Source organism: Salmonella sp. A7, from assembly GCF_020181675.1.
Lineage (GTDB): Bacteria > Pseudomonadota > Gammaproteobacteria > Enterobacterales > Enterobacteriaceae > Salmonella > Salmonella enterica.
Genome location: NZ_CP084001.1, coordinates 2,406,727 through 2,520,107, shown reverse-complemented (window position 1 = coordinate 2,520,107; position 113,381 = coordinate 2,406,727). Strand labels below are relative to the sequence as shown.

At 51.0% G+C, this 113,381-nt stretch carries 118 protein-coding genes and 2 tRNA genes (2 of these 120 only partly in view); 59 read left to right on the top strand and 61 right to left on the bottom strand.

Annotated elements, in window-relative coordinates:
- The 4 genes from LCS67_RS12380 to ttrB form a co-directional block, all read right to left on the bottom strand.
- A protein-coding gene (locus LCS67_RS12380; RefSeq protein ID WP_000471822.1) for a PfkB family carbohydrate kinase crosses the window boundary here: on the bottom strand, positions 1–654 show its 5' portion. Its footprint begins 573 nt before the window's first position; 654 of the gene's 1,227 nt are visible here — the first part of the coding sequence; it begins with the start codon at positions 652–654; the stop codon falls past the left edge of the window.
- A 322-nt stretch (positions 655–976) separates the two neighbouring features.
- Positions 977–4,039, bottom strand: coding sequence for a tetrathionate reductase subunit TtrA (ttrA, locus tag LCS67_RS12375; protein WP_031565954.1), 3,063 nt, complete (start codon positions 4,037–4,039; stop codon positions 977–979).
- Complete coding sequence (gene ttrC / locus LCS67_RS12370; RefSeq protein ID WP_000149764.1) at positions 4,032–5,054, bottom strand: tetrathionate reductase subunit TtrC; 1,023 nt, start codon at positions 5,052–5,054, stop codon at positions 4,032–4,034. Before ttrC ends, ttrA begins: the two co-directional genes overlap by 8 nt.
- Entirely contained in the window at positions 5,055–5,789 is a 735-nt protein-coding gene (gene ttrB, locus LCS67_RS12365) for a tetrathionate reductase subunit TtrB (RefSeq protein ID WP_023216615.1), read from the bottom strand. It abuts the gene before it with no gap.
- Positions 5,790–5,970: 181 nt separating this feature from the next.
- Between ttrB and ttrS the strand changes: the two genes are divergently transcribed.
- From ttrS to fumD, 3 genes are all read left to right on the top strand, one after another.
- Positions 5,971–7,749 (top strand): tetrathionate respiration histidine kinase TtrS, encoded by a 1,779-nt coding sequence (ttrS, locus tag LCS67_RS12360; RefSeq protein ID WP_001214416.1) that lies wholly within the window; start codon positions 5,971–5,973, stop codon positions 7,747–7,749.
- Entirely contained in the window at positions 7,724–8,344 is a 621-nt protein-coding gene (ttrR, locus tag LCS67_RS12355; protein ID WP_000190926.1) for a tetrathionate respiration response regulator TtrR, read from the top strand. The genes ttrS and ttrR overlap by 26 nt, the downstream gene beginning before the upstream one ends.
- Before the next feature lie 97 nt (positions 8,345–8,441).
- Positions 8,442–8,654 carry a fumarate hydratase FumD gene (gene fumD, locus LCS67_RS12350; protein ID WP_000165779.1) on the top strand — a complete coding sequence of 71 codons (213 nt, stop codon included), beginning with the start codon at positions 8,442–8,444 and terminating at the stop codon, positions 8,652–8,654.
- 95 nt (positions 8,655–8,749) lie between these two features.
- Here fumD and mlrB read toward each other — a convergent pair whose 3' ends face one another.
- The 4 genes from mlrB to LCS67_RS12330 form a co-directional block, all read right to left on the bottom strand.
- Complete coding sequence (gene mlrB, locus LCS67_RS12345) at positions 8,750–9,709, bottom strand: transcriptional regulator MlrB (protein ID WP_001060725.1); 960 nt, start codon at positions 9,707–9,709, stop codon at positions 8,750–8,752.
- 171 nt (positions 9,710–9,880) lie between these two features.
- Positions 9,881–10,609: a MerR family transcriptional regulator gene (locus tag LCS67_RS12340; protein WP_000122319.1), complete on the bottom strand. Its 729-nt coding sequence runs from the start codon at positions 10,607–10,609 to the stop codon at positions 9,881–9,883.
- Between the two features lie 178 nt (positions 10,610–10,787).
- Entirely contained in the window at positions 10,788–11,426 is a 639-nt protein-coding gene (locus LCS67_RS12335) for a two component system response regulator (RefSeq protein WP_000666335.1), read from the bottom strand.
- Between the two features lie 30 nt (positions 11,427–11,456).
- Positions 11,457–14,219 carry a two component system sensor kinase gene (locus LCS67_RS12330; protein WP_001050757.1) on the bottom strand — a complete coding sequence of 921 codons (2,763 nt, stop codon included), beginning with the start codon at positions 14,217–14,219 and terminating at the stop codon, positions 11,457–11,459.
- Positions 14,220–14,619: 400 nt separating this feature from the next.
- Between LCS67_RS12330 and spiC the strand changes: the two genes are divergently transcribed.
- The 30 genes from spiC to ssaU all read left to right on the top strand — a co-directional run bounded on the left by spiC (position 14,620) and on the right by ssaU (position 36,049).
- Entirely contained in the window at positions 14,620–15,021 is a 402-nt protein-coding gene (gene spiC / locus LCS67_RS12325; RefSeq protein ID WP_001562740.1) for an SPI-2 type III secretion system protein SpiC, read from the top strand.
- 1 nt (position 15,022) lies between these two features.
- A complete protein-coding gene (spiA, locus tag LCS67_RS12320; protein ID WP_000261289.1) occupies positions 15,023–16,516 on the top strand; it encodes an SPI-2 type III secretion system protein SpiA in 1,494 nt (497 codons plus the stop codon).
- A complete protein-coding gene (gene ssaD, locus LCS67_RS12315) occupies positions 16,497–17,708 on the top strand; it encodes a SctD family type III secretion system inner membrane ring subunit SsaD (RefSeq protein ID WP_000323782.1) in 1,212 nt (403 codons plus the stop codon). Before spiA ends, ssaD begins: the two co-directional genes overlap by 20 nt.
- Positions 17,709–17,715: 7 nt before the next feature.
- Complete coding sequence (ssaE, locus tag LCS67_RS12310; protein ID WP_000210202.1) at positions 17,716–17,958, top strand: YscE family type III secretion system co-chaperone SsaE; 243 nt, start codon at positions 17,716–17,718, stop codon at positions 17,956–17,958.
- Positions 17,959–18,160: 202 nt separating this feature from the next.
- Entirely contained in the window at positions 18,161–18,487 is a 327-nt protein-coding gene (sseA, locus tag LCS67_RS12305; protein WP_000972856.1) for an SPI-2 type III secretion system chaperone SseA, read from the top strand.
- A 6-nt stretch (positions 18,488–18,493) separates the two neighbouring features.
- Positions 18,494–19,084: an SPI-2 type III secretion system translocon protein SseB gene (gene sseB / locus LCS67_RS12300; RefSeq protein WP_000094428.1), complete on the top strand. Its 591-nt coding sequence runs from the start codon at positions 18,494–18,496 to the stop codon at positions 19,082–19,084.
- Entirely contained in the window at positions 19,081–19,554 is a 474-nt protein-coding gene (sscA, locus tag LCS67_RS12295) for a SycD/LcrH family type III secretion system chaperone SscA (RefSeq protein WP_000711021.1), read from the top strand. The genes sseB and sscA overlap by 4 nt, the downstream gene beginning before the upstream one ends.
- Before the next feature lie 2 nt (positions 19,555–19,556).
- Positions 19,557–21,011, top strand: coding sequence for an SPI-2 type III secretion system translocon protein SseC (sseC, locus tag LCS67_RS12290; RefSeq protein ID WP_001079766.1), 1,455 nt, complete (start codon positions 19,557–19,559; stop codon positions 21,009–21,011).
- Positions 21,012–21,026: 15 nt separating this feature from the next.
- Positions 21,027–21,614 carry an SPI-2 type III secretion system translocon protein SseD gene (sseD, locus tag LCS67_RS12285; protein WP_000388323.1) on the top strand — a complete coding sequence of 196 codons (588 nt, stop codon included), beginning with the start codon at positions 21,027–21,029 and terminating at the stop codon, positions 21,612–21,614.
- A 2-nt stretch (positions 21,615–21,616) separates the two neighbouring features.
- The gene (gene sseE, locus LCS67_RS12280; protein ID WP_000249602.1) at positions 21,617–22,033 is read left to right on the top strand and encodes an LcrR family type III secretion system chaperone SseE; all 417 of its coding nucleotides are present in this window, start codon (positions 21,617–21,619) and stop codon (positions 22,031–22,033) included.
- Between the two features lie 51 nt (positions 22,034–22,084).
- Complete coding sequence (gene sscB, locus LCS67_RS12275; RefSeq protein WP_000979963.1) at positions 22,085–22,519, top strand: SycD/LcrH family type III secretion system chaperone SscB; 435 nt, start codon at positions 22,085–22,087, stop codon at positions 22,517–22,519.
- A gap of 15 nt (positions 22,520–22,534) precedes the next feature.
- On the top strand, positions 22,535–23,317 hold the full coding sequence (sseF, locus tag LCS67_RS12270) for a type III secretion systems effector SseF (RefSeq protein WP_000690713.1): 783 nt from the start codon (positions 22,535–22,537) through the stop codon (positions 23,315–23,317).
- Complete coding sequence (gene sseG, locus LCS67_RS12265) at positions 23,314–24,003, top strand: pathogenicity island 2 effector protein SseG (protein WP_000805849.1); 690 nt, start codon at positions 23,314–23,316, stop codon at positions 24,001–24,003. The genes sseF and sseG overlap by 4 nt, the downstream gene beginning before the upstream one ends.
- Before the next feature lie 93 nt (positions 24,004–24,096).
- Positions 24,097–24,312 (top strand): type III secretion system needle filament protein SsaG, encoded by a 216-nt coding sequence (gene ssaG / locus LCS67_RS12260; RefSeq protein ID WP_000350226.1) that lies wholly within the window; start codon positions 24,097–24,099, stop codon positions 24,310–24,312.
- Positions 24,290–24,580 carry an EscG/YscG/SsaH family type III secretion system needle protein co-chaperone gene (locus tag LCS67_RS12255; protein ID WP_000444713.1) on the top strand — a complete coding sequence of 97 codons (291 nt, stop codon included), beginning with the start codon at positions 24,290–24,292 and terminating at the stop codon, positions 24,578–24,580. Before ssaG ends, LCS67_RS12255 begins: the two co-directional genes overlap by 23 nt.
- Before the next feature lie 11 nt (positions 24,581–24,591).
- Positions 24,592–24,840, top strand: a complete 249-nt coding sequence (ssaI, locus tag LCS67_RS12250) for a SctI family type III secretion system inner rod subunit SsaI (protein ID WP_001562742.1) — start codon at positions 24,592–24,594, stop codon at positions 24,838–24,840.
- Positions 24,837–25,586, top strand: a complete 750-nt coding sequence (gene ssaJ / locus LCS67_RS12245; protein ID WP_000862881.1) for an SPI-2 type III secretion system apparatus lipoprotein SsaJ — start codon at positions 24,837–24,839, stop codon at positions 25,584–25,586. The genes ssaI and ssaJ overlap by 4 nt, the downstream gene beginning before the upstream one ends.
- Before the next feature lie 17 nt (positions 25,587–25,603).
- On the top strand, positions 25,604–26,152 hold the full coding sequence (locus LCS67_RS12240; RefSeq protein WP_001531605.1) for a type III secretion system domain-containing protein: 549 nt from the start codon (positions 25,604–25,606) through the stop codon (positions 26,150–26,152).
- Positions 26,149–26,823: an SPI-2 type III secretion system apparatus protein SsaK gene (ssaK, locus tag LCS67_RS12235; RefSeq protein WP_000011206.1), complete on the top strand. Its 675-nt coding sequence runs from the start codon at positions 26,149–26,151 to the stop codon at positions 26,821–26,823. The genes LCS67_RS12240 and ssaK overlap by 4 nt, the downstream gene beginning before the upstream one ends.
- Complete coding sequence (gene ssaL / locus LCS67_RS12230; RefSeq protein WP_000238882.1) at positions 26,789–27,805, top strand: SPI-2 type III secretion system apparatus protein SsaL; 1,017 nt, start codon at positions 26,789–26,791, stop codon at positions 27,803–27,805. Before ssaK ends, ssaL begins: the two co-directional genes overlap by 35 nt.
- A 57-nt stretch (positions 27,806–27,862) precedes the next feature.
- Positions 27,863–28,231, top strand: coding sequence for an SPI-2 type III secretion system apparatus protein SsaM (gene ssaM, locus LCS67_RS12225; RefSeq protein ID WP_000383700.1), 369 nt, complete (start codon positions 27,863–27,865; stop codon positions 28,229–28,231).
- Positions 28,216–30,261 carry an SPI-2 type III secretion system apparatus protein SsaV gene (gene ssaV, locus LCS67_RS12220; protein ID WP_001258222.1) on the top strand — a complete coding sequence of 682 codons (2,046 nt, stop codon included), beginning with the start codon at positions 28,216–28,218 and terminating at the stop codon, positions 30,259–30,261. The genes ssaM and ssaV overlap by 16 nt, the downstream gene beginning before the upstream one ends.
- On the top strand, positions 30,251–31,552 hold the full coding sequence (gene ssaN, locus LCS67_RS12215; protein WP_031565999.1) for a SctN family type III secretion system ATPase SsaN: 1,302 nt from the start codon (positions 30,251–30,253) through the stop codon (positions 31,550–31,552). Before ssaV ends, ssaN begins: the two co-directional genes overlap by 11 nt.
- Positions 31,553–31,554: 2 nt before the next feature.
- Positions 31,555–31,932, top strand: coding sequence for an SPI-2 type III secretion system apparatus protein SsaO (ssaO, locus tag LCS67_RS12210; protein WP_000449093.1), 378 nt, complete (start codon positions 31,555–31,557; stop codon positions 31,930–31,932).
- On the top strand, positions 31,913–32,287 hold the full coding sequence (gene ssaP, locus LCS67_RS12205; RefSeq protein ID WP_001223304.1) for an SPI-2 type III secretion system apparatus protein SsaP: 375 nt from the start codon (positions 31,913–31,915) through the stop codon (positions 32,285–32,287). Before ssaO ends, ssaP begins: the two co-directional genes overlap by 20 nt.
- Positions 32,268–33,236, top strand: a complete 969-nt coding sequence (ssaQ, locus tag LCS67_RS12200) for an SPI-2 type III secretion system cytoplasmic ring protein SsaQ (RefSeq protein ID WP_000944198.1) — start codon at positions 32,268–32,270, stop codon at positions 33,234–33,236. Before ssaP ends, ssaQ begins: the two co-directional genes overlap by 20 nt.
- Before the next feature lie 67 nt (positions 33,237–33,303).
- Complete coding sequence (gene ssaR / locus LCS67_RS12195; protein ID WP_000056367.1) at positions 33,304–33,951, top strand: SPI-2 type III secretion system export apparatus protein SsaR; 648 nt, start codon at positions 33,304–33,306, stop codon at positions 33,949–33,951.
- The gene (gene ssas, locus LCS67_RS12190) at positions 33,948–34,214 is read left to right on the top strand and encodes an SPI-2 type III secretion system apparatus protein SsaS (RefSeq protein ID WP_000999982.1); all 267 of its coding nucleotides are present in this window, start codon (positions 33,948–33,950) and stop codon (positions 34,212–34,214) included. The genes ssaR and ssas overlap by 4 nt, the downstream gene beginning before the upstream one ends.
- A complete protein-coding gene (gene ssaT, locus LCS67_RS12185; protein WP_000068771.1) occupies positions 34,215–34,994 on the top strand; it encodes an SPI-2 type III secretion system apparatus protein SsaT in 780 nt (259 codons plus the stop codon).
- Positions 34,991–36,049 (top strand): SPI-2 type III secretion system apparatus protein SsaU, encoded by a 1,059-nt coding sequence (gene ssaU, locus LCS67_RS12180; protein ID WP_001291707.1) that lies wholly within the window; start codon positions 34,991–34,993, stop codon positions 36,047–36,049. The genes ssaT and ssaU overlap by 4 nt, the downstream gene beginning before the upstream one ends.
- 169 nt (positions 36,050–36,218) lie before the next feature.
- Here ssaU and LCS67_RS12175 read toward each other — a convergent pair.
- From LCS67_RS12175 to mdtK, 3 genes are all read right to left on the bottom strand, one after another.
- A tRNA-Val gene (locus LCS67_RS12175) sits at positions 36,219–36,295 on the bottom strand.
- 10 nt (positions 36,296–36,305) lie between these two features.
- Positions 36,306–36,382, bottom strand: a tRNA-Val gene (locus tag LCS67_RS12170).
- A 151-nt stretch (positions 36,383–36,533) separates the two neighbouring features.
- The gene (mdtK, locus tag LCS67_RS12165; RefSeq protein WP_010835190.1) at positions 36,534–37,907 is read right to left on the bottom strand and encodes a multidrug efflux MATE transporter MdtK; all 1,374 of its coding nucleotides are present in this window, start codon (positions 37,905–37,907) and stop codon (positions 36,534–36,536) included.
- Between the two features lie 216 nt (positions 37,908–38,123).
- On the opposite strand from mdtK, the gene LCS67_RS12160 reads away from it, so the two are divergent.
- Positions 38,124–38,765 carry a riboflavin synthase gene (locus tag LCS67_RS12160; protein ID WP_000493971.1) on the top strand — a complete coding sequence of 214 codons (642 nt, stop codon included), beginning with the start codon at positions 38,124–38,126 and terminating at the stop codon, positions 38,763–38,765.
- Positions 38,766–38,806: 41 nt separating this feature from the next.
- Here LCS67_RS12160 and cfa read toward each other — a convergent pair whose 3' ends face one another.
- Both cfa and punC read right to left on the bottom strand, forming a co-directional pair.
- Positions 38,807–39,955 carry a cyclopropane fatty acyl phospholipid synthase gene (gene cfa, locus LCS67_RS12155; RefSeq protein ID WP_000098879.1) on the bottom strand — a complete coding sequence of 383 codons (1,149 nt, stop codon included), beginning with the start codon at positions 39,953–39,955 and terminating at the stop codon, positions 38,807–38,809.
- A 289-nt stretch (positions 39,956–40,244) separates the two neighbouring features.
- On the bottom strand, positions 40,245–41,450 hold the full coding sequence (gene punC / locus LCS67_RS12150; protein ID WP_023213418.1) for a purine nucleoside transporter PunC: 1,206 nt from the start codon (positions 41,448–41,450) through the stop codon (positions 40,245–40,247).
- A 112-nt stretch (positions 41,451–41,562) separates the two neighbouring features.
- Here punC and punR point away from each other — a divergent pair, with 112 nt between their 5' ends.
- Complete coding sequence (gene punR / locus LCS67_RS12145) at positions 41,563–42,495, top strand: DNA-binding transcriptional activator PunR (protein WP_000269512.1); 933 nt, start codon at positions 41,563–41,565, stop codon at positions 42,493–42,495.
- On the opposite strand, the gene purR is transcribed toward punR, so the two are convergent.
- Positions 42,492–43,517, bottom strand: coding sequence for an HTH-type transcriptional repressor PurR (gene purR, locus LCS67_RS12140; RefSeq protein WP_000190993.1), 1,026 nt, complete (start codon positions 43,515–43,517; stop codon positions 42,492–42,494). The two genes, punR and purR, sit on opposite strands and share 4 nt — an antisense overlap.
- A 295-nt stretch (positions 43,518–43,812) precedes the next feature.
- On the opposite strand from purR, the gene LCS67_RS12135 reads away from it, so the two are divergent.
- Positions 43,813–43,902 (top strand): YnhF family membrane protein, encoded by a 90-nt coding sequence (locus tag LCS67_RS12135; protein ID WP_000102277.1) that lies wholly within the window; start codon positions 43,813–43,815, stop codon positions 43,900–43,902.
- Between the two features lie 82 nt (positions 43,903–43,984).
- On the opposite strand, the gene sodB is transcribed toward LCS67_RS12135, so the two are convergent.
- Together sodB and LCS67_RS12125 are read right to left on the bottom strand one after the other, a co-directional pair.
- The gene (gene sodB, locus LCS67_RS12130) at positions 43,985–44,566 is read right to left on the bottom strand and encodes a superoxide dismutase [Fe] (RefSeq protein WP_000007294.1); all 582 of its coding nucleotides are present in this window, start codon (positions 44,564–44,566) and stop codon (positions 43,985–43,987) included.
- Positions 44,567–44,692: 126 nt separating this feature from the next.
- A complete protein-coding gene (locus LCS67_RS12125; protein WP_023223549.1) occupies positions 44,693–45,514 on the bottom strand; it encodes a C40 family peptidase in 822 nt (273 codons plus the stop codon).
- A 335-nt stretch (positions 45,515–45,849) separates the two neighbouring features.
- Here LCS67_RS12125 and grxD point away from each other — a divergent pair, with 335 nt between their 5' ends.
- Positions 45,850–46,197: a monothiol glutaredoxin 4 gene (gene grxD / locus LCS67_RS12120; RefSeq protein WP_000108176.1), complete on the top strand. Its 348-nt coding sequence runs from the start codon at positions 45,850–45,852 to the stop codon at positions 46,195–46,197.
- 77 nt (positions 46,198–46,274) lie between these two features.
- Here grxD and rnt read toward each other — a convergent pair whose 3' ends face one another.
- From rnt to LCS67_RS12100, 4 genes are all read right to left on the bottom strand, one after another.
- Entirely contained in the window at positions 46,275–46,922 is a 648-nt protein-coding gene (gene rnt, locus LCS67_RS12115; RefSeq protein WP_001282267.1) for a ribonuclease T, read from the bottom strand.
- A gap of 100 nt (positions 46,923–47,022) precedes the next feature.
- Positions 47,023–47,430 carry a lactoylglutathione lyase gene (gene gloA, locus LCS67_RS12110; RefSeq protein WP_001237789.1) on the bottom strand — a complete coding sequence of 136 codons (408 nt, stop codon included), beginning with the start codon at positions 47,428–47,430 and terminating at the stop codon, positions 47,023–47,025.
- A gap of 68 nt (positions 47,431–47,498) precedes the next feature.
- Positions 47,499–48,596 carry an alkene reductase gene (locus LCS67_RS12105; protein WP_100521871.1) on the bottom strand — a complete coding sequence of 366 codons (1,098 nt, stop codon included), beginning with the start codon at positions 48,594–48,596 and terminating at the stop codon, positions 47,499–47,501.
- Positions 48,597–48,654: 58 nt separating this feature from the next.
- The gene (locus tag LCS67_RS12100; RefSeq protein WP_001041828.1) at positions 48,655–49,254 is read right to left on the bottom strand and encodes a TetR/AcrR family transcriptional regulator; all 600 of its coding nucleotides are present in this window, start codon (positions 49,252–49,254) and stop codon (positions 48,655–48,657) included.
- A gap of 102 nt (positions 49,255–49,356) precedes the next feature.
- Between LCS67_RS12100 and LCS67_RS12095 the strand changes: the two genes are divergently transcribed.
- From LCS67_RS12095 to sodC2, 3 genes are all read left to right on the top strand, one after another.
- Positions 49,357–49,596, top strand: coding sequence for a DUF1289 domain-containing protein (locus LCS67_RS12095; RefSeq protein ID WP_001538148.1), 240 nt, complete (start codon positions 49,357–49,359; stop codon positions 49,594–49,596).
- A gap of 50 nt (positions 49,597–49,646) precedes the next feature.
- Positions 49,647–50,543: an aldo/keto reductase gene (locus LCS67_RS12090; protein ID WP_000250715.1), complete on the top strand. Its 897-nt coding sequence runs from the start codon at positions 49,647–49,649 to the stop codon at positions 50,541–50,543.
- A gap of 79 nt (positions 50,544–50,622) precedes the next feature.
- Positions 50,623–51,144: a superoxide dismutase [Cu-Zn] SodC2 gene (sodC2, locus tag LCS67_RS12085; RefSeq protein ID WP_000826820.1), complete on the top strand. Its 522-nt coding sequence runs from the start codon at positions 50,623–50,625 to the stop codon at positions 51,142–51,144.
- On the opposite strand, the gene LCS67_RS12080 is transcribed toward sodC2, so the two are convergent.
- From LCS67_RS12080 to LCS67_RS12070, 3 genes are read right to left on the bottom strand one after another with little or no spacing between them, the layout of a single operon-like run.
- Entirely contained in the window at positions 51,120–53,159 is a 2,040-nt protein-coding gene (locus LCS67_RS12080) for an FUSC family protein (protein WP_000777616.1), read from the bottom strand. The genes sodC2 and LCS67_RS12080 overlap by 25 nt on opposite strands.
- Complete coding sequence (locus LCS67_RS12075; RefSeq protein ID WP_001527784.1) at positions 53,159–54,019, bottom strand: HlyD family secretion protein; 861 nt, start codon at positions 54,017–54,019, stop codon at positions 53,159–53,161. The genes LCS67_RS12080 and LCS67_RS12075 overlap by 1 nt, the downstream gene beginning before the upstream one ends.
- 2 nt (positions 54,020–54,021) lie before the next feature.
- On the bottom strand, positions 54,022–54,258 hold the full coding sequence (locus tag LCS67_RS12070) for a DUF1656 domain-containing protein (RefSeq protein WP_000649755.1): 237 nt from the start codon (positions 54,256–54,258) through the stop codon (positions 54,022–54,024).
- Between the two features lie 194 nt (positions 54,259–54,452).
- Here LCS67_RS12070 and slyA point away from each other — a divergent pair, with 194 nt between their 5' ends.
- On the top strand, positions 54,453–54,893 hold the full coding sequence (gene slyA, locus LCS67_RS12065; RefSeq protein ID WP_000764550.1) for a transcriptional regulator SlyA: 441 nt from the start codon (positions 54,453–54,455) through the stop codon (positions 54,891–54,893).
- A 47-nt stretch (positions 54,894–54,940) separates the two neighbouring features.
- On the opposite strand, the gene slyB is transcribed toward slyA, so the two are convergent.
- Positions 54,941–55,408 (bottom strand): outer membrane lipoprotein SlyB, encoded by a 468-nt coding sequence (slyB, locus tag LCS67_RS12060; RefSeq protein ID WP_000597179.1) that lies wholly within the window; start codon positions 55,406–55,408, stop codon positions 54,941–54,943.
- A gap of 272 nt (positions 55,409–55,680) precedes the next feature.
- Between slyB and anmK the strand changes: the two genes are divergently transcribed.
- The 5 genes from anmK (at position 55,681) to pdxY (ending at position 60,255) form a co-directional block, all read left to right on the top strand.
- Positions 55,681–56,802: an anhydro-N-acetylmuramic acid kinase gene (anmK, locus tag LCS67_RS12055; protein WP_000835019.1), complete on the top strand. Its 1,122-nt coding sequence runs from the start codon at positions 55,681–55,683 to the stop codon at positions 56,800–56,802.
- Positions 56,803–56,889: 87 nt separating this feature from the next.
- Entirely contained in the window at positions 56,890–57,219 is a 330-nt protein-coding gene (mliC, locus tag LCS67_RS12050) for a C-type lysozyme inhibitor (protein WP_001132086.1), read from the top strand.
- A gap of 58 nt (positions 57,220–57,277) precedes the next feature.
- Entirely contained in the window at positions 57,278–57,934 is a 657-nt protein-coding gene (pdxH, locus tag LCS67_RS12045; RefSeq protein ID WP_001282334.1) for a pyridoxamine 5'-phosphate oxidase, read from the top strand.
- Between the two features lie 126 nt (positions 57,935–58,060).
- A complete protein-coding gene (gene tyrS / locus LCS67_RS12040) occupies positions 58,061–59,335 on the top strand; it encodes a tyrosine--tRNA ligase (RefSeq protein ID WP_000168626.1) in 1,275 nt (424 codons plus the stop codon).
- 59 nt (positions 59,336–59,394) lie between these two features.
- Positions 59,395–60,255, top strand: coding sequence for a pyridoxal kinase PdxY (gene pdxY, locus LCS67_RS12035; protein WP_000789740.1), 861 nt, complete (start codon positions 59,395–59,397; stop codon positions 60,253–60,255).
- Positions 60,256–60,313: 58 nt separating this feature from the next.
- Here the strand turns inward: pdxY and gstA are convergent, their stop codons facing one another.
- The 12 genes from gstA to blr all read right to left on the bottom strand — a co-directional run bounded on the left by gstA (position 60,314) and on the right by blr (position 70,746).
- Positions 60,314–60,919 carry a glutathione transferase GstA gene (gstA, locus tag LCS67_RS12030; RefSeq protein ID WP_000765770.1) on the bottom strand — a complete coding sequence of 202 codons (606 nt, stop codon included), beginning with the start codon at positions 60,917–60,919 and terminating at the stop codon, positions 60,314–60,316.
- A 104-nt stretch (positions 60,920–61,023) separates the two neighbouring features.
- Entirely contained in the window at positions 61,024–62,529 is a 1,506-nt protein-coding gene (dtpA, locus tag LCS67_RS12025) for a dipeptide/tripeptide permease DtpA (protein ID WP_000100909.1), read from the bottom strand.
- A gap of 601 nt (positions 62,530–63,130) precedes the next feature.
- Positions 63,131–63,766 (bottom strand): endonuclease III, encoded by a 636-nt coding sequence (gene nth / locus LCS67_RS12020; RefSeq protein WP_031566092.1) that lies wholly within the window; start codon positions 63,764–63,766, stop codon positions 63,131–63,133.
- On the bottom strand, positions 63,766–64,458 hold the full coding sequence (locus LCS67_RS12015; protein WP_001289628.1) for an electron transport complex subunit E: 693 nt from the start codon (positions 64,456–64,458) through the stop codon (positions 63,766–63,768). The genes nth and LCS67_RS12015 overlap by 1 nt, the downstream gene beginning before the upstream one ends.
- Before the next feature lie 2 nt (positions 64,459–64,460).
- Positions 64,461–65,081, bottom strand: coding sequence for an electron transport complex subunit RsxG (gene rsxG, locus LCS67_RS12010; protein ID WP_000920822.1), 621 nt, complete (start codon positions 65,079–65,081; stop codon positions 64,461–64,463).
- Between the two features lie 3 nt (positions 65,082–65,084).
- Positions 65,085–66,143 carry an electron transport complex subunit RsxD gene (gene rsxD / locus LCS67_RS12005; protein ID WP_000231889.1) on the bottom strand — a complete coding sequence of 353 codons (1,059 nt, stop codon included), beginning with the start codon at positions 66,141–66,143 and terminating at the stop codon, positions 65,085–65,087.
- Positions 66,144–68,351 (bottom strand): electron transport complex subunit RsxC, encoded by a 2,208-nt coding sequence (rsxC, locus tag LCS67_RS12000; RefSeq protein ID WP_031566108.1) that lies wholly within the window; start codon positions 68,349–68,351, stop codon positions 66,144–66,146.
- Complete coding sequence (gene rsxB / locus LCS67_RS11995) at positions 68,344–68,922, bottom strand: electron transport complex subunit RsxB (RefSeq protein ID WP_001092600.1); 579 nt, start codon at positions 68,920–68,922, stop codon at positions 68,344–68,346. The genes rsxC and rsxB overlap by 8 nt, the downstream gene beginning before the upstream one ends.
- Complete coding sequence (gene rsxA / locus LCS67_RS11990; RefSeq protein ID WP_000133179.1) at positions 68,922–69,503, bottom strand: electron transport complex subunit RsxA; 582 nt, start codon at positions 69,501–69,503, stop codon at positions 68,922–68,924. The genes rsxB and rsxA overlap by 1 nt, the downstream gene beginning before the upstream one ends.
- Before the next feature lie 76 nt (positions 69,504–69,579).
- Positions 69,580–70,020, bottom strand: coding sequence for a DUF2569 domain-containing protein (locus LCS67_RS11985; RefSeq protein ID WP_000214061.1), 441 nt, complete (start codon positions 70,018–70,020; stop codon positions 69,580–69,582).
- Between the two features lie 88 nt (positions 70,021–70,108).
- The gene (gene ydgT, locus LCS67_RS11980; RefSeq protein WP_000217946.1) at positions 70,109–70,324 is read right to left on the bottom strand and encodes a transcription modulator YdgT; all 216 of its coding nucleotides are present in this window, start codon (positions 70,322–70,324) and stop codon (positions 70,109–70,111) included.
- Between the two features lie 296 nt (positions 70,325–70,620).
- Complete coding sequence (gene blr, locus LCS67_RS11975) at positions 70,621–70,746, bottom strand: division septum protein Blr (protein WP_001708800.1); 126 nt, start codon at positions 70,744–70,746, stop codon at positions 70,621–70,623.
- A 207-nt stretch (positions 70,747–70,953) separates the two neighbouring features.
- On the opposite strand from blr, the gene LCS67_RS11970 reads away from it, so the two are divergent.
- A complete protein-coding gene (locus LCS67_RS11970) occupies positions 70,954–71,994 on the top strand; it encodes an oxidoreductase (RefSeq protein ID WP_164972844.1) in 1,041 nt (346 codons plus the stop codon).
- Between the two features lie 74 nt (positions 71,995–72,068).
- Here the strand turns inward: LCS67_RS11970 and add are convergent, their stop codons facing one another.
- The 3 genes from add to malX all read right to left on the bottom strand — a co-directional run bounded on the left by add (position 72,069) and on the right by malX (position 76,058).
- A complete protein-coding gene (gene add / locus LCS67_RS11965; protein WP_000565556.1) occupies positions 72,069–73,070 on the bottom strand; it encodes an adenosine deaminase in 1,002 nt (333 codons plus the stop codon).
- 213 nt (positions 73,071–73,283) lie between these two features.
- Positions 73,284–74,456, bottom strand: coding sequence for a MalY/PatB family protein (locus tag LCS67_RS11960; RefSeq protein WP_023220686.1), 1,173 nt, complete (start codon positions 74,454–74,456; stop codon positions 73,284–73,286).
- A 9-nt stretch (positions 74,457–74,465) separates the two neighbouring features.
- Positions 74,466–76,058, bottom strand: coding sequence for a maltose/glucose-specific PTS transporter subunit IIBC (gene malX, locus LCS67_RS11955; RefSeq protein WP_000208903.1), 1,593 nt, complete (start codon positions 76,056–76,058; stop codon positions 74,466–74,468).
- A gap of 172 nt (positions 76,059–76,230) precedes the next feature.
- On the opposite strand from malX, the gene LCS67_RS11950 reads away from it, so the two are divergent.
- Entirely contained in the window at positions 76,231–77,259 is a 1,029-nt protein-coding gene (locus LCS67_RS11950) for a Mal regulon transcriptional regulator MalI (RefSeq protein WP_000951919.1), read from the top strand.
- A gap of 57 nt (positions 77,260–77,316) precedes the next feature.
- Here the strand turns inward: LCS67_RS11950 and LCS67_RS11945 are convergent, their stop codons facing one another.
- Both LCS67_RS11945 and manA read right to left on the bottom strand, forming a co-directional pair.
- On the bottom strand, positions 77,317–78,825 hold the full coding sequence (locus LCS67_RS11945) for a YdgA family protein (protein WP_000753334.1): 1,509 nt from the start codon (positions 78,823–78,825) through the stop codon (positions 77,317–77,319).
- A 102-nt stretch (positions 78,826–78,927) separates the two neighbouring features.
- On the bottom strand, positions 78,928–80,103 hold the full coding sequence (manA, locus tag LCS67_RS11940; protein WP_001170625.1) for a mannose-6-phosphate isomerase: 1,176 nt from the start codon (positions 80,101–80,103) through the stop codon (positions 78,928–78,930).
- 199 nt (positions 80,104–80,302) lie between these two features.
- Here manA and fumB point away from each other — a divergent pair, with 199 nt between their 5' ends.
- Both fumB and fumC read left to right on the top strand, forming a co-directional pair.
- Positions 80,303–81,949 (top strand): class I fumarate hydratase, encoded by a 1,647-nt coding sequence (gene fumB / locus LCS67_RS11935; RefSeq protein WP_000066609.1) that lies wholly within the window; start codon positions 80,303–80,305, stop codon positions 81,947–81,949.
- Between the two features lie 167 nt (positions 81,950–82,116).
- The gene (gene fumC / locus LCS67_RS11930) at positions 82,117–83,520 is read left to right on the top strand and encodes a class II fumarate hydratase (RefSeq protein WP_000259117.1); all 1,404 of its coding nucleotides are present in this window, start codon (positions 82,117–82,119) and stop codon (positions 83,518–83,520) included.
- Here fumC and tus read toward each other — a convergent pair.
- The 5 genes from tus to rstA form a co-directional block, all read right to left on the bottom strand.
- Complete coding sequence (gene tus / locus LCS67_RS11925) at positions 83,517–84,446, bottom strand: DNA replication terminus site-binding protein (RefSeq protein ID WP_001611779.1); 930 nt, start codon at positions 84,444–84,446, stop codon at positions 83,517–83,519. The genes fumC and tus overlap by 4 nt on opposite strands.
- Positions 84,447–84,521: 75 nt before the next feature.
- Positions 84,522–85,823: a two-component system sensor histidine kinase RstB gene (gene rstB / locus LCS67_RS11920; protein ID WP_000732940.1), complete on the bottom strand. Its 1,302-nt coding sequence runs from the start codon at positions 85,821–85,823 to the stop codon at positions 84,522–84,524.
- Between the two features lie 110 nt (positions 85,824–85,933).
- On the bottom strand, positions 85,934–87,640 hold the full coding sequence (locus LCS67_RS11915; protein ID WP_077911099.1) for an amidohydrolase: 1,707 nt from the start codon (positions 87,638–87,640) through the stop codon (positions 85,934–85,936).
- Between the two features lie 152 nt (positions 87,641–87,792).
- Positions 87,793–88,935, bottom strand: coding sequence for a porin OmpC (gene ompC / locus LCS67_RS11910; RefSeq protein WP_000824337.1), 1,143 nt, complete (start codon positions 88,933–88,935; stop codon positions 87,793–87,795).
- 478 nt (positions 88,936–89,413) lie between these two features.
- Positions 89,414–90,145, bottom strand: coding sequence for a two-component system response regulator RstA (gene rstA / locus LCS67_RS11905; protein WP_001080048.1), 732 nt, complete (start codon positions 90,143–90,145; stop codon positions 89,414–89,416).
- A 126-nt stretch (positions 90,146–90,271) separates the two neighbouring features.
- On the opposite strand from rstA, the gene LCS67_RS11900 reads away from it, so the two are divergent.
- The gene (locus LCS67_RS11900; protein ID WP_000524877.1) at positions 90,272–90,607 is read left to right on the top strand and encodes a GlpM family protein; all 336 of its coding nucleotides are present in this window, start codon (positions 90,272–90,274) and stop codon (positions 90,605–90,607) included.
- 61 nt (positions 90,608–90,668) lie between these two features.
- On the opposite strand, the gene LCS67_RS11895 is transcribed toward LCS67_RS11900, so the two are convergent.
- Complete coding sequence (locus tag LCS67_RS11895; RefSeq protein ID WP_000412353.1) at positions 90,669–92,051, bottom strand: amino acid permease; 1,383 nt, start codon at positions 92,049–92,051, stop codon at positions 90,669–90,671.
- Between the two features lie 297 nt (positions 92,052–92,348).
- Positions 92,349–93,293: a DUF1471 family protein YdgH gene (gene ydgH / locus LCS67_RS11890; RefSeq protein ID WP_000769292.1), complete on the bottom strand. Its 945-nt coding sequence runs from the start codon at positions 93,291–93,293 to the stop codon at positions 92,349–92,351.
- Positions 93,294–93,819: 526 nt separating this feature from the next.
- Between ydgH and pntA the strand changes: the two genes are divergently transcribed.
- On the top strand, positions 93,820–95,349 hold the full coding sequence (gene pntA / locus LCS67_RS11880; protein WP_001219360.1) for a Re/Si-specific NAD(P)(+) transhydrogenase subunit alpha: 1,530 nt from the start codon (positions 93,820–93,822) through the stop codon (positions 95,347–95,349).
- Positions 95,350–95,359: 10 nt separating this feature from the next.
- Complete coding sequence (pntB, locus tag LCS67_RS11875) at positions 95,360–96,748, top strand: Re/Si-specific NAD(P)(+) transhydrogenase subunit beta (protein WP_000014056.1); 1,389 nt, start codon at positions 95,360–95,362, stop codon at positions 96,746–96,748.
- Positions 96,749–96,922: 174 nt separating this feature from the next.
- Here the strand turns inward: pntB and LCS67_RS11870 are convergent, their stop codons facing one another.
- Positions 96,923–97,957 carry an AI-2E family transporter gene (locus tag LCS67_RS11870; protein WP_001118268.1) on the bottom strand — a complete coding sequence of 345 codons (1,035 nt, stop codon included), beginning with the start codon at positions 97,955–97,957 and terminating at the stop codon, positions 96,923–96,925.
- A 417-nt stretch (positions 97,958–98,374) separates the two neighbouring features.
- Here LCS67_RS11870 and mdtJ point away from each other — a divergent pair, with 417 nt between their 5' ends.
- Together mdtJ and mdtI are read left to right on the top strand one after the other, a co-directional pair.
- Entirely contained in the window at positions 98,375–98,737 is a 363-nt protein-coding gene (gene mdtJ, locus LCS67_RS11865; RefSeq protein WP_000500278.1) for a multidrug/spermidine efflux SMR transporter subunit MdtJ, read from the top strand.
- A complete protein-coding gene (mdtI, locus tag LCS67_RS11860) occupies positions 98,724–99,053 on the top strand; it encodes a multidrug/spermidine efflux SMR transporter subunit MdtI (protein ID WP_001183821.1) in 330 nt (109 codons plus the stop codon). The genes mdtJ and mdtI overlap by 14 nt, the downstream gene beginning before the upstream one ends.
- A 39-nt stretch (positions 99,054–99,092) precedes the next feature.
- Here mdtI and LCS67_RS11855 read toward each other — a convergent pair whose 3' ends face one another.
- Positions 99,093–99,914 (bottom strand): trypsin-like serine peptidase, encoded by an 822-nt coding sequence (locus tag LCS67_RS11855; protein ID WP_000549654.1) that lies wholly within the window; start codon positions 99,912–99,914, stop codon positions 99,093–99,095.
- Between the two features lie 268 nt (positions 99,915–100,182).
- On the bottom strand, positions 100,183–100,431 hold the full coding sequence (gene asr, locus LCS67_RS11850) for an acid resistance repetitive basic protein Asr (protein ID WP_000756317.1): 249 nt from the start codon (positions 100,429–100,431) through the stop codon (positions 100,183–100,185).
- Between the two features lie 235 nt (positions 100,432–100,666).
- On the opposite strand from asr, the gene LCS67_RS11845 reads away from it, so the two are divergent.
- Complete coding sequence (locus LCS67_RS11845) at positions 100,667–100,759, top strand: KPN_01571 family protein (RefSeq protein WP_001068154.1); 93 nt, start codon at positions 100,667–100,669, stop codon at positions 100,757–100,759.
- A 66-nt stretch (positions 100,760–100,825) separates the two neighbouring features.
- On the opposite strand, the gene LCS67_RS11840 is transcribed toward LCS67_RS11845, so the two are convergent.
- The gene (locus LCS67_RS11840) at positions 100,826–102,079 is read right to left on the bottom strand and encodes an MFS transporter (RefSeq protein WP_000091792.1); all 1,254 of its coding nucleotides are present in this window, start codon (positions 102,077–102,079) and stop codon (positions 100,826–100,828) included.
- A gap of 119 nt (positions 102,080–102,198) precedes the next feature.
- On the opposite strand from LCS67_RS11840, the gene LCS67_RS11835 reads away from it, so the two are divergent.
- The 3 genes from LCS67_RS11835 to bioD all read left to right on the top strand — a co-directional run bounded on the left by LCS67_RS11835 (position 102,199) and on the right by bioD (position 105,267).
- Entirely contained in the window at positions 102,199–103,098 is a 900-nt protein-coding gene (locus tag LCS67_RS11835; RefSeq protein WP_001019577.1) for a LysR family transcriptional regulator, read from the top strand.
- A gap of 127 nt (positions 103,099–103,225) precedes the next feature.
- Entirely contained in the window at positions 103,226–104,446 is a 1,221-nt protein-coding gene (mlc, locus tag LCS67_RS11830; protein ID WP_000225087.1) for a sugar metabolism global transcriptional regulator Mlc, read from the top strand.
- 125 nt (positions 104,447–104,571) lie between these two features.
- The gene (gene bioD, locus LCS67_RS11825; protein WP_000919206.1) at positions 104,572–105,267 is read left to right on the top strand and encodes a dethiobiotin synthase; all 696 of its coding nucleotides are present in this window, start codon (positions 104,572–104,574) and stop codon (positions 105,265–105,267) included.
- On the opposite strand, the gene clcB is transcribed toward bioD, so the two are convergent.
- From clcB to ynfF, 9 genes are all read right to left on the bottom strand, one after another.
- Positions 105,223–106,512, bottom strand: coding sequence for a voltage-gated ClC-type chloride channel ClcB (clcB, locus tag LCS67_RS11820; RefSeq protein ID WP_000554920.1), 1,290 nt, complete (start codon positions 106,510–106,512; stop codon positions 105,223–105,225). The genes bioD and clcB overlap by 45 nt on opposite strands.
- 135 nt (positions 106,513–106,647) lie before the next feature.
- Entirely contained in the window at positions 106,648–107,796 is a 1,149-nt protein-coding gene (gene osmV, locus LCS67_RS11815) for an osmoprotectant ABC transporter ATP-binding protein OsmV (protein ID WP_000593078.1), read from the bottom strand.
- Positions 107,796–108,443: an osmoprotectant ABC transporter permease OsmW gene (gene osmW, locus LCS67_RS11810; protein ID WP_000379677.1), complete on the bottom strand. Its 648-nt coding sequence runs from the start codon at positions 108,441–108,443 to the stop codon at positions 107,796–107,798. The genes osmV and osmW overlap by 1 nt, the downstream gene beginning before the upstream one ends.
- Positions 108,444–108,452: 9 nt before the next feature.
- On the bottom strand, positions 108,453–109,355 hold the full coding sequence (gene osmX / locus LCS67_RS11805) for an osmoprotectant ABC transporter substrate-binding protein OsmX (protein ID WP_001211193.1): 903 nt from the start codon (positions 109,353–109,355) through the stop codon (positions 108,453–108,455).
- Positions 109,356–109,383: 28 nt separating this feature from the next.
- Positions 109,384–110,094 (bottom strand): osmoprotectant ABC transporter permease OsmY, encoded by a 711-nt coding sequence (gene osmY, locus LCS67_RS11800; RefSeq protein ID WP_000557304.1) that lies wholly within the window; start codon positions 110,092–110,094, stop codon positions 109,384–109,386.
- Between the two features lie 304 nt (positions 110,095–110,398).
- Positions 110,399–111,013 (bottom strand): Tat proofreading chaperone DmsD, encoded by a 615-nt coding sequence (dmsD, locus tag LCS67_RS11795; RefSeq protein WP_000206565.1) that lies wholly within the window; start codon positions 111,011–111,013, stop codon positions 110,399–110,401.
- 42 nt (positions 111,014–111,055) lie between these two features.
- Positions 111,056–111,913, bottom strand: a complete 858-nt coding sequence (locus tag LCS67_RS11790; protein WP_000534706.1) for a dimethyl sulfoxide reductase anchor subunit family protein — start codon at positions 111,911–111,913, stop codon at positions 111,056–111,058.
- A gap of 1 nt (position 111,914) precedes the next feature.
- Entirely contained in the window at positions 111,915–112,532 is a 618-nt protein-coding gene (gene dmsB / locus LCS67_RS11785; protein WP_000213064.1) for a dimethylsulfoxide reductase iron-sulfur subunit DmsB, read from the bottom strand.
- A 10-nt stretch (positions 112,533–112,542) separates the two neighbouring features.
- Positions 112,543–113,381 carry the final stretch of a selenate/tellurate reductase subunit YnfF gene (gene ynfF, locus LCS67_RS11780; RefSeq protein ID WP_086801282.1) on the bottom strand. It continues 1,597 nt past the right edge of the window, so only the last 839 of its 2,436 coding nucleotides appear in the window; its start codon lies off the right edge, out of view; its stop codon occupies positions 112,543–112,545.

The window sequence follows — 113,381 nt, the reverse complement described above, 5'->3', positions numbered from 1 at the left end:
AATCTCTTGCGTGGTGAGCATCATATTGGCGCCAGGGTAGATGGCGATAATATTATCGCCATCTACGGCGGAGACATAGATCAATGCGCTACCGGTGGGCGCTTTATCTGTTTGATACGCGCTGTATGAGGTGATGCCTGATTGAATAATATGATTCATAGCAAATGCGCTGAACTGATCTTTGCCCACTTTAAAAATAAAATGCGCCGCAGCGCCGGCATTGTTTGCCGCTAAAGCCTGGTTGGCTCCTTTACCGCCAGGATAGAATCCAAATTGACTGGCCAGAATGGATTCTCCGCTTTGTGGAAACCACGGCACGGTTGCTGAAACATCAATATTGAATGAGCCTAAAACACACACCTTGCCTGCTTTTTTTGTGTTTTCCCGGCGCAGTTTTGCATCCTGATGGATTGGCGTGGCGATAGTGCTGGAGATATCAATCTTATTTTCAGTGATAAGCTTACTCAGCGCGTCACGGTTTAAAATCCCTCCGCCATAGCAACGCTGAAGCATACCTGATTTCTGGAAATAGCGTAGATCGGAACGAATAGTCTCCTGGCTAACCTTATAAAGGTCTGAAAGTTTACTGACGCTAACACTATTATCCTTTATCAGTAAATTAATGATGGCATGACGTCTTTCTTCTTTAAACATATTGCCTCCGGGTAGTGAGTTGAATTGTATTTATGGCAATGTTGTCATGCGGTGAATTCAATCACAGATTATGCGGTCAACCGGAAGTAACCCCAAATGAATGTCAATAATCAGAAGCGCAGCCAATGTGTTAAATATTAATTGCTTACAGAAGGGGAAAATAGTTTTGTGAGTGTTGTCATATATTTTCTATGTAATATGACGGGGTGAACGTAAAATAGTTGGGCTTGCACGATTCAGTGAGTATATGCAGCCGGACAGCGTTCGCTTATCAGTCGCTACCCTCGACGAAATAAGACGATATCGCTCTCCGGCCCTGGGGTTATATACGCTCGATTTTTGCCGGCAGCCCCTGGCGTACTGCCGCGCCAGAAACCCAGTCGAGCCAGGTATTGGTAATGGTTCTTGTCGGATCGGCAAAGCCCAGATCGTTAAGATTTATGCCTGCCCTGATTTGTGGATCATACGGCATAGGCACGCCATCCAGAGAGTGCTGCGTTGCGCCCATCTCGCGGTGACCATATCCGTGTTCGATGGCGATGACGCCTGGCATCACGCCATTTAACAAACTGATTTGCGCCACGACCTGACCGCCCGGCGTAATGATCCGTACCCGATCGCCATGTTGCAGTCCATAACGCTCGCCGTCTTGCGGATTCAGCGCCACCAGGTTTGCTGGCTTCACATGGTGTAAGCGCGGGATGACGGCTGTTGAGCTGGACATGGTGTTTGATTTAAATGAAATCAGTTTCAGCGGCCACTGTCCAATGGGAAACTGGTCGTCAATCGCACGACCATCTGACAAACGCGCCGGATACCAGACCGGGCAACCGCTGAAACGCTCCCCGGTGATGGCGTGACGGTGGGCGGCGACATCTGCATTCCAGATCTGTAAGGGTTTTTTCCACGCGTTACCTAACCGTTGCTCCGTATAGCCGCTATCCTCGGGCGCAAACCGGCCGCCACGCGAGTAGATAAACGCCACGCGATCGACCTCATCAGCTTTAAGCGTGTGCTGAATTGCTGGCAGAATGCGGCTGACGCCGGTAAGCGAAATATCTTCCTGATTTGCCGGCGCGACCGGCGTCTTGCCCATAAAGGCGATATTAGCGGCTACGCGCAGATAGAAATCTTCCGCCCGGTTCAGTGGAAAAGTATTGCCCTGCGGATCGGTTATCGCCCGGTCGCCGAAGCCGGGCAGATGGAGCCGTTTTGCTACCGCAATACAAAATGCTTCCATTGAGACAGGTTGCCCGTCCGCCGTTCGGTGAGTGGCGGGGGCGACAACCGGCCAGCGGGCGGTAGTGGCTTTACTGGCTACGCCGCCCCAGGGTGCCGTAAAGCCCCAGCTCTCAAAATTGTGCGTATCCGGCACAATGTAATCCGCCAGCGCCGTCGTTTCATTCATAAAGGCGTCAATCGCGATAAAGAGCGGCAATCGGCGAGGGTCTTTTAGCTTTTCTTCCGCCACGGCGCGTAGACCGGGAACACCGTAAAACGGGTTGCTCATATTGGAAATCCAGGCTTTAAGCGGATAAGGATAGCCTTCGAGCGCGGAGGTCAACAGTTCGGTAAGCTGGCCTGCCACAAAGGGATACCACGGCGCTTTGGCTGGATAAGGGGATTGCCCGCCGGCAATTTTGTCGCGGTATTCTTCCGATGCTTCATAAGCGGTTTTGCTACGGGCAATACTCAACCCGGACGGTTTCACTTTTCCGGCAAAACTGTTCATGTTGTAGCGGGGGCCGTCGCTAACGCCGTTGAATTTGCCGCCGCCGACAAAGACGCCGCCGGACAAGCTGAGGTTGCCGATCAGCGCGTTAAGCATCATGACCGACCAGGCGTTATAAAACCCATTGCCGGCCATCATGCCGCCGTGACTGATGACCGCGGCTTTACGTCCGTGACCGGTAAAGGTTTCCGCCAGCGCGATAATTTGCGCTTCCGGCACGCCGCACTGTTCGCTGTATTGCGCCAACGAGAGCTTTTCTGCCGCCTCTTTCAGGCGTTGCAACCCGCTCTTCACCGTGACCCGTTGGCCGTCGGCGAGCGTAACGTACTGCGTCACGAAAAGCCGTGCCTGTCGGCAAGTGGACGCATCGACCAACTCGCCGTCGGTATTCAGCACGACGGGGGTCTCTTCGCCATCGGGCGTAAGATGGCGCAGCGTCAGGTGTTGTCCGGCAAGCGTCGGCAGTTCATCCGCAATGACCAGGTGCGTGGCGTTGGTCCAACTTTGCTCGCCGGCCTGCTGCATCGCTTGTACGCCGGGAATCGCCAGATAATCAGCATTATAACGTTGATTATCCATGATCCAGCGGATCATCCCCATTGCCAGCGCCGAATCGCTGCCGGGCATGACCGGTTGCCAGCGACCGCGAGGATCGGCGAGCACCGTTGATAAGGGCAGGGCAGGGGCGACCACGACGTATTGAAAATTCTCACGCAGCCGGGCGCTCGCCAACTGACGCGCCTGGCGTTTAAACGGATTGCCGGACTGTGCCGGGGAGGTGCCCATAAAGAGCGCAAACTCCACGTTTTCCCAGTCGGGTTTGACATGCGGGTTTTTATCCAGATCACCCATCAGCGCCCCGGAGCCGGCCCGGTAAGCCAGTCCACAGTAGGCGCCATGCGCGCCGAAATTTTTGCTGCCGAAGCTATTTAGCGCAAAACGACGCAGAAACGCATCGCGGCCTTCGTCGCTGGTATTCGTGACCAGTAACTGATTGGTTTTGGGCCCGAAACTGGGGTGCTTTGCGTCAATTGGCGTATCCGGCGCATGAATCGCGCGCAGTCCGTCCACATGACCCTCGCCAAACAGATCGCCGCCTTCCACGACTTCTTCAATAAGCTGCTCAAAGCTGATGCGCTGCCATTTCCCTTCGCCGCGTTTACCCACGCGTTTCATCGGTTCAAGCAGTCGCAGCGGACTGTACAGGCTTTCCAGCAGCGTGGCGCCGCGCGCGCAGGCGGTTGAGCGGGCGTCAAGACCGCTTTCTCCCGCCAGTTGCTCCATGGCTTCGCTAAAAGGGACGGACGAGTCAATCGGGTGTTCCTGCGACAAGGGGTGATAGGGATTGCCGGCGATGCGTATTACTTTGCCATCGGCATTTACCCGGGCGCGGATACCGCACTGTGTCCAACAGCCGAAGCATTGCGTCATGGCGATGGTTTGTTGTGGATTTTGCTGCCAGTGCGTTTGTGCCTGCGCCTCCGGAATTAACGCATTGCCAAAGATGCGGTCGCGCGTTACCTTGCCGGACGTCCCGTTTAACAGGCCATCAATTGCGCGTTTCGCCACATCACGGTAGCTCAGACCAAAAGTGACCATCCCACCGACGGCGAGACCGACTTTTAGCCACTGACGACGGGTTAAATTAGCCATGTTGTAATCTCCTGGTGAGTCCGTTCAGCGTTTCACGAATAATAATCAGTAGCGCTATCCACAGGCCGAAGGTGCCGAGAATAGCCAGCCAGCCATCCGTTCCGCCTGGTAACGAGTAAGGGTTAAATTGCGCGTTGAACTTGGGTACGGTTTGTACCTGAATCAACAATGTCCAGCGCATCAGCCAACATAGCGCCAGCGCGCTCAGAACCAGCAGGACGCGTCTTAGCTCCGATAACGGATGACGTAGCGCCAGGCTACAGAACAGCAGTGTGAATACCCACAGCGCTAGCCAGCCGACAGCGTAATATTTGGCTGACAGGGCGACGGTAATCCACTGACGGATTGCCGTGCCGGAAAGCGTATCGCCGCTGACCCACATGGCCACAACCAGCCCCAGCGCCGCCAGCGTCCAGAGTTGTCCCCACAGTATTTTTGGCAGCCTTACCGAGTCGCGTCGGGCGGCGACAATCATCAGCGCGAAGAACGCCTGTAAGGCGCTAAGAAACATCGCCACGGGGAAGGCGTAGCTAAACCAGATTGGGCGCGCCAGCACAACGGAGACTTCGCGGCCGGTATAAATCAACAGGCCCACCGCGCAAAGCGCGCTGGCTAACGCCAACCATTTAGTGACGTTGTAACTTTTATTGAATAATCGTTTTATCTGCTGCGCCAGGAACCACAGAGCGAGAAATCCGGTAAACAGCGGCAGGAACAACGCTCCCCAGGGCATCCACGACCAGGGCGTCGGCCAGGCATAGAAATGCCAGACGCGGGCGGTCTGGTGCAGATCCGCCGTCAACGCCAGCGGTGCAGTAATCGCACAGGTAATGGCAATCAGTAATGCCCGATTTTCTTCTGTTGCGGCGTCTTTTTTCCGCCAGTGAAGATAACAGGCAAACAGTGCGGCGCAGGCGGCAATGCCAATAAAAAAGAAATATTGTACCGCCCACGGCAGCCAGCTAATGTCCTGCGGGTGAGCCAGCACTTCTTCAATGATGAGTGAATGCGTCATTCAGACCTCCTGCCAAAGCGCGGGCTGCGCACGGCCCATTAATGGGGTGACAAAGGCGTCGTCCAGACCCAGGTAGAAAACATGGGGCGACGTGCCGTTTTCCGGCTTTAATACCTTGATAGCGTCGCGATGTTGATGAAGCATGGTGGCGATGCGGCTATGGGGATCTTTGATATCGCCAATAATACGCGCGCCGCCGACGCAGGACTCTACGCAAGCGGGTAACAGCCCGGCTTCCAGACGATGGACGCAAAACGTGCATTTATCGGCAGTTTGCGTTTCATGATTGATAAATCGAGCGTCGTAAGGACACGCCTGGACACAATAGGCGCAGCCGACGCAGCGTTTGTTATCCACCACCACAATGCCGTCTTCCCGCTGAAAGGTGGCTTGTACCGGGCAGACCGGCACACAGGGGGGGTTATCGCAATGGTTGCACAGACGCGGCAATAGCACATTCGTGACTTCCTGACTACCTTCACGCTGGACCTGGTATTGGTTCACCGTCGTACGAAATGCGCCCTGCGGCGTTTGGTTTTCAATAGTGCAACTTACGGTACAGGACTGACAGCCGATACAACGCCGCAGGTCGATAAGCATGGCGTAACGGTGTCGGGGAGAGCCTTCATGCCGCTCCGGCGAAAAAGGAAATTTCGCTTCAGCCAGCGGAACCAGCGAGGCGCCAGCGGTCAGGACGCCGAGTTGCTGGAGAAATAGCCGTTTACTGCTGTCCATATTGACTCCCGTCCACATTGCCAACAATGAAACATTTGTCACGATGTTGGTTCATGTGTAATGAATAAAAAATGTTGATGATTTACAGTGTAAAAATTGAGACGGGGTGCACTCTATTGTGGTTAACCACATACCCGGCTTGTTGTTGATCTAAAACAACATAATTGACAGGGATATTGGGGTGAGAGGTAAAACCGTAAGGCGCCTGGCGGTGTTGGCGGCAGTAGGGCTACTTTGTCATGGCGCGTGGGCAGGGACGTGGAATATCGGTATTTTGGCTATGCGCGGCGAGGCGTCTACGCGTAGCCACTGGCAACCGTTGGCAAAGACATTAAGCCAACAGCTTCCAGGCGAAACCTTTCACATCCAGCCGCTGGATCTGCATCAAATGCAGGAGGCCGTTAACCAGGGAACCGTGCAGTTTGTGATAACCAACCCGGCGCAATTTGTCCAACTGAACAGCCATGCGCCGCTGCGCTGGTTAGCTTCCCTGCGCTCCACGCGCGATGGGAAAGCGGTGAGTAATGTTATTGGCAGCGTGATTTTGACCCGGCGCGATAGCGGCATCACCACGGCGCATGATCTCATCGGTAAGACCGTCGGCGCGATTGATGCTCAGGCATTTGGCGGCTATTTATTAGGCTATAAAGCGCTCAGCGACGCGGGCTTACGCCCGGAGCGCGACTTTCATCTCCGTTTTACCGGATTCCCTGGCGATGCCTTAGTCTATATGCTGCGCGAAAAAGCGGTGCAGGCGGCAATTGTGCCAGTGTGCCTGTTAGAAAATATGGATCAGGAAGGCTTGATTAATAAAAAGGACTTTATCGCGCTGCTTTCCCGACCGACGCCCCTGCCTTGCTTAACCAGTACGCCGTTATATCCTGACTGGTCGTTCGCGGCGCTACCTGCGGTAAGCGATGCGTTGGCGGATCGCGTAACGCGAGCGCTATTCAACGCGCCCGCCGCCGCGTCATTTCACTGGGGCGCGCCAGCGTCGACCAGTCAGGTGGAAGCGTTGCTGCGTGATGTTCGTCAGCACCCTCAGCAGCGTCGACTGTGGCTGGATGTCAAAAGTTGGTTAATCCAGCACCAGCTAATGGTCGGCGGCGTGATTCTGGCGTTCCTGTTGCTCACGCTCAATTATATTTGGGTCATGCTGCTGGTGCGTCGACGTGGAAAGCAACTGGAACGTAATAGCGTAGTTCTTCATCAGCATGAGCGGGCGCTGGAAACCGCCCGGCAAATGAGCGTGTTGGGTGAAATGACCTCCGGGTTTGCCCATGAGCTTAATCAGCCGCTTTCCGCGATTCGACATTATGCCCAGGGGTGCCTGATTCGACTGCGCGCTGCAGATGAACAGCATCCCTTGCTGCCGGCGCTGGAGCAGATTGACCAGCAGGCGCAACGCGGTGCGGATACTCTGCGTAACCTGCGTCACTGGGTCAGCCAGGCGCAGGGCAACCCGGTGCTAACCGAAGCGTGGAAGGCCATAGCCATTCGGGAGGCGATTGATCATGTCTGGCAATTGTTGCGTATGGCGCAACAGTTTCCGACAGTGACTCTGCATACCGAGGTTAGCGCTGCGCTGCGCGTAACGCTGCCGTCAGTGCTGCTGGAACAGGTGCTGGCGAATATCATTCTTAATGCGGCTCAGGCGGGCGCCACCCATTTATGGGTCGTTGCTGAACGCACTGAAAACGGCATCAGTATTGTTTTACAGGATAACGCCGGGGGAATCGATGAGGCACTATTACGTCAGGCGTTTCAGCCGTTTATGACCACCCGTAAAGAGGGGATGGGCTTAGGGCTGGCGATTTGCCAGCGGCTGGTGCGGTATGGGCGGGGCGATATCAGCATCAGGAACCAGACCGCGCCGGATGGTCTGTCGGGAACGGTGGTCACGATACATTTCTTACATGAACATGGGGGCAGGGATGGCGACAATTCATCTACTGGATGATGATACGGCGGTCACTAACGCGTGCGCGTTTTTACTGGAAAGTCTGGGATATGACGTAAAATGCTGGACGCAGGGGGCGGATTTTTTGGCGCAGGCCAGTCTGTATCAGGCCGGGGTCGTATTACTGGATATGCGAATGCCGGTACTGGATGGGCAGGGCGTTCATGATGCGTTGCGCCAGTGCGGAAGTACCCTGGCGGTTGTTTTTCTTACCGGGCATGGCGATGTACCGATGGCCGTGGAGCAGATGAAACGCGGCGCCGTCGATTTTCTGCAAAAACCGGTATCGGTAAAACCGCTACAGGCGGCGCTGGAGCGTGCGCTGATGGTTTCATCGGCAGCGGTGGCGCGCCGTGAGATTATACTGTGTTACCAGCAGTTGACGCCGAAAGAGCGTGAGCTGGCCAGCCTGGTGGCAAAAGGATTTATGAACCGTGAAATTGCGGAAGCGATGAATATCGCGGTGCGTACCGTAGAGGTGCACCGCGCCAGAGTCATGGAAAAAATGCAGGCCGGTAGCCTGGCGGAACTGATTAGGCGTTTCGAAAAAATGGCCTCGCCAGAGACCAGAATACGAACAACGTATGAACCATGAATAATAAACTGCGTTATTTCTTTGATTTGCATCAAATTTTGTTTAATAGAGAAGACTGTTATATTCTGTTGGTTTGATCTGGCGACGAGTAAAACGTATGACAAAACCGACAAAAGATGACGAGCTGTACCGCGAGATGTGCCGGGTGGTGGGCAAGGTCGTGCTGGAAATGCGCGATTTGGGGCAGGAGCCTAAATATATTGTTATTGCGGGCGTGTTAAGAACCGCGCTGGCGAATCAACGCATCCAACGTAGCGCGTTAGAAAAACAGGCTATGGAAACCGTGATTAACGCTCTGGCGCGGTCATAGCCGCTATCAGGGTGGCAATAACGAAATCGCCTTTGAATTGTCGCGATTGTCACCATGGCGGGCGGGTTGCCCGCCATTAGCGATGCGCAGGGTTATCAGTTGATGGCTAAGCGCAGCCCTAATGTATCAGGGTACGGCTCAAAATAATTCTGGCTGCGTAGATAGTCATCCGGATGTTCCGCCAGATAGTGCTTCAGCAGCGTTAACGGTGCCAGGATAGGTAGTCGGCCCGCCCGGTAGCCGAGAATCACCTCGCGTAATTCCGCGCGTTGCCTGCTGTTCAACGCGCGGTGAAAATAGCCCTGGATATGCATCAGCACATTGGTGTGATTTTTACGTGAAGCGGGATGGCGCAGGATAGCCATCAGTTTTTCTCTGTATCGGACAAAGAAGGCATCCAGATCGTCCCACTCATGCAGACGCGCGACGAAAGGGCCAATTTCGCGGTAGCCGGCCTGGTGGTGGGCGAGAAGCTGAAGTTTGTATCGGCTATGAAACGCGAGCAAACTGTGACGACTCAAGCCCTGCGCGCGTAGCGCATTTAATTCATGTAGCGCGAAGATACGTGCGATGAAATTCTCGCGTAGTACCGGATCGTGCAGGCGACCATCTTCCTCTATCGGCAGCCAGGGATATTTGTCCATCATCGCGGCGGTAAACAGCCCCGTGCCAGCTTTGCGGCCCCTGTTACCCTTTTCATCATACAGGCGAACGCGCTCCATTCCGCAACTGGGCGATTTTGCACACACAATAAACCCCGCCAGTTCGCCTATTGTTGGCAGAAACCGATCGGTAAAGGCATTCATTCGCTCGGTAACGTCATCGTGCGGGGCATGGCTATAACGCATCCGAATGTCGCCACAGGTCGTCTGGATAAGACGCAGCGCAGGGCGAGGCACGGGCAGGCCGATCGCCACCTCCGGGCAGATCGGTTTGTAGTCCACCCACGGTGCCAGAGAGTTCATGACAAAATCCATACGCTTATGTCCGCCATCAAAGCGTACCGCGGCGCCAGTCAGACATCCGCTAATGCCGACTACGGGTTTGTTATTCATGATTGCCCCTTATTGAAAGTACGACGACTGACGCCAATGGCGCAAAATGTTATCTCACGCTGATTTAAAACTTACACAACTTTGTTTTTTTGTCTAAGTTTTCGCGGGAATTTTTTTGACGTAGTTAAATATCAATAAGATAGAATAAGGGGAAGAAATCTATTTCAGCGCTTATAGTGTGATAACCTCCAGCGAAGCGACCACGTTGCGCCACTGGGCAAGCTGTTTTTTCTGCCCGGTAGTGAGCTTTCCGGTGGTCACCAGGAACCATTTTCTCTGGGCGAACAGCTCGGGCGCCAGCATGGCTGGTGGAGAGGGAAGCACATTGAGCCGCAGCTCTTGTCCGGTACGAGTCAACGCTTCCAGCCAGATTTCACAGTGATCCGAGAGATGCCATCCGCTAATAAAGGCATTGTTGCCAGGCGCTTTTCTGTCGCCTTCAAGGCAAAAAGAGGTGTAGGCAATAATGATGCCATCCAGTATTTCGCGCAGCGTCATCACGGCGGGAAGATGCGCGGACACTTTGCTGCGCAACGGACGCAATAAATGGGTCACCAGTTCTGCGCGAGGATATTCCCGGCCACAGTCATAAATCAACTGCCGCAGCGCGTCAATTCGCCCTTCGTGGAGATGTTGAAGCATCGTCTCCTGAATCGTTATCCAGTTATCGCCCAGGCGAATGACCGGACGCGATAGTAAGGGTTTGACCTGGCTTATCGGTACGCCTTTTCTCACCCAGTCGAGGATGCTAAGCGCTTGTCGAATATCGTCATCGCTGTATAAGCGATGCCCGCCATCAGTACGCTGCGGTTTCAATAAACCATAGCGTCGCTGCCATGCCCTTAGCGTGGCGGCATTGATACCGCATAGTCTGGCAAATTCGCCGATAGAATACGACATGGTAAAGCCCGTTAAATAAGGGGATTCTACTATATCATGATTAAATGAAGACTAAGGTAGTGATAAATGGTGCGGCATACCAGGGCATCCGTATGGATTTTGTCGATGATGAGCAATACTGCGTGGCGTAAGGCTCATCAAAATATGACCAATGCTTAATACCATCGGATGCCCCTGGTTAATACTCTATTAACCTCATTCTTCGGGCGCAGTTAAGTAACTCTGTCACTTTATGAACCTGTAGCTTTCTCATCATATTCATCCGATGTGTTTCGACGGTTTTTATACTGATATGTAGCTTTTCGCTGATCCCATGATTGGTATACCCCTCGTCAATAAGTTTAAGAACCTGACGCTCGCGCAAAGTAAGCAGTTGATGATTGGTCGTGTCAGCGTTTAATTCAGCCAGGATAGCTTCCCGATTCAACGTCGGGTCAATGTAACGCTTGTTTACTGCTACTGTTTGCAATGCCGCTAACAGAACTTGCTGACTACTGCTTTTTAAAACATAGCCATTAGCACCTGCGGCTAAAGTTTTAATGGTCATATACTCTTGTTGGTATGCTGTGTAAACCAGAATATTCATTGCTGGCCAACGCTGATGTAATTGGGGAATGATATCCAGGCCATTGATGCCAGGTAAACTAAGATCAAGGATAAGTATGTCAGGCTCGTATGCGCAACAGGCATTATAAACCTCAAGACCATTTTTAACATGTTCTACAATTTTAAAATGAGGCCAGGGTAGTAAGGCATTCATAATGCCGTTAATGATGATTTCATGATCGTCTACTAATAAGATCTTATATTCTTTCATTTTGCTGCCCTCGCGAAAATTAAGATAATATTAAGTAATGGTGTAGTTTTTGAAGATTATACGTATTTTCTGGCGTAAGTCGGTTAGTTCCTCCAGCGCGATGATTTTCCCCATTTTTACGCGATTCTCAATGTCTATGACATAGCATACCAATTCAGTCTGCCCTATTTGACCTAAACAGCCTTTTAATGTGTGAATTAACTGATCGATTTTTTTTCCAGCCGATACGGCATTTTCAATATCAGCCAGCAAGAGGTCCAGTGATTGGAAAATCCTGCTATTAATGACCATATCATCTGTCGCCAGTAGCGCTGAGCAGCGACTCGGATCCTGCTCCTGTAGCTCTATATTTCGCAAAAGTTGATATTCTGCGGCAATACTGATATAGCGAGCTAAGGTAGCCAACGTCACTGGTTTGGTAATGTAATGATGAATCCCATTTTTTTTACAACGATGAATATCTTCTGTCGCTACGCTAGCGGATAGCGCCACAAACATGCAGTCAGGATCTAAATTATTCGGCTCATCGTGCCATAATTTTACACATTCAATACCATCTATTTCTGGCATTCTAATGTCAATCAGTACTAAATCGAATCGCTGCTGTTGTGATAAAGTCAGAGCCTCGTTACTACTGGCGGCAATAGTGACGTGTTGGCCCAGGCTGACAAGCATTTTGCCGATGATATCCCGATTAATATCGGCATCATCAACCAAAAGAATCTGCAACTGCCAGGGTGGTAACAAATTATTTATTACTGGTATATTTGGTGTACACAATATTAACTGTTGCGCCAGGTCGTAAAGTTTTCCGGGGAAATACAAAAGCTCTGCGTTGAGAAGCGCATTTTGCTGGTGGGGTGGCTCGCCGCGTATTCCCCAGCAAGCCAGTTGGCGATGCAGGCAGAACGGCGCTGACAGTGTCCCTTTAATTGGTTGAGGCGGCTGGTATTCTTGTAAGGGTAATACTAGCGAGACACAGGTTCCAACCCCGGGGACACTTTTTAGTGTCAGATTACCGCCCATCATTTTAGCCAGGCTTGACGCAATAGTCAGTCCAATTCCTGTACCTTGCGAATTTGTGTCTGCTTGATAAAAAGCAGTAAAGATTTGAGACTGCTGCTGTATTTCAATCCCTTTACCGCTATCGCTAACCAGAAATATTAATTGTTCCTCATGACGCTTGACCGTCAGACGTATCCCTCCGGTTTCGGTAAATTTTACCGCGTTCCCGAGTAAATTAACCAAAATTTGCCGTAAACGGATACTGTCGGTATGAAAATAGAGAGGGACATGTTGACCGACAAAAGTACGTAATGACAGTTTTTTGCTTTGCGCCGGCCCCTGGATGGTTTGCATTGCCTGGTCCAGTAACGGCAGTAACGCTGTTTCTTCCATATGTAATGTGAAATGACCAGACTCGATGCGTGAAAAATCCAGCAGATTATTAATAATAGCTAACAAAGACAGTGTACAATTCCTGGCGGTATCAGCTAATCCTTGCTGCTCTATGTTTAAAGGGGTGGTTTGTAATAATTCAATCGCACCGAGTACGCCATTCATCGGAGTACGTAACTCATGACTTATTACCGTAAGATGAATGCTTTTACGTTTGTTAGCTTGCTCAGCGCGTTTTTTTGCTTCATTTAGCGCCTGGGTGCGCTCTGCGACTTTGTTTTCCAGATTGTCGTATTGGACTTGTAGAGTATCAAGCAGTTGGTTAAAAGCACCGGCAATACTATCTAATTCATCCAGTCGTTGTGCTGGTAAACGTGTGCTCAGCGGTGCAGTTGCGGTTTTATTAATGACATCGACAAAACGCCATAACGGTTTGGCCAGTGAGCGATGTAGTAACCAACAAAAAGCCGACGTCATCAACACCAATGCTGTTAATGTAAAGGGGATTTGTTGAAGGATAATTTTTAAGATGCGATTATGTAGATTACCGTATGGGTACAGCGTAACCAGACTCCATCCGGGGCCATGCAAGGTTGTGCGTAATATCAGAAATCCGGGAATTTGCTGCCATCCATCATGCAGCGTTACATTTTCTAACTGTGTACGTATTTTTTGCGGGATGTATGAAAACGGCAATAAGTGGTTGTTTTGATCCAGCCATACTCGAATACTATCATCTAATGGCAGGTGGCTCTTAGTAATGAGATCAGGAAGTTTAACCGTCACCCCAAAAAATACGCCTTGCTGATCGGCAACCGCAACGGAAGCGTGCCATCCTTTGCCGTTTATGTATTCTGGTTCACTCCAGTAAAACCCGGCATGGGTTGGGTATAAAGGAAAGCTTTTTCGCGTTAAAGGCTGTAGAGTTGAATAATCTGAAGGGTTATCAGTAGATAATAACGAAATCTCATTTTTATGGTTAAGAATAAAACTATCGCGACGAAAGCTTTTTTCATCGATATCAGAGGACTGCAGAAAGATACGGTGCTTCTCTCCGTTTAGCGTCGGCGTGCAATTTGAAGGACCGACAGAAAGATGCCGGCTCACCTCAGGGAAAATATCGTTATGATGAATCTCAGTCGCTAATGAGCATTGATACATTAAGTTTTTAGCGTCACGCTCAGCCTCTTCAAATCGTTGATTGCTTAGTACAATATTCATCTCGGATAGAACAGATAAGTCCTCTATTATATGCTGCCGTTTCTGAACCATTGATATATAAGCTGCAATAAGCACAGATAGCAGCCAAATAATTATTGTTGTTAATAAAAATAAAAAAGTTAGCCTGATTACTAAAGATGTTTGCAGCGTATTCTTGAGATTGAGCAAATTCATAATGCTTTCCTTCAGTTGCCTGTTGCAAAATCTTTGGCACTTGATCACTATCGCAGTACATATAGTTTCATCAGAAGATTAATCGATGGTGTTATCATTAGGAAGGTAAATTTCTTCATATATAACCCAGTCGATGACTACAATTACTTTTTAATAAAGCGGTGATGTAAAAACATCGTAACAGTTTATTTAATAAATAATTTTTCAAATTGTAATTTTTTATGTCAATACTGAAAGTGTAATTGTGAATTTATCGGAAAATCCGAATGATAGAATCGCCTGTCACAAGGTGTATGTAGACAGCATCTTGATATTGTACAAGAAGAGTATAGTCGAAATAAATGTGAATCAGGCTTTTTACGGATGTGGTTGTGAGCGAATTTGATAGAAACTCTCATTTATGTCTGAGGAGGGATTCATGCTGGCAGTTTTAAAAGGCATTCCATTAATTCAGGATATCAAGGCCGAAGGTAATAGCCGATCCTGGATAATGACTATTGATGGGCATCCTGCCAGAGGAGAAATTTTCTCAGAAGCATTTTCTATTTCTTTGTTCTTAAATGACCTGGAAAGCTTACCTAAGCCTTGTCTTGCCTATGTGACACTACTGCTTGCAGCACACCCGGATGTCCATGATTATGCTATACAGCTCACAGCGGATGGAGGATGGTTAAACGGTTATTATACCACAAGTAGTAGCTCTGAGCTTATTGCTATTGAGATAGAAAAACACCTGGCTTTAACTTGCATTTTAAAAAATGTAATACGCAATCACCATAAACTTTATTCGGGTGGGGTATAAAATGGTAGTAAATAAACGTTTAATTTTAATTTTACTATTTATACTCAATACGGCAAAGAGTGATGAGTTATCATGGAAAGGTAATGACTTCACCCTTTATGCCAGACAAATGCCATTAGCAGAGGTTTTACATCTGCTCTCAGAGAACTATGATACGGCTATTACTATTAGCCCATTGATAACAGCTACATTTAGTGGAAAAATTCCGCCTGGACCACCGGTCGATATTTTGAATAACCTGGCAGCACAATATGATTTGCTTACCTGGTTTGATGGCAGCATGTTATATGTATATCCTGCATCGTTATTAAAACATCAGGTTATCACTTTCAATATCTTATCTACTGGGCGGTTCATTCATTACTTACGCAGCCAGAATATCCTTTCATCACCGGGATGCGAGGTTAAAGAAATTACCGGTACCAGCGCTGTGGAGGTGAGCGGTGTTCCCAGTTGCCTGACCCGTATTAGTCAATTAGCTTCAGTGCTGGATAATGCGTTAATCAAACGAAAAGACAGTGCGGTGAGTGTAAGTATATATACGCTTAAGTATGCCACTGCGATGGATACCCAATACCAATATCGCGATCAGTCCGTCGTGGTTCCTGGGGTCGTGAGTGTATTGCGTGAGATGAGTAAAACCAGCGTCCCGGCGTCATCGACGAACAATGGTTCACCCGCTACACAGGCATTGCCCATGTTTGCTGCCGACCCACGCCAGAATGCAGTGATCGTTCGTGATTATGCGGCCAATATGGCCGGGTATCGGAAACTCATCACAGAATTAGATCAACGCCAGCAGATGATAGAGATTTCGGTGAAAATTATCGATGTTAATGCTGGAGATATTAACCAGTTAGGCATCGACTGGGGAACGGCAGTGTCGCTGGGTGGCAAGAAAATTGCGTTCAATACAGGTTTGAATGACGGTGGAGCTAGCGGTTTTTCAACGGTAATCAGCGATACCTCAAACTTTATGGTGCGTTTGAATGCCCTGGAAAAAAGCTCTCAGGCTTATGTACTTTCCCAGCCATCTGTGGTGACTTTAAATAATATCCAGGCTGTGCTGGATAAGAATATTACTTTCTATACCAAACTGCAGGGAGAAAAAGTGGCTAAACTTGAATCCATCACTACGGGTTCTTTGTTGCGCGTTACACCTCGCTTGTTAAATGACAATGGCACGCAAAAAATAATGCTTAATCTTAATATTCAGGATGGACAACAAAGTGATACGCAAAGCGAAACAGACCCGCTGCCCGAAGTGCAAAATTCTGAAATTGCTTCGCAGGCCACATTATTGGCCGGACAAAGTCTATTGCTGGGAGGATTTAAACAAGGTAAACAAATCCACTCGCAAAACAAAATTCCTTTATTGGGCGATATTCCTGTCGTAGGTCATTTGTTTCGCAATGATACGACTCAAGTACATAGTGTAATCAGGCTTTTTTTGATTAAAGCCTCAGTAGTAAATAATGGCATATCTCATGGTTAATCCAAAGAGTTCATGGAAAATACGTTTTTTAGGTCACGCCTTACAAGGCCGGGAAGTATGGCTGAATGAAGGTAACCTGTCACTGGGGGAGAAAGGATGCGATATTTGTATTCCGCTTACTATAAATGAAAAAATTATTCTGAGAGAACAGGCAGATAGTTTATTTGTTGATGCCGGGAAAGCCAGAGTTAAAGTTAACGGCCGCAGATTTAATCCAAATAAGCCGCTACCATCCAGTGGGGTTTTGCAGGTTGCGGGAGTGGCTATCGCGTTTGGTAAACAGGATTGTGAACTTGCTGATTATCAAATACCCGTTTCCAGATCAGGGTACTGGTGGTTGGCTGGCGTATTCTTGATTTTCATCGGTGGAATGGGTGTCCTGTTAAGTATTGGCGGTCAGCCTGAAACGGTAAATGACTTACCTTTGCGGGTTAAGTTTTTATTAGACAAAAGCAATATTCATTATGTGCGGGCGCAATGGAAAGAAGATGGCAGCCTGCAGTTGTCCGGTTATTGCTCGTCAAGCGAACAGATGCAAAAGGTGAGAGCGACTCTCGAATCATGGGGGGTCATGTATCGGGATGGTGTAATCTGTGATGACTTATTGGTACGAGAAGTGCAGGATGTTTTGATAAAAATGGGTTACCCGCATGCTGAAGTATCCAGCGAAGGGCCGGGAAGCGTGTTAATTCATGATGATATACAAATGGATCAGCAATGGCGTAAGGTTCAACCATTACTTGCAGATATTCCCGGGTTATTGCACTGGCAGATTAGTCATTCTCATCAGTCTCAGGGGGATGATATTATTTCTGCGATAATAGAGAACGGTTTAGTGGGGCTTGTCAATGTTACGCCAATGCGGCGCTCTTTTGTTATCAGTGGTGTACTGGATGAATCTCATCAACGCATTTTGCAAGAAACGTTAGCAGCATTAAAGAAAAAGGACCCCGCTCTTTCTTTAATTTATCAGGATATTGCGCCTTCTCATGATGAAAGCAAGTATCTGCCTGCGCCAGTGGCTGGCTTTGTACAGAGTCGCCATGGTAATTACTTATTACTGACGAATAAAGAGCGTTTACGTGTAGGGGCATTGTTACCCAATGGGGGAGAAATTGTCCATCTGAGCGCCGATGTGGTAACGATTAAACATAATGATACTTTGATTAACTATCCATTAGATTTTAAGTGAGTGGAAAATGACAACTCTGACCCGGTTAGAAGATTTGCTGCTTCATTCGCGTGAAGAGGCCAAAGGCATAATTTTACAATTAAGGGCTGCCCGGAAACAGTTAGAAGAGAACAACGGTAAGTTGCAGGATCCGCAGCAATATCAGCAAAACACCTTATTGCTTGAAGCGATCGAGCAGGCCGAAAATATCATCAACATTATTTATTATCGTTACCATAACAGCGCACTTGTAGTGAGTGAGCAAGAGTAAAGTAAAAATATCTTAGAGCCTATCCCACCAGGCGTTAATTGGCGCAGCCAGCCTGGACACGGATAGCGCGCAAAAACCGGAGCGTACACGTAGTACGTGAGGATTTTGAGCACTGCCCAGGTCCAAAATGGCAAGTAAAATAGCTCTAATGGGATAGGCTCTTAGTTAGCACGTTAATTATCTATCGTGTATATGGAGGGGAATGATGATAAAGAAAAAGGCTGCGTTTAGTGAATATCGTGATTTAGAGCAAAGTTACATGCAGCTAAATCACTGTCTTAAAAAATTTCACCAAATCCGGGCTAAGGTGAGTCAACAGCTTGCTGAAAGTGCAGAGAGCCCCAAAAAGAGCAGAGAGACAGAGAGTATTCTTCATAACCTATTTCCACAAGGCGTTGCCGGGGTTAACCAGGAGGCCGAGAAGGATTTAAAGAAAATAGTAAGTTTGTTTAAACAACTTGAAGTACGACTGAAACAACTTAATGCTCAAGCCCCGGTGGAGATACCGTCAGGAAAAACAAAAAGGTAAAGCATAATGTCTTCAGGAAACATCTTATGGGGAAGTCAAAACCCTATTGTGTTTAAAAATAGTTTCGGCGTTAGCAACACTGATACCGGGGGGCAGGATGACTTATCCCAGCAAAATCCGTTTGCCGAAGGGTATGGTGTTTTGCTTATTCTCCTTATGGTTATTCAGGCTATTGCAAACGATAAATTTATTGAAGTCCAGAAGAACGCTGAACGTGCCAGAAATACCCAGGAAAAGTCAAATGAGATGGATGAGGTGATTGCTAAAGCAGCAAAAGGGGATGCTAAAACCAAAGAGGAGGTGCCTGATGACGTAATTAAATACATGCGCGATCACGGTATTCTCATCGATGGTATGACCATTGATGATTATATGGCTAAATATGGCGATCATGGGAAGCTGGATAAAGGTGGTCTACAGGCGATCAAAGCGGCTTTGGATAATGACGCCAACCGGAATACCGATCTTATGAGTCAGGGGCAGATAACAATTCAAAAAATGTCTCAGGAGCTTAACGCTGTCCTTACCCAACTGACAGGGCTTATCAGTAAGTGGGGGGAAATTTCCAGTATGATAGCGCAGAAAACGTACTCATGAAAAAAGACCCGACCCTACAACAGGCACATGACACGATGCGGTTTTTCCGGCGTGGCGGCTCGCTGCGTATGTTGTTGGATGACGATGTTACACAGCCGCTTAATACACTGTATCGCTATGCCATGCAGCTTATGGATGTAAAAGAGTTCGCCGGCGCAGCGCGACTTTTTCAATTGCTGACGATATATGATGCCTGGTCATTTGACTACTGGTTTCGGTTAGGGGAATGCTGCCAGGCTCAAAAACATTGGGGGGAAGCGATATACGCCTATGGACGCGCGGCACAAATTAAGATTGATGCGCCGCAGGCGCCATGGGCCGCAGCGGAATGCTATCTCGCGTGTGATAACGTCTGTTATGCAATAAAAGCGCTAAAGGCTGTGGTGCGTATTTGCGGCGAGGTCAGTGAACATCAAATCCTCCGACTACGTGCAGAAAAGATGTTACAGCAACTTTCTGACAGGAGCTAAAAATGAATCGAATTCACAGTAATAGCGATAGCGCCGCAGGAGTAACCGCCTTAACACATCATCACTTAAGCAATGTCAGTTGCGTTTCCTCGGGTTCGCTGGGAAAGCGCCAGCATCGTGTGAATTCTACTTTTGGCGATGGCAACGCCGCGTGTCTGCTGTCAGGGAAAATTAGTCTTCAGGAGGCAAGCAATGCGTTGAAGCAACTGCTTGATGCCGTACCCGGAAATCATAAGCGTCCATCATTGCCTGACTTTTTGCAGACCAATCCCGCGGTTTTATCAATGATGATGACGACATTAATACTCAGTGTTTTTGGTAATAACGCTCAATCGTTATGCCAACAGCTTGAGCGGGCAACTGAGGTGCAAAATGCATTACGTGATAAGCAGGTAAAGGAGTATCAGGAGCAGATCCAGAAAGCGATAGAGCAGGAGGATAAAGCGCGTAAAGCGGGCATTTTTGGCGCTATTTTTGACTGGATTACCGGCATATTTGAAACCGTGATTGGCGCCTTAAAGGTTGTGGAAGGTTTTCTGTCCGGTAATCCCGCAGAAATGGCTAGCGGCGTAGCTTATATAGCCGCAGGTTGTGCAGGAATGGTTAAAGCCGGAGCCGAAACGGCAATGATGTGCGGTGCTGACCACGATACCTGTCAGGCAATTATTGACGTGACAAGTAAGATTCAATTTGGTTGTGAAGCCGTCGCGCTGGCACTGGATGTTTTCCAGATTGGCCGTGCTTTTATGGCGACGAGAGGTTTATCTGGCGCAGCTGCAAAAGTGCTTGACTCCGGTTTTGGCGAGGAAGTGGTTGAGCGTATGGTAGGTGCAGGGGAAGCAGAAATAGAGGAGTTGGCTGAAAAGTTTGGCGAAGAAGTGAGCGAAAGTTTTTCCAAACAATTTGAGCCGCTTGAACGTGAAATGGCTATGGCGAATGAGATGGCAGAGGAGGCTGCCGAGTTTTCTCGTAACGTAGAAAATAATATGACGCGAAGCGCGGGAAAAAGCTTTACGAAAGAGGGGGTGAAAGCCATGGCAAAAGAAGCGGCAAAAGAAGCCCTGGAAAAATGTGTGCAAGAAGGTGGAAAGTTCCTGTTAAAAAAATTCCGTAATAAAGTTCTCTTCAATATGTTCAAAAAAATCCTGTATGCCTTACTGAGGGATTGTTCATTTAAAGGCTTACAGGCTATCAGATGTGCAACCGAGGGCGCCAGTCAGATGAATACTGGCATGGTTAACACAGAAAAAGCGAAGATCGAAAAGAAAATAGAGCAATTAATAACTCAGCAACGGTTTCTGGATTTCATAATGCAACAAACAGAAAACCAGAAAAAGATAGAACAAAAACGCTTAGAGGAGCTTTATAAGGGGAGCGGTGCCGCGCTTAGAGATGTATTAGATACCATTGATCACTATAGTAGCGTTCAGGCGAGAATAGCTGGCTATCGCGCTTAATCTGAGGATAAAAATATGGAAGCGAGTAACGTAGCACTGGTATTACCAGCGCCTTCCTTGTTAACACCTTCTTCCACTCCATCTCCCTCCGGGGAGGGAATGGGTACTGAATCAATGCTTCTGTTATTTGATGATATCTGGATGAAGCTAATGGAGCTTGCCAAAAAGCTGCGCGATATCATGCGCAGCTATAACGTAGAAAAACAACGGCTGGCCTGGGAACTGCAAGTCAATGTTTTACAGACGCAAATGAAAACAATTGATGAAGCGTTTAGAGCATCAATGATTACTGCGGGTGGCGCAATGTTGTCGGGTGTACTGACGATAGGATTAGGGGCCGTAGGCGGGGAAACCGGTCTTATAGCGGGTCAAGCCGTAGGCCACACAGCTGGGGGCGTCATGGGCCTGGGGGCTGGTGTAGCGCAACGTCAAAGTGATCAAGATAAAGCGATTGCCGACCTGCAACAAAATGGGGCCCAATCTTATAATAAATCCCTGACGGAAATTATGGAGAAAGCAACTGAAATTATGCAGCAAATCATCGGCGTGGGGTCGTCACTGGTCACGGTTCTTGCTGAAATACTCCGGGCATTAACGAGGTAAACATGGTGCAAGAAATAGAGCAATGGTTGCGTCGGCATCAGGTGTTTACTGAGCCTGCATATTTAGGGGAGACCGCCATATTACTTGGGCAGCAGTTTATATTATCGCCTTACCTGGTGATCTATCGTATTGAGGCAAAAGAAATGATTATTTGTGAGTTCAGGCGCCTGACGCCCGGGCAACCTCGACCACAGCAATTGTTTCACTTACTGGGACTTTTACGCGGGATATTTGTGCATCACCCGCAGTTAACATGTTTAAAGATGTTGATAATCACCGACGTTCTGGATGAAAAAAAAGCCCTGCTACGCAGGAAATTATTGCGCATCCTGACAGTAATGGGAGCGACCTTTACACAGCTTGATGGCGATAACTGGACAGTTTTATCCGCCGAGCATCTTATCCAGCGACGTTTTTAAATGACCTTCCTGACGTAAATCATTATCACGTGAAAATAACAATCAATAGGTATGATGATGAAAGAAGATCAGAAAAATAAAATACCCGAAGACATTCTGAAACAGCTATTATCCGTTGATCCGGAAACCGTTTATGCCAGTGGTTACGCCTCATGGCAGGAGGGGGATTATTCGCGCGCCGTAATCGATTTTAGCTGGCTGGTGATGGCCCAGCCATGGAGTTGGCGTGCCCATATTGCATTGGCTGGCACCTGGATGATGCTTAAAGAATACACGACGGCCATTAATTTCTATGGACATGCCTTAATGCTGGATGCCAGCCATCCAGAACCGGTTTACCAAACGGGCGTCTGTCTCAAAATGATGGGGGAACCCGGGTTGGCGAGAGAGGCTTTTCAAACCGCAATCAAGATGAGTTATGCGGATGCCTCATGGAGTGAGATTCGCCAGAATGCGCAAATAATGGTTGATACTCTTATTGCTTAAATAACAGAACGAAATATGAAAATTCATATTCCGTCAGCGGCAAGTAATATAGTCGATGGTAATAGTCCTCCTTCCGATATACAAGCGAAGGAGGTATCGTTTCCTCCCCCTGAAATTCCAGCCCCAGGTACCCCCGCAGCTCCAGTGCTGCTTACGCCTGAACAAATAAGGCAGCAGAGGGATTATGCTATACATTTTATGCAATACACTATTCGTGCGCTGGGTGCGACAGTCGTGTTTGGATTATCGGTTGCTGCAGCGGTAATTTCTGGCGGGGCAGGATTACCCATTGCTATTCTTGCGGGGGCGGCGCTCGTGATTGCTATTGGGGATGCTTGCTGTGCGTATCATAATTATCAATTGATATGTCAGCAAAAGGAGCCGTTACAAACCGCCAGTGATAGCGTTGCTCTTGTGGTCAGTGCGCTGGCCTTAAAATGTGGGGCAAGTCTTAACTGCGCTAACACCCTTGCTAATTGTCTTTCTTTATTAATACGTTCAGGAATCGCTATTTCTATGTTGGTTTTACCCCTACAGTTTCCACTGCCCGCCGCTGAAAATATTGCGGCCTCTTTGGACATGGGGAGTGTAATTACCTCCGTTAGCCTGACGGCGATAGGTGCGGTACTGGATTATTGCCTTGCCCGCCGCTCTGGCGACGATCGGGAAAATTCTGTTGATGAACTTCATGCCGATCCCAGTGTGTTATTGGCGGAACAAATGGCATCGCTCTGTCAATCTGCTACTACACCTGCATTAATGGACAGTTCTGGTCATACATCTCGGGGAGAACCATGAAACCTGTTAGCCCAAATGCTCAGGTAGGAGGGCAACGTCCTGTTAACGCGCCTGAGGAATCCCCTCCATGTCCCTCATTGCCACATCCGGAAACCAATATGGAGAGTGGTAGAATAGGTCCTCAACAAGGAAAAGAGCGGTTATTGACCGGACTTGCGAAACGAGTGATAGAGTGTTTTCCAAAAGAAATTTTTAGTTGGCAAACGGTCATTTTGGGCGGACAGATTTTATGCTGTTCCGCTGGAATAGCATTAACAGTGCTAAGTGGTGGAGGCGCACCGCTCTTAGCCCTGGCGGGAATTGGCCTTGCTATTGCCATTGCGGATGTCGCCTGTCTTATCTACCATCATAAACATCATTTGCCTATGGCTCACGACAGTATAGGCAATGCCGTTTTTTATATTGCTAATTGTTTCGCCAATCAACGCAAAAGTATGGCGATTGCTAAAGCCGTCTCCCTGGGAGGTAGATTAGTCTTAACCGCGACGGTAATGACGCATTCATACTGGAGTGGTAGTTTGGGGCTACAGCCTCATTTATTAGAGCGCCTTAATGATATTACCTACGGACTAATGAGTTTTACTCGCTTCGGTATGGATGGGATGGCAATGACCGGTATGCAGGTCAGCAGCCCATTATATCGTTTGCTGGCTCAGGTGACGCCAGAACAACGTGCGCCGGAGTAATCGTTTTCAGGTATATACCGGATGTTCATTGATTTCTAAATTTTGCTATGTTGCCAGTATCCTTACGATGTATTTATTTTAAGGAAAAGCATTATGGATATTGCACAATTAGTGGATATGCTCTCCCACATGGCGCACCAGGCAGGCCAGGCCATTAATGACAAAATGAATGGTAATGATTTGCTCAACCCAGAATCGATGATTAAAGCGCAATTTGCCTTACAGCAGTATTCTACATTTATTAATTACGAAAGTTCACTGATCAAAATGATCAAGGATATGCTTAGTGGAATCATTGCTAAAATCTGAAGTTATTAGCGACGATGTTCGACGGTTGCTGCTGGAAATCATGTTTGCGGGCGTTAACCATAGCCTGATTTCCCAGGTACATGCGATGTTACCAGCGCTAACGGTTATTGTTCCGGATAAAAAATTACAGTTGGTATGTCTGGCATTATTGTTGGCGGGTTTAAATGAGCCGCTAAAAGCCGCGAAAATTTTATCGGATATTGATTTGCCAGAGGCTATGGCGCTGCGTCTGTTATTTCCTGCACCAAATGAGGGGTTTGAAAATTGAATATTTCTGATATGAGCGTAGTGCCTGTAAGCACTCAATCTTATGTAAAGTCCTCTGCAGAACCGAGCCAGGAGCAAATTAATTTTTTTGAACAATTGCTGAAAGATGATGCATCCACCAGTAACGCCAGTGCTTTATTACCGCAGGTTATGTTGACCAGACAAATGGATTATATGCAGTTAACGGTAGGCGTCGATTATCTTGCCAGAATATCAGGCGCAGCATCGCAAGCGCTTAATAAGCTGGATAGCATGACATGAAGGTTCATCGTATAGTATTTCTTACTGTCCTTACGTTCTTTCTTACGGCATGTGATGTGGATCTTTATCGCTCATTGCCAGAAGATGAGGCGAATCAAATGCTGGCATTACTTATGCAGCATCATATCGATGCGGAAAAAAAACAGGAAGAGGACGGTGTTACCTTACGTGTCGAGCAGTCGCAGTTTATTAACGCGGTTGAACTACTTAGACTTAACGGTTATCCGCATCGTCAGTTTACAACGGCGGATAAGATGTTTCCGGCTAATCAGTTAGTGGTATCACCCCAGGAAGAACAGCAGAAGATTAATTTTTTAAAAGAACAAAGAATTGAAGGAATGCTGAGTCAGATGGAGGGCGTAATTAATGCAAAAGTGACCATTGCGCTACCGACTTATGATGAGGGGAGTAACGCTTCTCCGAGCTCAGTTGCCGTATTTATAAAATATTCACCTCAGGTCAATATGGAGGCCTTTCGGGTAAAAATTAAAGATTTAATAGAAATGTCAATTCCTGGGTTGCAATACAGTAAGATTAGTATCTTGATGCAGCCTGCTGAATTCAGAATGGTACCTGATGTACCCGTGAAACAAACATTCTGGATTATGGACGTGATCAACGCCAATAAAGGGAAGGTGGAGAAGTGGTTGATGAAATACCCTTATCAGTTGATGTTATCGTTGACAGGACTGTTAATAGGAGTGGGCATCCTGATCGGCTATTTTTGCCTGAGACGCCGTTTTTGAGCCGACCTGATCCCGAGGTGTTGCAACTTTATCGTTATTTCTGGCAACCTGCTCGTTACGCTGTACCGGAATGGCTTGATAAGCTGGGTTTTCATCCTTCAAACTGCTGGCGTTATGGCGATCGGCCCGAGTTGGATCGTCTTCTTGACAGAGCGTTAAATAGACTAAGGGGAAGCTCTGTTATTCCAGCCTGTTTAAATGACAGGCAAAAACGGCAGGTTCGTCTTGCGCCGCGTATATCGGCATTTGCCTTTGGGCTGGGATTATTCAAACTCAGGTGCAGTGACTATTTTATGCTACCAGAGTATCGGCAATTGCTTCTACAGTGGTTTAGCGAGGATGAGATCTGGCAGCTATATGGTTGGTTGGGGCAAAGAGATGGCAAATTACTTCCTCCGCAAGTGATGCAACAAACTGCATTGCAGATCGGTACCGCCATTCTTAATCGGGAAGCGCATGACGATGCGGTTTTACATGCGCTATTAGTATTATTACCCCCTCCGCAGCGTATACTTTGGCCGAAGACTTCTCTTACCGAGATTATCTTCATGGAGCATTTGCTATGAGTTTCACTTCACTTCCACTGACGGAAATTAACCATAAGCTACCCGCTCGAAATATTATTGAGTCACAGTGGATAACATTACAATTAACTTTATTTGCACAAGAGCAACAAGCTAAGAGAGTTTCACATGCTATTGTGAGCTCCGCTTACCGTAAGGCTGAAAAAATCATCCGAGACGCCTATCGTTATCAGCGTGAACAGAAAGTTGAGCAGCAACAAGAACTAGCGTGGTTGCGTAAAAATACGCTGGAAAAAATGGAAGTGGAATGGCTGGAACAGCATGTAAAACATTTACAAGACGATGAAAATCAATTTCGTTCATTGGTCGATCAAGCAGAGCATCATATTAAAAATAGTATAGAACAGGTTCTGTTGGCCTGGTTCGACCAACAGTCGGTAGACAGTGTTATGTGCCATCGTCTGGCACGCCAGGCTACGGCTATGGCGGAAGAGGGAGCGCTTTATTTGCGTATTCATCCTGAAAAAGAGGCATTGATGCGTGAAACTTTTGGCAAGCGGTTTACGTTGATTATCGAGTCTGGTTTCTCTCCCGATCAGGCTGAACTCTCCTCAACACGATATGCCGTTGAATTTTCACTTTCTCGTCATTTCAACGCGTTACTGAAATGGTTACGTAATGGTGAAGATAAAGGAGGTAGCGATGAATATTAAAATTAATGAGATAAAAATGACGCCCCCTACAGCATTTACCCCTGGCCAGGTTATAGAGGAACAAGAGGTTATTTCGCCTTCAATGTTAGCTCTCCAGGAGTTACAGGAAACGACGGGGGCAGCGCTCTATGAGACGATGGAAGAAATAGGAATGGCGCTGAGTGGTAAACTGCGCGAAAGTTATAAATTCATTGATGCTGAGAAACTGGAGCGCAGACAGCAGGCTTTGCTGCGTTTGATAAAACAAATACAGGAGGATAATGGAGCAACGTTGCGTCCGCTTACCGAAGAGAATAGTGATCCTGATTTACAGAATGCGTATCAAATTATCGCTCTTGCAATGGCGCTTACTGCCGGCGGGTTGTCAAAAAAGAAAAAACGCGATTTGCAATCGCAACTGGATACGCTTACAGCGGAGGAGGGATGGGAACTTGCCGTTTTTAGTTTACTGGAACTTGGCGAAGTGGATACCGCTACGCTGTCCTCGCTGAAGCGTTTTATGCAACAGGCGATAGACAACGATGAAATGCCCTTATCGCAGTGGTTCAGACGCGTGGCAGACTGGCCGGATCGCTGTGAACGGGTCCGTATTTTGCTAAGAGCGATAGCCTTTGAACTTAGCATATGCATCGAACCCTCGGAGCAAAGTCGTTTGGCCGCAGCATTAGTACGCTTGCGTCGTTTGTTGTTATTCCTTGGCCTTGAAAAAGAGTGCCAGCGTGAGGAGTGGATTTGCCAGTTGCCGCCTAATACATTACTGCCGCTACTACTCGATATCATTTGTGAGCGCTGGCTTTTCAGTGATTGGTTGCTTGATAGACTTACCGCTATAGTTTCTTCATCGAAGATGTTCAATCGGCTACTCCAACAACTTGATGCGCAGTTTATGCTGATACCCGATAACTGTTTTAACGACGAAGATCAACGTGAACAAATTCTCGAAACGCTTCGTGAAGTAAAGGTAAATCAGGTTTTATTCTGATACCTGGCTTTCAATATTTAGGTAAATTGGCGTTCTGGCTCATCATGAGGCGGCAGGATGGATTGGGATCTCATTACTGAACGTAATATTCAGCTTTTTATTCAATTAGCAGGATTAGCTGAACGGCCTTTAGCAACCAATATGTTCTGGCGGCAAGGACAATATGAAACCTATCTAAACTATCATAACGGTCGTATTCACTTATGTCAGATACTCAAGCAAACCTTCTTAGACGAAGATCTGCTTTTTAAAGCCTTAACTCACTGGAAACCTGCAGCGTTCCAGGGTATTCCTCAACGATTATTTTTGTTGCGCGATGGGCTTGCAATGAGTTGTTCTCCTCCTCTTTCCAGCTCCGCCGAGCTCTGGTTACGATTACATCATCGACAAATAAAATTTCTGGAGTCGCAATGCGTTCATGGTTAGGTGAGGGAATCAGGGCGCAACAGTGGCTCAGTGTATGCGCGGGTCGGCAGGATATGGTTCTGGCGACGGTGTTATTAATCGCTATTGTGATGATGCTGTTACCTTTACCGACCTGGATGGTTGATATCCTGATTACTATCAACCTTATGTTTTCAGTGATCCTGCTCTTAATTGCTATTTATCTTAGTGACCCTCTCGATTTATCGGTATTTCCGTCTTTATTACTTATTACTACATTATATCGTTTGTCACTCACAATCAGCACATCACGGCTGGTACTGTTACAACATAATGCCGGTAATATTGTGGATGCTTTCGGTAAGTTTGTCGTAGGAGGAAATCTCACCGTTGGGTTGGTCGTATTTACCATCATTACTATCGTGCAATTTATTGTCATTACAAAAGGTATCGAGAGGGTGGCGGAAGTTAGCGCACGTTTCTCGCTTGATGGGATGCCAGGCAAACAAATGAGTATCGATGGCGATTTGCGTGCCGGAGTTATCGATGCAGACCATGCCCGTACATTAAGGCAACACGTCCAGCAGGAAAGTCGTTTTCTCGGTGCGATGGACGGTGCGATGAAATTTGTTAAAGGCGATACGATTGCCGGTATTATTGTTGTTCTGGTGAACATTATCGGCGGTATTATTATCGCTATCGTACAATATGATATGTCGATGAGTGAGGCTGTTCACACTTATAGCGTACTGTCAATCGGAGATGGTTTATGTGGGCAAATTCCATCGCTGCTGATTTCCCTTAGCGCGGGAATTATTGTCACCCGTGTTCCGGGTGAGAAACGCCAGAACCTGGCGACAGAGTTGAGTTCTCAAATTGCCAGACAACCTCAGTCGCTAATATTAACCGCTGTGGTTTTAATGCTCCTCGCCTTAATTCCTGGCTTTCCTTTTATCACTCTCGCTTTCTTTTCAGCGTTGTTAGCATTGCCAATTATCCTCATTCGTCGCAAAAAGTCTGTGGTTTCCGCAAATGGCGTCGAAGCGCCGGAAAAAGATAGTATGGTTCCCGGCGCATGTCCTCTAATCTTACGTCTTACCCCGACGTTACATTCTGCCGACCTGATTCGTGATATTGACGCCATGAGATGGTTTTTATTTGAGGATACCGGCGTCCCTCTCCCTGAGGTGAATATTGAGGTTTTGCCTGAACCCACCGAAAAATTGACGGTACTGCTATATCAGGAACCCGTATTTAGTTTATCTATTCCCGCCCAGGCGGATTATTTATTGATAGGCGCGGACGCCAGTGTGGTGGGTGATAGCCAGACGTTACCGAACGGGATGGGGCAGATCTGTTGGCTTACAAAAGATATGGCCCATAAGGCGCAAGGTTTTGGACTGGACGTTTTCGCGGGCAGCCAACGTATCTCTGCCTTATTAAAATGTGTCCTGCTTCGGCATATGGGAGAGTTTATTGGTGTTCAGGAAACGCGTTATCTAATGAATGCGATGGAAAAAAACTACTCTGAGCTGGTGAAAGAACTTCAGCGCCAGTTACCCATTAATAAAATCGCTGAAACTCTGCAGCGGCTTGTATCAGAGCGGGTTTCTATTAGAGATTTACGTCTTATTTTCGGCACCTTAATTGACTGGGCGCCACGTGAAAAAGATGTCCTGATGTTGACAGAATATGTCCGTATCGCGCTTCGCCGTCATATTCTGCGTCGTCTTAATCCGGAAGGAAAACCGCTGCCGATTTTGCGGATCGGCGAAGGTATTGAGAACCTCGTGCGTGAATCCATTCGCCAGACGGCAATGGGGACCTATACTGCGCTGTCGTCTCGTCATAAGACGCAGATCCTGCAACTTATCGAGCAGGCGCTGAAGCAGTCAACCAAATTATTCATTGTCACTTCTGTCGACACCCGACGTTTCTTGCGAAAAATTACAGAAGCCACCTTGTTCGACGTACCGATTTTGTCATGGCAGGAATTAGGAGAGGAGAGCCTTATACAAGTAGTAGAAAGTATTGACCTTAGCGAAGAGGAGTTGGCGGACGATGAAGAATGAATTGATGCAACGTCTGAGGCTGAAATATCCGCCCCCCGATGGTTATTGTCGATGGGGCCGAATTCAGGATGTCAGCGCAACGTTGTTAAATGCGTGGTTGCCTGGGGTATTTATGGGAGAGTTGTGCTGTATAAAGCCTGGAGAAGAACTTGCTGAAGTCGTGGGGATTAATGGCAGCAAAGCTTTGCTATCTCCTTTTACGAGTACTATCGGACTTCACTGCGGGCAGCAAGTGATGGCCTTAAGGCGACGCCATCAGGTTCCCGTGGGCGAAGCGTTATTAGGGCGAGTCATTGATGGCTTTGGTCGTCCCCTTGATGGCCGCGAACTGCCCGACGTCTGCTGGAAAGACTATGATGCAATGCCTCCTCCCGCAATGGTTCGACAGCCTATTACTCAACCATTAATGACGGGGATTCGCGCTATTGATAGCGTTGCGACCTGTGGCGAAGGGCAACGAGTGGGTATTTTTTCTGCTCCTGGCGTGGGGAAAAGCACGCTTCTGGCGATGCTGTGTAATGCTCCAGACGCAGACAGTAATGTTCTGGTGTTAATTGGTGAGCGTGGACGAGAAGTCCGCGAATTCATCGATTTTACACTGTCTGAAGAGGCCCGAAAACGTTGTGTCATTGTTGTCGCAACCTCTGACAGACCCGCCTTAGAGCGCGTGAGGGCGCTGTTTGTGGCCACCACGATAGCAGAATTTTTTCGCGATAATGGAAAGCGAGTCGTCTTGCTTGCCGACTCACTGACGCGTTATGCCAGGGCCGCACGGGAAATCGCTCTGGCCGCCGGAGAGACCGCGGTTTCTGGGGAATATCCGCCAGGCGTATTTAGTGCATTGCCACGACTTTTAGAACGTACAGGAATGGGGGAAAAAGGCAGTATTACCGCATTTTATACGGTACTGGTGGAAGGCGATGATATGAATGAGCCGTTGGCGGATGAAGTCCGTTCACTGCTTGATGGACATATTGTGCTATCCCGACGGCTTGCAGAGAGGGGGCATTATCCTGCCATTGACGTGTTGGCAACGCTCAGCCGCGTTTTTCCAGTCGTTACCAGCCATGAGCATCGTCAACTGGCGGCTATATTGCGACGGCGCCTGGCGCTTTACCAGGAGGTTGAACTGTTAATACGCATTGGGGAATACCAGCGAGGAGTTGATACAGATACTGACAAAGCCATTGATACCTATCCGGATATTTGCACATTTTTGCGACAAAGTAAGGATGAAGTATGCGGACCCGAGCTACTCATAGAAAAATTACACCAAATACTCACCGAGTGATCATGGAAACTTTGCTGGAGATAATCGCGCGGCGTGAAAAGCAATTACGCGGCAAACTTACCGTACTTGATCAGCAGCAACAGGCGATTATTACGGAACAGCAGATTTGCCAGACGCGCGTTTTAGCAGTGACTACCAGACTGAAAGAATTAATGGGCTGGCAAGGTACGTTATCTTGTCATTTATTGTTGGATAAGAAACAACAAATGGCCGGACTATTCACACAGGCGCAGAGCTTTTTGACGCAACGGCAGCAGTTAGAAAATCAGTATCAGCAGCTTGTCTCCCGGCGAAGCGAATTACAGAAGAATTTTAATGCGCTTATGAAAAAGAAAGAAAAAATTACTATGGTATTAAGCGATGCGTATTACCAAAGTTGAAGGAAGTCTAGGGTTGCCATGCCAGTCTTATCAGGATGATAACGAGGCGGAGGCGGAACGTATGGACTTTGAACAACTCATGCACCAGGCATTACCCATTGGTGAGAATAATCCTCCTGCAGCATTGAATAAGAACGTGGTTTTCACGCAACGTTATCGTGTTAGTGGCGGTTATCTTGACGGTGTAGAGTGTGAAGTATGTGAATCAGGGGGGCTAATCCAGTTAAGAATCAATGTCCCTCATCATGAAATTTACCGTTCGATGAAAGCGCTAAAGCAGTGGCTGGAGTCTCAGTTGCTGCATATGGGGTATATAATTTCCCTGGAGATATTCTATGTTAAGAATAGCGAATGAAGAGCGTCCGTGGGTGGAGATGCTTCCAACGCAAGGCGCTACCATTGGTGAGCTGACATTGAGTATGCAACAATATCCAGTACAGCAAGGGACATTATTTACCATAAATTATCATAATGAGCTGGGTAGGGTGTGGATTGCAGAACAATGCTGGCAGCGCTGGTGTGAAGGGTTAATTGGCACCGCTAATCGATCGGCTATCGATCCTGAATTGCTATATGGAATAGCTGAATGGGGGCTGGCGCCGTTATTGCAAGCCAGTGATGCCACCCTCTGTCAGAACGAACCGCCAACATCCTGCAGTAATCTACCACATCAGCTAGCGTTGCATATTAAATGGATAGTTGAAGAACATGAGTTCCATAGCATTATTTTTACATGGCCAACGGGTTTTTTGCGCAATATAGTCGGAGAGCTTTCTGCTGAGCGTCAACAGATTTATCCTGCTCCTCCTATTGTAGTCCCTGTATATTTAGGCTGGTGCCAGCTTACATTAATTGAACTTGAGTCTATCGAAATCGGCATGGGCGTTCGGATTCATTGCTTTGGCGACATCAGACTCGGTTTTTTTGCTATTCAACTACCAGGGGGAATCTACGCAAGGGTATTGCTGACAGAGGATAACACGATGAAATTTGACGAATTAGTCCAGGATATCGAAACGCTACTTGCGTCAGGGAGCCCAATGTCAAAGAGTGACGGAACGTCTTCAGTCGAACTTGAGCAGATACCACAACAGGTGCTCTTTGAGATCGGACGTGCGAGTCTGGAAATTGGACAATTACGGCAACTTAAAACGGGGGACGTTTTGCCTGTAGGTGGATGTTTTGCGCCAGAGGTGACGATAAGAGTAAATGACCGTATTATTGGGCAAGGTGAGTTGATTGCCTGTGGCAATGAATTTATGGTGCGTATTACACGTTGGTATCTTTCCAAAAATACAGCGTAAACCTGATAAGAAAAATAATATGCGAACAATATAATAGCGTTCCAGGTCGTGTCATGAGAGATACAGTATGTCTTTACCCGATTCGCCTTTGCAACTGATTGGTATATTGTTTCTGCTTTCAATACTGCCTCTCATTATCGTCATGGGAACCTCTTTCCTTAAACTGGCGGTGGTATTTTCGATTTTACGAAATGCTCTGGGTATTCAACAAGTTCCCCCAAATATCGCACTGTATGGCCTCGCGCTTGTACTTTCCTTATTCATTATGGGGCCGACGCTATTAGCTGTAAAAGAGCGCTGGCATCCGGTTCAGGTCGCTGGCGCTCCTTTCTGGACGTCGGAGTGGGACAGTAAAGCATTAGCGCCTTATCGACAGTTTTTGCAAAAAAACTCTGAAGAAAAGGAAGCCAATTATTTTCGGAATTTGATAAAACGAACCTGGCCTGAAGACATAAAAAGAAAGATAAAACCTGATTCTTTGCTCATATTAATTCCGGCATTTACGGTGAGTCAGTTAACGCAGGCGTTTCGGATTGGATTACTTATTTATCTTCCCTTTCTGGCTATTGACCTGCTTATTTCAAATATACTGCTGGCTATGGGGATGATGATGGTGTCGCCGATGACCATTTCATTGCCGTTTAAGCTGCTAATATTTTTACTGGCAGGCGGTTGGGATCTGACACTGGCGCAATTGGTACAGAGCTTTTCATGAATGATTCTGAATTGACGCAATTTGTAACGCAACTTTTATGGATCGTCCTGTTTACGTCTATGCCGGTGGTGTTGGTGGCATCGGTAGTTGGTGTCATCGTAAGCCTTGTTCAGGCCTTGACTCAAATACAGGACCAAACGCTACAGTTCATGATTAAATTATTGGCAATTGCAATAACCTTAATGGTCAGCTACCCATGGCTTAGCGGTATCCTGTTGAATTATACCCGGCAGATAATGTTACGAATTGGAGAGCATGGTTGAATGGCACAACAGGTAAATGAGTGGCTTATTGCATTGGCTGTGGCTTTTATTCGACCATTGAGCCTCTCTTTATTACTTCCCCTATTAAAAAGTGGCAGTTTAGGGTCCGCGCTTTTACGTAATGGCGTGCTTATGTCACTTACCTTTCCCATCTTACCAATCATTTACCAGCAGAAGATTATGATGCATATTGGTAAAGATTACAGTTGGTTAGGGTTAGTCACCGGAGAGGTGATTATTGGTTTTTTAATTGGGTTTTGTGCGGCGGTTCCCTTTTGGGCCGTTGATATGGCGGGGTTTCTGCTTGATACTTTACGTGGCGCGACAATGGGTACGATATTCAATTCTACAATGGAAGCTGAAACCTCACTTTTTGGCTTGCTTTTCAGCCAGTTTTTGTGTGTTATTTTCTTTATAAGCGGCGGCATGGAGTTTATATTAAACATTTTGTATGAGTCATACCAATATTTACCACCGGGGCGTACTTTATTATTTGATCGGCAATTTTTAAAATATATCCAGGCAGAGTGGAGAACGCTTTATCAATTATGTGTCAGTTTCTCTCTTCCTGCCATAATATGTATGGTATTAGCCGATCTGGCTTTAGGTCTTTTAAATCGGTCGGCACAACAATTGAATGTGTTTTTCTTCTCAATGCCGCTCAAAAGTATATTAGTTCTACTGACGCTCCTGATCTCATTCCCTTATGCTCTTCATCACTATTTGGTTGAAAGCGATAAATTTTATATTTATCTGAAAGACTGGTTCCCATCTGTATGAGCGAGAAAACAGAACAGCCTACAGAAAAGAAATTACGTGATGGCCGTAAGGAAGGGCAGGTCGTCAAAAGTATTGAAATAACATCATTATTTCAGCTGATTGCGCTTTATTTGTATTTTCATTTTTTTACTGAAAAGATGATTTTGATACTGATTGCGTCAATAACTTTCACATTACAATTAGTAAATAAACCATTTTCTTATGCATTAACGCAATTGACTCATGCTTTGATAGAGTCATTGACTTCTGCACTGCTGTTTCTGGGCGCAGGGGTAATAGTTGCTACTGTGGGTAGCGTGTTTCTTCAGGTGGGGGTGGTTATTGCCAGCAAGGCCATTGGTTTTAAAAGCGAGCATATAAATCCGGTAAGTAATTTTAAGCAGATATTCTCTTTACATAGCGTAGTGGAATTATGTAAATCCAGCCTAAAAGTTATCATGCTATCTCTTATCTTTGCCTTTTTCTTTTATTATTATGCCAGTACTTTTCGGGCACTACCGTACTGTGGGTTAGCCTGTGGCCTGCTTGTAGTTTCTTCTTTAATAAAATGGTTATGGGTAGGGGTGATGGCTTTTTATATCGTCGTTGGCATACTGGACTATTCTTTTCAATATTATAAGATTAGAAAAGATCTAAAAATGAGTAAAGATGACGTAAAACAGGAGCATAAAGATCTGGAGGGAGACCCTCAAATGAAGACACGGCGTCGGGAAATGCAGAGTGAAATACAAAGTGGGAGTTTAGCTCAATCTGTTAAACAATCTGTTGCGGTAGTGCGTAATCCAACGCATATTGCGGTTTGTCTTGGCTATCATCCCACCGATATGCCAATACCACGCGTTCTGGAAAAAGGTAGTGATGCTCAAGCTAACTATATTGTTAACATCGCTGAACGCAACTGCATCCCCGTTGTTGAAAATGTTGAGCTGGCCCGCTCATTATTTTTTGAAGTGGAACGTGGAGATAAAATTCCTGAAACGTTATTTGAACCCGTTGCAGCCTTGTTACGTATGGTGATGAAGATAGATTATGCGCATTCTACCGAAACACCATAAATGCCTTTGGTATGCTTCTTCAGGCCACTGCGAAGGTTAAGAGGGGTAATAGCGTATAGAGCAGCGCGTTGATTTGTTTGACGATAAAGATGAGGGACTGAAAATAATCGCGTTTAGCCTGACACAAGCACCAGATAGCGTATTATAAAATTAATACAAGATAATGGATTGGTGCGTCTGAATGGACTCGAACCATCGACCCCCACCATGTCAAGGTGGTGCTCTAACCAACTGAGCTACAGACGCATTAAAATGATGGTGCGTTCAATTGGACTCGAACCAACGACCCCCACCATGTCAAGGTGGTGCTCTAACCAACTGAGCTATGAACGCAACGTTGTAGGTGACAACGGGGACGAATATTAGCGTCACAACTGCAATGAGGCAAGAGGGAAATCGCAATTTTCTTCCTGAAATCACCTGATTGCGGTGGAAATATGCAACATGTCGAGAAAATAGCCGCCATGCGACGGCTATCGTCGTATTATCGCGCAGCGCGCTGCAAAATGATGGCGGACGGCTGACGTTGTAGATAGCGCATCCGTAGCATCATTAACACCGCCGCCGAGGTCAGGCCGATGATGAACCCCATCCAGAAGCCTGCCGGTCCCATACGAACCACCACCAGATCCGTTAACGCCAGGATATAACCGCTGGGTAAACCTAACACCCAGTAGGCGGTAAAGGTGATAAAAAAGATGGAACGCGTATCTTTATAACCGCGCAGAATACCGCTGCCGATAACCTGTATAGAGTCGGAAATCTGGTAAACCGCAGCGAGCAGCATTAATTGCGCGGCAAGCGCCACGACCTCAGGGTTGTCATTGTAGAGCAAAGCAATATGCTTACGCAGAGTAACGGTAAAGATCGCGGTAACCACAGCCATACAAATGCCGACGCCTAAACCGGTACGCGCTGCGGTTTGCGCATCCAGCGTTGAGCCCTGGCCCAGACGATAACCCACTCGAATCGTTACCGCCGCAGCCAGCGACATCGGCAGTACGAACATCAGCGAGCTAAAGTTAAGCGCAATCTGATGACCCGCGACATCCACAATACCTAATGGCGAAACCAGCAGCGCAACGACCGCAAACAACGTCACTTCAAAGAACAGCGCCAGCGCAATCGGTAACCCTAGTTGAATCAGGCGCTTCATGACGACGCTATCGGGTTTGCCAAAGCCTGTTTCATTACGAATATCACGCATTGAACGCGCGTGTTTAATGTAAGAAAGCATGGCGATAAACATCACCCAATAGACCGCCGCGGTCGCAACGCCGCAGCCGATACCGCCGAGTTCAGGCATACCAAAATGGCCATAGATAAAAATATAGTTCACCGGAATATTCACCAGCAGGCCCAAAAATCCCATCACCATACCCGGTTTGGTTTTGGCCAGACCTTCGCACTGGTTTCGAGCTACCTGGAAGAAAAGGTATCCTGGCGCGCCCCACAGTAGCGCGCGAAGATAACCCACGGCTTTATCGGCCAGCGCCGGATCAATATTATGCATGGAGCGGATAATGTATCCGGCATTCCACAGGACGATCATCACCAGCACGGAGACAAAGCCCGCCAGCCAGAACCCTTGTCGAACCTGATGCGCGATACGCTCACGACGGCCGGAGCCATTGAGTTGCGCAATCACGGGCGTCAAGGCCAGCAGTAAGCCGTGACCAAACAAAATGGCGGGAAGCCAGATAGAGGTGCCGATAGCGACGGCAGCCATGTCCGTAGCGCTATAGCCTCCTGCCATGACGGTATCGACGAATCCCATTGCGGTCTGTGCCACTTGCGCAAGGATCACCGGTATCGCTAACGCTAATAACTGACGCGCTTCACTGGTATACTTCTGCACGTATTCACCTTTTATTTTGTTGTTATATGAAAGACTAAAAAGCCGCCGTAGTGGCAGCCAAAAGAAATAGCAGGGGAAATTTCAGTCTATTGTAGCGGGGTATTACTATTTCTCCAGCGAAAAAACAGTTGTTAACGGCGCATTGCTGGCAAGCTGTTTTTCCACCTGCTATTGTGCTGAACAGTTCTGCTTTTATTTATTTCAGGAGTTGAAGATATGTTTACGGGGATCGTACAGGGTACCGCGAAACTGGTATCGATTGATGAAAAACCCAACTTTCGCACCCATGTGGTGACGTTACCGGACTACATGCTGGAGGGGCTGGAGACGGGGGCGTCGGTAGCGCATAACGGATGCTGTTTGACGGTGACTGAAATAAACGGCAACCAGATAAGCTTTGATCTGATGAAAGAAACGTTGCGCATCACCAATCTGGGCGCGTTGAGGGTAGGTGATGAGGTCAACGTAGAGCGCGCCGCCAAATTCAGCGATGAAATCGGTGGTCATCTGATGTCGGGGCATATTATTACGACGGCGGAGATCGCGAAAATCCTGACCTCCGAAAATAACCATCAGGTGTGGTTTAAAGTGCAGGATGCGTCCCTGATGAAGTATATCCTGTATAAAGGCTTTATCGGCGTCGACGGCATCAGTTTGACCGTCGGCGAGGTAACGCCAACGCGCTTCTGCGTGCATCTCATTCCGGAAACGCTGGAACGTACTACGCTTGGCAGAAAAAAACTGGGTGAGCGTGTGAATATCGAGATCGATCCGCAAACGCAGGCGGTTGTTGATACCGTAGAACGCGTACTGGCTGCACGAGAAAATGCGGTCAGAAATCAGGCCGACATTGGCTAACGGAAAATAAGATTCCCCCGCATGAAATGCGGGGGAGATGATTAGCGAGGAACGCGCAGACCGTTTTCAACGCCGCGCGTAAATACCACCTGCCAAAGCTGGATATCACGCGCGCGAAACGCACCCGCGCAGGCGTTGAGATAATAGCTGAACATACGTTTAAAGCGCTCGTTATAATTGCCCGCAATCTCTGGCCAGGCATTGATAAAGCGCTCATGCCACGCCATCAGAGTCGTGTCATAGTCGGCGCCAAAGTTATGCCAGTCTTCCATTACAAAGTGTGATTCGCTGGCCTCGGCGATTTGACGAACAGACGGCAAGCAACCGTTGGGGAAAATATACTTATTGATCCACGGATCGACATTATGATCGGTTTTTTTAGAACCAATAGTATGGAGCAGGAAAAGACCATCCGGTTTTAAATTCCTGTCAACAACCTCAAAATAGGTGTTGTAGTTTTTTGGCCCGACATGTTCGAACATGCCGACAGAGACGATTCGGTCAAACTGATCGTTAAGGTCGCGATAATCTTCCAGGAGAATGGAGACATCCAGACCTTCGCAACGCGTCTGCGCCATTTTTTGTTGTTCAGCGGAGATCGTTACGCCCACCACGCTAACGCCATAATGGGTCGCCATATATTGTGACAGGCCGCCCCAGCCGCAGCCGATATCCAGCACACGCATCCCCGGTTGTAGCTGTAGCTTTTCGCAAATTAATTTCAGCTTGGCTTGCTGTGCCGCTTCCAGCGTATCTGCATCTTTCCAGTAGGCGCAAGAATATTGCATATAGGGATCGAGCATACGGGAAAAAAGGTCATTACCAAGATCGTAATGTTCCTTGCCGACAATCCAGGCGCGTTTTTTACTTTGTAGATTAATCAGACGCGCGCCGAGGATACGGAGCGTATCTTTAACATGGTGGGGGAGTTGATTTTCAAGACCGGCACGTAAGACTTTGCTGAAGAAAATATCCAGACGCTCGCATTCCCACCAGCCATCCATGTAACTCTCACCTAACCCCAACGATCCTTCCTGAAGGACGCGTTTAAAAAAATCGGGATTCTTAACACGAATGTCAGACGGGGCGGAACCATTAATTGTAATATCCGCGCGACTTAACAATTCGTTGGCGATTCGGTACCAGTTATCATCCGGTACGCTGACTTCTTCTATACACGATGAACTCATAGTTTCTCCATCACTGGACGGTGATCAGAACCTTAAAACAGCGTAGACGCTTTTTTGGCTTTGTGAGAAATCCCACGGGCAATTCCGTGAGCCAGTTATCCGACGTAGAACAGAGGAAGGGAGGAACCCTTGCCGAAAAGGCCATCCATGGTGAATCGGGAACGCTCCGGTTCCCGTTAATGCCTAATAATTATCGTAATATAAACAACCGTGAATCAGTATAGGCCGCAATTTTTGATGATTCAACCGAAAATTGTTAGCGTGCTAATTACCAGCGGTTAACAAGCTTTTAGTGAGACTTGTCGTGGGCGACATTGGCATGGTGAAATTCGGCCTCAGCGCACTCTGCATGAGACTGCATTTTGTAACCTAACGCCGCCAGAACAACGGTAGAGAGCATTACGCTGGTGGTGGTCAGCAGCGGCGTGCTGATGAGCCATGAAACTACCAGACTTGCCAGGAAACATAACCCCAGTTGCAGCGTATTTTGTAGCGCCGCAGCGCGTCCCGTGGCTTGAGGGAAAGGGCGTAACGCTTGCGCGACGACGATAGGGTAGATGGCGCCATTAGCAATCGCCATTACGCAGAAAGGAATCAGGATCTCCACCAGTGAGGCATTATTCAGGAAGCCCGCTCCCCAGGTGGCGATAACGCTCAGCGCGTACAGCCCTAACAGCCACGGAAGCAATTGGTAGCCCTGCCATTTTTGTAGCGCCGCGCGGCAACCATATCCGCCAATCAGAAAAGCGATGGTTTGCGGAACATAGCTCAGGCCAATCACTGCCGGGCTGTAACCCATCGCGCTGAGAATAAACGGCGACCCTGTTAGCCACGCAAAAAAGCTGGCGGAACAGGCGGCATAAATCAGCACATTACCGCGATAGGTTTTAGAGCGTAACAACGTCGCGAAAGTGAGTTTATCCTGTCCTTCGGTACGCGCTTTTACCGATGGTTTTAAGCGCAGCGCCGGCAACATCAGCAACAACGTAATCACGAACAGGGTGGCGAAAATCGCCTGCCATGAGAAATGCGTCAGTATCCAGCTTCCCAGTAAGGGCGCAAGCGCCGGGGATAATCCCACCAGTGGCATGATCGTGGCGAAGATACGGTTAATTTTTTGCGAAGGATAATAATCGGTCACCAGCGCTTGCCAGATTACCGTTGCCGCGCAAACGCCGACGGCCTGCACAAAGCGCAGCGTCAGCAGTGCTGCCGCGCTTTCTACCCACAGCATCCCCAGACTTCCGAGTGCAAAGATAGATAACCCCAGCAGTAAAATCGGTTTACGGCCATAACGATCCGATAGCGGTCCCCAGAGGAGTTGCGCGACGGCAAAGCCAGCTAAAAAAAGGCTGAGGCTGGCGCTGACAGCGGCGGCAGGCGTTTGTAAGTCCGCCTGTATGGCGGCAAACGCGGGCAGGTACATGTCCGTAGCCAGAAACCCCAGCACGCTAAGGCCGGCTAACCAGACTAAAAAACCTTTTCCAGGTTGCATATTTGTTTCTCTTTCTTATCAGACAGACATTGTCGCAGAGTGTAGGGAGTGAAATTACGGTTGTGAAACGTTAATATTTGTCCAGTGAATTCAAAATTTTTGTAGGCAAATTATGTGGTCGGAATACTCGCTTGAAGTGGTTGACGCCGTGGCGCGCAATGGCAGTTTTAGCGCGGCGGCGCAGGAACTGCACCGTGTGCCTTCAGCAGTCAGTTACACCGTTCGTCAGCTAGAGGAGTGGCTGGCCGTACCGCTTTTTGTACGACGTCACCGTGATGTTGAACTGACGCCTGCTGGCATCTGGTTTTTAAAAGAAGGGCGTTCTGTTATCAAAAAAATGCAGATCACTCGCCAGCAGTGTCAGCAAATTGCTAATGGCTGGCGCGGGCAGTTAGCTATTGCGGTGGACAATATCGTCAGACCAGAACGTACCCGGCAGATGATCGTCGATTTCTATCGCCATTTTGACGATGTGGAACTGCTGGTTTTTCAGGAGGTGTTTAACGGCGTCTGGGACGCGCTCTCCGACGGGCGTGTCGAACTGGCGATTGGGGCGACGCAGGCGATTCCGGTAGGGGGGCGTTACGCTTTTCGGGATATGGGGACCCTGAGCTGGAGCTGCGTAGTGGCAAGCGATCATCCGCTGGCGTCAATGCCTGGGCCGTTAAGCGACGATACCCTGCGCAACTGGCCGTCGCTGGTCAGGGAAGACACTTCGCGAACCTTACCGAAACGGATTACCTGGTTGCTGGATAACCAAAAAAGGGTCGTCGTACCGGACTGGGAGTCATCGGCAACCTGCCTGTCGGCAGGACTATGCGTGGGAATGGTGCCGACGCATTTTGCCCGCCAGTGGATAGACAGCGGAAAATGGGTGGCGCTGACGTTAGAGAATCCGTTTCCCGATGCGGCCTGTTGCGTGACGTGGCAGCAAAACGAGGCCTCGCCCGCGCTGGCATGGCTGCTGGACTATTTGGGCGATAGCGAAACGTTGAATCGGGAGTGGCTTCGGGAGCCAGAAGAGGCTCCCGACTGCGGGGATTAACGCCGATAGTCGCGGAACGGGCCGTCAGCGACCGAGCGACGCTCAACCAGGCGTGGATGAACTTCAATAGACTGTGACTCTTCACGCTTATTGACGATGCGATCCAGTAGCATATTAAATGCGGTTTCGCCTAAAGAGTCTTTGGGCTGGTGAATCGTCGTCAGCGCCGGGGTAAAGTAACGGGCGTTACGCACATTGTCATAACCGATCACCGAAACATCCTGCGGTACGCGAAGCCCCATTTCGTCAGCCGCGCAAAGCGCGCCCATCGCCATAATATCGCCTCCGCAGAAAACGGCGGTAGGGCGATGTGACTGCGATAAGATTTGCTGCATCGCGTGGTAACCGGATTCCGGCTCGAAGTCGCCCTGAACAATCCAGTTGTCCGGCACGTTGATCAGCGCCTCCTCCATGGCTTTCATGAAGCCTGCCAGCCGGCCCGCGCCGGTGTTGCGCTCCAGCGGGCCGGGAATAACGCCGATATCCCGGTGGCCGCGCTCAACCAGATAACGACCCGCCATATAGCCGCCTGCAAAGGCGTTATCAATCACCGTGTCGGTAAAATCGGCCTTCGCCTCACCCCAGTCCATCACCACCATCGGAATATGGCGATACTCTTCCAGCATGGAAAGCAGAGGTTCTGGATACTCAGAACACATCACCAGCAGGCCATCCACGCGCTTTTGCGCCATCATGGACAGGTAGGCGCGCTGTTTTTCCAGGTTATTCCAGGCGTTGCCTAAAATCAGCGTATAGCCTTTCTGGAAACAGTTTTTTTCAACCGCCTCGATAATTTCGGCAAAATAGGCCGCTTCGCTGCTGGTCGCCAGTAAGCCTATCGACTTGGTATGGTTAACCTTCAGGCTACGCGCGACGGCGCTGGGAGAGTAGTGTAGCTCTTTAATTGCCGCCCAGACCGCGTTACGCGTTTCTTCAGCGACAAAACGCGTTTTGTTGATTACGTGTGATACAGTTGTAGTGGAAACGTTTGCTCGTTTCGCTACATCTTTAATTGTTGCCATTACATTTCACTCCAGACCCTCGCTAAGCTCCTGAGAAACGCCAGGTAAACGTTTGCCTACACACACCCTAATCGCAACATCAGGGTTGCGGCACGCCGGAAAAACGACACGGAACGTCAGGAAGGGGTCAATGGCCGTTACGCTAATTCAGTAAGCCTGGAATTTTGTCTGATCTTGAGGAAAAGGGGAAGCGTTAAAAACAGTTATCAATATAAAACATGAGAGATTTTTGTGCGGGAATGTGCAAAAATGCGCTATATCACTTTTTGTGTGGGAATAAAAAGGAGAAAACTTGATGAGTACCGACCTGAAATTTTCGTTGATTACTACGCTGATTGTTCTGGGCGTGATTGTCGCAGGTGGATTAACGGCCGCTCTGCACTGATTTCCTCTCTTCTGAGGGTGGGCGTCTCCTCTATTCTATCCCTCTCTAAAACGCAGAAGGCGTACCTTCTGCGTACTCAGACTTATGCGGCGAGATTTTTCGCAACAAATTCCCAGTTAACCAGCGCCCAGAAATGCTCCAGATAGTTTGGACGGGCGTTGCGGTAGTCGATGTAATACGCGTGTTCCCACACATCAACCGTCAGCAACGGCGTTGCATCCGTAGTCAGCGGCGTACCGGCATTTGAGGTAGAAACGATAGCCAGTTTGCCATCAGCGCTTTTTACCAGCCATGTCCATCCGGAACCAAAGTTTTTGATAGCGGCATCGGTGAACTGCGCTTTAAATTCTGCGAAGCTGCCAAAAGATGCCGCGATAGCATCAGCCAGTTTCCCGGTCGGTTCGCCGCCAGCGTTTGGCGCCAGGCAGTTCCAGTAGAAGGTGTGGTTCCATACCTGAGCGGCGTTATTAAAGATACCGCCTTCGGAGGCTCGCACGATCTCTTCCAGCGATTTGCCTTCAAACGCCGTGCCTTTGATCAAATTGTTAAGATTGGTCACGTAAGTCTGATGATGTTTGCCATAGTGATATTCCAGCGTCTCAGCAGAAATATGCGGTGCCAGAGCATCTTTGGCATACGGTAATGCAGGTAATTCGAACGACATTGCTTCTCTCCTTATTATTAATATTGCGCACGCACAATAACCCTGGTGCGCGTAAGGATAGGGTAGCAAATTGAGAGGTGGCGCAAAAGAAGAAGTTATCCTGTCGTTAAACGACAGGATAAAATATTAGCGAATTGTTTTAGGCGTCATCACCCGACGGGCGCCGACATAATGACGCTGCCAGTACTCTTCGTTCAGTGAGGTGATCTTAATTTCCTGACCGCTGCGCGGAGACTGGATAAACTTACCGTTGCCGACATAGACGCCAACGTGATCGGCGGTGCCGCGCCCCTGCGTACGGAAGAACACCAGATCGCCGTTTTTCAACTCGCTACGCTCAATGGGCGCCGCGTCACGCAGGTGATACATCTCATTCGCCGTTCGGGGGATACGGATCTTCACTAAATCTTTATAGGCATAATACACCAGACCGCTGCAATCAAAACCGGTGCGCGGCGACGCGCCTCCCCAGTGATACGGTTTACCAATCTGATTCATGAGCTTGGACATCGCGGTTTTCGTCGCTTTTTGTACTTTTGCACGATGCGCATCGGCAATAGAGACCGGCAATGTTCCTTTCCCCTTCACGCAGTGCGGCTTACGGCCTTTACGCGTCGTGCATTTTTCCGTTACGTCGAGGGCGGCGATTGACGTGGGCGCGGTTCTGTTACGACGATGCGTCGTATGACGAGATTTCGTGGAGGCGGTGGTACGTTTTGGCGTAGAAGCGGAAGAAGAACGGCTGGTTTTTGAGGTTTTTTTTACGTTTTTTTTGTTGGTCTTACTGATCTTTTTCGTTGTGCTTTTCTTTTTATCTGCCGTTTTCGTGACATGAGAAACAGCAGGCGTCGCTTTGGCTTGCCTGGAAGCATGGGCCATTGGCGTAAAAGGGAGAGTAGTAAAAAGTAAAGCACAGAGCGTGATCGAGATTTTGTTTATCCGCGCCACTGAGCAATCCTCTGTTAAAGGCAGGCGATTCATGCCTGCGTATGATTTACAAAACCTGATAATTCTAATCTACAAAAGCACAGATTGGTAATTGCTTTTGGTTTCTGAAGCTGTGTTTCGTTAACAGATGTAAAAAAAATAGCAATTAATGCTAAACACGAACGCGTTATCTACAAATCACTGCGTGGCAACCCGCTTAAAAGATATTTTGTATACAACTTATTCCCGCAGACGGTAAAATAATAAGGCATGATGAAAATGTTATTTTCCGTTGCCAGCCTGACCCGTTACAATGACAGGCTTCAGTCGTAAAAGTAGTTTAAGGAAGCGAGACAATGAGCACCACTATCGAAAAAATTCAGCGCCAGATCGCTGAAAACCCGATTCTCCTGTATATGAAAGGTTCACCGAAACTGCCAAGCTGTGGTTTCTCTGCGCAGGCCGTTCAGGCGCTTTCAGCCTGCGGGGAACGTTTTGCCTATGTTGATATCCTGCAAAACCCGGATATTCGCGCTGAATTACCGAAATATGCCAACTGGCCGACATTCCCACAACTGTGGGTGGACGGCGAGCTGGTCGGCGGGTGTGATATTGTGATTGAAATGTATCAGCGTGGTGAGTTGCAGCAGCTTATTAAAGAAACTGCGGCAAAATATAAAACTCAGGAGCCGGACGCAGAGTAATCTGTGAAAGGAGAAAGCGACCTGTAAAGGTCGCTTTTTTACTGCCATCGTGAGCAAAAGCGGCGTCGTTAGCCACGTTATTTGTCCGTCGGCAAAGGTAACGGCCAGCCGCCCAGGCGCTTCCAGCGATTGACGATTTCACAAAACAGTACCGCTGTCCGCTCGGTATCATACAAAGCGGAATGGGCCTTTTCGCCGTCAAACTCCATACCTGCCGCCAGGCACGCTTTTGATAACACCGTTTGTCCCAGCGCCAGTCCGCTCAATGCCGCGGTATCAAAGGTGACGAACGGATGAAACGGGTTACGTTTCAGCGAGGCGCGCTCTGCGGCGGCCATCATAAAACTGTGATCAAAAGTGGCGTTATGCGCGACCATAATGGCGCGGCTACAACCGCTGTCTTTGATACCTTTACGCACCATTTTGAAAATAGCGTGTAGCGCCTCATATTCACTCACCGCGCCGCGTAGCGGGTTAGAGGGATCGATACCGTTAAACGCGAGCGCTTCCGGCTGTAAGTTGGCTCCAGCGAATGGCTCCACATGGAAATGCAGCGTCATGTCCGGCATCAGCCAGCCTTGTTCATCCATTTTCAGCGTGATGGCGGCGATTTCGAGCAGCGCATCGGTTTTAGCGTTAAATCCTGCAGTTTCAACGTCGATGACGACAGGATAAAAACCACGAAAACGGTCGCACAGACCGGAAAGTTGAGCGTTATCGGACATCTGAGTCTCTTAATACGAAAAAATGCAGCGCGTATTATGGCAAATTTTACGCCGGGATGCAGTAAAACAACGGGCGCAGTGACCTGCGCCCGGCGGGGGATCAGTTACCCAGACCGCGGCCTGCGTCTTTAGCTTCAATCAATTCGATTTTATAGCCATCCGGATCTTCAACGAAGGCGATGACGGTCGAACCGCCTTTTACCGGCCCCGCTTCACGGGTCACGTTGCCGCCGTTTTGACGAATGCGTTCACAGGCTTCAGCAGCATTGTCAACGCTCAGCGCGATATGCCCGTACGCATTACCCATGTCGTAGCTCTCAACGCCCCAGTTATAGGTTAGTTCGATGACCGCTTCTTCCGTTTCCGGACCATATCCCACAAAGGCCAGCGAGTATTTGTATTCCGGATTCTCACTGGTACGCAGCAATTTCATGCCCAGAACGTTAGTGTAAAAAGCGATGGAACGCTGCAAATCGCCGACGCGCAGCATAGTATGCAATAAACGCATTTTCGTTGTCCTTAAAATAGTCAAGATATTCAAAGTATAGCGGCGATGTGAGGCCGCTATCAATGAAATTACAGAGTAGGGTAGTCAGTGTAGCCTTCCGCGCCGCCGCCATAAAAACTTTCGGGACGCTGTGGATTGAGTTTCGCTTTACATTGCAGACGCGCTACCAGATCCGGGTTAGCGATGTAATCGCGACCAAACGCCACGGCGTCAATCAGCCCTTTTTCGATCAGATCTTCCGCTTTTTCTGGCGTATAGGCGCCAGCGCCGATGATGGGACCCTGGAAACGTGCGCGCACTTTTTCACGGAACGCGTCGCTGTACGGTTCGCCGCCCGCCCAGTCTGGTTCAGACATATGCAGATAAGCAATGCCGCGTTTGCCTAACGCTTCAATCAGATAAAGGGCGTCAGCTTCTTCATTCGGGCCGTTATCGACATTCTGGAAAGTGCCGACAGGAGAAAGGCGGATGCCGATACGGTCCGCGCCCCATTCCTTAATGCCGGCATCAACCACCTCCAGCACCAGACGGGCGCGATTCTCTACGCTGCCGCCGTACTGATCGGTACGGTGATTAGAAGACGGTGAGAGGAACTGGTGCAGCAGATAACCGTGCGCGGAGTGCAGCTCCACCAGATCGAAGCCTGCCTCTCGGGCATTGGCGATAGCCTGGCGGAAATCGTTGACGATCCCTGGAATCTCGTGAGTATCCAGCGCGCGCGGCGTGGAAGTCTCTACGCGGATGGCCTGGCCGTTTTCATCACGCAAAGAGGTGCGGGTTCCCGCATTGATAGCGGATGGCGCGACGGGCGCTTGTCCGCCTGGTTGCAGGCTGGCGTGTGAAATACGGCCCGTATGCCACAGTTGCACCGCCATATGGCCGCCCTGGGCATGGACTCCCTGAGTGATTTTTTTCCAGGCGGCGATCTGCTCATCGCTGTGTAATCCCGGTGCGCCGGCATAGCCTTTCGCCTGTGCGGAGATTTGTGTGGCTTCGCTGATGATCAATCCGGCGCTGGCGCGTTGACGGTAATATTCCGCCATTAACGGCGTAGGAATGTCGCCCGGTTCAATACTCCGCAAACGCGTCAAAGGCGCCATAAATACGCGATTTGTCGCCGTGATGGCACCCACCTTGAGGGGGGTAAACAGTTTTGCTGATGACATAGTGGCTCCTGATATAAGTAGACCGGTCGTCTTGTAATAAAGGAAATAAAAACGCCTGTTACTGCTCAGGCGTTGCAATGATGGTCTTAACATGCGCCAACGCATTTTCCAGCGGCGCGGCGCTACGGGATATTTTGGCCTGCAAATTGGCGCCCAGCCACAGGGCATAAAGTACCTGCGCCTGTGGCAACGGCTGGCCGGTGAAATGTAAACAGTGGCTATTACGGCCATCTTCCAGCGCGCGTGCAAGCAGTGCCATGATCTCCTGCGCCCCTTTATCCATCGTAGAGCGCATATCCTCCGACAGATCGCAGACTTCCGCTGACAGTTTCACCGTCAGGCAACCGCTGATGGCGCCTTGCTGGCAAAACTGATTTAACGTTTCCTGATACCAGGCGAGAAGACGATCGCGATGATTACCGGGACCGGAGGTGAAGTGCGCCGTAAGACGCTGATGATAGCAGGCATAATGTCGCTCAAGCATGGCGACGCCGAAGGCTTCTTTCGAGCGAAAGTAGTGATAAAACGACCCTTTAGGCACCTGGGCGGTTTTGAGCAACTCGCTAAGCCCCATGCCGGTAAAACCCCGCTGCATACAAAGCTGCTCGCCGGTGGCCAGCAGATGTTCGCGGGTATCGTGTTCGGTTTGCTTATTCATAGCAGGCAGTATAGTAGACCAGTCGGTCTACTGCAAGCAGAGTTGCCATAATGTCAGTTAGCGTCTTCAATAGTCATAAGCGCCAAACGTTGAGGAGGGGATGTGGCCGAGCAGTTGGAGTTTTTTCCTGTAGCAAGCCCATGTCGCGGTATCTGTCAGTCTGATGAGCGTGGCTTTTGTCGGGGCTGTATGCGCAGCCGCGACGAACGGTTTAACTGGCAAAAAATGAGCGATGCCGAGAAACAAAATGTACTGCGGCTTTGTCGCCAGCGTTTCTTGCGTAAAATACGCGCAAACAAGCCTCTCCCATCGGAAGATCCTCAACAACCTTCACTCTTTTAAACGCGGAATTGCGTATACTCAACCTCATTATTCTCTATGAGGAATCTGTTATGGTTCAGCGTGTCACCATCGCTCCACAAGGCCCGGAGTTTTCGCGTTTTGTCATGGGTTACTGGCGTCTGATGGACTGGAATATGTCCGCGCGTCAGTTAGTGAGTTTTATCGAAGAACATCTGGATTTGGGCGTCACTACCGTTGACCATGCGGACATTTATGGCGGTTATCAATGCGAAGCGGCGTTTGGCGCGGCGCTAACGTTGGCGCCGCATTTGCGGGAAAAACTGCAAATCGTTACCAAATGCGGTATTGCGACCACCGCCAGAGCGGAAAATAGGCTCGGTCATTATATTACCGATCGCCGCCATATTATTCTGAGCGCCGAACAGTCATTAAAAAATCTGGCGACAGATTATCTGGATATGTTGTTAATTCACCGTCCCGATCCGTTAATGGATGCGGATGACGTCGCCGAGGCGTTTCAACATCTACATCAAAGCGGCAAAGTGCGCCATTTTGGCGTTTCTAATTTTACGCCAGCGCAATTTACGTTGCTGCAATCGCGCCTGCCGTTCACCCTGGCGACCAATCAGGTGGAGATCTCGCCGGTTCATCAGCCTTTGTTGCTGGACGGCACATTAGATCAATTACAGCAACTGCGTATTCGTCCGATGGCCTGGTCATGTCTTGGCGGCGGTCGGCTGTTTAATGATGAGGCTTATCAGCCGTTGCGCCAGGAACTTTCCGTTATCGCGCAAGAACTCAACGCCAGTTCTATTGAACAGGTGGTCTATGCCTGGATTTTACGTTTGCCGTCGCAGCCGCTGCCGATTATTGGCTCGGGTAAAATCGAACGCGTACGCGCCGCACTAGAAGCGGAAACGCTGTCATTGTCGCGTCAACAGTGGTTCCGAATCCGCAAGGCGGCACTGGGTTATGACGTGCCGTAATCGCCAACTCGTTGACTTTCCGTTCATGTTTTCGCCAGTGGTTTACACTTAACAGACGACCACATGTAACGGAGGTTTTATGAAGCGATTAAGTTTAGCGATGGTGACGCTGCTGGCCTGTGCGGGTGCGCAGGCCGCCAGCGAGAAAGTAGAGATGAACCTGGTGACGGCGCAAGGCGTAGGACAGTCTATCGGCACCGTCGTCATCGATGAAACCGAAGGCGGCTTAAAATTTACCCCACACCTTAAAGCGTTACCGCCGGGCGAGCATGGTTTTCACATTCATGCCAACGGTAGCTGCCAGCCCGCGATTAAAGACGGCAAAGCAGTTGCCGCAGAGGCCGCTGGTGGTCATCTGGACCCACAAAATACCGGCAAGCATGAAGGACCGGAAGGCCAGGGGCATCTGGGCGACCTCCCGGTGTTAGTCGTTAATAATGATGGTATCGCCACCGAACCGGTTACTGCGCCGCGTCTGAAGTCTCTTGATGAAGTGAAAGATAAAGCGCTCATGATCCATGTGGGCGGCGATAACATGTCCGATCAGCCGAAACCGCTCGGCGGCGGCGGAATGCGTTACGCCTGCGGCGTCATTAAATAACCCGGAGACAGTGTTCCCTGCGCTGGAGCCTGTTCCAGCTGCGACAGCGAACAGTGTAAACGCCAGATAATCGCCGCCAGCTCATGCGCGGCGGGCTGATGATGATGTGCGAGCGTGTCGCAGATACGCTGTAATTCCTGTAGCGTGACGGCAAGCGGGCGTTGCTGCACGCCGCGCTCGCTCATCACATCACGCAGCAGGGATATACAAATATCCCGCACCCGGGAAAGCGGATCGGAACGCGACTCCCAGGCGCGCAGCTGCCACACCACATGCGAGCAGTTCAGCAGTACCACTCCCCAACGTAATAACCACCGGCGCGCCAGCGCATCCTGGCTATTGCTGAGCTGACTGACGTGATGATAGGTCAGCGATTCAAACTCGCTTTCGCTATGGGAAGGATGACGGCTAAGCTGATCGACGAAATCCCGGCGTAGCGCGCGGATATGGCGGCGACTTTTTACGGCATCGGAACCGGGGCGTAAAATCGCAAACGCCAGCCAGGAAATCGCGACGCCGACGATCTTGGCGGTATTATCGTTAAGGAAGTCGGCGAAGTCGTACACCGGCGGATTGGTCACGGCGATGAATGAGCCCATAAAAACGATAAGCTGCCCCCACAGTCCCGCCAGCTTAGGCATCTGCAGTTTAAGCAGTTGCATCGTGACGAACAGCGGAAAAAGGAAAAGCAAGAATTGCCACAGATCGGTGATTTGCACCATCAGGCCAAATTTCACCACGAAGCTGAATAAGGACAGCAGCACTAAAGTTCGCATCAATAAGGTGAGCGACTTAAACGGCGTGGCGACGATGGAGTAGAGGACACAACTGATCGCCGCCAGGGTTAATGCGCCGGGCCCGGATTCCCATTGCGCGCCAATACTCCAGGCGCCAATCACCGTGAGCGTGCAAAAGGTACGCACGCCGCTCCAGATGGCCTCTGCGTTATCCGTATGCCGCGCAAGGCCGGGAGTGCGGCGGATATGGATTTGATCCACCGGCGCGCCGCTTTCGATCAGATATAACTGACGGCTGCTGCGCAGATATAGCTGGCAAAAATAGCGTAATCGCTGCCAGAACGCGAGGTGACGATAATCCTGTTCATCCTGCGGGCGTAGCGGGGCAATAATCCGCGCCACGGTGTAGCTGTCCGCGCGCGGTTTCGCCAGCGCAGCTAAGAGTTGTTCAATAACTTCGCGGCTGTTTTCTGGCGGCGTCGGCCAGTTTAAAAGCATTCTACGCAGACTGGAGATCACGCTGGTTAGCCGTAATTGCTGGTGTAACAATGCATTTAGCAATGCATTCTGGCGGCGAAAACGGTAATGACTCCAGAAGGCCTGAATACGCAGCAGGTTCATGGTCAGGATTTGCCCAATGACGCCCTCATGCGCGGAGCGGATGGCGTCGGTAGTCTCCGGCTGCCAAAGTAGACTGGCATGTTCCAGCAAGCGCGCATGCATGTTTTTCAACGCGGTGAGCAGGGCAGTGCCATCCGATGTGCTGGGTAGGATCATCATCATCATGCCGCCACAGAGGATGCCGACGATAACTTCACATACACGTGCCTGGGCGATATCCCACAACTGCGTGATTTCTACAATATTAACCATCGGGAACGCGATGATTGCCGCCGTGTAGCCGGACAACTGGAAAGCATAAGCGGCATTATTGGTAAAATGCGCGCAGGCCCAGGTACAAAAACCGATCCAGGCGGCCATGCTAAATAAGAACAACCAGGGTTCATTCAGCGTATGGCCGGCAATAATTAACGCGGCGGTCGCGCCGAGTAAACTCCCGGCAATACGCCCCAGACTTTTACTGATTACGCCGCCTACGGTCGGAAAGCTCACCACTGCGGCCGAAGTCATCGCCCAGTAGGGCTCATCCAGATTGAGATAATAAGCGAATGTCAGCGCGAGACACATAGCAATGGTATTGCGCAACGCGTAACGCCACTGGCCGGAGGTCGCTTTAAACCAGGGCGTATTTCGCAGGGCCGGCAGGGAGAGTTTCATTACCGCTGTCCAATGGCTACGCTGCAGGTAGTGCCGGAGACGAGCGTGATATCCTGCGGCAAAGCGTCAAATTCGATACGTACCGGTACGCGTTGCGCCAGACGTACCCACGGTACGTTGGGTTTGATATCGGGCACTAAACCGGAGTCACTTTCCACGCTTTGGTCGTAAATAGCGCGCCCGATACTGCCAACGTGACCCTGTAACTTAATATTGCCACTATACAGTGTTATTAATGCAGGCTCACCTTCGCGGATATGGCGTAGTTTGGTTTCTTCGAAATATCCCATTACATAAAATGAATGGCTATCTACCAGGGCGAAAAGCGGCTTACCGGTACTGGCATAATCACCGGTACGCGTGGAAAGGTTGGTCACCCAGCCGGATACCGGCGCTTTTACTTCCGTCTGGCTAAGCTGCCACTGCGCCTGTTTTAACGTCGCCAGTGCGACATCTACGTTGGCCTGCATCGCTTTAACATTCAGATTGGCGCTATCCAGATCTTCAGCAGAGATGTAGTTACGCGATAAATGTCGACGTCGGTCGGCTTCATTATTCGCTTTTGCCAGATCGGACTGCGCTTTGGCCAACTGCGCCTGCGCGTTAAGTTCTGCAATATGGAAGGGCGTTTTATCAATGACAAAAAGAACGTCCCCGGCGTTGACGAACTGATTATCTTTGATATTGAGTTGGGTAATGCTGCCAGAAACCTGTGGCGTTACGCTGACCTGTTCCGCGCGGATTTTACCATCGCGCGTCCACGGTGACTGCATATAGTAATTCCATAACCACCACGCGGCCAGAACGGCGACGACGGCGACAATGAGAGTAGAAAAATATTTTATTGTTTTTAAGGACATATTTACCACGCGATCAGTAAAACGAGGCCCAGACATACGCAAAGCGTAAAGAGGGAGAGATCCATTAACAGGGGATGCCAGATTTCATCAGAGTATATCCGGTCACGCAGGAGTCGGTGAATAAACAACCAGATAACGAACCCAAGCGCAAAGGCTTTAAAGAATGGCGGAAAGTAAACAGATGCTCCCAACATGAGATCTTGTAAGGGCAATCCTGTGGCGTTGAGTATACACTTCACAAGCAATGTTCCTTTGCGTCAGACATCGATGCTTTGGTTTTAGCCAAAACCGAAGCTACAGGTGCCAGGTGCGCACTATGTCTGAAAAAATGTCTATTGGTAAGCAAATTTAGCAATACATTTGTTTTGAGAATACAAATACTGCACACTATTCTAAAATCAGCATAATAACTTAGCAAGCTAATTATAAGGAGATGAAATTGGAATCGCCACTAGGTTCTGATCTGGCACGGTTAGTGCGCATTTGGCGTGCTCTGATTGACCATCGCCTCAAGCCTCTGGAATTGACGCAGACACATTGGGTCACGTTGCACAATATTCATCAATTGCCGCCTGACCAGTCGCAGATTCAATTGGCTAAAGCGATAGGCATTGAGCAGCCATCGCTGGTACGCACGTTGGATCAACTTGAAGATAAGGGGCTAATTTCGCGGCAAACCTGCGCCAGCGATCGTCGCGCTAAGCGCATTAAACTGACCGAAAAAGCGGAGCCGCTGATCGCTGAGATGGAAGCGGTCATTCATAAAACGCGCGGTGAAATTTTGGCTGGGATTTCTTCAGAGGAGATTGAGATTCTGATTAAACTTATCGCCAAGCTTGAACACAACATTATGGAATTGCACTCTCACGATTGAGGTGCAGGGGCATACGTGTGGCCATGTGACCACACGTAAAGCCTGGTTTAGCGTGGAGAGACAGTAACCTGGCTGCCATTGCTGGCCAGCACGACACGCTGACCTGCCGAGAAACGCGTATTTCCTTGTTTCTGCACAACCATAATGGTGTTGCCATCGTCTTTACGAATTTCCAGTTCCACACCCTGGGTTTTATTCATTGCGCTCTGGACGCCCTGGCCCGCTACGCCGCCAGCCACCGCGCCTGCCGCGGTCGCCAGTGAACGACCCGTACCGCCGCCGATAGTGTTGCCGAGGAATCCGCCCAACACCGCGCCGCCGATAGCGCCAATCACGTTAGAATCATCACCGCCCTGAATTTGAACCGGACGAACGTTAACGATAGTACCGTACGTTACATTCTGAACTTGTTTAGCCTCGGATGCGGTATAAACATCACCCGAAAGGCTATCATTGTTAACACACCCCGCTAAGGATAACCCCATCAGTGAAACGGCCAGTACACGTTTAATCATTTACCCATCTCCTGTTCTTCACGAAACGCTATTTCAGCATCCCTATAGCTAAATTATATGGCATTTATGCAGTTAAGGTCATATCTTCTGCCAAAAGAATGTAAAAATCATAATCAGAAGTTAATTAACTAATCTTAAACGAAGTGGGAAGCAAGAAAAGATAGGTCATTGATATCCGTGGACGGCACGGCAAAAAACGTGACGCGGGCATCGCATTGCAAAATACGTTATGCCGAGTGTTAAGGCTTAACCCAGCTTAATAAGGAAGAGGTATGAAATCGGGCCGTTTTATTGGCGTTATGTCCGGGACCAGCCTTGATGGCGTGGATGTTGTACTGGCGGCAATTGATGAAACCATGGTTGCGCAACAGGCAAGTCTCACTTGGCCCATTCCCGTTCATCTGAAAAAAGGCATTCTCGATATTTGCCAGGGACAACCGCTTACGCTCTCGCAACTCGGCCAGCTGGATACCCAGTTAGGCCGGCTTTTTGCACAGGCGGTTAATGCGCTGTTAGCGCAACAACGTTTGCAGCCGCGGGATATCGTCGCCATTGGTTGTCATGGGCAAACGGTCTGGCATGAGCCGACCGGCGAGGCCCCGCATACGCTGCAAATTGGCGATAATAATCACATCGTCGCCCATACGGGGATTACAGTGGTCGGCGATTTTCGGCGGCGGGATATTGCGCTGGGCGGACAAGGCGCGCCGCTGGTGCCCGCTTTCCATCACGCGCTGTTGGGACATCCGACGGAAAAACGTATGGTCCTGAATATCGGCGGCATCGCCAATTTATCTCTGCTTTTCCCCGGACAGGCGGTGCGCGGGTACGACACGGGGCCGGGTAATATGTTGATGGATGCGTGGATTTGGCGACAATGCGCGCAGCCCTACGACAAAGATGCGGCATGGGCGAAAGAAGGTCAGGTTATTCTTCCCTTGCTGCAAAAGATGTTGCGCGATCCGTACTTTGCTGCGTCGGCGCCCAAAAGTACAGGACGCGAATATTTCAACTATGGCTGGTTAGAACGTCATCTTACGGCTTTCCCTGGTGCAGACGCGCGCGATGTGCAGGCCACGCTGGCTGAGCTGACGGCGGTCTCCATCGCCCAACAGGTGCTGCTCAATGGCGGCTGCGAGCGGCTGATGGTCTGTGGCGGCGGAAGCCGGAATCCGTTAGTGATGGCCCGTCTGGCGGCGTTGTTGCCCGGTATCGAGGTTTCGACCACCGATAAGGCGGGGATTAGCGGCGATGATATGGAAGCGCTGGCCTTTGCATGGCTTGCCTGGCGAACGCTCGCGGGCCTGCCGGGAAATTTACCTTTCGTGACGGGGGCTACAGAAGCCAGTGTTTTAGGCGCTATTTACCCGGCTAACCCAATAACTCAGAGTTAACTGAATTTTTCCCGGACCCTATATCGGTAAACTAGCAAGGTCAGGAAGGGGCGTTTGCCCTTCCAGAAGCAGGAGAGCTTTCGGGATATGCCTATGAAAAAGATCGCAATAATGTGTTTACCTGTGCTGCTGACCGGCTGTAGCGTTTATCAACAATTTGTTGAACGTATGCAAACGGATACGCTGGAATACCAGTGTGATGAGAAGCCGCTTACCGTTAAAGTCAATAACCCGCGTGAAGAGGTCAGTTTTGTTTATGACAATAAGCTGCTGACCCTGAAGCAAGGAATCTCGGCCTCGGGCGCGCGTTATACCGACGGGATTTATGTTTTCTGGTCGCAAGGCGAGAGCGCCACGGTCTATAAACGAGACAGAATTGTGCTTAATAACTGTCAGTTACAAAATCCGAAGCGTTGAGATTTTCAGTATGGGGGCGCACAATAGCGCCACCCACTGTTTATTTCTGATCAACGCCATGTCTGATAACGACCAATTGCAGCAGATCGCGCATCTGCGCCGTGAATACACGAAAGGCGGCTTGCGTCGCCGCGATTTACCCGCTGAACCGTTAACCTTATTCGAGCGCTGGCTTGGGCAAGCGTGCGACGCCAGACTGGCCGATCCGACGGCAATGGTCGTGGCGACCGTAGATGACAAGGGGCAACCGTACCAGCGTATTGTATTGCTCAAGCATTATGATGAAAAAGGCCTGGTCTTTTATACCAACCTGGGAAGCCGCAAGGCGCATCAGATTGAGCACAATCCGCGTATCAGCCTGTTATTTCCCTGGCATATGCTTGAACGCCAGGTGATGGTGACAGGCAAAGCCGAGCGTCTCTCCACACTTGAGGTGGTGAGGTATTTCCACAGCCGTCCGCGCGACAGCCAGATTGGCGCATGGGTCTCTAAACAATCCAGCCGCATTTCCGCGCGCGGTATCCTCGAAAGCAAATTCCTGGAGCTCAAGCAGAAGTTTCAACAGGGCGAAGTGCCGTTACCCAGCTTCTGGGGCGGTTTTCGCGTGAGTATCGAACAGATGGAGTTCTGGCAGGGCGGCGAACATCGTCTGCACGATCGCTTTTTATACCAACGCGACGACGGCGCATGGAAAATCGACCGTCTTGCGCCCTAAAGATGCAAAAATCTTGTTTTAAGCACTGGTGCGGATGAATCCGCCGTTTTATGCTATGTCTCTTTCGCGTCTGGCGAAAAGTCGTGTACCGGCAAAGGTGCAGTCGTTTTATACATGGAGATTTTGATGGCAAGCAGTAACTTGATTAAACAATTGCAAGAGCGGGGGCTGGTAGCCCAGGTGACGGACGAAGACGCGTTGGCAGAGCGACTGGCGCAAGGCCCGATCGCGCTCTATTGCGGCTTCGATCCTACCGCTGACAGCTTGCATTTGGGGCATCTGGTTCCATTGTTATGCCTGAAACGCTTCCAGCAGGCAGGGCACAAACCTGTTGCGCTGGTAGGCGGCGCGACCGGTCTGATTGGCGACCCGAGCTTCAAAGCCGCCGAGCGTAAACTGAACACTGAAGAGACCGTTCAGGAGTGGGTGGCGAAAATTCGTAAACAGGTTGCCCCATTCCTGGACTTTGATTGCGGCGAAAACTCCGCTATCGCGGCCAATAACTATGACTGGTTCGGCAGCATGAATGTGCTGACTTTCCTGCGCGATATCGGTAAACATTTTTCCGTTAATCAGATGATCAACAAAGAAGCGGTGAAGCAGCGTCTGAACCGTGACGATCAGGGTATCTCTTTCACGGAGTTCTCTTATAACCTGCTACAGGGGTACGACTTCGCTTGTCTGAATAAACTGCACGGCGTTGCCTTACAGATTGGCGGTTCTGACCAGTGGGGGAACATCACTTCCGGTATCGACCTGACCCGTCGCCTGCACCAGAATCAGGTATTTGGTTTGACCGTTCCACTGATCACCAAAGCTGACGGCACGAAATTCGGTAAAACCGAAGGCGGCGCTGTCTGGCTGGATCCGAAGAAAACCAGTCCGTACAAATTCTACCAGTTCTGGATTAACACCGCAGATGCCGATGTTTATCGCTTCCTGAAATTCTTCACTTTTATGGACATTGAAGAGATCAATGCCCTGGAAGAAGAAGATAAAAACAGCGGGAAAGCGCCGCGCGCGCAGTATGTGCTGGCCGAGCAGGTGACGCGCCTGGTTCATGGTGAAGAAGGGCTGGTCGCGGCGAAACGGATCACTGAATGTCTGTTCAGCGGTTCACTGAGCGCGCTGAGCGAAGCTGACTTTGAGCAGTTGGCGCAGGACGGCGTACCGATGGTTGAAATGGAAAAAGGCGCCGACCTGATGCAGGCGCTGGTAGACGCCGAGCTCCAGCCGTCACGTGGTCAGGCGCGTAAGACTATCGCCTCCAACGCTGTCACTATCAATGGTGAAAAACAATCCGATCCTGAATACATCTTTAACGATGAGGACCGTCTGTTTGGCCGCTATACCTTATTACGTCGCGGCAAAAAGAACTATTGTCTGATTTGCTGGAAATAAGGCATTAAGTAACAGGGAGTGAGAAATCACTCCCTTATTTTTGATGTTCAGGTAAAAAAATGAAGAATATCCTCGCTATCCAGTCCCATGTTGTTTTCGGACATGCGGGCAACAGCGCCGCCGAATTTCCCATGCGCCGTCTTGGCGCGAATGTTTGGCCGCTGAATACCGTTCAGTTTTCTAACCACACGCAATATGGTAAATGGACCGGCTGTGTCATGCCGCCCAGCCATCTGACTGAGATTGTCCAGGGGATTGCGGACATTGGCCAGTTAGCGCACTGCGACGCCGTACTTAGCGGTTACCTGGGATCTGCCGAGCAGGGAGAACACATTCTCGGTATTGTGCGCCAGGTTAAAGCGGCAAATCCGCAGGCAAAATATTTCTGCGATCCCGTGATGGGGCATCCGGAAAAGGGCTGTATCGTGGCGCCTGGCGTCGCAGAGTTCCATGTGCGTTATGCGCTACCCGCCAGCGATATTATCGCGCCTAACCTGATTGAACTGGAAATTCTCAGCAAACATAGCGTGAATAGTGTGGATGACGCCGTGCAGGCGGCGCGCGAACTGATTGCTCAGGGGCCAGAAATTGTACTGGTAAAACATCTCGCCCGCGCCGGTTACAGTTCAGAACGCTTTGAAATGCTGCTGGTGACAGCGCAGGAAGCCTGGCATATTAGCCGTCCGCTGGTGGATTTCGGCTCACGTCAGCCGGTTGGCGTTGGCGATGTCACCAGTGGTTTATTGCTGGTCAAACTTTTGCAGGGCGCGACGTTGCAGCAGGCGCTGGAGCACGTTACGGCGGCAGTCTATGAGATTATGATCGCCACCAAAACGATGCAGGAGTACGAACTGCAGGTCGTGGCGGCCCAGGACAGGATCGCTAACCCTGAACATTACTTCAGCGCAACGCGGCTGTAATTATTGCTGCTAAAAAGAGGCCGGATGGCGGTACAGCGAGCTATCCGGCAACATGACATTAATTCAGTCCTTCCGCTTTAAGCGCTGCCGCAACGGTCGGTCTTTTTGCGACACGCTGCATATAACTTTCAATATGCGTTAACCCGTCCATATTCAGTTTTACGCCATAGGCCCAACGCAATACGGTAAACAGATAAGCGTCTGCAATGGTAAAACGCTGGCCGCAAATCCACTGGTCGTCTGAAAGCGACTCATCCACATACTGCAATTTCTTTTCCAGACCGGCGCGAACGGCGGGTTTGAGTGTTTCTGGCGTGTCAGGGCGGAACAGAGGGGTAAAGCCTTTATGCAGTTCCGTTGCAATATAGTTGAGCCATTCCAGCGTATGATAGCGAGCAAGACTACTTACCGGCGCCAGAAGCTGGCGGTCGGGAACGCTGTCGGCGAGATACTGCATAATGGCGACGCCTTCAGTCAACAGTGTGCCGTCATCCAGCAGCAGAGCCGGAACCTGTCCTTTAGGGTTGACTGCCAGGTAATCATCACCATTTTCCAGGCGTTTTTTTGCGAGATCGACGCCATCAAGCGTAAAGTCTTTGCCAATTTCGCGCAGGGTAATATGGGAAGCAAGAGAGTAGGCACCCGGTTTGTAGAACAGTTTCATCGGTAACTCCTTTTTGCTGAGGTTTAAAGTATGGTAGTGCGGGGACGAGCAAAAAAAAAGCCGCTAACGCACAGTTAGCGGCCTGAATGTTGTTTCCCGGAAAATTAAACTGTAGCGGCTTTAGAGCCTTTTTCAGCGTTATCATCGTCTTGGGTCATACGGTTCAGCTTAGGCGCTGTCAGCAGCATCAGGATGGCGATAACGGCGGTTGCTATGCCAATCTGCATAAATACGCGACCATAGACTTCCAGGGACATCAGTGGGTCAGTCACGTCGCTCGGCACAGCCATCAGGTTGGCGACATAACCGCCGATGATGTTAGCGCCTGCCGTTGTCAGGAACCAGCTACCCATGATGAAACCCATCAGACGCTGCGGAACCAACTGTGCGACCATTGCCAGTCCCAGACCGGAGATCATCAGCTCACCGATACTTTGCAGGCCGTAGCTTGCGATCAGCCAGTTTACGGATACGATGCCGGCATCGTTCGCAAATTTGGCGCCCAGCGGCAGAATCAGGAACGCGCCGGAACACAGCACCATACCAATGGCGAATTTCATCGGCATCGGCAGCGTATCGCCCATCCTGTTATAGATAGCGGCCAGAATCGGGCTGCCGATAATGATCCAGAATGGGTTCAGCGCCTGATACTGTTCCGGTTCGAACGCGATGCCGAGAATAGAGTGCTCGACGTTACGAATGGCAAAGAAGTTCAGCGACGTCGGCATCTGGCTGTACAGTACGAAGAAGATAATCGCCTGCAGCATCAAAATAAAGGCGACGATCATTTTACGGCGAGCCGCGCCGTGCATGGAAAACGCTTCTTTACCGAAGATAATGACGATGCCAAGAGCGATTACGCCCAGCACCATACGCGCGATGTCCTGGTTGTGCAGCAGCCAGGTGGCGACCGCAATCAGAACGACAATACCCACGATTGTCAGCAGCAGATTACGGAAGTTGATCGGTTCAAAGTCGGGTTTGGAACCGTAGCTTTTCACCCAACGCTGGCAGAAAGCAAAGTTAACGACGGTTATCAGCATACCGACGACGCTAAGCGCAAACGCGGTGCTCCAGCCATAACGCGCCGCCAGCCACGGCGTCGCCAGCATAGAGAAGAAGGAGCCGATGTTGACGGACATATAATACATCGTAAATGCGCCGTCGAGACGCGGATCGTCCTTCGCGTAACAGGTAGACAGCAGGGAAGACGGGTTAGCTTTAAACAGACCGTTACCCACAGCGATAGCCGCCATGCCCATATAGACGATGCCAGCGTCATGACCAGACCATGCGACCAGCGCATAACCGATAGCCAGCACCACGGCACCCAGCATAATAACGCGTTTGGTGCCCAGAATTTTATCACCTAACCAACCGCCAATGGCGACCAGGCCGTACACCAGCGCACTGAAGGAAGAGAAAAGGGTGATGGAATCCGCTTCTGACATACCCAGTTGTTTTACCAGGTAGACGGCCATAATGCCTTGCAGGCCGTAATAACCAAAACGCTCCCATAACTCTATCGAGAAGATGAGATAGAACGCCTTCGGTTGTTTGAAAGCGTTCAAACTGACGCTCTCAGTTGGTTTTTTGTTTGCAGTAGACACTTTTACCTCTTTTTTACGCCCCGTATTAACAGGGATTGTCTGGCGCGTGATGAGTCAGACTCATCCGTCCGATTGTTATATTGGAGGGGAAACGGCAGGTAATGTTCACTATCTTTCCTCTCCAGACAAGAGCTTTGTAATAATCTGTTACATATAACTCTTCTGGTTGAATCGTCCGATGTCAGAAATGTTATCCAGCGTTAAATTTCTTCATTTGAAGAATGGCAGATTTTTACACTGCAAAAAGGCCATTGGTTTGGGTGAAAGGCGATATCTTCTGCTATTTAAGGTGAAAAGCAGTGATATAGGCCATTATCTGAAAAAATGGCAGAGTAATATTTTGTAGTGAAAACGGGGAGTCAGTCTATCCGGTTGTAAATGTAACCTTAGATGTCATTAAATTTCACATGAAGTTATCAAAGTGATCCTGATCACGGATAGATAGAAATTTTTGCGATTAAAAAAATGATTAACCTGACGTGGAGGGAAAACGAAAGCACATTACATCAGAAAAAGGACAGAGACTGGAATGATTGATGGCTAAAATAGATCCAGGCCGAAGGTGGGAGCGCGCTGGCGTGACGGACGCGCTCCGAGCATATCAAATATCGACTTTTTCTTTGTATTCGCAAAGGTCTTCAATGAGGCAGGAGCCGCAGCGGGGTTTTCGGGCGATACAGGTATAGCGGCCATGCAAAATTAACCAGTGATGGCAGTCCACTTTGAACTCATTCGGCACCACTTTCAGTAACTTCTCTTCTACCTGCTCGACATTTTTACCCGGCGCGAACTGTGTTCGGTTGCATACACGAAATATATGCGTATCAACGGCGATGGTCGGCCAGCCGAAGGCGGTATTTAGCACCACGTTAGCGGTTTTACGCCCCACGCCGGGAAGCGCTTCCAGCGCCGCCCGATCCTCCGGCACTTTGCCATTATGCTTGTCCAGTAAAATACGGCAGGTCTTAATCACGTTTTCCGCTTTACTGTTAAATAAACCGATGGTTTTGATATAGGATTTCACGCCTTCTACGCCCAGTTCCAGCATCGCGGCTGGCGTATTGGCGACCGGGTAAAGTTTGGCGGTAGCCTTGTTCACGCTGACGTCGGTTGCCTGCGCGGAAAGCAACACGGCAATCAGCAACTCAAACGGCGACGTGAAATTGAGTTCCGTTGTGGGGTGCGGATTGTTGTCGCGCAGGCGCGTCAGAATTTCCAGCCTTTTTGCTTTGTTCATCAGACTTTCCCTGTTTCACCTGCCGGAACAGCGGAAGGCGCGGTTTCGGCGCGGCGTTTCTTCATTTTTTCATCAATAAGATATTTTACCGCCAGCATGAGTCCCAGGCCGATAAACGCGCCTGGCGGCAGCATCGCCAGCAGGAAAGGCGAGTCGGTGTGAAATATCTCGACCCGTAATACTTTTGCCCAGCCTCCCAGCAGGCTATCCGCGCCATCGAAAAGCGTACCATTCCCGAGGATCTCGCGCAGTGAGCCCAGCACGAACATCGCGCCTGTCGCGCCCATGCCGATGGAAAAACCGTCCAACGCGGAAAGCCACGGTCCTTTTTTCGCGGCAAACGCTTCGGCGCGACCGACAACAATGCAGTTCGTTACAATCAGCGGAATAAAAATCCCTAAAGACTGATATAAACCGAACGCATACGCATTGATCAGCATCTGTACTGCGCTTACCACCGAGGCAATGATCATAACGTAAATCGGGATACGGATTTCTGCCGGCGTCCAGCGACGTAGTGCGGATACCGTAAGGTTGGTCAGCGTTAATACCAGCGTTGTGGCCAGACCCAGCCCCAGAGCGTTGGTTGCCGTAGACGTCACCGCCAGTAAAGGGCACAGGCCAAGTAGCTGCACCAGAGCAGAGTTATTTTTCCATAACCCCTGAACAACAATGTCTTTTATTTCGCTCATGGCTATTCTCCACAGGCGGTTAAATGGGGGAGCTGAGCGGGCAGTGATTCGGCGTACAGCCCGGCGCGTTTAACCGCATTCACCACGGCGCGCGGCGTTATTGTCGCCCCGGTAAATTGATCAAAATCACCGCCATCCTTTTTCACCGCCCAGTGCGTATCATTTTCACCGCTGATGGTTTTACCGCTAAAGTGGGTAATCCAGTCAGACAAACGGCGCTCAATTTTATCACCTAACCCTGGCGTCTCATGATGTTCCGTCACGCGCGTCCCCAGGACGGTACCGTTGAAATCTGCGCCAACAATAAGCTGGATAGCGCCGGAATAGCCATCTGGCGCGGTGGCCTCAATGATGGCCGCTACGGGTTTATCATCCTTGCGAGCGATAAAAACACGGTGTGTGCCTTTGCCGAGGGCGGGCGCATCGACCAGATAACAACTCTCTTGCAGATTATTATTGTAACGATCTGGCGGCAATACCTGATCGAACAGGGCATGCTGTTGTTGCAGCGCTTGTTCGTGGATGGTTGATTTTGTCATCTGATTAATCACCGCAGTCAATCCCGTAGAACCTGCGGCAAAAAGCGCCAGCGTAATACCGTGTTTACGAATCGTTTTCAGCATGGTTTATCCTTTGCGATGTCCATAGACGCGGGGGCGCGTGTAGTAGTCGATCAGAGGAACCGTGATATTCGCCAACAGGACAGCAAAAGCAACGCCGTCCGGATAGCCGCCGAAGCTACGAATCAGCCACACTAATACCCCAGCCAGCGCGCCGAAAATTAAACGTCCACGGTTGGTCGTGGAGGCGGTAACCGGATCCGTCAAGATAAAAAATGCGCCCAGCATGGTGGCGCCTGACAGCAGATGAAGCTGCGGCGAGGCCAGCGTAGCGGGCGAGAAAAGCCAACCTAACGCGGCGCATAGCGCCAGCGTCAGTAGAAAACTGACCGGGATATGCCAGCGGATAGCTTTTTGCCACAGCAGAAATACGCCGCCGACAAGCCAGGCGAGGTTAATCCACTGCCAGCCCACGCCAGCCAACGCGCCGCTGTATATCGGGTACTGCATGATTTGCTCAACGGAGTGCCCGGCGCGCAAGGACGTTTTAAACGTATCCAGCGGCGTCGCCTGGCTGATACCGTCAATACCAATACGTAGCAGTGTCATATCGCCGCCGCTGGCGGTATGCCCGGTAAAAATCATCCGCAACGTGTCCAGCATATCGGGCGTTGTTGCGGCTATTTCATAAGGCGGCAACCAGCTTGTCATTTGCACCGGAAAGGAGATTAAGAGCACCACGTAACCGATCATTGCCGGATTAAAGGGGTTTTGTCCCAGCCCGCCATATAACTGTTTAGCGATAATAATGGCGAATCCGGTTCCCAGCACGACCATCCACCAGGGCGCGAGCGGAGGGATGCTGACCGCCAGCAAAAGCCCCGTCAATAACGCGGAATAATCCTGTAGGTGACTGGCGACCGATTGTTTGCGCAGTCTAAGGACAATGGCTTCCGCGACGAGCGCCGTGATGGCAGCCAGAACGATCTGGAAAAGCGTTCCCCAACCAAAAAACCACGTCTGCGCGGCAATCCCCGGCAGAGCGGCGATTAATACCAGCAACATGATTCGCGATGTCTGGCGCTGGTTATGGGTATAAGGCGAGCTTGCGATTCTGAATACCATTTAATCCTCGTTAACTACCTGCTGCTGTGCTGCTTTTTTTGCCTGAACGCGGGCGATCGCCGCAGCAACCGCGGCTTTACGCGGGTCGGCCGGTACGACAGGTTCGCTTCCGGCCTGCTGCTCCTGCTTGCGGGCTTTGGCGCGGGCGATAGCCGCCTCCACCGCGGCTTTGCGCGGATCGACCGGTTCGGCAGGTTCGCTTCCGGCCTGCTGCTCCTGCTTGCGGGCTTTGGCGCGGGCGATAGCCGCTTCCACTGCGGCTTTACGCGGATCGACCGGTTCGGCAGGTTCGCTTCCGGCCTGCTGCTCCTGCTTGCGGGCTTTGGCGCGGGCGATGGCTGCTTCCACTGCGGCTTTACGCGGATCGACCGGTTCGGCAGGTTCGCTTCCGGCCTGCTGCTCCTGCTTACGGGCTTTGGCGCGGGCGATGGCCGCTTCCACCGCGGCTTTACGCGGATCGACCGGTTCGGCAGGTTCGCTTCCGGCCTGCTGCTCCTGCTTGCGGGCTTTGGCGCGGGCGATAGCCGCCTCCACTGCGGCTTTACGCGGGTCGTCGCCGGGTATCGCGCTGTCAGCCATCGGATGAGTGGCTTGTTTAGCGCGCGCTTGCGCTTTACGCGCTTCACGGGCCGCGATGACGGCGCTATTGTCTGGCAGACTACCCGCCTGAATAACCACCGGTTGCGTGGCCTGCGCCTGTTTCTCTTTTACCCGCGCCAGCGCAGCGGCAATGGCATCCTGATCTTTTGCCGCTGGTTGTACCGCTGCGCTCTTATGACGTGCAAGGCGGGCGGCTTTTTCGCGCTCCAGTCTTGCCTGACGAGCCTCAAAACGTGCTTTGGCTTCGGCGGCGCGTTTTTCTTCAAGCCTGATCGCATTAATCTCCGCTTTTTCCTGACGGAAATATTGGACGAGCGGAATATTACTGGGGCAGACCCAGGCGCAGGCGCCGCATTCTATACAATCAGCAATATGGTGAGCGGTAGCCTTGTCATGCTGCTGCCCTTTGCTGAACCAATAAAGCTGCTGCGGTAAAAGGTCGGCAGGGCAAGCGTCAGCGCAAGCGCTGCAACGAATACAGCTTTTCTCTTCCTGAGGCGCTCCCATTTCAGTCACGGATGGCGCCAGCAGGCAGTTGGTGATTTTTACGACCGGTACGTCAAGCCAGGGAAGGGTGAATCCCATCAACGGGCCGCCCATGATGACCATCTGGTCAGCAGAAGGGCAGAACCCGGCATCGTTAAGCAAATGACGAACGGGAGTGCCGAGCCGCGCCCAGACGTTACCCGGGCGGCTTACCGCGTCACCCGTTAAGGTGACGACGCGTTCTGTGATCGGTTCGCCGTCAATCACGGCGCGTTTAACGGCATACGCCGTACCGACGTTTTGCATCAGCACGCCAATATCAGAGGAGCGCCCGCCGTGGGGAACCTGTTTTCCCGTCAGTATTTGGGTGAGCTGTTTTGCGCCGCCGGAAGGGTATTTGGTTGGGATCACACGTAACGAAATATCGTGGGCGTCAGCCAGTACGGCACGCAGCATGGAAATAGCCTGCGGTTTGTTATCTTCAATGCCGATTAAAACCTCACGCGGTTGCAGAATATGCGCCAGGATGCGAATACCTTCCACAATCTGCGCGGCGCAGTCCTGCATCAGACGATCGTCCGCCGTAATGTAAGGTTCGCACTCTGCGGCATTGATAATAAGCGTGGTGATTTTATCGCCGCCGCCCTGCAATTTAACGCCGGTGGGAAACCCTGCGCCGCCAAGCCCGGCAACGCCATACTGATGAATGCGTTCAATGAGCGCTTCACGGCTGTGGGCGCGGTAATCAGACCAGCCCTCGCGTTCAATCCAGCGGTCTTCGCCGTCGGCATCAATGATGACGCTTAACTCCGCCAGCGCCGAAGGATGTGCCGTCGAGTGGGGGGCAATAGCGATAACCGTCCCGGAGGTGGGCGCGTGTACCGGCAGCATTCTCCCACGTCCACGGGTAAGCGCCTGGCCGCGTAGCACGCGATCGCCGACGCTAACGCACAGCTCGCCCTCAGCGCCAATGTGCTGTTTTAAAGGGATAACAAAGCGCGGCGCTAAAGGCACCTGGCGCAGCGGCGTGCCGTTTGACTGGGACTTCATTTCGGGCGGATGAATACCACCGTCGAAATCCCAGATTTTATCTTTTCTGAAAGCGGAAAATAGTTTAAGCATGTTGTTCCACGGGAATGATGCGAACGGGAATGGTGTTCAAATCCCATTTCCAACTGTCGGGCGTCTCATTCACCGGACGTAATTCGATGCAGTGCGTCGGACACGGATCGACGCACAGATTACAGCCAGTACAGAGATCGCTCATGACCGTGTGCATGGCGCGCGTTGCGCCAACGATGGCGTCAACCGGGCAGGCCTGAATGCATTTTGTGCAGCCAATGCAGTTATTTTCATCAATAACTGCCAGCATACGTACTGGCGCGGCCTGCTGTTCTTCACCATCGCATGGTTGCGGCTCTACGTTTAGCAGCTCTGCCATTTTCAGCATGACGGCTTCGCCGCCGGGCGCGCAACGATTGATTTTCTCGCCCTGGAGACCCACGGCTTCGGCGTAGGGGCGGCAGCCGGGATAGCCGCACTGACCACACTGGCTCTGCGGCAAAATCGCATCGATTTTTTCAACAACCGGATCATCTTCAACCGCGAATCGGCGGGAGGCATAACCCAGAATGGCGCCGAACACCAGGCCCAGAAGGGTCAGGGCGCCAACGGCAATCCAGATAGTATTCATTACAACTTCACCAAACCACTAAAGCCCATAAAGGCCAAAGACATTAATCCTGCGGTAATCAATGCTATCGCGTTACCACGAAAAGGGGCGGGCACATCCGCTACGGCAAGGCGTTCGCGGATGGCGGCAAACAGAACCATCACTAATGAAAAACCGACGGCGGCGGAAAATCCGTACAGCGCCGACTGAAGAAAGTGATGACCGAGATTAATATTCAGTAACGCTACGCCCAGAACCGCACAGTTAGTGGTAATCAGTGGTAAGAAGATGCCTAACAAGCGGTATAACGCCGGGCTGGTTTTCCGTACAACCATTTCGGTAAATTGCACGACCACAGCAATGACGAGGATAAAGGCCAGCGTCCGCAGATAAATCAGATCCAGCGGAATAAGTATCCAGGTGTCGATAAGCCAGGCGCATATCGACGCCAGCGTCATGACAAAGGTCGTCGCGAGGCCCATCCCCATGGCGGTTTCCAGTTTTTTGGATACGCCCATAAAGGGACAAAGGCCCAGGAATTTGACCAGTACAAAGTTATTGACCAGTACAGTTCCGACAAAGAGCAGCAGGTAATCAGTCATGTTTCGGCCTGAAATAAAAAAGCCGCCTATTATCTGTCAAACTACCACAGGCGACAACAGGTTAACTGTAGGGTTATTACGGATTAACAAACGTTGTTTTAACGCGCGCTGAACGTTTGAGATAAGGCACAATGAGCGCCGTCGCCAACAGTGGGAAGAGTAACTGACGCACGGCAAAGGCATCTGAGACGGGCGAAAAGGCAAATGCTTTAACCGCCAGTAACACCGACACCAGCAGCCAGATAATGTAATGCTTCGGCACGCAGCGTCTGCGCTTGAAGAATGCGATCGTCAACCACAGGGTATAGTACCACATGGCGATAGCGGTAATAAATGAAATGCCCCATAGCAGTAAATTACCGGTTTCCTGTCCGCTAAGCGTCTTGAACGTTTGCGGTGTGGCAAGCGCCATAACGTAGAGTAATAACGCCAGCGAGGCGCTCAACAACGCGACTAACAGCCAGGCTAACGGGCCAAGAAGCCAGCCTCCAATTCGTTGTGGCGGTGTTGTAGTCATATCTTCTCCGGGGTTACGCGCGTTAACGGTCATGCCGCTCATTTTGGGGCAAATATTATAAGGTTTTTGATGTTAAACGCTACTTTCTTTATTGCACATAGCGCCAGACGGATTGCGGAACCTGACCTACATCAAACAGGCGTCCTCCGGAAACCAGTTCGGCACGGCGGTGATCTGCAGCGCGATACATATTAACAATGTCCATGTCATCAGTAAGGGTATAGTTAAGGTGGTCGAACAGTTTTTCCAGACTTTCGAGCGAACTAATTTTGCGGAATTTTAATAGATAATCCTGAACAGTCATATAAAGTTGATCCATATTAAATATAATGCCAACGGAGTAGTCACTGATAAAAAATAAACAAAACCGCACCAGTGAGAGGTCAGGGGTGCAGGTAAAAAGGGAATATTCTTACCGGTAAAGAGTCAGGCGCCACATGGCGCCTGGGGCGAAAGGTTAACGCGCTTTCCTACAACAGGCAATAAACGTCAGACCAGATAGGACATATTTCGTTTTTTTTGCCGGTTTTTGACTTTCTTTGCACGCCCCGGGGCGCCGCTGACCGTACCACGCGAAAATGCCTTTACATTATCTGACGCTTACTTCTTCTGAACGGAAGCCGTGGGCTCTGGTGGTTGGTAATTGTCAATATGGTTGGCAATACCTAAAAGAATGACTGAGATAACGAGAACTATCCACCCAGTTAATTCAATAAGACGATTCATTATTGACGACATTTGCTTTGATTTATCCATAAACACAGGGGGTAAATGTTACTTTCCTGGCGAACGGTCGGCAAGAGGGAAGCAAACGATTTCAGCCTCTGTTCTGTAACAAGTTAATCATTTGATGCTACGTTGATGGTCAGGACGCTATTGCGGCTAATCGCACGATGGTGTGGAATAGCGATATCTAAAACCGGAGGCAGTGAGATGAATGACAAAATCCGCGTTGGGTTAATCGGTTATGGCTACGCCAGTAAAACCTTTCATGCGCCCTTAATTATGGGAACGCCAGGGCTAGAGCTTGCGGCGGTATCCAGCAGCGATGAAACAAAAGTGAAAGCAGATTGGCCGGCGGTTTCCGTGGTCTCTGAGCCCCGACACTTATTTAACGATCCGCATATCGACCTGATCGTGATCCCGACGCCCAACGATACCCATTTCCCGCTGGCGAAAGCTGCGCTGGAAGCCGGTAAGCATGTGGTGGTTGATAAACCCTTTACCGTGACACTGTCACAGGCGCGAGAATTGGATGCGCTTGCGCGGAGCACTGGCCGGGTACTTTCCGTCTTCCACAACCGACGCTGGGACAGCGATTTTTTGACGCTGAAAGCCTTGCTGGCGGATGGCGTGCTCGGCGAGGTGTCCTTGTTTGAGTCCCACTTTGATCGCTTCCGTCCCCAGGTGCGCGACCGCTGGCGCGAGCAAGGCGGGCCGGGAAGTGGTATCTGGTACGATCTGGCGCCGCACTTGTTGGATCAGGCCATTCAACTTTTTGGCCTGCCGGTCAGCATGACGGTGGATTTAGCGCAGCTGCGTCCGGGCGCGCAATCTACAGATTATTTCCACGCGATTTTATCCTACCCCCAGCGCCGCGTGATTTTGCACGGTACGATGCTGGCCGCGGCGGAATCCGCGCGATACATCGTTCATGGTTCGCGCGGTAGCTATGTAAAATATGGCCTCGATCCCCAGGAAGAACGGTTAAAAAACTGCGAGCGTTTACCGCAGGAAGACTGGGGATATGACATGCGTGACGGCGTATTGACCCTGGTTGAGGGAGAGAAGCGCAAAGAAGAGAACTGGCTTACGTTGCCGGGTAACTATCCGGCATATTATGCCGCCATCCGCGATGCGTTAAACGGTAATGGTGAAAATCCCGTGCCGGCAAGCCAGGCGATTCAAATTATGGAGTTGATTGAACTGGGCATGGAATCGGCAAAACATCGCGCGACGCTGTGTCTTGCCTGAGATGTCGCATTTCTCCGCCTGGGATAGCATTAAACCGCAGGCGGAGAGAGGGCGTTAGCATCAATAAAGCAATTTTACGCCGCGGCCACTTTTTCGCGCAGCGCACGTTTTTCGTCATCGCTCAGAAAGGCGATTTCCAGACCGTTAATCTGCGCCTGGCGAATCTGTTCGCGGCTCAATCCTGCCGCTGGCGCGGCGACGTGATATTCATGGATAATATCTACGCCCTGAACAGCCGGATCGTCCGTATTAAGACTGGCGAGAACGCCATGTTCAAGGAAGGTTTTGAGCGGATGATCTGCCAGCGATGCGACGGTACTGGTCTGAATATTCGAGGTCAGACAGGATTCAATACCGATACGCTGCTGTGCAAGAAAATCCATTAACGCGCGATCTTCGACAGCTTTTACGCCATGTCCGATACGTTCGGCCCCCAGTTCGCGAATCGCCTGCCAGATACTTTCCGGCCCTGCGGCTTCGCCAGCGTGAACGGTAATATGCCAGCCCGCATCGCGCGCCCGATTAAAGTGCGACAAAAACAGACTGCCGGGAAAGCCCAGCTCATCACCGGCTAAATCCAACGCGGTGATTTTCTCTCTGTGCGCCAACAGCGCATCAAGCTCCTGTAAACATGCCGCCTCGCCGAAGGTACGGCTCATAATGCCAATGAGTCGCGCCTCGACGCCAAACGTGTTACAGCCGTCGCGTACTCCGTCGATAACGGCTTCAACCACGCCTGCGATCGGTAACTGATGCGCCATCGCCATATAGCCGGGCGAAAAGCGAAGCTCGACGTAATGCAGGCCGTTACGTGCGGCATCTTCAATATTTTCAAAGGCCACACGGCGGCAGGCGTCAAGCGATGCCAGGACTTTTACCCCCCAATCGAGCTTCGTGAGAAAGCTTACTAAATCGGGTTCGGTTGAGGTGACCTGGACATGCAGAATCAGCGTTTCCAGCGTTTGGGCGGGAAGGGCGATGTTGAACTGCCGACCAAGATCCAGAATTGTTTGGGCGCGAATGTTGCCATCAAGGTGGCGGTGGATGTCAGTCAAAGGAAGCGTAATATCAATCATGGGCGCACTCAATTTTTAATAAAAGTGCGCACCATTATACTACAGATTGATAATGCTCTGGAAATTTTGCAAAAACGGAGCCATTACGTTGCAACTTCGCGAGAGCTCGGGAGAAATTTTGTATCATTCTCTTTAACGCGTCCCGGTTAGCTCACGGGGGGCTCTGTTATCGCATCTCAGGATAAAGGGTCAACACCCCGCTTGTAGACGGTATTAGCGAACGGTGCGGATAGCGTTAATCAATCCGTTGACGCCTTTTTCAAGTTTCAGGCGAGGGCATCCGGCATTCAGACGCACAAATCCCCGGCCTTCTGCGCCATAGGTATCGCCGGGCATAATGGCGACTTTCTCCTGATGAATGAGCGTGTGCTGTAATTTTTGATCGTCAATGCCGAGTGAACGAAGATCAATCCAGGCCAGATAGGTCGATGGCGGCGCTTGCCAGTTCAACGTCGGAAAGGCGCCATTCAGCGCCTGCTCAATATAGCGCATATTAGCCGCCAGCGAGGCGCGTAACGCATCCAGCCACGGCGCGCCGTGCTGATACGCGGCAATATGCGCCGTGAGCGAGAGCACCGCTGGCGAAGAGAGGCCGTCGCGCCCTTTTAAGGCGGCCAGGTAGCGTTCACGGCTTTCACTATTTTCAATGATTCCATAAGCGCCGGTTAATGCCGGAATGTTGAAGCTTTTCGAGCCGGAGGAGAGCAGCGCCCAGTCTCCGCGCGCGACATTGCTCCAGGGAATATGCGGCTGGTTTCCCCATACCATATCCATGTGAATTTCATCGGAAATCACCCGTACGCCATGGCGCTCGCACAGCGTTGACATCGTTTCCAGCTCGTCACGCGTCCACACTTTACCGGTGGGATTTTGCGGACTGCACAGCAGCAGGATTTTGCTTTCCGGACGCGCCAGCGCCGCCTCCAGTTTGGCCATATCGCAATACCAGGCGTTGCCTTCTTTCTCCAGCGGGACGGGAGTGACGATGCGATGGTTGCCTTCAATCGCTTTATAAAAAGCATCGTAAGCGGGGGTATGAACTACCACGCCATCGCCTTCGTTGGACCACTGGCGGATAAGCTCGGACGCCATATAGATAACGGAGGGGCCGTATACGAGGGAGTGGGCATCTATCGTGGTCTGATGGCGTGTCGCAAACCAGTGGGTAATCGCCCCTAAAAACGCCTCATTTTTCCAGCGGCTATAGCCCAGCACACCGTGGGAAAGGCGCTGGTTTAGCGCCTCCAGGATACACGGCGCGGTGGCAAAATCCATATCCGAGATCGTAAAGGGGAGCAGATCGGCTTCGCCAAAACGATCGGCGACATAATCCCACTGCGTACACCATGTCCCGCGACGGTCAACTTCCTGTGAAAAATCGAACATATCTCTTCCTTATGCCTGAACGGTATTCATCAGACCAACCATTTCATCTTTTACCGACTGAACCTGCGGGCCGATAACCACCTGCAAATTATGCTGATTGAGCTGTACGACGCCTATCGCACGATTGTCCTTCAATGCCTGGACATCGACAAGCGACATATCTTTCACGGACAGACGTAGGCGGGTGATGCAGTTGTCCAGACTCACGATGTTTTCCGTGCCGCCTAATGCCGCCAGGATAGCAGGCACGTTGTAGCCGGATTTTCCTGGCGCGCCAGCGATCGCTTTTTCAATGCTGGTGGCGATCTCCGCTTCGCGCCCCGGTGTTTTGAGGTTAAAGCGTGTAATGGCGAAGCGGAAAATGAGGTAGTAAACCGCAAACCAAATCGCCGCCACTACCGGTACCAGATACCATTTTGTTGACAGACCATGCAGGATGCCAAACACCACAAAGTCAATAATATTGCCATCCGTATTGCCGATAGTGACGCCGAGAATAGCCATGATGGTAAAGCCCAGCCCGGTCAGCAGAGCATGAATAACGTACAGCACCGGCGCTACGAACAGGAACAGGAATTCCAGCGGCTCCGTTGTACCGCCGACAACGCAGGCGATTAAACCGGAAATCAATAATCCTTTAATTTTAGGGCGGTTTTCTGGACGGGCACAGTGGTACATTGCCAGCGCGGCGCCCGGCAACCCACCGAGAAACGCTGGCATTTTGCCTTGCGATAAGAAGCGAGTGGCGCTTTCAGAGAAGCCGTGCGTCGTTGGGCAACTGAGTTGGGCCTGGAAAATAGTCAATGCGCCGCTCACGGTATGCCCGCATACCTCTTGCGTACCCCCCGCCTCGGTGAAGCGAATCAGCGCTACCAGAATATGGTGCAGACCAAAAGGCAACAGCAGGCGCTCGCCGGTGCCGAAAATCATCGGTCCAAAGTCGCCGGCGCTATTGATGATATGACCCAGTCCACTAATTCCCATCGCAAAAACCGGCCAGACGAGCGGGATAACCAGGCCGACAAGCCCCATCACAACGGCGGAAACGATAGGTACAAAACGCGTACCGCCGAAAAAAGCCAGCGCATCCGGCAAACGAATGGTATGAAACCGTTCATGCAGCATCCAGACAATAATACCAGCGATAACGGCGCCGAGGATGCCGGTATCGATAGAGGGGATGCCCAGAATATTTTGTACGTTATTGGCTTTCAGCACCGCCGCATCGGTGGTCGGCAGAATGCCTTTTGCCGTGAGCCAGAAGTTGACTGCAAGGTTCATGACCGCATAACCGACAAACCCGGCAAACGCGGCGACGCCTTTGTTTTCCCGCGCCAGACCGAGCGGAATCGCGATACAAAACATCACCGGCAGGAAGCTAAAGGCAAAAGAACCTACTTTACTCATCCAGGTGAAGATAGCCTGTAGCAAGGGATTACCCAGCACGGGGAGCAGGGTGATAACGTCGTGGCTACTGAGCGAGCTGCCGATACCGAGCATAATGCCGCAGAACGAGAGCAAGGCGACGGGCAACATAAACGTTTTGCCCAGTTGCTGGAAAAATTCCCATAGCGTTATTTTTGGCGTGGTTTTCGTCGTCATCTAACGACTCCTTGTTAATAAAGGCCGGTGTCAGGTTATGATGGCGAAAAGATAAAACGTTTTATCAAATTTTAGTGCGGCATTAATCACATTACTGACCGATAATAACGCGTATAAAGATAACGGATAGGTAAAACGTTTTATCTGTCAGATTCTGGAGCGATTTGTTGACATGGCTATCGCCAAAAAAATCACTATCCACGATGTTGCGCTGGCGGCTGGCGTGTCGGTGAGCACCGTTTCCTTAGTGCTGAGCGGCAAGGGGCGAATATCGGCCGCGACCGGCGAGCGCGTGAACGCGGCAATTGAACAACTGGGTTTTGTGCGTAACCGCCAGGCGTCCGCGCTGCGTGGCGGGCAAAGCGGCGTTATCGGTTTGATCGTGCGTGATTTATCGGCACCCTTTTATGCCGAATTGACCGCCGGGTTAACGGAAGCGCTGGAAGCGCAAGGCCGTATGGTTTTTCTCCTGCACGGGGGGAAAGATGGCGAACAGCTAAATCAGCGTTTTACCATGTTGCTCAATCAGGGCGTGGATGGCATGGTGATCGCCGGTGCGGCGGGCAGTAGCGAAGCGCTGAGAGCGCAGGCCGACGCACAAGGAATTCCGGTCGTGTTTGCGTCACGCGCCAGCTATCTTGATGATGCGGATACCGTTCGGCCTGACAACATGCAGGCGGCGCAGCTCCTGACGGAGTACCTTATTCGTCAGGGCCATCAGCGCATCGCCTGGCTGGGAGGACAAAGCGCATCTTTAACCCGCGCGGAGCGCGTGGGCGGCTATTGCGCGACGTTGTTAAAATACGGTCTACCGTTTCACAGCGAGTGGGTCGTGGAATGCGCTTCCAGTCAGAAACAGGCAGCAGAAAGCATTACCGCGCTGTTGCGATACAATCCGACCATTAGCGCTGTCGTTTGTTACAACGAAACCATTGCGATGGGGTCGTGGTTTGGCCTACTGAGAGCCGGACGACAGAGTGGCGAGAGCGGTGTCGATCGTTATTTTGAGCAGCAGGTGTCGCTGGCGGCGTTTGCTGATGTGGCGGAGAACGCCCTCGACGACCTGCCGATTATCTGGGCCAGTACGCCGGCGCGAGAAATAGGCTATACCCTGGCCGAACGAATATTGCAGCGTATTGCTCACGACGAGCACCATGTGCGGAGTCAAACGATAGCCGCTCGCCTGGTAACGCAAAAGTAGAGACTGCGCGTCGTTCGGCGCAGACCGGGTGCAGCGTCGCGGCACCCGGCAAGGCGATTACTGTTGAGGCAGCGCCGGAACGTCCGGAACGGAAAGCGCCGGCATCCCAAACAGGCCGACAAAGTCTTCCAACGGCATTTTTTGTCCGTTGAGCGTGATCTGGCCATTGGCATACTGCAAACTGGAGGCGATAGTATTATCCTTCAGCGTTGTCAGTCGGAACATCTGACCCATTGCGGACAGCCCCTGCACCTGCTGTTTTGCCAGTTTTTCCGCATCATCCTGCTGATAGCCTTCCAGTTTTGCTATCTGCGTCATAAATTCGACCGCCATGTCCATCGGAATTGCCAGTTTCGCATCCAGCGATTTCACGGAGCGGTCGACTTCCTGCGCCAGCGTTTGCGGTTGTGCCGTTGTGGTTGCCGGATCTTTGAGGAACAGCGACAGATTCAGCGTGGTTTCCCCTTTGGCGTTTTTCCAGCTAAGCGGCGCCAGGGTCAGTACCGGATCGCCTTTTAACAGCACGGGGAGAGCGCTAAAGAACGCTTCAGTGACTTTTTGCTGATAAAGCTCAGGATTCTGCGCCACGTCCGGCTGATTCAACAGCGCCTGCGTTTGCGCATGATATTGCTGACTAAACTGGTGCCAGGCTTCGCCGTCGATTTGACCGACTTTCAGCGTTAATTTACCGCTGCCCAAATCCTGATTCTGCACTTTCAGGCTGTTAAGCGAGTAATCTAACTGGCTGTTAATGGTTTTCCCGTCGTTGACGAGATCGGACTTGCCGGCAATTTCCATCCCTTCCAGCACCGCCATCTCTTTACCCTCAATGGCGATGGACAGTTTATCCAGCGTTAACTTTTGGTCGCCTACACGCTCGCCAAAGCTTGCCAGCTTACTGGTACCGTCGGTTTTCAAATTATTAAAGGTGAGTTGTACCTTCTGATTATATTCGTTAACGGCATCGACCAGGCCGCTCTGCGCTTCGCCCGACAGCGAAACCACATTACCGTCTTTATCGGCGTTAAGCTGGAACTCGCCGCCGCTAAAGGCGACCTTTTCACCGGCATTCTCGTAGTTTAACGGCTTGAGAGAGATATCGGAGCGGGTATCGCCGCCATAACCAATGCGGGTATTGATAACAAAGGGCGTGTCGCCTTTCGCGATATCAAAGAGGGGTTTTGCCGCATCGTTATTCACCAGAGTGGTTTTTACCGACGCCATAGAAGGGATCAGATTGAGCGTTTTGAGCTGGGCGAGCGGGAAGGGGCCATGTGAAACGGACTCGTCCAGCACAATGCTTTGCCCGGGTTTCAACCAGGTAGTGTCTGCGCCGGCAACCGGTTTGACAACAAGTTGCAGATGGCTACTGAACACGCCACGCTGGTAGTTTTGATAACTTAATTCGACACCGGCCTCCGGCGCAGTACGCTTGAGCTGTTCATTGGCCTGAGTCACCATTTCTGCAAGATGGTTCTCCAGCTTTTTCCCCGTATACCAGGCGCCGCCTGTCCAGACGATGCCAAGTGCAATTACTACACCTGCAGCTACCAGTGTTTTTTTCATATCAATTGTCCATAAAAATGAAACCAGGCGGATTAAACCGCCTGGAGGAGTTTTACGTCTGTTATAAGCTTAGCAAGAGTTGTTAAAAAATTCAGTACGTTGCTACAGCTTGTTATAAACACGCGCTAAACGGCCCGTGCCGCTGGCGTTAACCGGAGACTCATCCGCGCCGATAAAGGCAGATTCACCCGGCTTCAGTACCAGACGCTGTTCATCTTTACGTAACACCGCCTCACCCTCAACGCAGAATAGAATCGCGGCGCTGTGTTGGCCGATGCTCGTCTCCTGAAGCGCCAGGTCGTGCAGTGAAAAAGCAAAATCGTCAACCGGAATTGGGAAGTCCAGCTCCGCGCCGCTTTTTACCGGGGCAGTCAGCAACTCGCTGGCAGGCTTAGGTTCGAACTTCACGTTCGCGACCAGCTCAGGGATGTCGATATATTTTGGCGTAAGGCCAGCGCGCAGAACGTTATCGGAGTTCGCCATGACTTCCAGCGCAACGCCCTGCAGATAAGCGTGAGGCGTTTCGGCAAACAGGAACATCGCTTCGCCGGGATTCAGTTTGACCACATTCAGCAACAAAGGAGAGAAAAGCCCGCTGTCGTCAGGATAATACTCTGAAATCACGCGGATCGTTTGCCACGGTTCGCCTTGCTGGCTGTTAAGTGCCGCTTTGAGTACGGCTAACGCGCGGGATTTTTCTTCGCCTTGCATATTCAACAGGCTGGCGAAAAGCTGGCTCAGACGTTCAGCGTTTGGCGCCTGCAAAAAGTGGGCGATAGCGGAATGCGCGCCAGCGACAGGTTGCAGTAAAGAGACAATGTCAGAAAATTCGCGGAACGCGTTCATCGCCAGGAAAGGCGTCAGGGCAAAAACCAGCTCTGGTTTATGGTTAGGATCTTTATAGTTCCGCTCTGCGGCATCCATGGGGATACCCGCCGCATTTTCTTTCGCGAAACCGATTTCGGAGTTGCGTTTATTCGGGTGCACCTGAATAGAGAGCGGCTGCGCGGCGCACAGTACTTTAAACAGAAACGGCAGTTCGCCGAAACGGTTGGCTACCGCTTCGCCCAGCATGGCGGTTTTATTCTTTTCGATGGCGTCACGCAGGGAGACGGTTTCGCCGTTGGCGGTGGTGATTCGCGAGCTGCTTTTGGGATGCGCGCCCATCCAGAGTTCAGCCATTGGCTGCTGCTGCGGATTGGCGATGCCATAAAGTTCCGTTAACGCAGTTTTACTTCCCCAGGCATAGTTTTGCACTGAGTTAATGAGTTTTTGCATTATCAAGCCCTGTTTCAATGTGGAGATCAATGGGAGGTATTAAACCAAGAAACCCGCATGAAGTAACCTCCGGGCGTAAAAAGTCGTACTTGTCTCAGTTTTTGTTAAAAAATTGTGTAGGATAGTGTTACTCGCTTTGAGTCGGGCAATGGAACACCTGCCCAGAGAATAACCATACCGAGCGGTAAGTGAGAGCACAATGTCAAACAAACCCTTCTTTTATCAAGACCCTTTTCCCCTCAAAAAGGACGATACCGAGTACTACTTGTTGACCAGCGAACATGTTTCCGTCGCCGAATTTGAAGGACAAGAGATCCTGAAAGTCGCGCCGGAAGCGCTAACGCTGTTGGCGCGTCAGGCCTTCCACGATGCGTCTTTTATGCTACGTCCCGCGCATCAGCAGCAGGTGGCGGATATTCTGCGCGATCCGCAGGCCAGTGAAAACGACAAATATGTCGCGCTGCAATTCCTGCGAAACTCCGATATCGCGGCCAAGGGCGTGTTGCCCACCTGCCAGGATACCGGTACGGCCATTATTGTCGGCAAAAAAGGCCAACGCGTCTGGACTGGCGGAGGTGATGAAGCGGCGCTGGCTCGCGGCGTATATAACACCTATATCGAAGATAACCTGCGCTATTCGCAAAACGCGGCGCTGGATATGTACAAAGAGGTCAATACCGGTACTAACCTGCCGGCGCAGATCGATCTCTACAGCGTCGATGGCGATGAATATAAATTCCTCTGTATCGCTAAAGGCGGCGGATCGGCGAATAAAACCTACCTCTATCAGGAGACAAAAGCGCTTCTGACGCCGGGTAAGCTCAAAAATTATCTCGTTGATAAAATGCGTACGCTGGGTACCGCCGCCTGTCCGCCGTATCACATTGCGTTTGTCATTGGCGGCACCTCGGCGGAAGCGAACCTGAAGACCGTTAAGCTGGCCTCGGCAAAATACTATGATGCGCTACCGACCGAAGGCAATGAACACGGGCAGGCCTTCCGCGATATTGAACTGGAAAAAGAATTGTTGCTTGAGGCGCAAAATCTTGGCTTAGGCGCGCAGTTCGGCGGCAAATATTTCGCTCACGATATTCGTGTCATCCGATTGCCGCGTCACGGGGCATCGTGTCCGGTAGGTATGGGCGTATCCTGCTCCGCAGATCGAAACATTAAAGCGAAGATCAACCGGGAAGGGATCTGGATCGAGAAGCTGGAGCGCAATCCCGGTAAATATATTCCAGAGGCGCTGCGCCAGGCGGGAGAGGGCGAGGCGGTGCGCGTTGATCTTAACCGTCCCATGAGCGAGATACTGCAACAACTGTCGCAGTATCCGGTATCAACGCGCCTGTCGCTGAACGGCACGATTATTGTGGGCCGCGACATCGCGCACGCTAAACTGAAAGAACGGATGGACAGAGGCGAAGGTTTGCCGCAGTACATCAAAGATCATCCTATCTATTATGCGGGGCCGGCAAAAACGCCGGAAGGGTACGCCTCCGGGTCGCTTGGGCCGACTACCGCAGGACGGATGGACTCTTATGTTGATCAGCTCCAGTCGCAGGGCGGCAGTATGATCATGCTGGCGAAAGGCAACCGCAGCCAGCAGGTGACCGATGCCTGTAAGAAACATGGCGGCTTCTACCTGGGCAGTATCGGCGGCCCCGCAGCCGTTCTGGCGCAGGGTAGTATCAAGCGCCTGGAGTGCGTGGAATATCCTGAACTGGGTATGGAGGCTATCTGGAAAATTGAAGTGGAGGATTTTCCGGCCTTCATTCTGGTGGATGATAAAGGCAACGATTTCTTCCAGCAGATTCAGTCATCGCAGTGCGCGCGCTGCGTTAAGTAATGTCGCCGCCCTGCGGGGCGGTAACATGATTCGCTATTTTGCCGGAGAACGGCGCAAGCGCCTTATCCGGTCTACACCGTTGTGTTGTTATCGTTAATACTCATAAGACCGCAAACATGTGAGCAATATCGACACATGATCTCATCAACTTGAGTAAGGAGCAGGTAATGGTAACGGTACGCCGCGAGAAAGATTCAATGGGCGCGATTGAAGTCCCGGCAGATAAACTGTGGGGGGCGCAGACTCAACGTTCGCTGGAGCATTTTCGGATTTCCACGGAGAAAATGCCCGTCTCGCTCATTCACGCTCTGGCGTTGACCAAGCGCGCCGCTGCGAAGGTCAACCAGGACTTAGGGTTGTTGGCGGCGGAAAAAGCCAGCGCGATTATCCAGGCGGCTGATGAAGTGCTGGCGGGAAAACATGCTGATGAGTTTCCGCTGGCGATTTGGCAGACCGGGTCCGGTACGCAAAGCAACATGAATATGAATGAGGTGTTAGCGAACCGCGCCAGTGAAATTTTGGGCGGCGTTCGCGGTATGGAGCGCAAGGTGCATCCCAATGATGACGTCAATAAGAGTCAAAGCTCAAACGATGTGTTCCCAACCGCCATGCACGTGGCGGCGTTACTGGCGTTACGCGAACACCTCATCCCGCAATTATCCGCATTAACGGATACGCTTCGCGATAAATCCCACGCTTTCGCCGATATTGTCAAAATTGGCCGTACTCACCTGCAGGACGCGACGCCGCTCACCTTAGGCCAGGAGATTTCCGGTTGGGTAGCCATGCTGGAACATAACCTCAGGCACATTGAGCACAGTTTACCGCACGTCGCGGAACTGGCGCTCGGCGGAACCGCAGTAGGGACAGGGCTTAATACCCACCCGGAATATGCCCGGCGCGTGGCCGAGGAACTGGCGACGATTACCGCGGCGCCGTTTGTTACCGCCCCGAATAAATTCGAAGCGCTGGCGACCTGTGACGCGTTGGTACAGGCGCATGGCGCATTAAAAGGGCTGGCGGCCTCGCTGATGAAAATCGCCAACGATGTTCGCTGGCTGGCATCCGGCCCGCGCTGCGGCATTGGCGAGATTGCTATCCCTGAGAATGAGCCGGGCAGTTCCATTATGCCTGGTAAAGTGAACCCGACCCAGTGTGAAGCGGTAACGATGCTATGTTGCCAGGTGATGGGTAACGATGTGGCCATCAATATGGGGGGCGCATCGGGCAACTTTGAGCTCAACGTCTATCGTCCGATGGTTATTCATAATTTTCTGCAAACGGTGCGCCTGCTGGCCGATGGCATGGCGAGTTTCAATCAACACTGTGCATCAGGAATCGAGCCAAACCGCGAGCGTATTACGCAGTTGCTGAATGAGTCGCTGATGCTGGTCACTGCGCTGAATACGCACATCGGTTACGATAAAGCGGCGGAGATTGCGAAGAAGGCGCATAAAGAAGGGCTGACGCTCAAAGCCTCAGCCGTGGCATTAGGATATCTTAGCGATGAGGAGTTCGACGCCTGGGTACGTCCGGAATTGATGGTTGGCAGTATGACGCCGGGACGTTAATCCGCCACATACAGGTGCAGTCGCGGAATAATCAGTCGCAGCGGCTGCGCCTGTGGTTTAAAACGGTGCTGAATATTATCGGCGTCATAGTTTTCCAGCCCGCCAATATCCGGCACGCCAGCGCCGTTGTCCGTGTTGATTAATGCGATAATCGGCGTGGGGCAGGCGTGTTGCACCTGTTTCTGCTGGCCTTTATACCAGATGCGGGCGATCGGCTGTACTTTAACCGGACGCTTAATCTTGAGTCGGGCCTGCTGCGGTAAGGCAGCGATATCCTGATATTCCCGTTCCAGCTTGAATTGCCATTGTTCGCGCGTCCACGGCGGGACGCTGCGCGGCGACGCGAGGCTTTTTTTCAACTGGCTCAGAACCTCATCCCGGCTTAAATTTTTAATAATATGTTTATTTGCCCAGCCGAAACGTATGGTGGCGGGGTTATTGATAAGCGTCAGCGTGCGGTAAGCGTTCAGCGTAATTAAGCCGGGTAGATGCCGATGCACCCACTCAAAACGTGCCGCTGAGGGAAGACCGGACTCTACCGTAACCATCTGCTCGAAGGTGGTTTTCAACTGGTTAATGCGCTGTACCTGATTTTCCAGATCTAACTGTATCGCATTATCCACTTGATAGCATAAGACGCCAGGCAGGCGGACGGCGGCTTTACTGCTGCGGTTTTCGGACTGCTGTTGAATAAACAAATGGCGATAGTGATGTAGCGCCAGCGCTTCGGCCTCTTTCCCCAGATATTGCGTTACCTCGATAGTATCCAGCGGCGCATGTTCCGCCTCTTTGGTCACCTGCGGCAGTGAAAAGACACGGGCGATAAGTAGCGAATGCTGCTGTAGATTATCCGTCAGCGCCGCCAGGTGTTGTTCTATCTGGCGAAAAGTGCCATTCAGGCGTTCAACGAGATCGTAGCGGGACATGGTATCATTCACTTTAGTTACAACATACTATCTGTATAGCACAGTTCCCGCCGCTCAACCAGCGTGCAAAATGCGTCAGGCAGCGGTCATGTCGGGCATCGCGTGCCAGACCGGCCAGCGAAAGCTAAATTTTGCGCCGCCCAGTTCGCTCTCGTCACAGACGACGCTACCGCCCATCGCCAGGGCGATAGAGTGTACGATGGCGAGTCCAAGCCCGCAGCCGCCTGTCGCCCGATCTCTACTGGGGTCGAGTCTGACAAAAGGTTCAAATATGCGCTCACGCGCATCCGCTTCAATGCCGGGGCCATCATCTTCGACTATCAATGTTGCCTGACTGCCGTCGAGTAACAGACTGACCTGAACGGTGGTACGACTGTAGCGCAACGCATTATTCAGCAGGTTATCCAGCACTCGCGACATTAACCGCATATCAAGCGCGCCATAATCGCCGATTACAGATGTGAGAAGGTTTACGGCACGTTCCGGGGTCACGCTCTGCACATCCTGCAAATGCGCGAGCAACCAGGCGGGGAGGTCGGGTTCGGTCAACATCAGTTCATTTTGTGGTCGGTCAAGGCGCGCATAGGTGAGCAGTTCTTCAATCAGCGCTTCCAGTTGACCAATATCGCGATTGAGCGCCTGTGATTCCGGCAGTGTCAGATTTTCACTCATTTCAAGCCGATAGCGTAAACGTACCAGCGGCGTGCGAAGTTCGTGGGCGATACCGTCAATCAGCTGTTTTTTACTGGCGATCAGAGCATTAATATTATCCGCCATCTGGTTGAACGCGACGCCCAGACGTTCGAAACTGGAGCCATTATCGAAGTGCAGGCGTTCAGTCAAATGACCCTCGCCAAAGCGCTGCGCGGCGGATTCGAGCCTGAGCATTTCTTGCCAGTGCGGGCGCATCCAGATAAACACAGGAAAGGCGAGAGAAAAGGCAATGAGCGCCATTAAGGCGATATCCAGCAGTCGCATTTGATGCAGGAAATAGAGATAGGGAACCGGGCCAACCGCCAGGACGTAATGGCTGCGCGGGATACGTTGAATAAAGGTGTATTGATCGTCAAGCGCGACAATATCGCCTTCACGCAGTCGCTGCGTGGTGGCGGCATCAAGCTTATAGTGATTTAACGGTTCAACGCGTAAATCGAAAGAGAGGTTCAGGTCCATCTCTTTTAACGTTTTCCCCCATTCACGCGGCGGGATTTCCCGCAGTTCGCTGCGCATCAGATAGAGCGAACTTTTCATCAGATCGTCGAGCGATTGCCTGCCCGCGCGTTCGGCGGTGAATTTGTACACCAGTCCGACCAATAAGGTCATGACCAGAAAACAGACGAACAGCAAAAGGTAAAACTGCACAAACAGCTTTTTCATCAACGCCCACCGGATCTTAATACATTAGCTCTATCGCGCGCTGACGGAAAAGATTTCCCGTCAGCGCCGCTGGTGGGTTATAAAAGCAGGCTTTGCGTCAACTGACAACCTCATTGTCCGGCGTTAAGGTCCGGACTTTCGTGAACAATGCGTCCATCGACAAGCGTCAAAACAGCGCGAATGGTATCAATTCTGTCTTCCGGCATCGTCATAAATGGCTGATTGAGTACCGCCAGATCGGCCTGTTTTCCGACGCTAAGCTGGCCCCGGTGTTGTTCGGCAAAGGCGAGCCAGGCGGCATGACGTGTATATAACGCTAGCGCTTCCAGACGCGTGAGCCGCTCGCTGGCGGGTTTACGCACGGAACCGCCTGACGCTATACCGGTGATATGATATTCGATAGCGTGCCAGACACCGGCAATGCCAATACGCGTCGAATCGGTGCCGCCAGCTACGACAAGCCCTTTATCCAGCGCCAGTCGAACCGGCGGCGAATTGTCCGTCGCGCCGGGTGGATTGGCGTCACGGATGGCAAGCCCCTCAAAGTAAGGCCCCATTTGCACAGTGTATGCCAGACCCAGCTTACGCATTCGCTCAAGCGTCTGTGGCGAACCGGTATTCAGGTGCGCAATAGACCAGCGGAGAGGGCGCAGATCGTACTGCTGCGCTACCTGCTCAAAAATCGTCAATATCGCGTCGGCGCTGTCATCGGTATAGGCGTGGATCTCAAGCGGTATTCCCCGTTTTGCCGCAAACGTCGCGACCTGGCGAAGCGCGGTTTTGTCCTGCTCTGAGGAAGAAAATCCTGGGGCCATCCGCACGCCGTCATTCATTCCGGCCACCAGGCTTTCCCCCAGGCCAAGAAAAGCCAGTTGCCCGTCATCGGCACGCGCCGGGCGGAAGGCCATCAGGTTGCTGAACCACTGCGCTTCATGACCTTTCGCTTCCGGCTGTACCGGAATGCGATACCCCACGCGCAGCGGTAAATCCCCCTGGTTTCGCATTGCAAATAAAGGCTCATAAGCGGCGGCAGGCCCGGCAGAGGGGTCAATGATGCCGGTCACGCCGCGAGCGTTCATATCAGCGAAAAATTGTCGCAGACCGCTCTCGCGATCGGCGTTACTACTTATGCTGGCAAAAAGCTGGTTAAACGCGGCGATGTCACCAAATAATTTCCCCGTGGCGCTACCTTTTGCGTCGCGCTCTACGCGGATTCCCGCTAAATCAGGAGGAGGGGTGTCGTTAAGGCCAAGTACGTCTATACCGCGCTGATTCACTAACGCATAGTCGTAAAGATACTGAATATAAGCCGGATGATCGGGAAGGGCGTGACTCAGTTCGGCTACCGTCGGCGCCCGGTTTTCTGCAAATTGTGCCGGTATCCACGATCCCACTACGGCTACCCATTGATCGTGGGGACGACGGTTAGCGTCGGCGCGTAATTTATCCAGCGCGTCTTTAAGCGAAGGGCTGTTGTACCAGTAGGTTTCGAATGTCCAGGTTTGTCCGCCGCGAATGGCGTGGATGTGGGTATCGGTCAGGCCGGGTATCACGGTTTTACCCTGTAAATCGATGGTACGGGTATGGTCGCCGCGCCATTCATCTGTCGCCGTATCATCGCCAATCGCCACAATCCGCGAGCCGGAAATCGCCAGCGCGCTGGCCTGCGGCTGGGCATCATTCAGAGTGATGATATTACCGTTATGCAAAATAATATCCGCTGCCGGGCGGGCGGCGGTGGCTGCGCCTGTGGCCGTGAGCAGAAAGAGAAGCGCGGTTCTGGAAAGCAGAGACGGGACGAGACTGATCATTAGCATGTTCCTTTTGTCGGGCGATAAGCAAACCATAGAGAGCGAACAAGAATCGTTCAATCCGTACCCAGGGAACAGTGCGTTCTGTTTTTAGAACGGTGGTGATGAAAAAAGAAAAGCCCGCCGAAACGGCGGGCTTGAGAAGAATTAATGAATAATTAGAACTGGTAAACCATACCCAGCGCGACAACGTCATCGGTATTAATGCCGTTATCTGCATAGAAGTTATCGTCGTCATCCAGCAGGTTGATTTTATAATCAACATAGGTGGAGAAGTTTTTGTTGAAATAGTAGGTAGCACCTACATCAGCATATTTAACCAAATCTTTGTCATCATTTACGCCGTTATTGACAAGGTCTTTACCTTTAGACATCAGGAAGGAAACTGCCGGACGTAAACCGAAATCAAATTGGTACTGCGCAGTAACTTCAAAGTTTTGTGTTTTATTAGCCACACCACCATGAGCATAAGAATCCAAAGAGCCATATGGCGTCATATTCCGGGTTTCAGAATACATAGTGGCTAAATAGATGTTGTTGGCATCATATTTCAAGCCAGCAGTCCATGCATCTGCTTTATCGCCTTTTGCATACTGTTCGCCACGCGAAACCTGATCGTTTGTACGGTCAGATGTTGTGTAAGCAGCACCTGCGCTAAAGCCCATGCCAAAATCGTAAGTGGTAGAAATACCAAAACCATCTCCGTTTTCTCTACGGAAATCGTCATCATCAGTACGGTTATTTGTACCTTCATTACCGTTACCGCTATTTTCATTATTGCCCTGGTATTGTAGAGCAAAACTCAGACCGTCTACCAGACCGAAGAAATCAGTGTTACGGTAGGTGGCCACGCCGTTAGCACGACCGGTCATGTAGTTGTCTGCGTAAGTATAGGAGTCGCCGCCGAACTCAGGCAGCATATCGGTCCAACCTTCCACGTCGTACAGGACGCCGTAGTTACGACCATAGTCGAATGAGCCGTAGTCGCCGAATTTCAGGCCGGCGAATGCCAGACGAGTCCAGGAATTAGCGCCTTCGCCTTCGGTAGTGTTAGCCTGAACGTTATATTCCCACTGGCCGTAACCGGTCAGTTGGTCGTTAATCTGCGTTTCGCCTTTAAAACCGAAACGAACATAGGTTTGGTCGCCGTCAGAGCCACTATTGTCAGAGAAATAGTGCAGGCCGTCTACTTTCCCGTAAAGGTCCAGCTTATTGCCGTCTTTGTTATAGACTTCAGCGGCGTGTGCCGCGCCAGCAGCCAGCAGAGCCGGGATGACAAGTGCCAATACTTTTCTTTTCATTTTTTTATCCTTAAAAACTTAACTTATTTGCAAAAGATTGAACTTCTACAGATTCGTTGAATCAAAGGCATCCTAATCTGAATAATATTATTTCAGCAAATGCTAACTTTTCTTATATGTTATTAATTAATACAAAAGTTACTATCGGAAACGCATATATTTATGGTGAATATATTTGTTATTATATATTCATGATTATGATTTGTTTGATTTCACAATTTGCGAAAAAAGACGGCAATATAGCGCCGGTCAGACATTCTGTTATCAATTTTGTGAACTGGCTTCGAGTTTTTTTAATTTAATTTTCTTGGGCGAAAAAGACGTAATGAAGAACCGCAACGCAGAGAAAACGGTAATAAAGGGGCCGTTTCGACTAATAAAAATAGCATTCATGTATACAATGTCTGTTTTTTGAACAGTGGCGGTGATGAGCATCGCCACTGTGATTTGATAAAGGCAGGTAAAATCTGCAGCTAACTTATCCCGTCGTTTCGTCCCAGGCATGAGGGGCAAAAAGATAGCCTTTATTGCGAATGGTCTTTATACGATAGGGCTCAGCAGCGCTATCCAGCAGTTTCTTACGCAGGCGGGAAATCGCCACATCCACGCTGCGATCCAGACCATCATAATTGACGCCGCGCAGCGTTTTTAGCAACGCGTCGCGATCCATAATTTGTCCGGCGTGTGTCGCCAGTTCCCAGAGCAATTCAAAATCGGCGGTGGAGAGCGATATGAAATCGCCGTTGAGCTGGACCGCCCGGTTAAGGGGATCGATGGTTAACGCGCCAAAACGCAGCGCTTTATGCGGCGTAAGCGCGCTCTCCTGAAGACTTTTTGCCTGTTGCGTTTGTTCGCTTTGCCGCAGGTGTAAGCGCAGACGCGCCAGCAAAACGGCCGGAGGCGTGGTTTTGAGGATGTAGTCGCAGGCGCCCATCTCCAGCGCCAGAATATGATTCATATCACTGTCCAGCGAGGTGAGCAGGACAATCGGGCCTTGCCAGCGGTGGCGTAAATCGCGGCATATCGTCATGCCATCTTTACCTGGAAGCATAATATCCAGTAAAACCAGATCGGGCTGAGTGGTGAGGATAAGATCCTCCGCCCGGTCACCACGCGGCTCAACAATGACATCAATATCATGTTTCGCCAGATAAGCGGCAATGAGAGAACCCACTTCAGCGTCGTCTTCAACAAATACAATGCGGTTCATATTATAAATGGAGAATAGAAAACGCCAACATACACCGCCTCTGTTTTCCCTTCCATAAATCTTTTCTAAACGAGAGCGGTTCCGTTATGCTACACGTTGTTGTTATTAGCGTGTTAAGGCAAGGTAATGGGACTCGTGATTAAAGCTGCCCTGGGGGCGCTGGTCGTCGTATTGATTGGTCTGCTGTCAAAAACGAAAAATTATTATATCGCCGGATTAATTCCTCTGTTTCCAACGTTTGCGCTTATCGCGCACTATATCGTGGCCAGCGAGCGGGGCATCGACGCGATGCGTACCACCATCGTCTTTAGCATGTGGTCGATCATTCCTTATTTCATTTATCTTGCAACACTATGGTATTTCAGCGGTGTGATGCGCCTACCCGTCGCGCTTGGCGGTGCGGTGGTCTGCTGGGGGCTAAGCGCGTGGCTGCTGATTTTTTGCTGGATTAAATGGCATTAATATTGGCAAAGACCGTGGTTTCCCCATCGTAATACAGACGGATATTACGATGGGGAGGTTGTTAACCCACCAGCATCCACGTAGCCGGAACCGCCGCGACCAGCAATAAACCAATCAGCACGACTTCCTGACGATTTAATACATTGTCATGCTTGTGCGTCCGACGCGCATACAGGAAAACCAGTAATCCAGGCGCGTACAGTACGACGGACAGCAGCAGGTGCATAGGGCCCGACGCATATAATAACCATAAGCCATAAATACAGGCTCCGATACCGACCGCCCGATGGAGGGGACGCGTTGCAATCTTCAGCAGAAATGCGCCGACCAGAAAGTAGGGCACCAGAATCATTTCTGACGCAATCGTCAATAGCGTGTTGTAGTCTGAACCGGTAAGCCAGATCAGCACCAGACAGATTTGCACACAGATATTGGTGAGCCATAACGACGCAGAAGGCGCGCCTTGCGCATTTTGTCGCGCGAAGATGCCCGGGAAGGATTTATAGGCTGCCGCCAGAAACGGCACCTCTGCCGCCATGATAGTCCAGCTTAGATAAGCCCCGCAGACAGACACAATCAGTCCCGCTGCAATAATAATTTCTCCCCACGGCCCCATCATTTTCACCATCAGACCGGCCATCGACGGGTTGCGCATCTCCGCCAGTTCCGGACGCGCAAGAACGCCAAGAGAAAGCAGCGTGACCAGGAGATATATTCCCAGCGCTGCGAGTACTGCCAGTAGCGTGGCGCGGCCTACATCGCGTTTATTTTTCGCTCGGGCCGAGACGACGACGGCGCCTTCAACGCCAATAAACACCCACAGCGTAATAAGCATGGTGTTCTTGACCTGTTCCCATACGGGAATACCGAGTTCAACACCGGTGAAGTCCAGTGTGAAGGTATCCAGTTTAAACATCATGATAGCCAGCACAATAAACGCGCCGAGCGGCAACAGTTTCGCCAGAGTCGCAACCAGATTGATGCTGGCTGCCGTTTGTACGCCGCGCAGGATGAGGAAATGGACAATCCAGAGCAGGACTGAAGCGCCGACAATAGCCTGCCAGGTATTACCGTCGCCAAACAGACGCAGCGCAGGCGTATCGGTAAAGAAACTCAGCGCTGAAAAGACGATAACCAAATAGGATACGTTGGCGATGACCGCGCACAGCCAATAGCCCCAGGCAGAACAAAAGCCAATCAGTTCGCCGAAGCCTTCGCGGGCGTAAGTAAAGATACCGCCGTCAAGCTCGGAGCGAATGCGTGTGAGGATTAACATGGCGAATGCCAGTAAGAGTATCCCCACGCCGGTAATGGCCCAGCCAATTAACAACGCAGCCGGACTGGCAACGGCGGCCATATTCTGGGGCAGACTGAAAACACCTGCGCCAAGCATTGAGCTTAAAACCAGCGCGGTCAGCGCGCTCAGTCCCAGTTTTTTTTCCATTGGTATCCAGCTATAAAAATGAAATTGGAAGAATAATTATTATGGCAAAACGCATAAAAATGGTGAAAGCCACTAAGGCGCGGGATTTTACGGAGAGAAGGGACCGCATGCAACGGCCTGGATAAGATTTATCGCCAAAAAAGCGAAAAGTGAGATTCATCGCGATATTTGACGGAACTGGCATCCCGCGAGAAAGTGCCTGATGGTGGCTTATCAGGCCTGCCGTTGAACGATCGTGTAGGCCTGATAAGGCAGGTATGCCGCCATCCGGCGAGAAGCCTGATGGCGACGCGCGCCTTATTTATAGAGGTCGGCGCTGATGGTGATGTTATTGCCGCGCTCCTGCCACTGACGCGTAATATGATAATACTTAGCGCCTTTCTTCGCCGCACGTTTGGCGACCTGGTAGGAGATTTCTGTCATATTGCCGTAGTTGCCGGTGAACTTAACGCTGTCGAAAGGCACCATCATCGCAGCCGTCGCTTTATTCAGCTCCTCAACTTTTGTGCCATCCGGAAGTGTGACAGTGTAACGCCCACCTTTGGTGGATTGCGTTTCGAAGAAACGGCCTACTTCGGCGCTCGGCGAGGCTGACGTAGCGACGCCTGGAATTTCGACTTTCTTCGCAGCTTCGCCGCCCTGAGCCAGCGCGGCGCGGCCAGCTTCAGAGTCTGCCGGAATAGCGTCCGGGCTCTGGACGATGCGTTTTTTCGCATCTTGTTTATAGATAAATGCAGTGATGCGCTGGTTTCCGCCCTGATTCGCATCCACCTGACGAACAATATAGAAAGCGTATGCGTCTTTCTGTTTCGCCGCTTTCGTAATGGCATCGTTAACTTCCGGCTGGCTGCGGTAGAAGCCCTGAACGGTGACGGTGTCATACGGTTCTAATTGTACGGCCTGGTCTTTCGGTAATTCCACGATGCCATTAATGACACGATTTTTGGGCGCGTCGGCTTTCGGCGCGTCGGCTTTATACACGTCCGCCACAACACGCCAGTTACCACTGTTGCCGAACTCCGAGGTGTCGACAACATAGAAGGAGGCTGCGCCTTCTTTATCTGCGCGGCGGGACACGGCGGAGACCGCATCGCCAATAGCATTAAAACGACCGGTAATAACGATGCGGTCATAAGGTTTTAGTGCAGCCGCTTGCTCCGGCGTCAGTTCTGTTGCTGCATGGACAGAAAAAGCAGCCGCAGAAAGCAGTGCCGACGCCAGGAGAGTGTTCTTAAGCTTCATAAAAATAATCCTTCGCCTTGCGCAAACCAGGTACTGGTATTGTTATTGACTAGAAACGTGGCTGATTATTGCATTTAAACCATATGGATGTCTGCGGGATTTTTCACGCATCGTGTCATGTATCCTATCTTTGATGATAACATTTACCGATATGTCGAAAAAAACGGCGTCCGGGCGGCTAAGCTAATGAAGCGCATGGATTTAATAAGTTAATTTAATGTTAATTTCTTGATCGCGCCAGGGGTTTAATGATGTTTTGCTGTCAAATTTGAGCGAATTATCAGCCCTCGCAGGCCATTTTCAAGGCATTATGGCTGCTTAGTGGCTGAATCGTTCATGTTTTGCAAATTTGATAAAAAATTCTGTTTTTTGGCGCTAGATCACAGGCGTTATTTTCAGTAGGTTATAGAGAGTTTGTAACGGTTTTATTCTGCAGGGGTAACATTTACCTCAAACGCGGGCAGGCGTACGCTTCTCGCGCTTACTGACAAACCATCATCAAAAATACCGATGGAAGGGAACATTTATGCGAATTGGCATACCAAAAGAGCGGTTACCCAATGAAACCCGTGTCGCTGCGACGCCGAAAACGGTAGAGCAGCTACTGAAGCTGGGGTTTAGCGTCGCTATCGAAAGCGGGGCGGGTCAACTGGCAAGTTTTGACGACAAAGCGTTTGCGCAGGCTGGCGCGGATATTGTAGACGGCAATGCTATCTGGCAGTCGGAAATTATTCTCAAGGTTAATGCGCCTGAAGAAGAGGAAATCGCTTTACTGAACCCCGGGACTACGCTGGTCAGTTTTATCTGGCCTGCGCAAAATCCTGGGTTAATGGAGAAACTTGCCGAACGTAAGGTTACGGTGATGGCGATGGACTCCGTGCCGCGTATTTCCCGCGCGCAGTCGCTCGACGCGTTAAGCTCAATGGCGAATATCGCGGGTTATCGCGCCATTGTAGAGGCCGCGCATGAATTTGGACGCTTCTTTACCGGGCAAATCACTGCCGCCGGGAAAGTGCCTCCGGCGAAGGTGATGGTGATTGGCGCGGGCGTAGCCGGTCTTGCGGCTATCGGCGCGGCAAACAGCCTGGGGGCGATTGTCCGCGCGTTTGACACTCGTCCTGAAGTCAAAGAGCAGGTCCAGAGTATGGGGGCTGAGTTCCTCGAACTGGATTTTAAAGAGGAAGCCGGTAGCGGCGATGGTTACGCCAAAGTGATGTCCGAGGCGTTTATCAAAGCGGAAATGGCGCTCTTTGCCGCCCAGGCCAAAGAGGTCGACATCATTGTTACCACCGCGTTGATTCCGGGCAAACCAGCGCCGAAGCTGATTACCCGCGATATGGTCGATTCTATGAAAGCCGGCAGCGTGATTGTCGACCTGGCCGCGCAGAATGGCGGTAACTGCGAATATACCGTCGCCAATCAGGTTGTGACGACGGACAATGGCGTGAAAGTGATTGGCTACACCGATTTACCGGGGCGTTTGCCGACGCAGTCATCCCAGCTTTATGGCACCAACCTGGTTAACCTGCTGAAGCTGCTGTGCAAAGAGAAAGACGGCAATATTGACGTGGATTTTGACGATGTTGTGATCCGTGGCGTGACGGTGATTCGCGACGGCGACATTACCTGGCCTGCGCCGCCAATCCAGGTTTCCGCGCAGCCACAGGCCGCGCCTAAAGCAGCACCTGCGCCAAAAGAGCCGGAAAAGCCCGCTTCACCCTGGCGGAAGTATGCGTTAATGGCGCTGGCGATCATTCTTTTTGGCTGGCTGGCCGATGTCGCGCCAAAAGAGTTCCTCGGCCATTTTACCGTGTTTGCGCTCGCCTGCGTGGTTGGTTATTACGTGGTGTGGAACGTGTCTCATGCGCTTCATACGCCATTAATGTCGGTGACCAACGCAATTTCAGGGATTATTGTTGTCGGGGCATTATTGCAAATTGGTCAGGGCGGCTGGGTCAGCTTCCTGAGCTTTATCGCGGTGCTTATCGCCAGCATTAATATTTTCGGTGGCTTCACCGTGACTCAGCGTATGCTGAAAATGTTCCGGAAAAACTAAGGGGTAACACATGTCTGGAGGATTAGTTACAGCTGCATACATTGTTGCCGCGATCCTGTTTATTTTCAGTCTTGCCGGGCTTTCAAAGCATGAAACGTCCCGCCAGGGGAATAACTTCGGTATTGCCGGGATGGCGATCGCGTTGCTGGCGACCATTTTCGGGCCGGATACCGGCAACGTGGCATGGATTCTGGTCGCCATGATTATTGGCGGCGCGATTGGCATCCGCATGGCGAAAAAAGTTGAGATGACCGAGATGCCGGAGCTGGTCGCGATTCTGCACAGTTTCGTGGGCCTGGCGGCGGTACTGGTTGGCTTTAACAGCTATCTGTACCATGACGCCAGTCTGGCACCGGTGCTGGTGAATATCCATCTGACCGAAGTCTTCCTCGGTATCTTTATTGGCGCAGTCACTTTCACTGGATCGATCGTAGCGTTTGGTAAACTGCGCGGCAAAATCTCTTCTAAGCCGTTGATGTTGCCTAACCGTCACAAAATGAACCTGGCGGCGCTGGTTGTTTCTTTCCTGTTGCTGCTGGTTTTTGTTCGTACCGAAAGCGTGGGTCTACAGGTACTGGCGCTACTGCTGATGACCATTATCGCGCTGGCGTTTGGTTGGCATCTGGTCGCTTCTATCGGCGGGGCGGACATGCCGGTGGTTGTTTCAATGCTGAACTCCTATTCCGGTTGGGCTGCCGCGGCGGCTGGCTTTATGTTAAGCAACGATTTGCTGATTGTGACCGGCGCGCTGGTCGGTTCGTCAGGCGCGATCCTGTCTTACATTATGTGTAAAGCGATGAACCGCTCTTTCATCAGCGTTATTGCCGGTGGGTTCGGTACTGACGGCTCCTCAACAGGCGACGATCAGGAAGCTGGCGAACATCGCGAAATCACAGCGGAAGAGACCGCTGAGATGCTGAAAAACTCCCACTCCGTCATTATTACGCCGGGGTACGGGATGGCGGTGGCGCAGGCGCAGTATCCGGTGGCGGAAATCACCGAAAAACTGCGTGCGCGCGGTATCAACGTGCGTTTCGGCATTCATCCGGTGGCGGGGCGCTTGCCGGGGCATATGAACGTGCTGTTGGCGGAGGCGAAAGTGCCTTATGACATCGTGCTGGAAATGGACGAAATCAATGATGATTTCGCCGATACCGATACCGTGCTGGTGATTGGCGCGAACGATACGGTGAACCCGGCGGCGCAAGACGATCCCCGCAGCCCGATCGCCGGTATGCCGGTTCTCGAAGTGTGGAAAGCACAGAATGTCGTGGTCTTTAAGCGTTCAATGAATACCGGTTATGCTGGCGTGCAGAACCCGCTGTTCTTTAAAGAGAATACGCAAATGCTGTTTGGCGATGCCAAAGCCAGCGTGGATGCAATTCTGAAAGCGCTTTAATCTTTTAAACGTGCGGCGGCCTCTTCGGAGGCCGTTTTTATACACTTCATCCTTTAAGCTGCCTCTTTGTTGGCTGCGCTCAGAAACTCCGGTCACATCGTTATCTATGCTCCAGGGGATTTCTTCCCTTGCCGCCGCGATGCATCTTGAATGATTTTGTGTATGTATTGCATTTTATCTTTTGTTTAAATCGCTAAGCAGAACGGCGATACTCTGCCCTCCGGTGGTCTGTTCGAGGGCGATTTTGACAATGATGGTTAACGGAACGGAGAGCAACATGCCCACCGGACCTAATAGCCAGCCCCAGAAAATTAACGACAAAAATACCACTAAGGTTGAAAGGCCTAAACCACGTCCCATGATACGTGGCTCAAGGATATTGCCGAAGACCAGATTAATCAGCAGATAGCCTGCCAGCACCAGCAGCGCATCATAAAACCCGTTAAATACCAGCACCTGAATAATAGGCGGCAGGGCAGCGAGCACCGATCCAATATTAGGGATATAATTCAGCGCGAAGGCCAGTAGACCCCAGACAAAGGCGAAGCGGACATCCAGCGCGGCCAGCATTCCCCATGCGACCAGCCCCGTCACGATACTGATCGCTGTTTTTAGCACCAGATAATGGGAAACGCTATCAAGCGCGCGTTGAATTGCCGCCATGCCCTCTACCGGACGGCTCATCATCTGCTGCAGTTTTTCAGGCAATTGTGGAACCTCCAGCAGCATAAATACCACGGTCAATAACAATAAAAAGATGGACGACATGGCATTGGACAGCTGGGTGAGCAGGTTCGTTACCAGAGTCATGGCGGCGTTTGGATCGATATATTTCGCCAGCTCATCAACCGACACGCCAATGCCTGCTCGCTGTAACCACGGTTCAATACGTTGCAACGGTATCACCAATGAGGAGCGATATTGTGGTAGGGTACGAGCCAGTTCATTTAATGATGTCCCCAAATAGGCCAGTAGCAGTACCATTAACATAACAATAATCACAATGAGCAATGATACGGCGATAACGCGCGGAATTCGGCATCGGGTCATCCGTTGCACAACGGGATTGAGAACGACTGCAATAAATAACGCCAAAATAAAGGGAACAATGATATCTGCGGCGAAGCGGATACCGCTCAGAATAACCACCAGCATTCCCAGCATAATGACGATTTTTAGACCATTGAGCGTGATGATCGGTTTTGCCATATCAGTCCCTGTTTTCTGATGCCGACTCGAATAATAATGTGATGTCGGTCGACCTGTTCTGGTTAAAATCAAACACTTCAGGTAAAGAAGTGAAAATATTTTGAGTTAATTCCTGGCTTATGATACAAATCAGGCGTGTTCAACTACCGAGGACAATTATCATCCGCGATGACGAGAAGCAACACTGCGGATAATTGTAATATTATGGACAATATGTTCAGCGCTTTTTTCTCCACGCAAACGCATCTTCACTCTACCTCCTTTTTCCTGCTTATTGGCGAGCAGCACTGGCGTAACGCACTTTAGTCTCTCACTTCTGCCTGAGCTGGCGCAACGCGCTGTGCTAACTGATTTTATTTTTTAGTTTGCTGCGTGCAGCAGATTCGAAAGAGTATATTCTCATGCAGGAGAAGTGTCATGTTTTACTGGATTTTATTAGCTCTGGCTATCGCGACTGAAATTACCGGCACGCTCTCAATGAAATGGGCTAGCGTGGGTAATGGCAATGCGGGTTTTATTTTAATGCTGGTGATGATCACGCTGTCATATATATTTCTTTCTTTTGCGGTAAAAAAGATTGCCCTGGGTGTAGCGTATGCCTTATGGGAAGGGATCGGCATTTTATTTATTACCATTTTTAGCGTGCTGCTATTTGATGAAGCATTATCAACCATGAAGATTGCCGGCTTGCTGACGCTGGTCGCCGGCATAGTATTGATCAAATCAGGGACACGTAAACCCGGCAAACCAGTGAAGGAGGCGACTCGTGCAACAATTTGAATGGATACACGGCGCCTGGCTTGGGCTGGCAATAATGCTGGAAATCGCGGCTAACGTACTGTTGAAATTTTCGGACGGCTTTCGCCGTAAATGCTATGGCATCTTATCGCTTGCCGCTGTTCTGGCCGCCTTCAGCGCGCTTTCCCAGGCGGTTAAAGGGATAGACCTGTCAGTGGCGTATGCATTATGGGGCGGTTTTGGTATTGCCGCCACGTTGGCGGCGGGCTGGGTGCTCTTCGGTCAGCGCTTAAACCCCAAAGGCTGGGTTGGCGTGATATTGCTGCTCGCCGGAATGGTCATGATCAAATTTGCCTGAGACGATCGCTGCCTGTCGATTCAGGCAGCGATTCCCGCATTAATCCTGCGCCAGAGCTTTCAGCTTATCGCGAAAGCCGGTGACGGATATAGCGCGGTTATCGGCGCGCCAGCGATCTTTAGCCGCAGGGGCGGAGCTTTGTACGCCAATAAGCTGCCATCCGCTATCCGTGTGCAATAAGAGCGGCGAGCCGCTGTCGCCAGGTAAGGTGTCGCACTGGTGTGAGAGTACGGCATTCTGCGCCCAGCCGGTCACGACGCAATCCTGATGGGAATAGAGCGCATTCAGATGATCTTCCGGATAACCGGACTGCGTGACTTTTCGGTCTGCGGCTTTCAACGCCGCAGTGAGCGCCGCTTTATCGCCGGTAAATAAAGGCACTGGCGTGATACCGGAAGGTGGGTAGCGCAATATTACCAGACCAAAATCCCAGCTTGCCGCGGCAGGCGGCACAATCCAGCCATCGCCATCCGCTTTCAGACGTCGGCCCAGCGACGGTTCAACGCGGCCTTCAATGCCGTGGATTTCATAGCGCCATACTCCTTTTCGCGCCACAAAACGCAGCGCAACCGCCTTGTCTGGTTTTCCTTTCGGTGGCGTTAGCAGGCAGTGACCTGCTGTTAGGGCGATATGCGGGGAGATAAGCGTTGCCGTACACAAATTACCGCTGGCGGTCTCTAGTTGCCCGATGGCATCCCACGGCGATTGGGTAGGATCGGCGACGGGCACCCGATCGTCATGGTTAAAAAAAAGCGTTTTGACGTCGCTGGCATCCGTGGCGTCTGTTTCAGCCCCCCTGGCTTTCGCCATAACCTGTAAAAAACACACTATGCCCAGTAATACAGCAATGGTTTTATGCATATCACACTCTGGTGGGTAATTATGATTATTAACAACAAACCCTCAGTACTACTATAGACGTGACGGTAAGAAAGTGGGAGTAAAATCAGATAACTACACTCAGGAAAGATAGAAATGCGTGGCAATAACGGCGCATAAAATAAGCACGATAAGAATGAGCTCAAAGCGGTAGCGAGACACTTTTTTGCCCTCCCGGAAGGCGGCGCTAAACCAGAACAATTTAGCGCCGTAAAAACGGGCGCGGGGGCGCGCCGCAGCATGTTACGACTTACGCAGCCGGTTGAGTAGTTGGTTTTGACGTGGTTTTGGCTGGCGCTTTACCACCTTTTTTCTGGTGCTTTTTAGCCGCCTGCGCTTTTTGCTCAACGGTTTTCTTATGCTGCTTTTTGTGGTGCTGGGTGGTCTGGGTTGTTTTGGCAGGCGTTGCGGTTTTCGCAGGCGTTGCAGTCTCAGCCGCGAATGCTGCGGAAGAGAGACCCATTGCAGCGGCAACAACCAGAGCTAATACTTTTTTCATTTTGATACCCTCGATTTGGTTTTCATTCAACCCCACTGCGGGGCCGGTGAAATGACTATATCGCTGTTATCAAAAGGCTTCCGTGAGTGATTGGTTTCGGCATGTAACGCTATGTACAATCCCCCGGTAACGCGATGTCAGCCCCCACCATAATAGGTAGCTTTACGTTACCGGCCGTTATTTTTGGTTGCAGAGTCGGTAATATTCGCTCTCCAGAATAACAAGTACACCGTATATGAATCCGATAATCTGGGTGGTATTTACGCTTCTGGCGCTGGATGCAATCAGAGAAGTCATGGGCGTATCAAGCTTGACAGGTCTGTGGTAAACAGTGAGTCGTGGCGTGAAACCAGCCCGGCGATAGCGCACGTTGCTATCGCCGGATTATTTCTTTTCAGGCGTGAAGACGATGATGTAACCGCGTCCCGACCAGGATGGCCAGCACCAGCATTAGCGCGATAAAACCGCCTACGCCGTTCCAGCCGTAACTATGCCAGAATACGCCGCCTAGCGTCCCGGCGATACTGGACCCCAGATAATAGCTGAAAAGATAAAGTGACGAGGCCTGTCCCTTCGCCCGGCGCGCACGCGGGCCAATCCAACTACTGGCCACGGAGTGCGCGGCGAAAAAGCCGGCGGAAAAAAGCAGCATTCCGGCAAAAATCAGCCAAAGCGAGGTAAAAAGTGTCAGTAAAAGCCCGCCCAGCATTACTGCGATAGAGAACAGCATCACCGGCCCCCGGCCATAGCGTGAGGTCATTGCGCCAGCTTTCGGCGAGCTCCATGTGCCGGTGAGATAGGCTACGGATAACAGTCCGACCACGGCCTGGCTTAATTCCCAGGGGGAGAGCATCAGGCGATAGCCAATGTAGTTAAACAGGGTGACGAATGCGCCCATCAGTAAAAAGCCTTCCGCAAACAGCAGAGGTAACCCCCGATCGCGCCAGTGGAGACGGAAATTAATAAATAGCGTTTTAGGCCGTAGCGACGTGGGACGGAAATGTTGTGAGGCGGGTAAAATCTTCCAGAACATCAGCGCGGACGCCAGCGCAAAGCATCCGATGGCCGCCAGCGCGATGCGCCAGTTAAAAAAGTCGGTCATGACGCCGCTTAATAAACGCCCGCTCATCCCGCCGATGGAATTACCGCTAATATAGAGCCCCATGGAGAAAGCGACAAAGCTGGGATGGATTTCTTCGCTCAGGTAGGTCATTCCCACCGCGGCGACGCCGCTTAACGATAGACCGATCAGCGCACGCATAATCAGAATACCATGCCAGCTGGTCATCATGGTTGATAACAATGTGCAGCAGGAGGCTAATAACAAGGCGGTGACCATCACCGGTTTACGGCCTATCGCATCAGAAAGCGGGCCAGTAAAAAGTAAGCCGATAGCCAGCATGGCGGTAGAAATAGAAAGTGAAACGCTGCTGCTGGCGGGGGAGACGCCAAACTCCTGGGAAAGTACCGGTAATATAGGCTGAACGCAATAAAGGAGCGCGAAAGTCGCCAGACCCGCGGAAAAAAGGGCCAGCGTGACGCGCATGAAAGGTGCTGTACCGCGTTTTATAAATTGAACCGGCTGAGAATGGCGTTGTTCATCGATATCGCTCGCCGTGGCGTCATCGAGAATAGTTGTACGACTCACGTTAAATCCTTGCTTTACATCTCCGTCAACAGGAGACGGGTATAACTGACATGTAAAGCATAGAAAAAGCAAAATATTCTGTCTAATATATTAATTGTCTCAAATAAGACGTTAAACATATGAATATCGAATTACGTCATTTACGTTACTTTGTGGCGGTAGCAGAAGAGCTGCATTTTGGTCGCGCCGCCGCGCGCCTCAATATCTCGCAGCCGCCACTGAGTCAGCAGATACAAATTCTGGAGCAGCAGGTCGGCGCGCGATTACTGGCGCGGACCAACCGCAGCGTAGCGTTAACCGCCGCCGGGCGACAGTTTCTGGTGGATAGCCGACACATCCTGAGTCTGGTAAACGACGCCGCCGCTCGCGCCGAGCGGTTGCATCAGGGCGAAGCGGGTGAAATCCGTATTGGCTTTACGTCTTCAGCGCCTTTTATTCGGGCGGTATCGCATACCTTTTCGCTGTTCCGCCAGTCCTATCCGGGAGTGCATATGCAAACGCGTGAAATGAATACGCGTGAGCAAATCGCGCCGCTCAACGAAGGCGTACTGGATATTGGCTTGCTGCGGAATACGCCGCTGCCCGACACACTTAATCGCGAGGTGATTTTGCATGAGCCGCTTATGGCCATGATCCCGCGCGAACATCGGCTGGCGCAAAAGCCGGTCGTCAGTCTGACAGAACTGGCGGAAGAACCTTTCGTCTTTTTCGATCCGCATGTCGGGACGGGCCTCTACGACGATATTCTCGGCCTGATGCGGCGCTATAACCTGTCGCCGACCATCACGCAGGAGGTTGGCGAGGCAATGACCATTATCGGTCTGGTGGCGGCGGGGCTGGGTGTCTCGATTCTGCCGGCATCCTTTAAGCGTGTACAGATGAGCGAGATGCGCTGGGTTCCCCTGGCGGAAGAGGACGCCGTATCTGAAATGTGGCTGGTATGGCCAAAGCATCATGAACAGAGTCATGCCGTACAGCGGTTTTGCCAACTGCTATTACTGGCTGCCCGACGGGATTAATTACGCTTTAAAAGGGTGAAAATGTGCAGTTAATCACACGGCTAAGCAAAAAGTTGACGGCGAGTATTGAAGTGTTTCACCATAGCACACAGATTATTTCGGAGCGCGAAAATAAAGGGAGTGAGCGGTGGTTGCTGATAGTCAGCCTGGGCATATCGATCAAATTAAGCAGACCAATGCTGGCGCAGTGTATCGCCTGATTGATCAGCTCGGACCGGTATCGCGAATTGACCTGTCTCGTCTGGCGCAGTTGGCGCCTGCCAGTATTACGAAAATTGTTCGCGAAATGCTGGAAGCGCATTTGGTTCAGGAACTTGAAATTAAAGAGGCGGGCAGTCGTGGACGTCCCGCCGTCGGGCTGATGGTGGAAACAGAAGCCTGGCACTATTTATCTATTCGTATTAGCCGTGGCGAAATTTTCCTTGCGCTGCGCGATCTTAGCAGCAAACTGGTGGTAGAAGAGTGTCTGGCGCTGCCGTTAAACGAAGCCACGCCGTTGCTTGAGCGAATTATTACGCACGTTGATCGGTTTTTTACCCGCCATCAGCAGAAACTGGAGCGTCTGACCTCCATTGCCATTACGTTACCGGGCATTATCGATACCGAAAACGGCGTTGTGCACCGGATGCCGTATTACGAAGATGTCAAAGAGATGCCTTTGGGAGATGCGCTGGAGCGGCACACCGGCGTACCGGTTTACATCCAGCATGATATTAGCGCCTGGACGATGGCAGAGGCGCTTTTTGGCGCCTCACGCGGCGCGCGCGACGTTATCCAGGTGGTGATTGATCATAATGTGGGGGCGGGCGTTATCACCGACGGTCATTTGCTTCATGCGGGCAGTAGCAGTCTGGTAGAGATTGGGCATACCCAGGTCGATCCTTATGGTAAGCGCTGTTATTGCGGTAATCATGGCTGTCTGGAGACCATAGCCAGCGTCGATAGCGTGCTGGAACTTACGCAGCTTCGGCTTAATCAGTCGATGAGTTCAATGTTGCACGGCCAGCCGTTAACGGTAGATTCACTGTGTCAGGCGGCGATGCAGGGAGATCTATTAGCAAAAGATATTATTAGCGGCGTTGGCGCGCATGTCGGACGCATTCTGGCTATCATGGTGAATTTATTTAATCCGCAAAAAATTCTTATTGGTTCGCCGCTAAGTAAAGCGGCTGATATCCTTTTTCCGGCCATTGCTGACAGTATCCGTCAGCAGGCGCTGCCCGCCTACAGTAGGAATACGGTAGTGGAAAGCACGCAGTTTACCAACCAGGGCACGATGGCCGGGGCGGCGTTGGTAAAAGACGCGATGTATAACGGCTCTTTGTTGATTCGTCTATTACAGGGTTAACATTTTTTAACTGTTGTACAAAAATTTGCGCTAACTCAAGCTGATTGCCCTTGCCATATCTTAGACTTTCTCCACTGTATTATTTTCCTGGCTTATATTTTCGAAGCATAACGGTGGAGTTAGTGATGCTGAAGCGTTTCTTTATTACAGGTACAGACACTTCTGTTGGGAAGACGGTGGTTTCCCGCGCATTACTACAAGCGTTAGCGTCGGGTGGTAAGAGCGTCGCAGGGTATAAACCTGTCGCTAAAGGGAGCAAAGAGACTGCAGAAGGGATGCGCAACAAAGACGCGCTGGTATTGCAAAGCGTCTCTTCGCTGGAGTTGCCGTATGAGGCGATTAATCCGATCGCGTTAAGCGAAGAAGAAAGCAGCGTCGCGCATAGCTGTCCTATAAATTACACCTTGCTGTCCAACGGTCTGGCGAGTCTGAGCGATAAAGTGGACCACGTGGTTGTGGAGGGTACTGGCGGCTGGCGTAGTTTGATGAATGATTTACGTCCATTGTCCGAATGGGTGGTACAGGAACAGTTACCGGTATTGATGGTGGTAGGGATTCAGGAGGGGTGCATTAATCATGCGCTACTGACTGCGCAAGCTGTCGCTAACGATGGACTGCCATTAATTGGTTGGGTGGCGAATCGTATCAATCCTGGGCTGGCGCATTATGCTGAAATTATTGATGTGCTTGGGAAAAAACTGCCAGCGCCGCTGATTGGCGAGTTACCGTACCTGCCGCGCGCCGAGCAGCGTGAGCTGGGGCAGTATATTCGTTTATCAATGCTCGGCAGCGTGCTGGCGGTAGATAGAATCATGGCGTAACGTTCGCGAGAGCACTGACGCGACTACACAGGCAATCAGCAGACCGGGGAGTAACTGATACTCGCCGGTCATTTCACAAATCATCAGGGTGGACATTATCGGCGCATGGGTTGTCGCCGCCAGTAGCGTCGCCATACCCGCCAGCCCCAATAAAATTGCTATTTCATCCGAGCCTGGCAGCCAGAATCCCCATATCCGACCCAGAAACATTCCAATTGATAATCCGACAAATAATGTTGGCGTAAAGACGCCGCCCGGCGCGCCAGACCCGCTGCTGGCGAGCACCGCCAGGATTTTGCACACAAAAATTCCGCCAATCAGCGAGAATAGCGGCGGAGAGAGCAAAAATGATTGTACGACGCTATAGCCGTTTCCCCATACCGTGGGCGTGAGTAACGACAGTAATCCGACAATAAGCCCGCCCAGCGCCAGTTGCCAGGGCGGGGACAATTTTAAGCGTAAGAAACTATTATGGCTGGCCGTCATCAGCCACATCAGCAATGGGCCGCACAGACCGGCGACCAGACCGGTACTGACTATCATGACGTACTCCCGCGCGTGGAGATCAACGGTCAGATGTACGGTATAGAGTAGTGAATCGCTACCGTTTAATACATGGGTGGTTAGCAGGGCGACGACGGCGGAAACGACAACCGGGCCGAGGGAAGCCAGCATTAAGGTACCGAACAGGATTTCCGCGATAAACAGGCTGCCCGCCAGCGGCGCATGGTAAGCGCCCGCCATGCCCGCAGCGGCGCCGCTGGCGATCCATAATTTCCATTCCTCACGCGGCGTGAAGCGTCGGGCAAAGCTGGATGCCGCCAGCGAGGCGAGGAGGATCATTGCGCCTTCGCGACCAATTGCGCTGCCGCTGACCACGACCAGCAGCGAGGCCAGCGATTTTACCAGACTGGCGCCAACGTCAAATTGCCCGTCGGTTTGCAATGCTTCCATATAGTCAGTGGGCGCATGGGGGCGCTGTTGGTTCATTTTTTGCCACCCCCACAGCAACAGGCCAGCGGCCAGGCCGCCAAGCGCCGGCGTAATCAGCCGTCGCCAGGGCGAAAGCCCCTCAGCCGCATTCACCAGACTGCCGGTGTCATTACTCAGGAAAATCCACTCCAGCAATTGCATCGCATGACGGAAGGCGGCGACAGCCAGCGCCGCGAGAATACCGATGAGCGTAGCGATCAGCAGGCGACGAAACATCGTGCGCAGATCCGGGTAAGCGTGTAAACGATGCATGAGCGGGTAAACAGGGAGTTTCAGGATAGCCTATTCTGCGGGGAAATGGCGTCAGACGCAAAAGCACTATGTGCGATATAATATTGCGTACAATAATGATATTGCCGGATAGCGAGAGGCCATCCGGCGGCAACGTTAGCTGCTTTCGTGAATATTTAGCGCCCGACGCGTGCGGCCTGAGCTGAGATAGTCGGCGATGTAATCCTGAGAGATTTCACCGTTATAGCGTCCGTCTTCATCAACGATCGGCATCCAGCTGGTATTACTTTCGTACAATCTGGACAGCACAATACGCAGATTATCTTCCGCTTTGCCCGTAATACGGAAAGGATGGGTGATATCGGCGCAGATTCCGCTGGCGTTCCGCGCTTCCCGGCGCTTCACAAATCCCAGTGGCTTACCGTCGTTGTCAATGACGGTAATGGCGCGAATATCGTGATCATCCATGATGCCGAACGCCTCGCTTAACGGCGTGGAAGGCCGCGCGGTAATGGTTGGCTGTTGGTCGGTAACATCGCCTGCGGAGACCAGTAGCAAACGCTTTAACGTTCTGTCCTGACCGACAAACGACCCGACAAACTCGTTAGCCGGTTTGGCCAGCAGTTCATCAGGACTGGCGCACTGTACAATTCGCCCCTGACGGAACACGGCGATACGGTCGCCGAGTTTTAGCGCTTCGTCGATATCATGGCTGACCAGCATCACGGTCTTTTTTAGCTTACGCTGCATATCCAGAAACTGGTTCTGGATCACTTCGCGGTTAATTGGGTCCACCGCGCCGAAGGGCTCATCCATCAGCAGTACCGGCGGATCGGCGGCCAGAGCGCGGATCACGCCAATACGCTGCTGCTGTCCCCCGGACATCTCCTTTGGATAGCGATGCAGAAATTTTCTGGCATCCAGCGCCACCATGTCCATCAACTCTTCGGCGCGTTGCTTGCAGCGCGCTTTGTCCCAACCCAACATGCGCGGCACAACGGTAATATTTTCTTCAATCGTCATATTAGGAAACAGGCCGATCTGTTGGATAACATACCCAATATTGCGGCGTAGCGTTACCGTATCCATATCGTTGGTATTCTCGCCGTTGATAAGAATATTACCGCTGCTGGGCGCGATCAGCCGGTTGATCATCTTTAACGTGGTGGTTTTGCCGCAGCCGGAGGGACCGAGTAAGACGCACATTTCGCCTTCCGGCACGTTCAGGTTGACGTTGTCGACGGCTTTTAACGGCTGACCCTTTTTCTGTACAAATTGTTTGGTGAGTTTTTCCAGTTTTATCATTATCGTATCCCCTTAGGTGTCAGTACGACTTGCAGACGATGCAACAGCCAGTCAAGTACAATTGCCAGTAGACAGATCATCAGCGCGCCGGCAATTAACATGCGAATATCGCTGCCGCTAATGCCGTTTAACAGTAGCAGCCCCAGACCGCCGGCGCCGATCACCGCGGCAATCGCCATCACGCCGATATTCATCACTACCGCGGTGCGGATACCCCCGAAAATAACCGGTAGGGCCATTGGGATTTCGACCCAGCGCAGCCGTTGCCAGAAAGTCATACCGATGCCGCGTCCCGCTTCACGCAGACCGGGCGGCAAACTATCAAGCGCAGTATGGGTATTACGGACAATCGGCAGTAAAGAGTAGAGAAAAACAGCCGTCACGGCGGGCAGAACGCCAATACCATGCCCGATCAGCGAAAAGAGCGGGATCATTAATCCAAACAGCGCGATAGACGGAATGGTAAGAAGTAGCGTGGCTGCGCCCAATACCGGCGTTGCCAGCCATTTGTGGCGTACAATCAAAACGCCTAACGGTACGCCGATGATAATCGCCAGACCGACGGCCAGCGCGACCAGCCAGAGATGCTGAAAGGTAAGGCTGGCGAGATAGCCTGCGTTATCCAGCATATAATGTATCGTATCCATAGGCGCTCCTTACAGCAGACCTTTGTCCTGCAAAAATTGATGGGCTACCTGTTGCGGCGTGCGATGCTCGATATCGACCTGGGCGTTTAGGGTCGATATCACATCGTTATTGAGCAGGCCGGAAAGGGTGTTTAAGGCGTCATCAAGGCCAGGATTGGCTTCCAGCACCTCTTTACGCACTACGGGCGTGACAGCGTAACTTGGGAAGAAGCCTTTATCATCTTCCAGCACTTTCAGATCAAACCCTTTCACCCGTCCGTCGGTGGTATAGACCAGCCCGGCGTCAACCAGCCCATCCCGAACGGCGTTATAGACCAGCCCTGGGTCCATCTGTCGTATTTGCGGGCGATCGAGCTGCATCTGATAGGCTTGCTGAAGGGGCTTCATTCCGTCGCTGCGCCCGGCAAATTCCAGATCGAGGCCGAGCATCCAGTTGTGGTCAGGATCGTTCTGCCGGACCTGTTCGATTTTTGCCACCATTTGCGAGATGGTGGTGATATTTTCCGACTCGGCGCGTTTGCGCTGCATCGCGAACGCGTAAGTATTGTTCATGTCAGCCGGTTTGAGCCATACCAGGCCCAGCTTCGCATCCAGGCGTTTTACCGTGTCGTAGGTTTCCTGTGGACTCATGCGCTTATCGATACGGTTGAAAATAATCAGCGATGTACCGGTGTATTCCCAGGTAATATCAATTTGTTTATTCACCATCGCATTACGTGAAATCACCGCGGCGATATTGGTTTGCGGCTGAACCTGAAAGCCTTTCTTCTGCAAATACTGAACGGTCATAGCGGAAAGAATATGCTGCTCGGTAAAGCTTTTGGTGGCGAGAACCAGCGGCGCGGCCTGCGTCTGGCTACTGAACAACAGCGTTGCGGCAAGCCATCCTAACAGGTGTTTTTTGAATCTCATTTAACGCTCCTTATTGTTATTTATGCGTTCAAACGGTATGAGGGCTAAGGCGTCGCCCAAACCAGGCAAGCAGAGTGTCAAGAATCAGCGCGAATAACGCCGTGGCCGTTGCGCCGAGGATCAACGTCGGAAAATCGTTGAGATAAATTCCCGGGAAAATCAGCTCGCCGTAGCTGCTGGCGCCGATCAGAAAGGCCAGCGGCGCGGTGCCGACATTGATGGCGGTCGCGATGCGAATACCGGACAGCATCACTGGCCACGCATTAGGTAGCTCTACCTGGCGAAGCCGCTGCCATTTTGTCATCCCAATCCCGTTCGCCGCTTCAATCAGTGAGGCGGGAACGGAACAGAGGCCCGCATAGGTATTGCGGACGATAGGCAGAAGGGAGGCCAGAAATAGCGCGACAATGGCGGGCGTATCGCCGATCCCGATAATCACCATCGCTAAGGCCAGAACGGCCAGCGGCGGCAAGGTATTACCAACATTAAAGATTTGCATGACATATTCAGCAAATCCTTTTGCCGCAGGTCGGCTGAGTAAAATCCCACTCGGGATACCGACCAGTAAAGCAAAAAACATGGACGTAAAGACCAGCATCAAATGCCGTTGTCCGAGATACAGCAGATCGACCTGACGCGCTTTCAGCGTCTCCAGACCGATTCCCCAGATAAACAGCGCCAGTAACAGCAAAATGACGATAGTGAACCCAAGTACGCGTTTTAGGGTGAGGGTGTGCATTGCGGTGTGTCTCCCTGTTTGCATGTGTTATGGCGACGTTAAGAGTCGCGTGTTGTTATGCCATGTTCCGGCAGGGTACTTTGAGCTATAGCAACAGGTTGGGAAGGATTCCAGCGGAGCGTGATGTTTAACACTGTTAAACATCTATTAACAATTATGTTTTGCCCTTATGCGGCTTCGCGTGAACATTCACGATAAAGAATTATCTTAAAAATAGAAACGTAGTGTGACGTTGTCACTTTTTGTAGATAAAAATAGGCCGCAATGGGAGAAAAGGCAGGTAAAATCCTGCCTTTTGTGGGGATTAACGGAATAACGGTTTTACAGCGACGGGAATAATGAGTTGAGCTTGCCATTGCGCCAGAGTCAGACGCGCCAGTTGCCCCAACGCCTGATAAAACGGATGCCCGGCATGATCGATAAATACGTCCAGAAAGCGGGACGACCACGGAAACAGATGCCAGGCCAGGAGTTGTTCGCATTCATGATGACGGTCATTCTCGGCAAGCCAGGCCGCCAGCAGCAACAGCGACCCAAAATGATCTTCTGGCTCGTTTTGCTGCATTTCAAACTGAATTCCGTTTTCGCGCATCCACTGACGTAGCGCCAATGTAGAATCGCCAAATAATACGCTCTCACGATCCAGCCAGACGGAACCCCACGGCGGAGACGGCAGAGCGTAAGGGCCGATAAACAGACGCTGCCAGGCCTGTGGCAACGACTCTTCGCTGTGGGTCTTAAACATAGCCGCCACAGGCGCAAGCGCCTCGGCATCAAGCGGCCACTGCGCCTGCCAGTCGTCGGTTAATAGCGCCTGAACCAGAGGAGCGGTTTCGTGGCTTTCCGGCGAATAATAAAACAACGCGCCGAGAACACGCGCCGTTACTGCAAAATCATCACGTTGTAAAAAAGTGGTCATTCAAACAATCCCGAAAGGTGCGGGTCGCCCCGCACGCATAAATTAACCTGCGACGGCCATACCTACGGTCATATGCAGGCCATAAAAAAGTCCGCGGCCAATAATTTCGCCCGCCAGCACCAGCACGACACCGAGCAGCAAACCAACGGTATGCGGTTCGCGGCGACGGATTAGCGGACATAGCCAGCAGCCTAATCCGGCAGCAAGCAAGACAATGCGCCAGACCTGTAGCATACCGTAATCCGGTGCGAGATGGCTGGCCTGTTGCACGGAACTGTGAATGGTTGAGAGAGACAGCCCTTGTAGTACGATGACCGCCACGCACACCACCAACGCCAGGCCGCTAATACTGGCAAACGTCACGCTGCAAAATGGGACGCGCGCGATGCGTAGCAGTAGCGCCGCAAACACCGGGCCGCACAGGAATGCCGTGAGGAAAAAGGCCAGCGTGGTGTAGCCATTATACCAGGTTGGCACGGTATCTATCTGATAAACGAGCGTCATTGCCCAGATGAATGCAACGCCGAGCGCCATACTGACCAGCAGCCACACTTTACCCAGCGCCGGGGGCATTTTACCGAGTACCGCCACCAGCCACCAGATGCCGCCTACGGCAAAGAACACCGATCCTGCGGCGATTTCATTACTCAGTGCGGAAGCGCCTACGCGGTTAAGCGAGTTAAACGCACGCATCGGCGAGCCGAGATGCATAATCGACGCGAGGAATCCCACTCCCATCACCAGCCACAGAAAAAACATGCTGCGCACGATGCGCTGACGGGCGATGGTATCGTCTTTTGCCGTCAGCCAGCCCAGTCCGCTAACGATTAACGCGCCGACCACGCACTGACCAAAGACCGTGAAGATCATCAACGGCCATTCATGCCATCCACTTCCCATCTTATACCTCCTTCGGATTGGCCAGATAACCGGTAGTGTCCCCGGTCGGGCGGCTGTTGGCGTTGGGTTTAATCACAATATTCGGCTTCGTGAAATGCGCGCGCGGCAGCGGCGCGACGGCAGCCAGCTCACCGTGTTTTTTGCGCAGTTCGTCGATAGGACCAAAGTCCAGCGCCCGCAGCGGACAGGATTCGACGCAGATAGGCTTTTTGCCGTCGGCGACGCGATCATAACAGCCGTCGCACTTGGTCATATGACCTTTGGCCGCGTTGTACTGCGGCGCGCCGTACGGGCAGGCCATATGGCAGTAGCGGCAGCCGATACAGACCTCTTCGTTCACCACCACAAAACCGTCATCGCGCTTGTGCATCGCGCCGCTCGGGCAGACTTTGGTACAGGCCGGGTCTTCGCAGTGGTTACAGGAGATGGAGAGATAGTAGGCAAAGACGTTCTGGTGCCAGACGCCGTTATCTTCCTGCCAGTCGCCACCCGCATACTCATAAATGCGGCGGAAGCTGACATCCGGGGTCAAATCTTTGTAGTCCTTGCAGGCCAGTTCGCAGGTTTTGCAACCGGTGCAACGGCTGGAATCAATAAAAAATCCATACTGGGTTGTCATGGGTTACTCCTTACGCCTTTTCAACCTGAACAAGATTACTGTGTGACGGATTACCTTTCGCCAGTGGGGAAGGCCGGTGCGACGTCAGAATGTTAATGGAGCCGCCGCGATCGACTTTGTCGCCAAACATGTCGGCATTTAACCAGGCGCCCTGGCCGATAGCGGTGACGCCAGGCAATATGCGCGGCGTGACTTTTGCCGGAATGAGCATCTGTCCGTTCTGGTTAAAGACCCGCACGGTGTCGCCGTGCTGAATGCCGCGCGCTTGCGCATCAATCGGGTTGATCCAGATCTCCTGCGGACATGCCTGTTGCAGGACGTCGATATTGCCGTAGCTGGAGTGGGTACGCGCTTTATAGTGGAAGCCGGTTAGCTGTAGCGGGTAGCGCTGACGAAGCGGATCGTCCCAACCGTCAAAGCCTGGTGTATAGGCGGGTAAAGGATGGATAATCTCATCTTTCTTCAGCTCCCACGTGTTGGCGAGGGTTGCCAGACGCTCGGAATAGATTTCGATTTTACCGGACGGCGTTTTCAGTGGGTTGGCGGCAGGGTCTTCGCGGAAGGCGCGGAAAGCGACGTAGTGCTCCTCCGGGCATTTTTTCTTGAAAATCCCTGTCTGTTTCATCTCTTCGTAATCCGGCATTTCCGGGTTACGCGCTTTGGTTTTTGCGTGCAGGTATTTGACCCACTCATGCTGCGTGCGGCCTTCTGTGAAGGTCTGGTATACGTCCGGACCAAGCCGTTTAGCCACTTCACTGAGCGTCCAGTAAATGGGCTTTCTTTCAAATTTCGGCGAGGTGGCGGGCTGACCAAGAATGACATAGCCCATATTGCCTGCGGATTCGTGGG

Excerpts from the sequence above, each read along its gene's own strand:
- rsxA (WP_000133179.1), bottom strand. The coding sequence starts at position 69,503 with ATGACTGATTACCTGCTGCTCTTTGTCGGAACTGTACTGGTCAATAAC.
- mlrB (WP_001060725.1), bottom strand. The coding sequence starts at position 9,709 with ATGAATAACAAACCCGTAGTCGGCATTAGCGGATGTCTGACTGGCGCC.
- grxD (WP_000108176.1), top strand. The coding sequence starts at position 45,850 with ATGAGCACCACTATCGAAAAAATTCAGCGCCAGATCGCTGAAAACCCG.
- LCS67_RS11845 (WP_001068154.1), top strand. The coding sequence starts at position 100,667 with ATGAATCCGATAATCTGGGTGGTATTTACGCTTCTGGCGCTGGATGCA.
- gstA (WP_000765770.1), bottom strand. The coding sequence starts at position 60,919 with ATGAAACTGTTCTACAAACCGGGTGCCTACTCTCTTGCTTCCCATATT.
- sseC (WP_001079766.1), top strand. The coding sequence starts at position 19,557 with ATGAATCGAATTCACAGTAATAGCGATAGCGCCGCAGGAGTAACCGCC.
- ttrR (WP_000190926.1), top strand. The coding sequence starts at position 7,724 with ATGGCGACAATTCATCTACTGGATGATGATACGGCGGTCACTAACGCG.
- ssaG (WP_000350226.1), top strand. The coding sequence starts at position 24,097 with ATGGATATTGCACAATTAGTGGATATGCTCTCCCACATGGCGCACCAG.
- sscB (WP_000979963.1), top strand. The coding sequence starts at position 22,085 with ATGATGATGAAAGAAGATCAGAAAAATAAAATACCCGAAGACATTCTG.
- ssaV (WP_001258222.1), top strand. The coding sequence starts at position 28,216 with ATGCGTTCATGGTTAGGTGAGGGAATCAGGGCGCAACAGTGGCTCAGT.
- LCS67_RS12100 (WP_001041828.1), bottom strand. The coding sequence starts at position 49,254 with ATGAATAAGCAAACCGAACACGATACCCGCGAACATCTGCTGGCCACC.
- LCS67_RS12080 (WP_000777616.1), bottom strand. The coding sequence starts at position 53,159 with ATGAAACTCTCCCTGCCGGCCCTGCGAAATACGCCCTGGTTTAAAGCG.
- fumD (WP_000165779.1), top strand. The coding sequence starts at position 8,442 with ATGACAAAACCGACAAAAGATGACGAGCTGTACCGCGAGATGTGCCGG.
- LCS67_RS11970 (WP_164972844.1), top strand. The coding sequence starts at position 70,954 with ATGAATGACAAAATCCGCGTTGGGTTAATCGGTTATGGCTACGCCAGT.
- ssas (WP_000999982.1), top strand. The coding sequence starts at position 33,948 with ATGAATGATTCTGAATTGACGCAATTTGTAACGCAACTTTTATGGATC.
- ssaO (WP_000449093.1), top strand. The coding sequence starts at position 31,555 with ATGGAAACTTTGCTGGAGATAATCGCGCGGCGTGAAAAGCAATTACGC.
- rsxD (WP_000231889.1), bottom strand. The coding sequence starts at position 66,143 with ATGGTATTCAGAATCGCAAGCTCGCCTTATACCCATAACCAGCGCCAG.
- spiA (WP_000261289.1), top strand. The coding sequence starts at position 15,023 with ATGGTAGTAAATAAACGTTTAATTTTAATTTTACTATTTATACTCAAT.
- punC (WP_023213418.1), bottom strand. The coding sequence starts at position 41,450 with ATGCAACCTGGAAAAGGTTTTTTAGTCTGGTTAGCCGGCCTTAGCGTG.
- add (WP_000565556.1), bottom strand. The coding sequence starts at position 73,070 with ATGATTGATATTACGCTTCCTTTGACTGACATCCACCGCCACCTTGAT.
- ssaE (WP_000210202.1), top strand. The coding sequence starts at position 17,716 with ATGACAACTCTGACCCGGTTAGAAGATTTGCTGCTTCATTCGCGTGAA.
- bioD (WP_000919206.1), top strand. The coding sequence starts at position 104,572 with ATGCTGAAGCGTTTCTTTATTACAGGTACAGACACTTCTGTTGGGAAG.
- clcB (WP_000554920.1), bottom strand. The coding sequence starts at position 106,512 with ATGCATCGTTTACACGCTTACCCGGATCTGCGCACGATGTTTCGTCGC.
- LCS67_RS11950 (WP_000951919.1), top strand. The coding sequence starts at position 76,231 with ATGGCTATCGCCAAAAAAATCACTATCCACGATGTTGCGCTGGCGGCT.
- dmsD (WP_000206565.1), bottom strand. The coding sequence starts at position 111,013 with ATGACCACTTTTTTACAACGTGATGATTTTGCAGTAACGGCGCGTGTT.
- LCS67_RS12105 (WP_100521871.1), bottom strand. The coding sequence starts at position 48,596 with ATGTCATCAGCAAAACTGTTTACCCCCCTCAAGGTGGGTGCCATCACG.
- fumC (WP_000259117.1), top strand. The coding sequence starts at position 82,117 with ATGGTAACGGTACGCCGCGAGAAAGATTCAATGGGCGCGATTGAAGTC.
- rnt (WP_001282267.1), bottom strand. The coding sequence starts at position 46,922 with ATGTCCGATAACGCTCAACTTTCCGGTCTGTGCGACCGTTTTCGTGGT.
- LCS67_RS12330 (WP_001050757.1), bottom strand. The coding sequence starts at position 14,219 with ATGAATTTGCTCAATCTCAAGAATACGCTGCAAACATCTTTAGTAATC.
- punR (WP_000269512.1), top strand. The coding sequence starts at position 41,563 with ATGTGGTCGGAATACTCGCTTGAAGTGGTTGACGCCGTGGCGCGCAAT.
- nth (WP_031566092.1), bottom strand. The coding sequence starts at position 63,766 with ATGAACAAAGCAAAAAGGCTGGAAATTCTGACGCGCCTGCGCGACAAC.
- ssaP (WP_001223304.1), top strand. The coding sequence starts at position 31,913 with ATGCGTATTACCAAAGTTGAAGGAAGTCTAGGGTTGCCATGCCAGTCT.
- osmX (WP_001211193.1), bottom strand. The coding sequence starts at position 109,355 with ATGAGATTCAAAAAACACCTGTTAGGATGGCTTGCCGCAACGCTGTTG.
- LCS67_RS12015 (WP_001289628.1), bottom strand. The coding sequence starts at position 64,458 with ATGAGCGAAATAAAAGACATTGTTGTTCAGGGGTTATGGAAAAATAAC.
- rsxC (WP_031566108.1), bottom strand. The coding sequence starts at position 68,351 with ATGCTTAAACTATTTTCCGCTTTCAGAAAAGATAAAATCTGGGATTTC.
- LCS67_RS11835 (WP_001019577.1), top strand. The coding sequence starts at position 102,199 with ATGAATATCGAATTACGTCATTTACGTTACTTTGTGGCGGTAGCAGAA.
- LCS67_RS11985 (WP_000214061.1), bottom strand. The coding sequence starts at position 70,020 with ATGACTACAACACCGCCACAACGAATTGGAGGCTGGCTTCTTGGCCCG.
- sseA (WP_000972856.1), top strand. The coding sequence starts at position 18,161 with ATGATGATAAAGAAAAAGGCTGCGTTTAGTGAATATCGTGATTTAGAG.
- ssaM (WP_000383700.1), top strand. The coding sequence starts at position 27,863 with ATGGATTGGGATCTCATTACTGAACGTAATATTCAGCTTTTTATTCAA.
- ssaU (WP_001291707.1), top strand. The coding sequence starts at position 34,991 with ATGAGCGAGAAAACAGAACAGCCTACAGAAAAGAAATTACGTGATGGC.
- sseD (WP_000388323.1), top strand. The coding sequence starts at position 21,027 with ATGGAAGCGAGTAACGTAGCACTGGTATTACCAGCGCCTTCCTTGTTA.
- osmV (WP_000593078.1), bottom strand. The coding sequence starts at position 107,796 with ATGATAAAACTGGAAAAACTCACCAAACAATTTGTACAGAAAAAGGGT.
- purR (WP_000190993.1), bottom strand. The coding sequence starts at position 43,517 with ATGGCAACAATTAAAGATGTAGCGAAACGAGCAAACGTTTCCACTACA.
- ssaD (WP_000323782.1), top strand. The coding sequence starts at position 16,497 with ATGGCATATCTCATGGTTAATCCAAAGAGTTCATGGAAAATACGTTTT.
- LCS67_RS11945 (WP_000753334.1), bottom strand. The coding sequence starts at position 78,825 with ATGAAAAAAACACTGGTAGCTGCAGGTGTAGTAATTGCACTTGGCATC.
- LCS67_RS12135 (WP_000102277.1), top strand. The coding sequence starts at position 43,813 with ATGAGTACCGACCTGAAATTTTCGTTGATTACTACGCTGATTGTTCTG.
- pdxY (WP_000789740.1), top strand. The coding sequence starts at position 59,395 with ATGAAGAATATCCTCGCTATCCAGTCCCATGTTGTTTTCGGACATGCG.
- dmsB (WP_000213064.1), bottom strand. The coding sequence starts at position 112,532 with ATGACAACCCAGTATGGATTTTTTATTGATTCCAGCCGTTGCACCGGT.
- slyB (WP_000597179.1), bottom strand. The coding sequence starts at position 55,408 with ATGATTAAACGTGTACTGGCCGTTTCACTGATGGGGTTATCCTTAGCG.
- sodC2 (WP_000826820.1), top strand. The coding sequence starts at position 50,623 with ATGAAGCGATTAAGTTTAGCGATGGTGACGCTGCTGGCCTGTGCGGGT.
- ompC (WP_000824337.1), bottom strand. The coding sequence starts at position 88,935 with ATGAAAAGAAAAGTATTGGCACTTGTCATCCCGGCTCTGCTGGCTGCT.
- LCS67_RS12090 (WP_000250715.1), top strand. The coding sequence starts at position 49,647 with ATGGTTCAGCGTGTCACCATCGCTCCACAAGGCCCGGAGTTTTCGCGT.
- LCS67_RS11915 (WP_077911099.1), bottom strand. The coding sequence starts at position 87,640 with ATGCTAATGATCAGTCTCGTCCCGTCTCTGCTTTCCAGAACCGCGCTT.
- LCS67_RS11960 (WP_023220686.1), bottom strand. The coding sequence starts at position 74,456 with ATGTTCGATTTTTCACAGGAAGTTGACCGTCGCGGGACATGGTGTACG.
- LCS67_RS12075 (WP_001527784.1), bottom strand. The coding sequence starts at position 54,019 with ATGTCCTTAAAAACAATAAAATATTTTTCTACTCTCATTGTCGCCGTC.
- LCS67_RS12160 (WP_000493971.1), top strand. The coding sequence starts at position 38,124 with ATGTTTACGGGGATCGTACAGGGTACCGCGAAACTGGTATCGATTGAT.
- rsxG (WP_000920822.1), bottom strand. The coding sequence starts at position 65,081 with ATGCTGAAAACGATTCGTAAACACGGTATTACGCTGGCGCTTTTTGCC.
- ydgT (WP_000217946.1), bottom strand. The coding sequence starts at position 70,324 with ATGACTGTTCAGGATTATCTATTAAAATTCCGCAAAATTAGTTCGCTC.
- sseF (WP_000690713.1), top strand. The coding sequence starts at position 22,535 with ATGAAAATTCATATTCCGTCAGCGGCAAGTAATATAGTCGATGGTAAT.
- mliC (WP_001132086.1), top strand. The coding sequence starts at position 56,890 with ATGCCTATGAAAAAGATCGCAATAATGTGTTTACCTGTGCTGCTGACC.
- slyA (WP_000764550.1), top strand. The coding sequence starts at position 54,453 with ATGAAATTGGAATCGCCACTAGGTTCTGATCTGGCACGGTTAGTGCGC.
- sseB (WP_000094428.1), top strand. The coding sequence starts at position 18,494 with ATGTCTTCAGGAAACATCTTATGGGGAAGTCAAAACCCTATTGTGTTT.
- LCS67_RS12335 (WP_000666335.1), bottom strand. The coding sequence starts at position 11,426 with ATGAAAGAATATAAGATCTTATTAGTAGACGATCATGAAATCATCATT.
- LCS67_RS11900 (WP_000524877.1), top strand. The coding sequence starts at position 90,272 with ATGGGACTCGTGATTAAAGCTGCCCTGGGGGCGCTGGTCGTCGTATTG.
- pntB (WP_000014056.1), top strand. The coding sequence starts at position 95,360 with ATGTCTGGAGGATTAGTTACAGCTGCATACATTGTTGCCGCGATCCTG.
- blr (WP_001708800.1), bottom strand. The coding sequence starts at position 70,746 with ATGAATCGTCTTATTGAATTAACTGGGTGGATAGTTCTCGTTATCTCA.
- spiC (WP_001562740.1), top strand. The coding sequence starts at position 14,620 with ATGTCTGAGGAGGGATTCATGCTGGCAGTTTTAAAAGGCATTCCATTA.
- rstA (WP_001080048.1), bottom strand. The coding sequence starts at position 90,145 with ATGAACCGCATTGTATTTGTTGAAGACGACGCTGAAGTGGGTTCTCTC.
- anmK (WP_000835019.1), top strand. The coding sequence starts at position 55,681 with ATGAAATCGGGCCGTTTTATTGGCGTTATGTCCGGGACCAGCCTTGAT.
- pdxH (WP_001282334.1), top strand. The coding sequence starts at position 57,278 with ATGTCTGATAACGACCAATTGCAGCAGATCGCGCATCTGCGCCGTGAA.
- manA (WP_001170625.1), bottom strand. The coding sequence starts at position 80,103 with ATGCAAAAACTCATTAACTCAGTGCAAAACTATGCCTGGGGAAGTAAA.
- ydgH (WP_000769292.1), bottom strand. The coding sequence starts at position 93,293 with ATGAAGCTTAAGAACACTCTCCTGGCGTCGGCACTGCTTTCTGCGGCT.
- gloA (WP_001237789.1), bottom strand. The coding sequence starts at position 47,430 with ATGCGTTTATTGCATACTATGCTGCGCGTCGGCGATTTGCAGCGTTCC.
- osmW (WP_000379677.1), bottom strand. The coding sequence starts at position 108,443 with ATGGATACGATACATTATATGCTGGATAACGCAGGCTATCTCGCCAGC.
- tyrS (WP_000168626.1), top strand. The coding sequence starts at position 58,061 with ATGGCAAGCAGTAACTTGATTAAACAATTGCAAGAGCGGGGGCTGGTA.
- tus (WP_001611779.1), bottom strand. The coding sequence starts at position 84,446 with ATGTCCCGCTACGATCTCGTTGAACGCCTGAATGGCACTTTTCGCCAG.
- sodB (WP_000007294.1), bottom strand. The coding sequence starts at position 44,566 with ATGTCGTTCGAATTACCTGCATTACCGTATGCCAAAGATGCTCTGGCA.
- rsxB (WP_001092600.1), bottom strand. The coding sequence starts at position 68,922 with ATGAATACTATCTGGATTGCCGTTGGCGCCCTGACCCTTCTGGGCCTG.
- LCS67_RS12340 (WP_000122319.1), bottom strand. The coding sequence starts at position 10,609 with ATGTCGTATTCTATCGGCGAATTTGCCAGACTATGCGGTATCAATGCC.
- LCS67_RS11895 (WP_000412353.1), bottom strand. The coding sequence starts at position 92,051 with ATGGAAAAAAAACTGGGACTGAGCGCGCTGACCGCGCTGGTTTTAAGC.
- ttrB (WP_023216615.1), bottom strand. The coding sequence starts at position 5,789 with ATGGACAGCAGTAAACGGCTATTTCTCCAGCAACTCGGCGTCCTGACC.
- ssaJ (WP_000862881.1), top strand. The coding sequence starts at position 24,837 with ATGAAGGTTCATCGTATAGTATTTCTTACTGTCCTTACGTTCTTTCTT.
- ttrC (WP_000149764.1), bottom strand. The coding sequence starts at position 5,054 with ATGACGCATTCACTCATCATTGAAGAAGTGCTGGCTCACCCGCAGGAC.
- asr (WP_000756317.1), bottom strand. The coding sequence starts at position 100,431 with ATGAAAAAAGTATTAGCTCTGGTTGTTGCCGCTGCAATGGGTCTCTCT.
- osmY (WP_000557304.1), bottom strand. The coding sequence starts at position 110,094 with ATGCACACCCTCACCCTAAAACGCGTACTTGGGTTCACTATCGTCATT.
- ssaN (WP_031565999.1), top strand. The coding sequence starts at position 30,251 with ATGAAGAATGAATTGATGCAACGTCTGAGGCTGAAATATCCGCCCCCC.
- LCS67_RS11870 (WP_001118268.1), bottom strand. The coding sequence starts at position 97,957 with ATGGCAAAACCGATCATCACGCTCAATGGTCTAAAAATCGTCATTATG.
- LCS67_RS11855 (WP_000549654.1), bottom strand. The coding sequence starts at position 99,914 with ATGCATAAAACCATTGCTGTATTACTGGGCATAGTGTGTTTTTTACAG.
- ssaL (WP_000238882.1), top strand. The coding sequence starts at position 26,789 with ATGGTGAAGATAAAGGAGGTAGCGATGAATATTAAAATTAATGAGATA.
- sseE (WP_000249602.1), top strand. The coding sequence starts at position 21,617 with ATGGTGCAAGAAATAGAGCAATGGTTGCGTCGGCATCAGGTGTTTACT.
- pntA (WP_001219360.1), top strand. The coding sequence starts at position 93,820 with ATGCGAATTGGCATACCAAAAGAGCGGTTACCCAATGAAACCCGTGTC.
- ssaI (WP_001562742.1), top strand. The coding sequence starts at position 24,592 with ATGAGCGTAGTGCCTGTAAGCACTCAATCTTATGTAAAGTCCTCTGCA.
- mdtJ (WP_000500278.1), top strand. The coding sequence starts at position 98,375 with ATGTTTTACTGGATTTTATTAGCTCTGGCTATCGCGACTGAAATTACC.
- sseG (WP_000805849.1), top strand. The coding sequence starts at position 23,314 with ATGAAACCTGTTAGCCCAAATGCTCAGGTAGGAGGGCAACGTCCTGTT.
- fumB (WP_000066609.1), top strand. The coding sequence starts at position 80,303 with ATGTCAAACAAACCCTTCTTTTATCAAGACCCTTTTCCCCTCAAAAAG.
- ssaK (WP_000011206.1), top strand. The coding sequence starts at position 26,149 with ATGAGTTTCACTTCACTTCCACTGACGGAAATTAACCATAAGCTACCC.
- cfa (WP_000098879.1), bottom strand. The coding sequence starts at position 39,955 with ATGAGTTCATCGTGTATAGAAGAAGTCAGCGTACCGGATGATAACTGG.
- ssaQ (WP_000944198.1), top strand. The coding sequence starts at position 32,268 with ATGTTAAGAATAGCGAATGAAGAGCGTCCGTGGGTGGAGATGCTTCCA.
- malX (WP_000208903.1), bottom strand. The coding sequence starts at position 76,058 with ATGACGACGAAAACCACGCCAAAAATAACGCTATGGGAATTTTTCCAG.
- rstB (WP_000732940.1), bottom strand. The coding sequence starts at position 85,823 with ATGAAAAAGCTGTTTGTGCAGTTTTACCTTTTGCTGTTCGTCTGTTTT.
- sscA (WP_000711021.1), top strand. The coding sequence starts at position 19,081 with ATGAAAAAAGACCCGACCCTACAACAGGCACATGACACGATGCGGTTT.
- LCS67_RS11790 (WP_000534706.1), bottom strand. The coding sequence starts at position 111,913 with ATGGGAAGTGGATGGCATGAATGGCCGTTGATGATCTTCACGGTCTTT.
- ttrA (WP_031565954.1), bottom strand. The coding sequence starts at position 4,039 with ATGGCTAATTTAACCCGTCGTCAGTGGCTAAAAGTCGGTCTCGCCGTC.
- ssaT (WP_000068771.1), top strand. The coding sequence starts at position 34,215 with ATGGCACAACAGGTAAATGAGTGGCTTATTGCATTGGCTGTGGCTTTT.
- ssaR (WP_000056367.1), top strand. The coding sequence starts at position 33,304 with ATGTCTTTACCCGATTCGCCTTTGCAACTGATTGGTATATTGTTTCTG.